This window comes from Butyricicoccus sp. AM32-19, from assembly GCF_003480365.1.
Lineage (GTDB): Bacteria > Bacillota > Clostridia > Oscillospirales > Butyricicoccaceae > Agathobaculum > Agathobaculum butyriciproducens.
The window spans coordinates 1-109,024 of sequence record NZ_QUIX01000006.1 but is presented as its reverse complement, the minus strand read 5'-3'; the positions used below and the strand labels follow the sequence as shown (position 1 = coordinate 109,024).

Below are 109,024 nucleotides of genomic sequence, written 5' to 3'. Positions count from 1 at the left end.
AGAATACCAGATCGCCCGGCAGAAGGTCGTCGCGGGAAACACGGGTGGTGGCATCATACTGTGCCTGAGCGACACGCGGGATGGAGCTGACCGTGTTCTTGAACACATAGGAGGTGAAGCCGGAGCAGTCAAAGCCGCTCGGCGTGCTGCCGCCGTATACATACGGAACACCGAGGAACTGTGCAGCATAGTTCAGCACGCTCTGGCGCTTTGCACTGATCGAGACAGAAGCTGCGGTGTTCGACGGGTTGATCGCTGTACCGGACGAAGCAGTTACGAGGTAATCCGCACTGATGTAACCGGCCTTGCCTGCGTAGGATACCTTGCTCCAGCCGTTAGACGTGCTGAGCACGGTAACAGCGGTGCCGTTCTTCAGCTCACCGAGAATGGTGGAAGAGGTGCTTGCCGAAGAGCGGAAGTTTACGGTAGAGGAGCACTTAACTACTGCTGCCGTACCGGTGGACGCGGACGTGTTATTGGATGCCGAACCGGTGGTCGATACATAATCCTGCTTGATGTAGCCGGTCTTGCCGGAGCAGGTTACCTTGCACCAGCCGTTCGCGGTGCTGACAACGGTAACTGCGGTGCCGTTCTTCAGCTCTGCCAGAATGGAAGAGGAAGTATTGGCCTCGGAACGCAGGTTTACACTCGAGGAACACTTCACCGTACCGGCGGTGCCGGTCGTAGAGGTAACGGTGTTCGACGGAGCGATGGCGGTGCCGGCGGAGCTGCTTGCGAGCGTGATATAATCCGGATGGATATAGCCGGTCTTGCCATTGTATGTAACCTTGTACCAGCCGCTGCTTACGCCGACTACATTTACCTTGGTGCCGTTCTTCAGCTCACCGTAAGAGGTGGACGAGGTGTTCGGCGCCGAACGGAAATTTACACTGCTCGAGCACTTTACAGTGCCGGTGCCGAGTGCAACGTTGGTTGCGGTGGTGCCGGTCAGGTACTCGCCGCTGACGTAGCCTTCCTTGCCGTTTACGGATACCTTGTACCAGCTGGAGCTGTTATTCAGTACCGCAACCGTGGTACCCTTGGAGAGGGTCGTGATCACTGCACCGCCGGGGGACTGACGCAGGTAAAGCGAATCTGCGTTTACCTTAGCCTGAAATACTGCCAGCGAGTTCGGCAGGACCATCGACATCGCAAGTGCACCGGAAAATGCGAAGCGAGCGAGTTTTTTAGAAAAAGACATGAAATTGAAGCCTCCGTTTCAAAATGGGAGAAAACAGCCTTTACACTGCCGCAGCAAGCTGCGGTGAAGTCTTACTTCGTGTGCAGTGCTCTGCCGAGCCAGATGGATGCAATATCCATCGCTGCCCACATGCTGTTCTTCTCGGTTTTCTTGACGATACGCTCTTTCATACGTACGTTGGGATCGGTCTGCTGAAGCTGTACGGATACACGCTTTGCAACCGGCAGACCCTTGTAATCACTAGATTCGAGGATCTGCATCATAATGATGTGAGAGTCACTCATCGAGCCGTAATAGATGATGTTTTCCTTACGCATCAGCGGGTGACCCTTGTATTCCAGAAGGTTATTCTTCTTGGTGGTAGGCATTATCTGCACTCCTTATAGTTACAAAATGGTTACATTCCAAAGTTACATTACGGTTACAGTATAGCATGCTTGAACAGGTTTGTCAAACATTGTTTTGAAATTTCGCATTTTTGTGATAAAATAGAGCCTGTCAAACGCGAAAAAAACGCAGGAATCGACAGCGAAAATCCACAGCGGCCGCACGCGCACGAGAGTAAGGTTACAAACGCTGTAACCCGATCGAACACCATAGGCAACACCGCACAATTAAAGCTGCGGCGCTTTGCGGTAATTTTGTGTCCTAACTTCGTTGTAATTTCACGGTAATACATCAAGTATTACCGCAAAACTACGCCTCGTTAGTACGCAAAATTCCTCGCAAATCGCTCTTGTTCAATTATGCGGTGTTACCTATTAATATAGGCGTTCACAGAGCACGTGTCGGGCCGCTGAGAGCAAAGGAATGTACATTTGTGAAATTTGCTTTTTTCACCTTGGGCTGCAAGGTTAATTTATTTGAGACGCAGGCGCTCAGTCAGCTGGCGCAGGCGCGCGGACATGAGATCGTGGATAAGGACGCGGACGCCGTGATCGTCAACACCTGTACGGTAACATCGGTGTCCGACCATAAGAATATCCGCGCGTTCCACAAGCTGCGGAGAGACAATCCGAACGCGGTTATCGCGGCGTGCGGCTGCTTTGCACAGACCGACCCGGAGCGTGTCCGCGCCACCGGCGAGATCGACCTTATCTGCGGTACCAGAGACAGGGCGCAGGTGATCGACCTGTGCGAGCAGGCCGTCAGCGGACAGGCCGTACAGATGCATGAGAGCGAGGACAGCGGCTTTGAGACTCTGCCTGCCGGTATCCCGCACGGCCGCACGCGCGCGCTGCTCAAAATTGAGGACGGCTGCAACAACTTCTGCACCTACTGCATCATTCCGTATGCGAGAGGGCGGGTGCGCTCTTTACCGGTCGAGCAGGCGCTCGAGCAGACGGCGCGGCTGGCTGACGCAGGCGTGCACGAGATCGTGCTGACCGGCATCGAGATCGCGTCCTACGGCAAGGACTTCAAGCCGCAGGTGCCGCTCACCGAACTGTTAGAGAAGCTGCTGACCGCGCAGCCGAACGTGCAGTTCCGGCTCGGCTCCCTCGACCCGCGGGCGGTGGACGATGCGTTTTGTGAACGGCTTGCCGGCTTTGCCAATCTCGCACGGCATTTTCATTTGTCCATGCAGAGCGGCTGCGATACCGTTCTCCGGCGCATGAACCGCCACTACACGAGCGAGGAATTTTACAGGTGTGTCGAGCGGCTGAGACGTGCGTTTCCGGACTGCTCGGTTACGACCGATTTGATTGTCGGCTTTCCGGGCGAGACCGAGGACGAATTTACGCAGACGCTGGCCTTTCTGGAGAGATGCGCGTTCGCGTCCGTGCATGTATTCCCATATTCCGTACGTGAGGGCACAAAGGCGGCCGCCATGCCGGGTCAGCTCGATCAGCAGACCAAAACCGCCCGCGCCGAGCGGGCAAAGCAGGTGGCGGAGACACTCAGCGCTGCCTATCGAAAGCAGTTTGTCGGCCGCACGCTGTACGCGCTGCCCGAGCACCCGACCGGCGGCCTGTGGGCGGCGCACGGACGCTACGGCTTTCCTGTATATATAGAGGATAAGGCGGAGAAAAATCATCCGGTCACCGTAAAGGTTATCGGTCTGCACAAGGACGGCGTATTGGCGAAAATTGAGAATTGAAAATTGAGAATGGAGAATGTGTAACCACTTTCGGCCTCTTACCATAGAATGTAATGAAATCTTTGATAGGAGGAAATGACAGTATGTGTTCTTCTAACGGCTTCTGGGGCGAAAATTCCTGGTGGTGGATCATCATCCTGATCATCCTGATCTGGGTATGCTGCGGTCAGGGCAGCGGCGGCTGCGGTTCCTGCGGTACCTGTGGTGATAATACCTGCGGCGGCTGCGGTAATTGCGGCAACTGCTGCTGCTGAGCGGCTGACATATCCGCAGAAGGGAGAGGCACCGCGTGAGCGGTGCCTTTTTCGTTTTCTCGGCATAGGGCAACCGAGAAAATGCGAACCGCGCAGGCGGTTTTTTCGGCACCGGCTGACCGGGGGACGCGAACTGCGTAAGCGTGTTCGCCCCTAACGGGCGGCTTCTTTTTTGCACCGGCTGAGCGGGGTACTCGAACTGCCGCAGGCGTGTTCGCCCCTAACGGGCGGGGAGGTTTTCGCTGAACCTCAGCGGGGAGTGCGCCTACCCGGCGGGGGCACAAGAGGGTAGACACCTGCGGTTTCCACCCTCTTGTGAATCTCCCCTTTCCCTTGAGGGTCTGGCGCAGATTGCCGACATGTGACCGCTTCGAAAATAGGGGAACGGCAGAGGGATTTTTTCTACCGTATCTTTCTCAACCTGTTCGCAGGGTCAGATACATTACTGCTACACATATGGGCTACTCTGCGCAAGGCGCGGCATAGCAGTGCCGCGCAACTCTTTAACGTGTTATACCGCACGGCACCTACGAATTAAGCGTTTGGTACAATTTATCCTCGTAGGTGCTGTCTATCATAACGCGCTCACGAATTGCGCGGCACTGCTATGCCGCGCCTGCGCAGAGTAGCCCATATGTGTAGCAGTAATGTATCTGACCCTGCGAACAGGTTGAGAAAGATACGGTAGAAAAAATCCTCTGCCGTTCCCTTATTTCGCAGCGGTCACATATAGGAAATCTGCGCCAGATTAGGAAGTAAGGGAAAGGTAGGAGTTCAAAGAGGAAGGAAAACCGCAGGTTGTCCTTCCTTTTTGCCCCCGCCGCGGGGCGCGGCACGCTCCTGCCGCAGCGGCGGCGAATCTCCCGCTGAGGTTCAGCGAAAAACTCTCCGCCCCGTTAGGGCGAACCCGCTGACGCAGTTCGAGCACCCCGGTCCGCCGGTGCAGGAAAAGGAGCCGCCCCGTTAGGGCGAACACGCTTGCGCAGTTCGCGTCCCCCGCTCAGCCGGTGCAGAAAAAGGTGTCGCCCGTTAGGCCGAGCCCGCCTGCGGCAGTTCGTATGCCCCGGTCAACCAGTGCAGGAAAGCGCCGAGTTCCACCGCGATAAAAATTTTCAAGAAAATATGCGTTACCCTCTTGCAAAATACGCGAAAATAGGGTATTATATACAAGCACTGTTTTGTATGAACAGTCGAATAATGCTTAATGATGTAAAAAATACTATTATTTGGAGGCATAGCGATTATGACCGCAGGTGAATTTCGTAACGGCGTAACTTTTGAAATGGACGGTCAGGTACAGCAGGTTATTGAGTTCCAGCATGTAAAGCCGGGCAAGGGCGCTGCTTTTGTTCGTGTCAAGATGAAGAACGTCGTAACCGGTGCGGTTACTGAGACCTCCTTCAACCCGACTGCTAAGTTCGAGGAGGCTTTCGTAGAGCGCCGCGAGATGCAGTATCTGTACAATGAAGGTGACCTGTACTACTTCATGGACAACGAGACCTACGAGCAGATTCCGATCAGCAAGGATACTCTGGGCGACGATTTCCGCTTCGTGAAGGAGAACGAGAACGTTAAGGTTCTTTCCTACAAGGGCAGCGTTTTCGCAGTTGAGCCGCCGCTGTTCGTTGAGCTCGAGATCACTGAGACCGAGCCGGGCGTTAAGGGCAACACTGCTACTAACGTACTCAAGCCCGCTACCGTTGAGACCGGTGCTGTTGTTAAGGTTCCGATCTTTATCGAGCAGGGTGAGCGCATCCAGATCGACACCCGTACCGGTGAGTATCTGGGCCGCAGCAAGACCAAGTAAAAACTTGCAGCTAGCAGGGATGGCAGCCGCCGTCCCTGATTCGGACATTTAGCTCAGCTGGAAGAGCATCCGCTTGACGTGCGGAAGGTCAGCGGTTCGAACCCGTTAATGTCCACCAATTCAAATCCCGTCAGAAATGACGGGATTTTTTCTATCTTTAAGACTTTTAGGTATTTGCTGTGGGAAATGTTCTGAAAAACGTAAAAAGCAGAATGTGCATTTCACAGCACATATAGCACAGAAAACCAACAAAAACAAAAGTGATGTAGGAAACGTGTTGGAAATCAAACCTTCAATCCCCGCACATCTTCCTCGGTGACGTGGCTGTAAATATTGGCGGTGGTGCTGATGTCTGCGTGACCCATGAGGTACTGAGCGGTTTTCAGATCCACGCCCTGACGGCGCAGGTTGGTGCAGTAAGTGTGCCGGAGGTAGTGCGGCGTGATGGCCGGATCAAAGGCGTGCTTGACAACGGCGTTGCGGTACAGCTCGGCACCGGCCGCAATGTCGCAAGCCCGGTAGAAGCTGTGCCACATACGGCGCATTTTTGTCATGGACAGCATGCGGCCGTTTTCGACATGAAAGAAATACCGCGATTTCATGTCCAGCTGTTTTTGAAGTTCGTCAGGGATGGGAACATAGCGCGCTCCGGCTGCGGTTTTCGTAGACTTCAAAGTCGGCTGGTTCGACTTTGTTTTATATTCGACCGCCTGCGAGATACACAGCAGACCGTCCTTGACATCGCGGGCACCGATCGGCACGGTTTCGCCACGACGCAGACCGCAGTCAAGCATGAGCAGCACCCACGGTCCGGCATAGTGACGCTTGGCAACTTCGCGCACGATCTGCTCCTCGGCGCGGGTCAGTGCACGGCGGCTTTTCTCATCCTCGCCCACAGTTTCGATACGCCGGAATGGGGAGGAGGCAATCAGGCCGTTGATTTCCGCCTGATCAAAGATAGCGTGCGTGATGTAGTGGAGTTTAGCGGCGGTACTTGCGCCGAGCGGCTTGCCTTTACTGGTCCTTGCGTTGTTCATCATTTCCTGCAGTTGGAACGGCTTCACGCTATCCAGCGCCAGAAAACCAATCGCCGGGCAGATGCGCAGCCGCAAGTGCTCCTCGTAATTGTTGCGCTGGCTCTCGCCAACGTGCGGCTCCTTGTAGGTGTGATACCACTGCCACGCCCATTGCTCGACAGTAACCTTGCCGGGCGTGCCGCCGCGTGCGACCAGCATTTGCACGGCGCGTACCTTGGCCTCAAATCTTGCCTTGTTGTTGTCCTGGATGTACTTGCGGATCGGTGTGCCATCGTCCTTGTGGCCGATGACAATGGTGCGCGAGTATTTGTATTTGTTTATAAAAAAACTTACTAAATTTCTGATTATCTTTTCATAAGTTGGTAAATGCCGATATATCCCGTATTTTAGGGCTTTATCGGTATTTTCTTTTTGGAAGATACCTTGCATAAGCTGGCATTTACCAGCATGAAAATGCAACCAAAAGTAGTAAATGAGTAGTAAATATAAGCTCCGATATTAACAAGCCAGTCTTTCCAGTTCTGCTTTTGCAGATTGAAATGTACCGTGTGCATAATAGCCAAGTGTCATGGTTATGTTAGCGTGTCCCATAAGATATTGCAGGGTGTTTGGGTTCATTCCTCTGTTTGCCATATTCGTACAGTAAGTATGTCGGAATGAATGTGGTGTGATGTTCGGTAACTTGTCCGTGTGATACTTGTTATACTTCTTAATTAGTCCTCGCACCATGCCCTCATAGTTTCCTGCAACTTTAGGTAAGCCCTCACGGTTCAAGAATAGGAAATTGCTATAACCACCTACAATCAACGGTTGTGCCTTTCCTCTGTTCTTTAGTATTCTTTGGATTGCTTGATAAGCCCGTTCTGTCAATGGAAGTTCTCGTTTTCCGTTTTTGGTCTTTGGCGTTTCAATATAGTAGCCGATTTCGCTGTCTTTCAATAACTGGTGGTCTATATTGAGTATTCTGTTCTGCATATCAATATGCGTCGTTAGTCCGCAAAATTCAGAAATACGAAGTCCCGTTTCCAGCAGAAGCACAACCTCATCATAATACTTGCTGTAAATCTTATCCTTTTCCATAAAGGCAAGCAGGCGTTCTTCCTGCTCTGGTGTAAGGATAACTTTCTGCTCCGTATCATCTTCCAGAACATCACTTAGCTTAAATTCAAACGGGTTCTTTCTGATACAGTCGTCTTGTATCGCCATGTAAAATGACGCTTTCAAGGAACGCTTGTAGTTATCAATCGTTTTATAGGCGTATCCTTTTTCGCTCATTCTGATAGCCCATTCTTTAGCGTCCGACTGCTTAACAGTATCAATCGCCCTCATACCCAATGGGTCATTTTTCAGAGCGTTCATAAGATACTGTCGTCCTTTTTCAGTAGCCCTCTTGATGTTCTTTCTTTGGCTGTTCTTCTTGTCGTAGAGCTGGCAGACTGTCATTTTACCGCCTGCTGTATCGATACCGTCGTTAAGGTCTTTTTTAATCTGTGTTTCTTTTTCCCTCAACGATATATCATCACGCTTTCCAGCAGGTGTCTTGTCTGTCGGTACAAGTTTCCAAGAATAGATAAATTGTGGCTTTCCGTATATATCGGTATATTTATAAACGTATCTTCCGTCTTTTCGCTGGCTCTCTCCATTACGCAAATTGCGATTTTTACTGTCTTTTCGTTTTACATTAGACATAGTGTAAAGCTCCTTTCCGTCATGGAACGAGCCGTGATACGCTATATTTATTATACCATATCTACGGCTCAATGACATTAGATTTCGTCCAATGTATCTATGATTTTTTCAAATTGTTTTCGCTTAATCTGAATACGGTTGCCGTTCACGATAACCCAGCCAGCGTCAAGATTTTCTTCGGCTAATTTACGCAATTTCTTTTCGCCAATGCGGAAGTATTTGGACGCTTCTTCAACCGTCAGCGTATATTTTTCCCAAATAGGCACATCAGTATTGTTCATAATCTATGCACCCCCCTTTACTGTGTGTCGTTTTTTACAAGCAGGCAGACGGCTTTGGAAAGCTCCATTAGTATCTCAACTATTCCCATTCTTGTGGGCAGAACCGCACCATGCGGACGTATCATTATTCTGTGAGGATAGGTCGTGGCAAAACAACTTTTCCAACAGTCGCTCTCGGATCACTGCGTGGGTCGCTCGCTTTCTTTTGAAAAGGTCGTGGCGTACAGTCCCCGTGGCTCGCCATCTCACAAACGTATCTGTCTGCTTTATTCAGTTGTCAAAGAGCTGTGGTGAAAGCGTGTTGCTTTCATATAAAAGCAGGTGGCAGAGCAGGAAAGAGGGGGATATTAAATCATGCTCCGCTAAAAACTGCTTATTCTTCTGGTTCTAAGTCCATATCTTCAATATCAAAACCTAAAATCATTTTGATAAGTGCTTCTCTGATACGTCCTTTTAATTCCATATCTACAACGATATAAACATCGGTGTACAAGGGGTACAAACAAGATAAAATAGAAATGAGGGGCGATAGAGCGGAAATGTCAGATTTTCCACTCTATCTGAACACGGTCGCTGGTGGCCTTGATCGTAGAGATCAAACCATCGGCGGCTTTTCTTTTGTCGTCAAAATCTATGCTGTCCCAGTTGTCGAGATAATAGGACAACTTCTTTATCTGCTGGGGAGATATGGTTTCAACGCTCAATTCAGCGATTGCCTTTGAAATGGTCTGGCGTCGGGTGTCCAGTTCTTCAATTTTTTTGTTAGCGTAGGCAAGCAAGGTCGCATTGGCTCCGGTCAGCGTATCCAGCAGCTTTTCAATTTCTGCCTCCACTTGTGCCAGCTCCACTTGATAGGCTGTCAGTTTCGGATTGACTTTTCCCTCCCTGCCGTGGAGTATCTGAAAGTCTTTGAATTTCTCCTGCATGGCCGAGAAAATGAATTGCTCAAATTCTTCTTTGCGGATTTTCCCGCAGCCCGGACAGCCTTTATTTTCCGTCCGTTTGGTACAGCGGAAATACCCGGTGCTGTTTGGTACATGGGTGGCTTTCAGCGCATACCCACAATGACCGCATTTGACTTTTCCGGCCAGCCAAGTGTTCTTCGGTTTCCGTCCCTGCTGGAAGGTGGTATTTGCCATAAGTTTTTTTCGGCATTTCAACCATGTGTCAGAGGAAATGAGTGCTTCATGGGGAGCGATAACAAGTATCTGGTCTTTTAAGCACCTGTCCTTGTCCTCCTTCACATCCCGCCCCTGATAGAGATAGCAGCCGTTTGTTCCGGCAAAGTCTGAAGCGTCATTGACAATCGCTGCACCCTGACTCTTGAAAAATTCGTACAGCTCCAAATCGGCCTGTGCGTAAACCGGGTTTCTTAAAAGCTGGGAAAGAAATGTACGGAACATGGATTTGCCATAAATTTTTATATCACGTTCCTCGAAGTATCGGGTAATATCTCCGAAGGAGGTTTCCGGTTCAGCGTACATTTCAAACATCAGCCGAACATGGTCGGCGGCTACGGGGTCGGCAACCATTTTCTTTGTGCGGATACCCTCTACCACAGTAGGCTCTAACTGATAACCGTATGGTGCCTGTCCGCTCATGTGAAAGCCTTTCAGGCACCGGGAATAGTAGGCGTCTGTGACACGCTTCTGAATTGTCTCACGTTCAAGCTGGGCGAATACAATGCAGATATTCAGCATGGCCCGGCCCATCGGGGTCGAAGTATCAAACTTTTCCGTGGAGGATACAAACTCCACATCGTACTCTTGAAACAGCTCCATCATCGTTGCAAAGTCCAGAATAGAGCGGCTTATACGGTCCAGTTTGTACACGATGACCCGCCGGACCTTTCCCTTGCGGATCTCGCCCAGCAGCTTTTGAAACTCCGGTCTGTCCGTGTTCTTACCGGAATAGCCTTTGTCCTTGAATACCCGGCAGCTCCCGCCTTTCAATTCATACTTGCAAAAGTCGATTTGACTTTCAATGCTGATACTGTCCTTGCGGTCTACTGACTGTCTTGCGTAAATACAATCTTCTCTGATAAATTCCATATTGGGCTCCTTTCCTTGTTGGAATGGAGCTACCAACCTTACAACTATATTATACCATCAGCAGCCCCGGACAACAATGTTGCGAATGATTAGGAAAATCTGTCCCTATATTTGCTGAACACCTCGTAAAGACAACGCTCAATTTCTTTTTTGCGCTGTTCTTTCTCCTTCGGGGGAAGTACCGGCGTGAGGCTTTCCAGCACAATGATCTTCCCTTGAAATGCGACAGACTTTGTTTCTCGTTCATAAGTGACAGCTTGCGTCATTGAAAACCTCCTTTGCGAAAGTGCGTGTATATGCCAGCCTTTCCCACTTGTCCCGTGGGGAAATGTCAAAAGACGGCACCCAGCAGGTGCCGCCCTTTGAGCTTTCTCCACTTCGGGTCAATGTGGCCCGAGGTCAGTAAGGACTGGAAAGGTACTTTTCTTTGGCGTCCTCCACGCTGTTGAGGTCGAATACTTCATAAAGCTGCCCCACAACACGCCGTATATCCTTCTTTGAAAATCCGCAGTCCTCCATTGCCATAATGACATAACCACGGCAGGCGTCATTGCTCCATTCGTCCGGTTCCAAGCCGGGGATCATTCCAAACGCATTTCCCATAAAGTGCTCCTTTTTTGAAAAGATGGGGAGCCACGCCGGATCGGTTGGCCTATCATCAGACAGCATTGCCGGGGGCTCCCCATAGGTTTTCACTTCATTTCAGACACACCGGACGGGCATAGGCTTCATGCCCCATAGTATTTCAACTCTCCCCATTCTGATGGCAAGGCGTTCTCATTGCCTGCGACGGCTCACGGCTTGCAAGGCCGCTTCAACGCTCGGACTGTGACTAAACGCAAGTATCCGGGTTCTGCGCCTGTTCCGGTGGAGCCAGCCTTGCCCCACCTATGGCATGGACCTGTTCGCTCGCTCAGTTTTACAAAGACTGTATTCTTTGAAATCCGAGGTCATGGCGGGTCTGTCACACAGCGCGTTTCCCTTCGTATCCGGGTGTCTTTTTATTCAATTTTCAATCTGCATGAGGCTTGTCTGAACCTCGGGCCATTGTGACCCGAAGTGTTTTGCCTCTCATAAGCCATTTCATTTTCCGGCCTAAATCGGTACGCCTTACAAAGAATTTTTCAAAATTTTTTCTAAGTGCCGCAGACCTCGCTCGATTGCGACACGAACCACTTTTTCATGGACGCCCTCTGCCCGGGCAATATCCTGTTTGGTCATGCCGAGAATGAAATGAGCGTAAATCCGTTTTGCCTGTTTGTCCGGCAGACTGGCAATCGCCGCATGAAGCTCCTGCATGGTCACTTTCCGCTCATACAGTTCATGGGGAGATAAGGCGACAAAGACAGCTTCATGCTCCAGCCCGTCATCCCGATCAAGGGAATAATAGGCTTTGTGGCGGTATGTACGCAGCCGGTAGGCAGCCTCTTTACGATCAAACTCTTTGAACATTTCTGCAACTTCTTCCGATACTTCCATGAAGCAATCCGATGTATAGAATGGGTAATAGTCCCGCAAATTGATAATAGCCATATTGACCTCCGTTTCGGTTGTTGGTTGACGAGTGACCGAAACGAAGGCGGCGGGGAGCGGCACCGGGGAATGACTTCGGGCCAACATGACCCGAAGCAGCCACATAAGAACACAAAAGCGCCCGGGCGGCATGAAGCCACACGGACGCATGAAATTACACATTCATTTATGTATCGTCTGATTTCACATTCATAACCAGACTGTCCCGGAGGGGGAGTTACGCTTTTTTTAACTGGTGCAGATCATGGATACTGCGAAAAAGAGAAAAGGACACGGCGAAATAACCTCCAATCGGCTACCGTGTCCCTGCAAGTCGTCATTGGTTTGTGTAAACGCAAAGAAACGGCGGCTCTGAAATCAAAGCCGCCGTTTCAAATAGGCGTGTCAAATTGTCTGCTCTACGACGGCTTTTTTTCTTTTGCCGTCGTCCGGCAGAGTATTATTCAATATCTAATTCAATGTTTCCAGTGAAATTCTCACATTCAATGCCGATATAATTTCCACCATCAGGAAGTGTAATTGTGTCACTATAAGTTCCGGTTGTTTCAATCAAAGTTACTGCTTCATCAGATCCAGAAATCCAAAATACTTTTGCAGTACCTTCCGTAATCTCCAAGGTGCAATCAATGGACAGCTCCTTACCGGCTTCTCTCTTTATGGAAGTTCCTCCGAACAAATACTCTGTACCTGAAAAGTTCGCATAATCAGCCGTATAAGTCCCTGTATAATCATCAATTCCTTTTTCTTTTTCCCCTTGCAGTGACGATTTCCCTGTCAGTTCTATGGAGCCCGCAGATTGAACAATGTTATTGTAATGATTGAGAATTTCATCTTTTGAACAGCCAGCAAGCATAAAACTTCCCACAAGGACGAATGTTAATGCTAAAACTATTTTCTTCATAAAATCATCACCAGCCTTTCTTTGGAGCTACCTTTTTGGCCTTTTTCTTTGTTTGGGTTGCTTCTCGTTCTTTCATGCACAAAATCAAGATGGCAGAAATAACGACAGCAAGCGCAAGACTGCAAGAACAGGTTCCGATATTCCAGTTGACTGCGGTATCATAGCTGCGGTAGCCTACCATTCCAAGACTTGCGGTAATCGGATAGAGGTTTGCTAATGTCATATTTCCTGCGGCAAACATCCCTCCATATCCATAGACAAAAGCAATGATTACACCGACTAAAAAGCTGCCTGCCCTCCGACAAGTAAGAGCGATAATCGGCAGAACCGCAAGATATAAAAAGAAATTAACCGCAGTAATCTGCAAAGCTGCTTTTAGAGCTAAGGAAATCTCAAAGCCGGGAAATCCCACAATCATTTCTGCTATGATTGTAAACAGACTGCATATCAGCCCGAAAATAATAGACAATACGCCGCACACAATCAATTTTCCGGTCAACAGTTTCTTAAAAGAGATCGGCACAGTCAGAATATTTTTCAATGTGTCATCCGTCTGCTCACGAGAAATCATATATCCAGCAATTAGGCTGATACACATCGGAAAAATCATGGACATATTGTTTTTGATGACCTGTTCTGTAAGATAGGCAAAATCCCAAACGGAACCATCATTCGCCATAGAGGTAAACAAGGTCAGCAGGACGGATAGGAGCATGAGTGCAACGCCCGCCCAAAGGATATGATACCTTTTCAATTTATAAAATTCTGTTTTTACAATGCGAACCATGTTTATTCCCCCCTCTGCTTATATAATCTGTCAATCAGTAAGAACGAAACGAATGCCATGCTCCCAAGAATGAATACAACTTGAAATGTTGAGGGAATTAGCCCTGTCATTTGCTCCAAGTCCATTTTTATTCCATGAGCCGCCATATCTCCCGCACTCCAAAATGTAGTCAGTGGCGTGGGCAGAAGCCATAACATAGTTTTAGGCAGTGTGTCAAACAATGCCGTAGCACTCATGTTCAGAACGCTGTAAAAGACACACAACAAAATGGAAAAAACATAGGTCTTACTGAAAAAGACAACAAGAACAATCAACGGGAGTGTTCCTGCCGTAATGAAAATTCCTGTTTCAACCGCTAAAAACAATTTATAGCCTATTCCATAAACTTCTAATGTTCCAAATCCGCAAAGAATTGTTGCAATGGTAGAAGCCACACAAAAAACAATTCCAAAAAGAAAGAGGACAATAATCTTTGCAAGCACCATTTGCGTGCTGGTTATGGGAATTGTACGCAGATTTTTGAATGTATCGTTGTCGCGTTCCATAAAGAACAGGATAGCGGCAATCACTCCAATAATACAGGGCAGTAAAAACTGGATACCATATCCCAACACCATGTTAAATAGTCCGTCAAAAGCATCTGCCCGATCTGTATATCGCTCCATCATAGAGGGCGTTGTCATCAGATAAGTCAGCGGGATTGGAAACAGGAAAGCAGCCAGAATAATAAGCGGAATAAATTTCTTCCGTTTCAATTTCAAAAATTCGCATTTGATTAGTTTAAGCAATTCCTTCGCCCCCTGTCACACGCTTGAAGTAATCTTCAAGACTTTCTTCACAGGTATGTGCTTCTGATACCTCCAATCCGTTTTCTACAAAGGCAGTTACAATTTTACCCACAGGCAGATCAAGGTTGTGCAGGCGCAGATTGTGGTCGTCCTGTATGGAAAAATGGTTTTCATGGAAATTGCGTTCCAAAATTCTTGCTGCCTGTGCAGTATCAGAGAGCGTAAACCGGATATGCTTACTGCTTTTTTGCTCCAGCTCAGCAAGGCTTTCTTCTTCCAGCAACGCGCCGTGGTCGATAATTCCAATATCGTCAGCCAGCAAAGAAATCTCCGAAAGAATGTGACTGGAAATCAAAATAGTTTTTCCTCTTGCGTCGCAAAGCTCCCGAATAAAGGAGCGTACTTCTGCAATACCGATGGGATCGAGGCCGTTGATCGGCTCATCCAAAATCAAAAGCTCCGGATCGTGCATAACGGCAAGGGCGATGGCAAGCCGCTGCTTCATACCAAGAGAATACTGTGAAAAGAGCTTTTTATCTTTGTAGGGCAGTCCTACCAGATCCAGAGCATCTTTGATAGCATGATTGTTTGGTACGCCCCGCAGAGTAGCAAAGATACGCAGGTTCTCTGTGCCGGTCAGATTGGGATAAAAACCGGGGGACTCAATCAGGCTTCCGATACGGGGCAACAGCTTCTTTTCATTCCCTTGCAAAGACTTTCCCCAGATTTTGACCTCCCCGGAAGTCGGCTTCGTTAAGCCCAACAGCATTTTCATGGTAGTGGTTTTTCCGGCTCCGTTTCTGCCCAGCAGACCGTAAATTCTCCCACGCTTCACATGGATATTTAAGTCAGCCACACTCTTTTGTGAGCCGTATTGCTTCGTCAGATTTTTTGTTTCAATGATATAATTTGTATCCATATTCAAAACCTCCTGTTCTGTAAGGTATTCTATCATGCCAACCTTGCATTAACCTTGCCGCAACCTTGCATTAACCTTGCAATTTGAAATCCAGTAAAATGACAAAGGCTCCCGCCATAAAGACGGGAACCCGCTTAACTCTCCAAAGGAAAAAGCAACATAAATTCAGTTCCTTTTCCCGGCAAACTTTCAACTGCTATACTTCCACCCATCTTTTCTACAAGCTGATGGACAATAGAAAGACCAAGACCGCTTCCTTTTTCAGACCGTCCTTTGTCACACTTATAGAGCCGTTCAAAAATGTGTTTCAAATCTTCCTTCTCAATTCCCACTCCATTATCCGCCAGCAGCAGCTCCATGTTATTTTCCTTCTTTGACAGGGCAATTTTGATTTTGTCTGCATGGCTGTGAGCGATTACATTTTGAATGAGATTATTGACAATCCTCATATAGCTGTCCATATCCAATCTTACCCGGACAGGCTGTTCGGGAATATCAATGTCATACTCAACCTGTTTATCCTCAAAAATCGGTATCCAGTCAATGAGGATATTTCTTGTCAGCTCTGCGGCCTCAACACTCTGGATCTCCAAAGCAAACTCGTTAGAATTTAACTTGAACCAGTCAAAGAGTACATCAATATATTCTTTCAGATCATGGGCTTTCCGGCGGGCGGTTTCAATATAATCATCCCGGTCTTTTCCTGTGACCAGCCCTTTGTGTGCAGCGTCAAGATACCCAAGCAGAGTAGTAAGGGGCGTTCGCACGTCATGGGAAAGGCTCGTCATAAGCTGGCGGTTGGTTTCTTCTGTCTGCCGTACAGTTGAAAGTCTGTTTTCATAGGCCACAACGATCTCATTGATTTCATAGGCAAGAGGGGCTGTCAATTCATTTGTTGCAGACAAAATACGCCGATTGCCATTTCCATTTTTCACATCAACCAGCACATCAGTCATTTCTGCTATTTGTTTTTTTACACGCCGAACGAGAACGATGGAAGTCAATACAGCCACAACAGCAATCACAATGGACAAGAATACGATAATTTCCATGCTGACTACACCTCCTTATTAAACCGGTAGCCAATCCCTTTGACCGTTTGTATATACTTTGGGCTTGAAGGATTGACTTCTAATTTTTTACGAAGCCGACTGATAATCGCCATAATGTTACTGTCATCATAGAAATATTCTTCGCCCCAAACTTCCTCATAAATCTGCTGTTTTGTCAAAATTTTTCCTTGATGCTTTGCACAGTACAGGAGCAGATCAAATTCCTTTGGTGGAAGTTCAAAAGTGCCGTTTAATGTGGTAACAGAACGATTTTCAAGGTCAATCTGCAATCCGTCAAAATTTAGCTTTTGTATGGCTCCAGCTTGCTGATTAAAGCGAGTGTAGCGGCGAATAAGAGACGCAATACGGGCAATCAGTTCATCCATATCAAACGGTTTTGTAAGATAATCGTCCGCTCCGGCCCGTAAGCCCCGTACTTTAGAAATGCTGTCATTTTTAGATGTGAACATCAAAATCGGTAAGCTGTACTCCTTGCGAATTTCTTCCAGTGTTTCAAAACCATCCATGCCGGGCATCATCACATCCAGCACCACAAGCTGGTATTCGTGCTCTCTTAATTTTTGTAAGCCCTCTTTTCCGGTATTACAAAAATCAGCTTCTATGTTTTCTGCTTGTACGCTACGTTTAATCAAAGCGCACAGTTCTCTGTCATCATCTATAATCAGGATTTTATTCATGGTGCAACCCCTTCCCTTGTTTTGTCCTTCCGTCAATCGGCTTTTCTGCGTTCTTTGGGATCAGCCAAACACCAGCCATCTTTACAGCACCGGGGATACGCCCACCAGCGCAATAATAATTTACTCTACGAGGTGTCACGCCCCACTTTTCGGCGGCCTCTTTCAATGTCATATAGTCCATTTCGCACCTCCACAGGATATATTATAGTTCTCTACCTCGAATAATACAAGTTAGAGCCTACATGGATGCGAAACAAAATACTACTTAATGTAAAATTTCATTACATTCTCATAATTCAACCAGAAATGTAGAATGATATAGGGTGATATGAGAATGAACCAAGATGAAAGAAGGTTTGACTTTCACGGCCTCGGGGCGGCTCTCAAACGAGCCAGAGAAGAAAAGGGATGGACACAAGCCTATGTTGCGGAATTAGTAGACCGTGACTCCCGTACCATTATGAATATTGAGAACAAAGGTCAGTATCCCAGTTTCGACCTTTTTGTTAAACTCATTACCATGTTTGACGTTTCAGTTGACCAGTTTATTCATGCGGACGGAGGGGCAAGGTCAAGCTCTTGCAGAAAGCACATTGATGTGCTCCTAAATTCTATGAATGAAAAAGAGCTTGTCGTAATAGAAGCCACAGCCGAGGGCATTAAGAAAGCCAGAGAAACGGAGGTTCCAGAATAAGGGCCTCTGTTTTTTTGCGCTATTTTAGGGGCTGCCGCTAAGTGGCAAGCAATGCCTCTGTGGCCACAAGTGGCACAAAGGCGGCTTGTTGGGGCTCGCCCCAAACCCGTATCTTCGGGCCAACATGGCCCGAAGTGTCAGCGTCGCTTTGCTCCTTATTTTCATAACCTTAACGCTCCTTTTCCTGCTTTCTTCCCGGCTCGGTGTAGCCCATCAGAGTGTCAATGTTCGCCTTGATCGTGACGATCTCCTGCATATCCCGTCGTGCCTTCTGGTATTCTCCATAGAGCTGTTTTTTCTTTGCTGTGAGCTTGCGGCCTTCCTCCTTCAGCACATCCATTTTAGGGAGCTTCGCCCCGCCCAGCAGAGAGCGCATTTCCGCTTGTGCAGCCCGGTACAGTTCAAGGTCGGCCTCATGCTCCGCAAGGAATTTCCGGCTGTACTTCGTCGCCTTATACTGCTCAAAGACTGGGTGGGTTTTGGCATACTGAACCGTTGCGGCCTTTAGCCCGGCATTGGTTTTCATGGCCTGCTCCGTCTGCTTGACCTGTTCGGAAATAACATGGAAACGGTCTGCCGCCTCGGTGGCTTTCTTCGCCAACTGCTCATAATCGGTCAGGTTATTGTCCTGTATATAGGCAAGAGCGGCGGCCATCTGCTTAATGTTAAATACCTTCGCCCAGCGTTCATATCCCGGCCCCTTACCGGCAGCCAGCTTTGCTTGAATATCCACCGCCAGACTGATTTTCCGCTCCGAGCGCCCGGGGCGTTTTTCTTTGCCCTCAATGGCGGACAGAACATCTTGCAAGTCGTAGCCGTCCCCCAGCGTGGAGGCACGCAGACGGGTGAAGCGTTCCTGTCCCTGCCCGGTCAGCCGGAAGCTGATACCGCCGCCCCGAACCGTCTTGACCTCATACCCGGCCCGCTTCATCAAATTGAGAAATTCGTCCAAATCAGCGGGGCGTTCCGCCAACGCAGTATCAATGGCAAGGCGCAGCCTGTCCTGATAGGAAAGCGGCCCTTTCCGGTCTTTCTGCCACTCTCCATAGTTCCGATACTTGCCCTTGCTCCGGGGCTTCGGGTTCTCCACGATGGATAGCCCGTTTTCAAGGCACAGCCTGTCAGAGAGCCGCCGAAGGGCGAAGCTGGAGCCCCAAAAATTTCGGAATTTCCGGGTGCAGTCAAGGGTGGTGGAGTTGTAATAAATGTGACAATGGATGTGCTGCTTATCGGTGTGCGTGGTAACGATAAAAGCGTGCCGCCCCTTTGTCCAGCGCATAGCCAGCTCATAGCCGATACGGTTCGCCTCCTTCGGGGTGATCTCGCCCGGATAGAAGGATTGTCGTATCTGATAGCACAGCACATTATTTTCTTTCTTCTGTTCCCGGCCCGTCATAGCGGCATAGCTGGCCTTTGCCAAAAGGAACTCGTCCGCCACGGTGGCCGGATCACATTCATAAGCGGAGATATACTTTCCGCTTTCTGTTTTCTCCGGGTCCTTGCCATAGTCCAGACAATCCCGGATAGCCTCAGCAATCGTTTCGCCTTCGCCCGCATGGCGCTGTAACAAAGTTGTGGTAGCCAAAAATCATTCCTCCTTTCCATGAGAAAGGGGCGGCCCATTCAGACCGCCCCGACTTCGGGCCAGTATGGCCCGAGGCTGCTTAACTTGCCAGAAACCGGTACAGAGCGGATTTGCCTCCGTCCAGCGCCCAAAGAAGGGAGCCCGCCGCCGCTTGCAGTCCATACGGCGAAAGAAGGAAGGCAAGAAACAGAAATACAATCCCGCCTATGGGCGTCGGCGTGAAAAAGAGAGCGACACCCAGCACCGTCAGGATCACAGAGGCAATCGTCAGCAGGACGGCACAAATATCAAATAGGAACACCAGCAGAGCCGCCAGAAGGGACAACGCTAAAGCAAAGGGAGCAACCAATATTTTCAGCAGTATCTTCATCTTCAAAACCTCCTTTATCTATCCTTCCTACCTCTATTTTATCATGCCTGCCCGGGGACATAAATGTTGCGAAAGATTAGTAAATCCTGTCCTAAAACTTCGGGTCATGCTGGCCCGAAGCTTGATGGTTTTATCTAAAAAGTTATGATATAATGAAATCAATATTTTGGTTAGACGAGGTGATGAACATGGGGAACAGCAGAGACGACTTTACTTCAGCAACAAAGGAATTACTGGCAAATCGGGTTGGTAGAAGATGTAGTAATCCTGCTTGCCGAAAGTTGACTTGTGGGGCAAATACCAATCCTGAAAAAATTACAAATATAGGGGTAGCAGCTCATATCTGTGCAGCGGCTCAAGGCGGTCCACGCTATGACGCTTCTATGACACCCGAAGAAAGAAAGTCGTTTGAAAATGGAATTTGGTTATGCCAGTCTTGTTCTAAATTGATTGATACGGATATTACTCGTTATCCTAAAGAACTGCTACAAAGTTGGAAGCAGCTTGCAGAACAGACAGCAATTTTGGAAGTCGAAACTACTTCTTCCACACCTGCCTTTGAAAAAGATAAAGAGCTTGTCCAATTTTATTTGGAGTGCTTTGATCGTCCAGCCTTTCAAGATGACATTTATCAAGAAGGTCGAATGGAGGATTTTGATAAAGCGATTGAAGATACGCTAATTGCCTTGAATACAGGGGTACTAAGAACTCGTGATGGCTCCATATTAAAACAGGCTGATGGAAAATCTTCTGTCCAAAACTCTTTATGGAGAGAAAAACTCTATACTATCACTGATATGCTAACAGCAATTCGCAGACGATTGAAAATAGCCAAAAAGGAAAAAGCCTATTCGACATATGGCACAGGCGAAGATGTCGCTTATTGTTTCTATGATCGTGAGCTTGCTGAATGGCTTAATTCTACACGAGAAGAAATACTAAAAATTCTATCGTCTATTTGTAAAGAGGCTGGACTTCGGGAATTACATTTTCGGAAACATAGATATAGATGGTAAAAAGAACAAGGCGGCAGGTCCCAACATCGGAACCTGCCGCCCTCGTCTTACTTTGCCACCAGCTCGGAAAGCTCCCGCAGCACCTTTGACACCTCGCCCCACAGTTTTTCATAGTCCCGCTTCAATCCGTCGATTTCCTCCGGGTACACGCCATAGGTATGTGCGTGTATGGCAACCTGATTGAGATTGTTAGAACAGCGCCGTTGCAGAGAGATCAACTCTTTTACAGGTGCAAGGTCGATGTGCAGGATATATCCATTCAGAGCCATTTTCCGCACATAAGCCCCGGCGTTGGAAATGCCCGCCTCAGCCATCCGTTCATGGATGGCTGCCAGCTCGTCCGGCGTTACCATAACGTGCAGATGGACATTCCGCTTGCGGTTCTCCATCAGCGTTCCAACTCCCGGCCTTTCCGGCGCTCTTTGGGCTCCTTTACCTTATCAAGCGGTTTTGCGTCCAACTCCGGGGGCGTGGGTGGGATAGGCGTGTTGTTGGGTACGCCGTCGATCATGTTGCAGTTCTGCTCCGTGGAGAGCTCGGCGGTTTTCAGATAGTTGTCTTTTTCGTGCATGGCGATCCTCCTTTATCGTTCCTCATGGTTTTTATGGCTCCGCTTCTGGCCGGGCTCCTTCGGGGGTTCCTGCCCTCTGGTTCCTTCTTTGAGCCGGGCGGTAATGGATGGGCGCACCCGGTCAGGATTGCCCGGTGCTGGTTTCAGTTCATAATCCTCCATCTGCTTTTCGGTCAGCGGCTTTGCGTAGGTCAGTTCGCCCCATGCCATCAGCCTGCCGTCTGCCACAGGACGCCGCCTGTCGTCATCGTAGTTGACGATGGAAAGAGGCTGGTTATCCGGCGGCTTCGGGTAGGTGCCTATGTCCACGGGCCGCTGGGTGGAATAATAGCGGTAAACGCCCTCCGGTCCCAGCTCGGTATGCTTGACCGCCGCATGGTAAAGCTGCTGATAGTCGTCCACCCGGCGGTCAAAGTCCCTCTGCGCCCACGCTTGACTGGTTCCATAGCGGCCCCAGTAGTAATCCCGATGGCCGTTTTCTCCCTTGGTAAACTGCCAGGTCACAAAGGGGCTCGGCGCTCCCGGATTATGCCCCAGCGCAAAGCCGTGTCCGGTTTCAAAGGTGGCAGCTTTCAAAATCACATATCCTTGTACTGTCTCCAAGAGATCCCTCCTTTCTGTGCCTCGGGCCAACATGACCCGAAGTGCTGGATGTTACGAAATAAGAGGGCAGACCGGGGAGGAATGTAATAAGATATTCCCACCCCGGAAACACCCTCCAAAAAGCCCGGAATGTCAAGCCTTTGGAAGCGGCAAATCGTAACAGCCGCCCGGCCTTTTCTCCCGCATTTTCCTCATGCGTTCCCGGCTTTTTCGGCGGTTCCCTTCGGCCTTGCAGGCGTCGGAACAGTAGGCTTGACGCCCCTCGGGCAAAAACGCCTTTCCGCAGACCGCACAGGCTCGCAGCTCCGGGGAGATGCCTTCCGTTGTCAACGACGCTTGAAGCTCCGGGTTAAGAGGCAGGACAGCCTCACGGAAATAACGGCAGTACGCCCCTGTCCAGCACTTGTGCAGCATATAGCAGGCACAGTCAAGAGGAAGGCACAGGCCGCTTTCCCGGTCATAGTTGGCACACATCCCCGTGACAAGAGAACGGATTTTCTTCTTCTCGTCACGGGTCAGCTCCCGGGCGTCCATTTAAGACTTCGGGCCACGATGGCCCGAAGGGCGGGGCTCCACGATCAGCGCCCGGAACTTCTTCCGGCACTGTTTTTTCTTTCCTTTGCACTCCTTGTAGTAACGGCATCCCTTACAAGGGTCGTCATTGTCCCAGCCGGGGTGCGGTACTTCCTTCATCATTCGTTCAAAAGGGCTGCTTGTAAAATTCATTCTCATTCCTCCGTATCTTCCTCCCACGGCGGGGTATCTTCGTCCTCGGGTTCCTCTGCGATCTCCTCCAGCTCCCCGTCCTCATATTCGCAGTAATCATCCTCTAAATCCGGGGCCTCATGCTTCGGCTTGTAAATCTTGAAATAGTAACCAATTCCACCGCCGGCCAGCACCACCGTACCGATCAGGAGCAGAGAGAGAAGGGGGCTGTCCTTTTTCTCCGGCTCGGGTTCCGGTACTTCCTCCACCGGTTCAGTGGGCTTTGGCTCTGGCTCCGGGGTCACTTCTTTGGGCGGTTCCTTACCCTGTTCGGCAAGAGGCAGAAGGTCGTCTGTGGTAACAGTATTGAGGAAATAGACGTTCTCGCTGGTTTTCTGTTTGTCGATCACCAGATAAAACACGCTCTCGTCTGCGGTGGTGATGGTGTAGAACTCCTTTCCATCCTCGTCGGTGGCGTTGTCCACCACGGTTCCCGTCCCGTCCGGGGTAAAGGGGTTCTGGGTTTCCGGCTCCGCTTCGGTTTCTGCCGGGGAGGGAGCTGTCTCCGGCTGCGGCTCGCTGCTCTGTGCATAAGCCGGGACTGTAAAGATCAGGCAACACAAAAGGCTGGCAGCCATCGCCGCCAGCCTGCGGTATTTAATTTTCTTCATGGGCTGTGTCCTCCTTTTCGGGCGCCTCCGGCTTCGGGTCAGTATGACCCGAAGCTGTAAGGCTGTTTTGGGGGTCATTCAAAAAAGCCATAAGCTGGGTGGGCGTCAGTTTGAGGGAGCGCACCGCCTGCACGATCTGGCTGTTTTCTTCCTCCTGTTTCTGCTTTTCCAGCTCCCGGATTTTGGCCTGCCACTCGGCAGCCTTCTCCCGGGCTTTTTCCAGTTCCTTATCGAGCTTGTCGATCTTGTTCATGCAAGGACTCCTTTCCTCTGGCTCACAAACGCCCGAAGGCATAGAAATGTGTCTGCCAGTAGCTTGAATTGATGTTTGCGTATTGGATGGGCGAACCACAATGAAGCATCATCCCGTCGCCCACATAAATCCTCACATGGGACACAGGGCCGGGGCTATCATAGGTTCCCGTGAAAAAGATAATATCGCCGGGCTTTGCCTCGGAGGGGGAAATGATAGCACACTGGTTGTAAATGCCCTGCGCCGTGGTACGGGGCAGGTTGTGGACGCCGCTGGCCGTGTACACCCAGCAGACAAAGCCCGAACAGTCAAAGGAGGTGGACGGGCTGGAGCCGCCCCACACATAGGGCCAGCCGATGTACTTTGTGGCTTCTTCCATGAGCGCCGCAAAAGCCGGGTCATCCAGCGCCTCGCCGGGTATCTCATAGCTGGGGCCGGTATCTTCGCCACCGTTGTAAATCCCTTCCCACAGATAGGGTTTGTTGCCTTTGAGCTGCTGCATAACGGTGTAGATTTCCCGCTGCTGTTCGTTAAGCCTCGGCAGGATCACGGCAGGCAGCGTCTTGTTTGTGAGGGTCACATTGAGAATGTAATACTCATAGGGGACTTCCTCGGTGGTGGTTTCCCCGGTCTCCGGGTCAGTGCTGGTTTCGGTGCGGTAGCGTATCTCGACTTCCTCCGTCAAGGTCAGTTCATACTGTGCCTCGAAAATCTCCCGCAGCTCGTCCTGCACCTGTTCACGGAAATACACATGGTACTTTGCCGAGAGATAGGACGCCAGCTCATAGGGGTTATGGCCGATCTCGTCCACGGAATAGCGGTACTCGTCATAGCCGGGATGGGTGCTTTCAATGTTCGCTACCGTCTGCGCCAGCTCGTTTTCCAGCGCCGTGTAGTCCTCGTCCACCCCCAGCAGGTCCGTATCCTCCGAGGCGTAGGAGGTGCCGGATAACGCATTGGCAAGGCCGCTGCCAAGCGTGGGAAAGATAGAGCTTACCGCCGACACAAGAAAACAGAGCAGTAACAGCAGGAGCAGGACCAGCACCGCCACGGGATGACGGGTCACAAACTGCGCCGCCCGACGGGTCGCAGTTCCCGAAGCGGCAGCGGTTTTCTTTGCGGCCTTTGCGCCCTGTTTTGCAGCCGCCTTTGCTTCTTTGGAATACCGGCGTTTCAGTTTCCATTTCTGCTGCACACGGGAAAACGGATTGCTGGCAAGTTCCGGGTGCTCGGAGGCCATCTTTTGAAAATCCACATTGGCCCGGGCTTTTATGTCCTTCCGTTCCCACTTTGCCACCTTCCGGGCTGGGTGTTCCCGCCAGCGGCGTTTGGCATAGCGGGTCAGTTTCCGGGCTCCGGCCTCTGCGGCCAGCTCGGATTTATGCGCTCCTTCCACGCCCACATTTTCATGCTCAACCTCGTGTATCTTGTTGTGGACATAGAACCACGCTTCTGTACGGGCTCCCCGGACTGCCTTTTTTGCAAGCCCCGGCGGCTTCTGCGCCGCCCGTTTCGCCTCGACCTTATCCAGCTTCTCCCGGGCCTTTCCCAGCTTTTCCCCGGCGCGCTCCGCTTTGGCCTGCGCCTTCTGGTACTTGTCCTTTTTACTCCCGGCCTTCTCGGCGGAGCCCTCCGGCTCCTGTGCCCTGCCGGTATCCTGCGGCCTGCTCGCTTCATCCTCCTGCCTCATGCGGTCAGAGGGACGGCTTTTGCGGCTGTCCTCTTGAAACTTGCCGCTTTTGGACTTCGGGCCATCATGGCCCGAAGGACTGTCCTGCCCGGCATCCTCGTCCTCAAACCGCAGACGTCGGGACGGTGCGGGGGAAGGTCCTTCCCGTTCTGCCGGTCCGGGGCGATTGTCCCCGGTATCCTCCGTCGGCCCCGGCCTTTGAAAATTCCGTTTGTCCGGTTTCTTTCCGATAATGTATCCCTCCTTTCCAAACCTCGGGCCATCATGGCCCGAAGTGTGTTACGCCCGGTTCATTTCCTGTTTTTTGTCCTCCGGGCGGGTGGTCATAATGGCGTACAGCTCGGTATTCTGCGGGAAGCGGTCAACAAACGGGATGGTGGTGTTTCCGAAGAACAGCAGCCCTTCGCCGGAATTGGTATGGGTCACATAGGAAAGCTGATGGGGGCTGATCCCAAGCTGTTTGGCTAAAATCTGCCGGTCCCCCTGTGCCTGCGAGAGAAGCACAAGGAAGTCCGAGTTTTCAAAGATGTTCTCGATCTCCGGGCTTGCCAGAAAATCCTTCACGTTCTGCGTTAAAGCACTGGGAACGCACCCTTTTTTTCGCAGCATTTTCCAGATCGCCACACAATAGCTTGCCGTCAGACGGTCACGGAGCAGCACATGAAATTCGTCGAAGTAGCACCATGTAGCGATACCGCGTAGGAAATTCATGGACACCTGCGAGTTTACCAAGTCCTGCATAATGAGCATGGCAATCGTCCGAAGCCCGGCCCCCAGCTTTTTTAAGTCAAGGCATACCAGACGGCGGTTTAAGTCCACATTGGTTTCATGGTTGAACACGTTAAGGGAACCCGACACATAAATTTCAAGGGCCGTTGCCAGCCGCACCGCCTCGCCCTCCGGCTGGGAACAGAGCAGGTCATATAGCGTTTGGAGGGTCGGCATTTTGCTTGTTTCCGGGTTTTGCAAGTGTTCCCGGTACATCTGGCGTACACAGCGGTCAATGACGGTCCGCTCCACCGGCTGCAAGCCATCCTTGCCGCCGACGATCAGCTCCATCAGCGACAGGATAAAGTCGGCTTTCAGCGCCATCGGGTTTTCCTCGTCAAAGCTCAGGTCAATGTCCATCGGGTTGATGTGGTGGGGGCTGTCCGGGGCGATCTCGATGACCTGTCCGCCCAGCCGCTTGATAAGGGGCGAGTATTCGCCCATCGGGTCCACCACAATGATCCGGTCACGGGTGGCAAGGAACACGTTCACAAGCTCTCGCTTTGCGGCAAAGGATTTGCCGGAGCCCGGCACGCCGAGGAACAGGCCGTTGGGGTTTTTGAGCTTTTTCCGGTTTGCCATGATGACGTTATGGGAAAGTGCGTTGAGCCCGTAATAGACGGCTTCGCCATCCATGCGGAGCTCCTGCGTCATAAAGGGAACGAAAATGGCCGTGGAGCTGGTCGTCATGCCGCGCTTGATCTCAATGCCGTTATGGCCCAGCGGAAGGCTGGAAAGAAAACCGTCCTCCTGCTGGAAGTCCAGCCGCTTCAAGGTGCAGTTGTATTTCTGGACGATACCGGACACCGTGAACAGGTCATTGTCCAGCTCCCGGCGGGTCGGGGCCATGTTTACCACAAGGAAGGTCAGCAGGAACATTCTTTCATTCCGGCTCTGTAAATCTTCCAGAAGGGTCTTTGCGTCGTTGCTGTACGTTACAAGATCGGGTGGAAGTATGTCCATGTCGTACCCTGACCGGGCTGCCTTCTTTTGTTCCTCCACCTTCATCTTGTCAATGTCGGAGACTTTGGCCTTGATAGATTTTACGGCGGCGGCCTGATCGACGGTTTGGATATGGAGAGTGATGGTCATTTCCGCATCCATTTCCAAAAGCTCCGCCAGCAGCTTGTCCGAGAGCTCTGAGGCCAAAATCTGCAAGTAGGAGGCAGCGCCCCAGGTCGTCCCCACCCGGAACAGACGGCTGAAACGAAAATCGAAACTGTCCGGGGCGATAAAGTCTTTGGTGGAAAGCCCGGTTTTGGGGATCATATCCCATGAAAACCGGAAGGGGGAGCCGCTACCGGGGTGGAGTTGCCCGTGAAGAAGCTCCAGCCGTTCCAGCCCCGAAAGGGAACGGCACTTGACGCCCAGCTTTTTGAAGTTCCCGCAAATGTCCGCCTCTACACGTTCCAGCCTTGCCCTGGCGGTGGAAAGGTCGTCCACATTCACGCCGAAGGTCAGGAGCTTTGTGCGGACAATGCCGTTGTTGCTTTTGGCGATCTGGTTTTCCAGCATTTCCACATACTCACACCGGACGCTGTTGTAATCATCGTCCTGCATGGGGATGTTCACGCTGTACCGGCTGCCCGGGCGGCTCCGGTGGTTGAGGAAGGAAAGCTGGAACGGAAGGCTGCTGTCAAAGTAGTTGAGGCAGGCGCTCCACCCGTCAAAGATGGCTGCCTGATCTTCGGACTGTGCGAGCTGGTAGTTGATGTCCTCGTATTCAATGGTTTTGGTGTAATAGCGGTCCGCTACCCGGCACACCCCGTCCCGGTACATTTCCCGGTAAGGGAGGGTCTGCTGGGCGGTGGTGGGAACGTTCTTTCCTTTCGTGAACAGGCCGGTAAGGCCCTGCTTTTCAGGCTTTTTGCCTGCGGGCTTTCCGGCCCTTCTGCTGTTTCGCAATCGGCTGCGCCTCCTTTCTGGCGCTAAGCAGCGCATAGAAATTTTCGGTTTTGTAAGGCCGCACACGGGGATAGAGGAACCGGGTGCGGATGATGTTTTTCAGCACTTTTTCCAGCGGCAGACCGTCTCGTTCATACATAGCCAGAAAGAAGAACGGGAGCATGAGGCCGATCATCAGGAACATGGCGGCACTGTTCCCGATACTGCCACGGGAAAACAGGTAAGCCGGGAGGCCCACCGCCGCTGCGCTGGAAAAACAAACAAGCTGGCGCTTCGTTAGGTTGAAGGCCAGCTTTGTCTTGATTTTGGAAAGGTCTTTTGGTACTGGCACATAGGCCATTTTGGTACACCTCCTTTATTGCTTCGGGCCAGCATGGCCCGAGGTTATCTTGCGGCCTCTTTGGCCGGGGCTGTGCTGCGGGCAGCTTCGGCGGCCTCTCGTCCGCTCTGCCTTGCCCGCCAGTATTCGGGGTGATACTGCCGGATGGACTGATTGAGTTTTTCTTCAAACTGTCCTTTGTCCTTAATGCGGTCAGGGATTTTCCACAGCTTTTTGTCCAGCAGCTCCCGGAGCACTACGCTTTCCTGCGCGTCCTCCTCGTAGCAGATATAGCCCTTGTCCTTGAAGCCGCATTTTTTGGCCGCCGGGGAGAGGACGGCGGCTACCTCGTTTGCCACCATCGTTCCGCCGTGGCTGGCGGTAGATACCAGAAACACCCCCGGACAGAGGGTTTCACAGCTCTGCACCTCGCCCCACGGGGAACTTTTCGGCGCATGGAACATTCCGCCCGTCCGGCTCCGGTCCGCCTGCATGAGCGCCGCCTTTTCTAAGATGGCTTTCAGTTCCGGGGAAAAATAGGCATATTCCCGCAGGACCCGGGCGGCCTCCCCGCCGCAGGCGTTCATCAACAGGGTATAGGCGTCGCTGTCCGCTTTGGTACAGCGGCCCAGCAGTTTTCCGTCGTAATAGCAGGCCGCGTCATAGCCCGTCCGTTTGCGTAGCATGGTTCCCGCCTCCTTTCTGCTTCGGGCCAGCATGGCTCGAGGTCAACGCTCTGCGCTGCGGCTGGGCTTTTCCTTCGGAGGCCGTTCTGCCTTTGCCTGTTCGGCAGCCGCTTTCCCGGCTTTGAGCTGGTCGCTGATGGACGCACGCCCCACAGAGCCGCGCTCCGCCATCTGTTCCAGCTTTGCCTCATAGGCTTGCAGAACAGCGGTATTGAGCTGTTCCCGGAACTCCTTTGTGACAGGGTAGGCCATATCCCGGTAGCCGCCTTTTCCGTCCGGCTGGCTGGGCATCCCAAGAAAGAGGCCCTTGCTGCCCTGTACGATTTTCAGATTTTCCACCACAAAGCAGTCATTGAATTTCACGCTGGCAAAGCCCATGAGATTTTTCACGGGTTCGATGACCCGCACGCTTACATCCAGCTTTATAGGGGCGGCTGGTGTTCCGCCCGCAGTTTTTTCCTGCATGGATTTCTCCTTTCCGCTTCGGGTCAGCATGGCCCGAAGTCTCTTAATGGCAGCCGAAGATGGATTTTGCAAGACTGCCTGTTTTGAATAAGGTAAAACACAGCAGCACCGTATATTCCACACAGCCCCAGATCGCCCCGATGGGGTCGCCGTCGGTGGCGATACTCTGGATCAGCACCGCATAGATGGCGACACAGACTAAGATCAATAGACCTTGAAAGCCTACCGCAAAGAGGGAGCGGAAATAGTTCTGCCCCATGTGTCCGGTTTCCCTGTTGGGGACTGTGGCAAACGGGATAGGAGCTAAACTTGTGAGTAAATAAATTTCAATCATACGGCCATATACGATGACGAAGATCACGATGTTTAAGGCAATCATGGTAAGCTGGATTAGGAAGGATTGTAGCCAGAGTCCGAACAGAGGACCTAACTCCATCGCCTCAAGCTCTGTCCGCAAACTGTCCAGCACATCCGGCGTGATCTCTGTCCCGTTCTGGATAATGCCCGCTGACTGCTGTATCACATGCTGGCTCACATCAAAGACCGCCAGCACGATATTGAAGGTGTTCGTCAGGATCATCACAGCCACAAAGGTTTTGAACACCCACTTAAAAAACATCCATGTGTCAACTTCATGGAGGTTGTTGCGTTCTATGAGCATCTGTATCAGCTCATAAGTCATTACAAAAGTGAGGATGACCCCGGCGATTGGCAGGATGGCAGTTTCAGAGATCTGTCGTATCATGGAAAAGACCCCGGCGTTCCAGTCCGCCGGGGTCGTGCCTACCTGTGTGGCGATCTCGCCAACGCTCTGATTGACGTTATCGAAAAGACCATCCAGATTTCCCATGATACCATCGACGAGCAGACCTTTCAGCCATTCAACGATTGCGTCGATGATAAAGTCCATACATCAGCTCCTTTTCTGGAAAAAGGGACAACGGGTGACATTTAGCTGAACAGCCCGGACAGCAGAGGGATAAGCTGAAGACCGATCAGAACGACACCGCCTCCCGCCATCAGCTGCTTAATGCCCTGGCTTTTTGCCGCAGGGTTGTCCGACCCGTAACCTTCCAGAAGGTTGATGACGCCCCACACCGCCAGACCGGCGCCAAGAGCCATGACCAGAATTTTAAGAATGTCGATTGCCTGATTGAAAAATTCCATATACGTTCCTCCATTTTGTTTGTTTGATGGTTTTGGGTACAAAAAAAGCCGCCCATATCGGCGGCGCTTCGGGTCATCATGGCCCGAAGTTACACAAACTCGTCGCTGTCCAGATCATCGAAATTCAACAGGTCAGCTTCTTCGTCCGTGTCGGAGCCGTCCACTTCGTACACCGTGTATTCGTCCTCCGGCTTTAGTCTCAATGGTCGGTGGCGGAACAGGCTTTCCAAGCGGAAGGCGTTTTTCTTTTTATCAAATTCGGCTGTGTACTTGTAATTCGGGTGCTTTTTCAAGTCATACTTCGGGGACAGGAAGGGCGGGAGCCCCCGAAGCTGCAAGATACATTTATCCCCGGGCATGGTGGTGATCTCGCTGGTGGTCATCAGCTCCCGGCCAAGTCGCTGCATATTCTGGCTGTAACTTTCAGACTGTCCCCGGCTTCGGCCCTCGGTCTGCATAGAGATGGTGGCCTTGCCCAGCCAGTTTTCCGAAATATCCTTTAGGGTGGAAGCCTCCCGGCCTCCGAGGAATACGATACTGTCCATGTTGCCCATGATGGTTTCGGAATGGTCTTTGTACAGCGCCTTGCACTGGCTCATAGCCTGATAAAAGAGCGTCAGGCTGATCTCCCGTGAGCGGATGACTGCCACGATCTTTTCCAGCCCCGGCACCTGCCCGGTGTTGGCAGCCTCGTCCCACAGCACCCGCACATGATAGGGCAGACGCCCGCCATAGGTGTTGTCAGCCCGTTCACACAGAAGGTTGAACATCTGCGAAAAAGCGAGGGCAACCAAAAAGTTGTAGGTGGTGTCCGTGTCGCTGATAAGAAAGAACAGCGCCGATTTTTCATCCCCCAGCTTATCCAGCTCCAGCTCGTCATAAGACATGATCTCCCGAAGTTGGGGAATATCAAAGGGAGCCAGCCTTGCACCGCAGGAAATCAAGATGCTTTTGGCTGTCTTGCCAGAGACGAAAAGTCAAGGACTTTTTCATCAAATTCACAAAAAAGGTGCCAGAAGCACCGTATGGCTCCTGACACCTCGTTTGATAGATTACATTTTTCCGTTCAGCAGGTCTTTGCAGAGATACGCATAGTCTGGCAGCTGGTTGATATATGGCTCCCAACGCCGCTTGATTTCGGCCAATTCCAGCGGGTCGGCTGCTTCCAGTGCATGATCGTTGCCCGTCATATACAAAACATCCATAGCAACATCATCCAAACACCTGTAACAGAGATCGGCGGCAGATTCTATCCTGATACCGGTATCCACATAGACTGGATTGACGCCAATCGTCAGCCAGACATAGCCTACCTTGTCCGACCAGAGCAGTTCAAAATCAGGGCTTTGCCGCAGATGTTCCGCAAAGACTTCCTTTACTCGCTCAATTTCATGTTTCTCTTTTTCTGTGTAAAGCATTTTCGTGTCCTCCTTGACAAAAATTTTGGTGCGTACCATCATCAGTTTAGCACAAGGCGGCTTCGTTTATCAGTCTGTCACATTTGCTGAATTTCATTTTTGAGCATACGCTTGATTTTATCGCTCATGGTTTCTGTGCTGGTATTGCTGAAATGGACATGAACCTTGTAGGTCGTCTTGCCGATTTTCTTTATCATCGCCGCCGTGTTTTCCGGCGCTCTGGACGCAGTAGCGGCGGCTGCCACCTGCATAGTACGGGGTTCTTTGTTCATGGCGCTCCTTTCTCCGAACGGGTCTGTGCCGCCCGGTAAAAAATCAGTCTTGCTTACTGCTTACAATGTCTTTTGCTGTCTGTCGGGTAGCACCGGCATTTTCTTCCCGGAAATTCTTCCCGTCAAAAAGAATCGGCGCACACCGTTCCAGAATACGGTCATAGATACGGGCGTGGGCCAGATCAGGCGGGTTTTTCAGCTCGGACAGTTTCAAGTTTGTTGTGATAATCATAGGCCTGCGGCTGCGGTATCGGCTGTCAATGACGAAAAACATCTGCTCCATAGCATATTCGGTACTGCGCTCTACTCCCAGATCGTCAATGATAAGCAGGTCATACTCGTCAAAGCTGGCAATAAACTCCGACCTGTCCTCAGAGAACATCCCGGTCAGGCGGTTCAGGATGGTGGGAAAGTTCGTCATCAGCACCGGCACATCCCGGTCAAGCAGGGCGTTGGCGATGCAACCGGCGAAAAAGGACTTGCCGGTTCCCACATCCCCGAACAACAGCAGGCCGGTGTTGTTCTTGTAAGCCTCCTTCCAGTTCTCCACATAGGCGCGGGCCTTGTCCATCAGGGAATTTTGGCCGTTGTCGTTGGCAAAGGTGTAGTCGTACAGATAGCGGTCTTGCAGGCCCTGGGCCTTCCGGCGCTTGATACGCTCCATGCGGCGCTGCCGTTCCTCGGCGGCCTTGCGCTGCTCCTCGGCCTCCCGCTGGCACTGGCAGATACAGCGGGGCATGAAGTAGCCCGGTTTCCCAAAGCATGGCACAACAGTCTGCCTCTGGCCGCCGCACTTCTTACAGTGAATGAGGCCGTCTGCCGGGTCTATGTACTCGTCTCCGGCCAATTCCATACCGGCGGCTGCCTTGTCGATCAGCGCCCGGATTTCTGCGGTAATCTCCATCATACGGTTTCATCCTCCTTTACGCTGTAATCACGGTTGCGGGTGGGCGGGGCCGCCTTTTTCGCGTCCTCACCGGCCCAGCGCCGGATGGTGGCTGCATGGCTCTGATAACGCTTGCCGGTAGAAGCCATGTACTCGGACAGCTTTTCGATGTACTGGCCCCATACGGTGGGAAAGCTGGCCTGCAAGTCTGCCAGTTCCTCGTCCGTCAGGAAAACATTCTGGTAACGGCCATAGGCGCGGACGGGGTGTCCCTTCTCTATCTCTCTCTTTATCTCTATCTCTTTCTCTAACTCTATCTCTATCTCTGGTGGACGAATGTCGGACAAATGTCCGCCGTTTGTCCGGGGCGTGGAAAGAGCCTTGTTTTGGAGCCTCGCCGCCCGCTTTCGCTCGGCCTCGGTGGAGGACTGGCCGATCAGCAGTTCGATATTGCTCATGTAGAAGGTGCCGCTGTCCAGCACTTCCACAAGGCCCAGCTTCAGGAAGATTTGCAAGGCCCTCTCCACAGTGCCGATCTGCTGGCGGGTTATGGTGGCGATCATCTGCGCCGTGTAGGGGATATTCTCGTCAAGCTGGAGCCTCCCGCCGTGTTTCAGCGATTTCAGATACAGCTTGAGTAGAATGTTGGAGTACAGCACACCGTCCTGCATACTTTCCAGCAGCACGATGGAGTCATCGTCAAAATAGTTTTCTTTGAGTTTCAGGTAGTAATATTTTCGATTGTCTGACATGGGTTCCTCCTTGGGGTTCGTTTTGGGCTTCTGTACGCATTTAGAGGGCCGTTTTGGGGGCCAGAGGATAAATCTATCAGGCCCCCGCCGACACCCTCGAAAAAAGCCTTGATTTACAAGGGGTTTTTGCCCTCTAATTGTCCACGCTGTACCCTTCTCCGGCGCTCGCACTCGGCCTTTTGCCGCCGGTGGACTTTCGGCGCACATTCCGGGCAGTATTTGGCCCGGTTGGAACCGGGGGTGAACAGCGACCCGCAGATAGCACACCGTTTAGCGTCCAGGCGGTGGAACAGGGCTGTTTCCAGTTCCCTGTCCAGCGGCAGCACCGCCGCCCGGAACCACCGGCACAACAGGGAGTAGGAAATGGACTGGACACAGACACATTCCTCCCCATCGTCCAGGGCGATACAGTTTCCGTCGATGTAGTTACAGCACTCATGCACCAGCCTCCGCACTCTGCGGTACTGGCGGTAATCCATGACGGGGATAGGTTCAGACTTATTGTTCTTCATAAATGATTTCTTTCATAAAGTCGGTAACCTCCTTAAATGAATTTATTATTAAATATTCGTGCAAGGTATTGTTTTCTTCGTGCAAATGGCATATACTATAATTGCCAGCAGAAAGGGGTTGATCGTATGGCTGGAAATACCACAAACATCAGTATCCGCATGGACGCAGATTTGAAAGCACAGGCGGACGCACTGTTTACTGAACTTGGCATGAACCTGACTACGGCGTTTAACATCTTTGTGCGCCAGTCGCTTCGTGAAGGCGGCATTCCCTTTGAAGTAAGGCTAGAACAGCCGAACAAAGAAACGGTTGCTGCCATGCTGGAAGCGGAAAGGATTGCAAAAGACCCGTCTGTAAAGGGCTACAATGACCTTGACGAGTTATTTGCTGACCTGAAAAGATGAAAGAAACCAAATATACCGTCAAATACACGACCAGTTTCAAAAAAGACTACAAACGAGCCATCAAGCGTGGCTTGAAGATCGAGGTGCTGGAGCAGGTCGTAGCGTTGCTGGCGATGGGCGAACCGCTGCCGGATAAGAACCGTGACCATGACCTATCCGGCGATTGGGCAGGCCATCGGGAATGTCACATTCTCCCGGACTGGCTGCTTGTCTACCGCATAGAAGATGATGTTCTGGTGCTGACGCTGGCCCGCACCGGCACACACAGCGACTTGTTCGGCAAATAAACAGTCTGCCGCCGTATGGGGAAACCTGTACGGCGGTTTTTCTGTGTGCAAAAGTATGTCGTGAAATGCGACGCACTTGACAGGGGTACGCCAAAATGCAGTATCCTTTACCGATCCGACCCACGGTCGTGAGACCTGTCCCGTTCCTGTCTGGACAGCTGCTCGGCGGTTTTGCGGAGCCGTTCCACTGCTTTCAAATCCTCCCGCATGGCTTTCATGGCAAGCGTGTCCGTCTGCTTTCCAGCGGCCAGCTGGTCAATTTCCAGCTGCCATGCCTTTGGGGTGATTGCCTCGCCGCTGTCTTTCAGTTCTTTTAGATACCGGGCCGCTGCGTCATACAGAATCAGTTCCCGGCTGTGGCGCTGTTCAAACTGTTCCCGTTTTTCCGGCTTTACTTTGGCAAGCTGCTTGTGGATGGACTTGTACTGGTTGTACTGTTCCCACATCTCCCCGCGCTCGGTAAGAGTGGCGATCCGGCGCTCGGCCTTGACGATCTTTCCCCGCAGGTCATAGTAACGGCTGTTCATATCAGCGATTTTTTCATGGAGCTGCTGCATGGATTGGATGCCGTTTGCCTGCAAAAAGCTGAACAGGGCGGCGCTCTCCTGTAAAGCCCGGATTTTGCCGGTGCGGGTGCGGGGAGCGTTCAACTGCTGCTGGGCCTCCCACAAGGCGGTCAAGCTGCTTTGCTGTGTTTGTGGTTTTTCCGCTTCGGCTTTCGACCAGAGATAAAGACGGGTAATGCGGGCTTTGATTTCTTTCAGCAGCTTGTTGTCGGCGGCGATCTGCCGGTTTACTTCGCCCTTGTCGGTGCGGATGCCGCGCTTTTCCATTTGGCTGGCGGCTGGCCCCAGATGGACAGAGGGGATTTTATCAATGCCCTGCCGCTTGTAGCTGCGGTGGTCAATGCGCTCCGGTCTACCGGCAGATTCCAGCGCCCGGTTGGTGTAGGCTGCCCACGCTGCCCGCCAAATCTCCACATTTCCTTTATCGTTCCAATCGGTTGTATCCTCACGATGATTTTTCCAGCCACCTTTCCCATCCGGGATACGCTGTCCGTTCTCGTCCAGATCGTATGCTTTGCGGCACTTCGCGTCCCATGCGCCATTTTCTTTCAGGGGCCGGACGGTCAGCATGATATGAACATGGGGGTTGCCGGTTCCCTTGTCGTGGATGGCAAAATCGGCGCACATCCCCTTGTCCACAAAATTCTCCTTCACATAGGCCCGGACAAGGGCAAGCTGCTGTTCCCTGGATAGTTCGCGGGGCAACGCCGCCTCAATTTCGCGGGCAAGCTGGCTGTCCCTGGCTTTCTCGATCTGCTCCACACTGTTCCAGAGGGTGGAGCGGTCTGCAAACTCTGGCGGGGCGTGGGCGGGCAGCATGATTTCCGCATGGACAATGCCGCCCTTCCGGGTGTAATCATGGGTCAGGCCGTCCCATTCATTCGTCAGCTTGGTTCCGCTGCGGTAGGCGGCTGCGGCAACAGCGGAACGGCCCTCGCTGCGCTTGATAATACTGACGGGGATATGACAGAAATCTATGGGGAACACCTCCTTTCAGTGAGGGGATAACAGGCTCTGTGGAGCCGGACAAACGCAAAGCGGGTGTCTGGCTGCGCAGAGCGCACAAGGGGTTTGGGGAGTGTAGCGCCCCATCGCGCTCGGAGAGCGCAACAGCCCCCGGCAGGGCGCACGACACCGGCAACGGTGTATAAGTGCGCCCTTGTAAACAAGGGACTTATGGCGTGTCCCCGGATTTTGGCAGGTTTGCAGTCAATTCCGCAGCCCCCGGAAGATGGGACAGGGCAATCAAAAATGCTTTGACCTCTGCGTCGGAAAGGTCGGGAGCCAACGGGAAAATCCCCTCCAAAACGGCTCCACGCTCAATCAGGCGGCGGGTACGAACCCTGCGTTCTTCGTTCCGCTGCTTGTTCTCCAAAATCTTCTTTCGGTTTTCAAGCTGCCGAATCTCCTTCAGGACTTTCTCCCGTTCTTCTTTTTGGGGGTGGGCTGTAATTTTTTCGTTCATGTCAGGCACCTCTTTTCTTTGAAAATACTCATAGATTAACCGTCCATTTCTGTCGAGCAAAGTACCGGCGCAGCCTCCGCAGTGCGGCATGGATGGATTTTCCCGCCTGTGATGGCGTGATACCCTCCATTGCGGCAATATCTTTCACTTTCATACCCACCATATATCGGGCGTGTACACGGCGGGCCTGCATAGGCGGCAGGGAAGAAATGGCTTCGTACAATCGCCGTATCAGTTCTTCGTATTCGGCTAATTCTTCTTTTTCTATCAGATGATCCTCCGGCGATGGCTGTGCCCAGCCGATTGCGGCATTTTCGATTCCATCGTTACAATCGAGGGAATAAAACGCCTTATACCGGAACATCTTGCGCTCTCTGGCAGCCTCGGCCCTCTTATCCAGAAGAAACGCTTCGACGATCTCATCGGACACCTCCACAAAAATGTCCTCTTTGCAAAATGGATAATATTGTTTGAGATTGATGGTCTGCATAGGCACGCCCTCACTCTGTTTGGAAAAGGCCATCATAGCAACGGCGCATATTCCGCAGCCCCCGACGGATGGAAACGCTGACCTTGCTGCTGTGGACGCCCTCTCTCCGGGAGATTTCCGGCTGCTTGATACCGGCAATGTAGTAGGCGTGAACACGGCGGGCCTGTGTCGGAGTGGCATGAGCCAGAGCCGCAGGCAGAGCTGCAATCAGGTGCAGGCGGGTGGTCATTTCTTCTCGTTCCAGCAAAATATCTTCCGGCGATCTGCTGTGTTCCAGTGCGTAATTTTCCAGCCAGCTGTATGCGTCCAGAGAGTAGTAGGCGCGGTGGTAGACTTTCCGACGCTCATAGTTCTCCATCTCCCGCTGGGCCTGATACATCGCTGCCCATACCTCGTCCGTAACATCCACAAACTCGTCATGCCGGTAGTGGGGATACATCCACCGCAGATTGATTGTTTTCATAGGCTTACCTCCTGAAAATTGGAGAGGCGGGCAGCTCGTCCGCTGTCCGCCCCTCGCTGAGATAAGGGAAATGATCCCTTTCACTTGGTAGCCAGAAAACAGGTCATTTGTTAAGCCTGTTCTCAAAGAAATTTATAAATTTTTTTCTGACCGCCTCCACACTTTGATACACAGCCACTTTGGAGCAGCCGCACAGCACACCGATCTCTGCAAGGCTCAGCCCGTCAAGCGCATAGAGCAGGAACCGGCGGCGCTGGGCCTCGGTACAGGTGTCCAGAACAGCCATCAGCTCATGCAGTGTTTCCTTGCGGCAAAGGTATTCTTCCGGCGTTTCGCCGTAGGCTCCTACACCCTCGGTGGTAATGATGTACTCGTCAAACTCCCGGCCATCCCAATGCCGCCGCTGTTCATGGAACAGGTTCTCCGTTTTGTGATCGGCCCGGTCAAGAAATTCATAGACTTCCAGCGTGACCTCCACGGCCACAGCTTGTCCGTTATAATTGATGGTAACTTCCATCTGCCTTTCCTCCATTCAGATTTTTTCGGGAAAATCTGAATGGGGCGGCGGAGAACGGCACCGGGGATAAAGTTCGGGCCATGCTGACCCGATGTTCCGACTCCATAGAGACAAAAAAGCGCCCGGACGGCATAAAGCCATACGAGCGTAATAGAGTATATTTTGCTGTTTAGTTACATGGTATAGTGCATACTTCTGACCGCATTGCTCCGCTGCTGGGAACAGGCTTTTTTTAGCTGGTGCAGGTCATGGGGACTGTGAAAAAAGGCAAAAATAGACACGGCGGCAATCCTCCTATATGCCGCCGTGGATTTACACGGTGTTAGGTCGTCGTTGGTTTAGGATAGACGAAAAGAAACGGCGGCTCTGAAAATCAAAGCCGCCGCTTCATAGGCGCGTGAAAATGTGTCTGCTTTACGACGGCTTTTTTTCTTTTGCCGTCGTCCGGCAGATCATTAGATATATTGCATTTATTTAGTCTTGCGGTTCCATCCTTTCAAAATTAACAATGACAAAATCACACAAACCATCAGAATTACAACGCCGATTAAAACCTGAAACATATTTGCATTATAATAACCAGAGATATTGAAAACGGCTGTCATGGGATATACCGTCTTTAACTGCTGGGACATACTCGCAAATAATCCAGCAAACGAATAAATTTCTGCAAATACCAGAGCCAGCCAATACCCCTTTTTCATCCGCGCTACCAGAGCGATAATAGGCGAAATTGCAAAGAATACGCCTACCCCATCCAGAAAATATATTTTCAGATTTTCTAACACAAGGCCAACGGAAAGTGCTTCTAAATGCAAAACTGCCTCGACAAGAAAGGTAATTGCAAAAAGTAAAAGGTAAATCAGAACGCTGAACACAAAGGCAAGTATCATTTTGGCAAGTGTCAGTTTCACTTCATCTACGGGAATGAGCCGCAGAGATTTTAAGGTATCCTCCTGTTCCTCCCGGCAAATCATATAACTTCCCAATAGGGCAATTACAGCAGGCAGAACATAAAAGGTAGCAAGGGATTGGGCCGCTGTCATAAACCATCCAGCCCCGTTAATATATCGGCGGTCATAGAATGTAAACTGTCCCTGTGCAAAGACGATTAACCCTACCATGACTGTTGCAAACCCAGCAATCCAGAGTATTTTGGAACGGTGGAGTTTCTGGCTCTCCGCCCAAAGCAAATCTTTCATCATTTTTTGCACCTCACTTTCTCCGAACCAATGCCACATTCGCCAATACAGCCGAAGCAGCAGCCCATACACCAATACACAGAAATGCGGCTGGAATATTTAATGGCTGATCAAATACAACACCCGGAATATCATACATAACAATAGCGGTCATACTGGACAGCGGATGTAGGTACATATTCACCATCAAGAGGATAAAGCCGAGGAATGTATAAATCAGCGTCAGGCAAACAGGGAGAATATAGCCCTTTTGCGCTGCGGCAACCGCCAGTACTGGTAACACCGCAAAGGCGGTCAACAGAGAAATTTCCATACACTTCCGCAAAAGATAAAGGACACTTTCACTGTCAAAGGGAATATAACCAGATAGTACGCCGGTCAGAATGGACGCCGTTGCGGTAACTAGCATAAAGCAAATGGAATACACCAGCACCACAGCAAACTTGCTGAAAAAGTATGCCATTTTATTGACCGGTACAATCCAAAGCTGTTTGAGCATATCATACTGGTTTTCGTTATACATCAGCATGGTACACAACATTCCCAACACCACCGGCAGGATAATCCACGGGGTATAGCTGAACGCTGTCCATTTGTAAAACATAATGGGGTCCACACCGGTTCCTTTGACACTTGAAAAGTAAAATACGGCAGCCAGTGGCATAAAGAGCGCCGCCAGCAGCATGAGCCAGATAAACTTTCTCCGGCGCAGTTTTAGAAATTCAACTTGTATCAGTTTAAGCAATTCCCTCTCCCCCTGTGATCTGTTTGAAATAATCCTCAAGGGTATCATTGCAGATTTGGGAGCTGATAACAGCTACATCCTGCACCACAAGGGCCTTGTTGATTGCCGCCATATCCAGTGCGGTGTCATAAAGCCGCAGGTTGTGTTCGTCCTGCACCGCATAATCGGTCACATGGAATTGCCTTTCCAAAATTAAAGAGGCTTTTGGAATATCCGACACTTGAAGCTGGATGTATTTCCGATTTTTCTTTTCTAATTCTTCCATGCTGCTTTCTTCCAGCAGAATCCCGTGGTCGATAATGCCTATGTCATCTGCCAACAGTGAAATTTCGGAAAGTATATGGCTGGAAATTAGGATGGTTTTGCCACGCTCCACACTTAAATTCTTAATAAAGTTCCTCACTTCGGCTATACCGATAGGGTCAAGTCCATTGGTCGGCTCGTCCAAAATCAAAAGCTCCGGGTCATGCAGAATAGCGTTGGCAATACCGAGGCGCTGCTTCATGCCGAGGGAATACTTACTGAACAGCTTTTTGTCCTTGTAGGGCAATCCCACAACTTCCAGCGCATTCTTGACGGCATTGGGCTGGGGTGTCCCTCGTAACTTCGCAAAGATTTCAAGGTTTTCTGTTCCGGTCAGATTCGGATAAAAGCCGGGAGTTTCGATGATGGCCCCAATACGGGGATAAATGCGTTTCTCATGGCCTTTGATGTTCTGTCCGAACACATCTACTTCGCCGGAAGTGATTGGTGTAAGGCCCAAAATCATTTTCATAATTGTGGTTTTACCGGCTCCGTTGCGTCCTAAAAGTCCATAAATCCGGCCCGGCTTCACATGAAGATTCACAGAATTAACGGCAGTTTGTTCCCCGTAAATCTTTGTCAGCTTTTTGGTTTCAATCACAAGATCACTCATAAAAATACCTCGCTTTCTCATTTTGTTTCGTTCTTCCAGATAACATAGTTGTAAAGGCTGCCATCCGGGAAATAGTTGATGAATACTTTGAAATTGCCTTTGTCACAAGGAATGACAAATTCAACACGGATTTGGTCAGAGTGTTCCGGCGCATAGCAGGACACATCCGGGGAAGTGTTCTCCGGCAGCCCGCCCAGCTTATCGACTTCTTCTTCCCATGTTTCCTGTATCGTCTCCGCAGAAATATTGTCCTGTACGCCCTGCGGCAACGCATTGAAGAAAGTTTCAAAATCTCCATCCATCATTTGGTTAAAGTATTCGGTTGCTTCTTCCGTAATGGCCTGTTGGTCGGGAGCCTCGCCGGAAGATGGAGCGGCCTGCTGGCAGGCACAAAGAGAAAAAACAAGCAGAATACCGAGTAATAAACAACTCAATCGTTTCATAAGTCTTTCCTTTCAGTAAGATTGCTTTTTTAGAGCCACTACGGATGCGGCGGCAAATGTAGCACCGATCAAGAGCAGCGAACCGACACAAACAAGCGGCGAAGTATTGGATAAAACGCCTTGCATCAGGCTTTCTACCATAGCTGCGGCCGCTTCGGAAATATGGGGATAAATCCCCATCACGCTTGCCAGCGGGTGTATTCCCGTAAGATAAGCCGGGGCAATGACTACGGGAATCAGATAAAGCAGCGTTGCGCCAATGGGCAGGATATATCCCTTTGACAGCGTGGAAAGAAACACAATCGGAAGCATGGCTATGGGAATCAGAATACCACCTGCCAGATACAAAAGACCAGCGTCCATCAGTGTTTGGGCGTTCAGATCGGGAAAGCCTCCGGCAATCAGCCCACCGACAACACACAAAAGAAAAGTAATCAGGCACAGTCCTACGGACATCAGAATAACCACAGCGACTTTTGAAAAGTATAGCTGTGCTTTTGTAATAGGGATGATAAGCAGTTCTTTCATCGTGTCATTTTTGTGTTCATCGAAAAACAATGTCGTTGCAAACATTCCCAGCACAATCGGCAGAAACAGGCTGGACATATTCTTAAAGGCCAGTGTGTAAAGGTCGCCAAAACTATCCATAAAGGGACTGCTCCTTGAAATGCTGCAAGCCCTCTCAATCGCAAACGCTCCAAGCAGAAGTGTCAGAGCCAAAATACACCAGACAATTTTATTCCGTTTCCATTTCTGGATTTCAGTTGTAATAATCGTCATACGGTTTCCTCCTTTCATGGTTCCAATTATAAAACGCAAACCTTGCCATAACCTTGCCGAGATAAAATTTTTTCAAAAAAGCTCTGTGGGATCACAGAGCTTTCGGAAGTATGATGATAAAGGTTGTTCCGTTTCCGGGAACACTGGCGGCTGTAATCGTTCCTTTATGAATACTGACTAACTCTTTGGCAATCGAAAGGCCCAGCCCGTTCCCTTTGGCAGAACGGGAGTGATCACATTGATACATCCGTTCAAAGATATGCGGGAGATCAGAGGCGGCAATCCCATTGCCGTTATCAGCAACAACGATTTTTGCCTGCTGCTCCGTTTCAGTCACGGTCAGGAAAACTTTGCTTGCATCACTGTGCGTCAGGATATTTTGCAGTAAATTATTGAGAATACGAGTGTAGGCGGTAGAGTCAACACGTGTCATGTATTCTGTTTCAGGTATCTCAATTTCATAGCTAAGATCGTGGTTTTCCAGCAGCGGCACCCAATCAGCCATGATGTCACGGGAAAGCTCATTCAGGTCACAGACCTCAAAATGAAAAATCTGTTCCCCGGCATCCAGCTTCACCCATTCAAACAGGGCGGTCACAAAATCTTTCAGGTGGTGGGCTTTTTCCATAGCCACCCGAATGTATTCTTCCTTCTCAGCTCCTGTTACCATCTTGCTTTCCACAGCCTCCAAATATCCAACCAGAGAAGCAAGAGGGGTTTTTACATCATGGGAAAGGCTTGTCATAAGCCGTTTATAAGCCTGTTCGGATTGCTTTTGCTGTATAAGCCGAGATTGGCTGCTCATGGCAATCTCGTTAATATCATAACAGATTTGTTTTGTCAGGTCGCTTTCCCGCGCCAATACACGGCGGTTCAAATTCCCGGCTTTTATATCGTTTAGGGCATCCCTAATAAGAAAAAGCTGACCACGGACGCGGTGAAGTTTTCCCAAAAGATAGCTGATTACCAGCAAAGCAATCAATAAGGACAACAATAGATAAAGGTTAATTTCCATGCTCATGCCTCCTTGTTAAAGCGATACCCTACACCGCGGACAGTCTGAATATAAAAAGGTTGTTCTGGATTTGGCTCGATTTTTTTTCGCAGTTTACTGATAAATGCCATGAGGTTATTGTCGTCAAAATCATATTCTTCTGTCCACACCTGCATATAAAGTTGCTTTTTAGTAAAGACCCGTCCTTTGTTGGACGCCAGAAATAGAAGCAAGTCAAACTCCTTGCCGGTCAAGTCTACCGAGAGATTCTGAACCGTTACGGTTCGGTTGATTTTATCAATTACCATATCTTTCAGAAGCATGGTGGCGGCTTCGTTTCCAGTCACAGGGTTTAAGGTGGTATAGCGCCGGATTAGAGAATTGACACGAGCCATCAGTTCGTTAATTCCAAACGGCTTTGTCAGATAATCGTCCGCCCCCAGCCGCAGACCAGAAACCTTATCTTCTTCGTCGCTTTTGGCGGTCAGCATCAGCACCGGCACATTGTTTTTCTCTCGGATTTTCTGCAATACTTGAAACCCGTTCATATCTGGCATCATCACATCCAGAATAATTAGTGAACAGGTATCCTTGTTTTTTTCCAGTAGCCTCAGACCCTCTAAGCCGCCATGTGCTACTACCGCAGATAAATTTTCTTGTTCCACACATTTTTTCATCAAGGCACAAAGTTCCTTGTCATCGTCTATAATCAAAACGCTATTCATGTTTCAGCAACCTCCCTTGTTTTGTTCTTCCATCAATCGGCTTTTCTGCGTTCTTGGGGATCAGCCAAACACCAGCCATTTTCATAGCGCCGGGGATACGCTCTCCGGCACAATAATAATTTACCCTACGAGGTGTCACGCCCCACTTTTCGGCGGCCTCTTTCAATGTCATATAGTCCATTTCGCACCTCCACAGAATACATTATAGTTCTCTTTCTCGAACAATGCAAGAAATGGAATATGAATTATAAACTTCAACTAAACTGCATATAGCAACATTCCACGGGCAAAGTATGAATTATACAATGTAACTGGGTGATGCTATATGGCGAAAGTTGAAGATTGTCCCGGTTTTGAAACCTTTGGTGCAGATGTCAAAGCCGCACGAGAGGCAAAGCGTCTGGCGCGAAAAACATTGGCGGAAATGGTTGGGATTGAATGGCGGTATCTTGCCAACATTGAGAATCAAGGTGCAATTCCGAGCCTGCCTGTGATGATCCAATTGATTAAGATCTGCGGACTTCCCGTGGAACGGTATTTTAACCCGGAGATCATGCGGGAAGAAAGCGAACAGCGGCAACGGGTCAGCCACAAGCTGAAACTCTGCCCTGAAGAATACCTGCCGATTATCGAAGGTGCCATAGACGGGGCGCTCAAAATGGAACAGACTGCGAAGCAGAAGGAGGACGCATAATCGCGGCCTCCTTCTGGCATTTCTATATCAAGGTTCCCGGCACTTTTCCAAAAGTTCCCGACACCTCTGCTGGATTTCTCCGGTTTCTGTCACAGTCAGGTCACGGTCATTTCCAGTAATCTTATCTTCCAGAAAGTTGGCGTATGTACCCAACAAAGCGTTCCGTAAATCCTCCGGGGTTTTCTGTATTTCAGCGCTGTACCAGTCATTCCGGTGGGGTTCCCATGCCATCAATGTATAACCGTGGCTGGTCTGAACCACCTCATACAGTGGATCATCATCCAGATATGCCTGAAACACTTTCAAAATCTTTTCAAAGGTCAGCATTTCCCGCACCTCCCATTCAGCTGCAAATCAGTTCCCTGATTAAAATTTCCTCAATCTGTGCCGTTAATGTGTTCATCAGCCCCACCCAACGCATAGGGTCACAGGCTTTCAGTTCTTCCGTGACACCCGCAGTCTCCATCATGTGAGGCAACATAGTGTCCACACGCTCCTGCGCTGTCCGGTCAATCTCTATCAGGTGTGGATACAGCTTCTCGCTCATCAGCAGATGGTTGTAGAGAATGGGGCGATGTTCCTTTAGGTAGGATTTTCGCATTCTGCCGTACTTGCCGATAGAAGTTTCCGGCTGTTCAGAAAGTTTTAGGTTGGGTATATCATAATCTCCACAACGAATGTAAGTCAACTTACTCATATTCATTCTCCTTTGCTTCGTGATGATTAGACTGCTGCGCTGGCTGCTATGCTGCCTTTGTGCGGTTCTTCTTTTGGTAGCTGTCCGACAGTAGAAAAAACACCTTTTTTCATATCCTCAGCCCGGATCAGGGCTTTCTTAGCGTCCATTTCCGCTTTTTTCTTCGCCTTGATTTTGTTCTCATACCGTTTCTGTGCGCCGCTGGCTTTCCGCTTCAAATAATTCTGATGAAGCCTGTCCTTGCGTTCTTCTTTTTTCCGCAGTTCTTCCTGTTCCTCCGGGGTTAAAGGAACCGGCTGTAAGGATGGTGGGATATAGCGTCCTAAAAAATTGAAGTAGATTTCAATTTCCTGCGTGGTGTCCTGACTGCCTTTTCGGGCGCGTTCGTGGACAAGGATTTTCTCTACAAACTCATTGAGCATGGTGTTTGTCAGAGTGTCAAAATTCTCGTACTTATCAATCAGGGCTATAAATTTCTCCGCTGATTTCTGGCTCTGCTCATAGCCGGTAACAGCCTTTTCCAGCTCTGCAATTTCAATCTCAAGTGCATCCTGCTCTTTGGCATACTGTGCATCAAGCGCCTTATATCGTGCATCCGGCAGCTTGCCGAGGGCGTTGTCCTCATAGATTTTGCAAATCAGTTTTTCCAGTTCTCCGGCTCTCTTTTGGGCAGCAGCCAAACGCCTGCGCTTTTTCGATATATCGGCACTCTGTTGAGCAACCTGCGTCTCCTGAACAGTGTGAATAAATTCCGTCCGGTCATTTCTGGAATATTCAGCGATAGCCCGGAGCGTGTCGGAAACCAATGTCAGGACAGCACTCTCATTGATACGGTGTTGTGTAGGGCATAGTGTCCCACACGGAACTTTGGTATAATTGGAACAGGTATATTGAGAAATCCTCTTGCCATTGTTGGTGCGGTGGACATACATCTTGCCGCCGCAATCGGCACAATAGAGCAAGCCTGTGAGGGGAGCCGCTTCGCCCCAGCCGTTTGGATAACGCCGTACATTGCTGCGGATTTTCTGCGCCAAATCAAAGGTCTGCTGGTCGATAATGGCTTCATGGGTATTCTCAAAGATCGTCCATTCGTCCTCAGAAACATAGTGGCTTTTCTTGTCCTTAAAGTGTTTGCGGGTCTTGAAATTGATGGTATGCCCTAAATACTCTCGTTTTTTCAAAATGTTCACGATGGTAGATGATCCCCATCCATAGGGGTCTTTGACCGGCTTTGAACGGTTCACACCCTCGTTGAAGCGGGCAAGGTGTACGACAGGAATTTCAATCCGGTCTGTGGATAATTTGCAGGCAATCTGGTAAGGCCCATATCCCTCCAGCGTGAGGGAGAATATACGGCGTACCACTTCGGCAGCTTCCTCATCTACCAGCCAATGCTCCCGTTTTTCGTCCCATAAGTAGCCGTAAATCACAGTGCCGGTCAGGTGCTTGCCACTCATGCCTTTTGACTTAAACACAGAGCGGATTTTCCGGCTGGTATCACGGGCGTAAAATTCATTCATGATGTTGCGGAACGGGGTAAAATCGTCATCACCTTTCAGACTGTCTACACCGTCGTTGATGGCAATCAGACGAACGCCTCGCTGCCGCAAAACTTCCATAACTTGACCGACCTTTAGATAGTCGCGCCCCAACCGGCTCATATCCTTGATGACGATTGCCTCTACACGCCCTGCCTCCACTTCCTCCATCATCGCCAAAAATCCGGGGCGGTCAAACCGGGTGCCTGAGATACCATCATCGGTAAAGTGCATAGGGTTTGGCAGCCCATTCCGGCGGGCAAAATCCTCTAACATCTGTTTTTGGTTGGATATGGAATTGCTCTCGCCCTGTAACTCGTCGTCCCGGCTCAGGCGCTCGTACAGTGGGGTAATTTTTTCATTTCTCATGGCTGTACCTCCTGAAACAAAAATGCTCTAAGTGATTGCTTCACTAACCATGACAAAATCATGATTAAGAAGTCACTTAGAGCATATATCACCGCTGGCGAGCTTGTATTTCTTATACTGCCTCACGGCGAAGTGCTGGGGGCTGCGGCGTTCCAGCCCGTCAAACATATAGTCCACCGCATTTTTGAAGGTTTCGTCATCCTCCCGGACTTCCATGCTGTTTATCATTTCCACCAGCGTATTCATGTTGCGTTCTTCCTCCGGCCCCTCAAAGACGATGTAGGACACAAGGGCGCAGTACAAGAGGGTTTCTGCTTTTGTCCAGAACTCGTCGCCCTCCTTGCCGTCGCCTTTGGTGTTGGCGATCAGGGCGGTAACAAATTTCAAAACATCGCTTTCTGTCTTGATATAGGCCAGCGGATTGTAGTGCATGGATTTTGAAAGGTCGATACTGTTGAACACCCGCACCCTGTATTTCTCCCGTTGCAGAAACCGCCCGCACTGGTCGAGGGTGCCGCCCTTCGGGTCTACCACCACATACGAGGAATGGGCTTGAAGGAGCTGCGGGGTCAACCAGAACCTTGTCTTTCCCGAGCCGGACGAGCCGATGACACAGGCGTTTAGGTTCCGGGCATTGGCAGGTATCTTCGGACGGGTGTTCATGGTAAGGAACTCCGTCCCGGTCAGAATGACATTGTTCTGAAATTTAGGGTCTACAAACGGCTTTATATCCTCCTTTGTTCCAAAGCGGGCGGTGCCGTATTCCGCATCCCGCCGGAATTTTTTCGCCTGCCTGATCTTTGACTGTATCAGCAGATACACCCCAGCCGCACCGGCAAGGCCCACCAGCAGGTCAATACTGCCAAGCCCCGGCCAGTAGGTTTCAAAGGCTTTGGGGAAGGTATCAAGCATCCCCATGAGCTTTGTCCCGAAGTCTGTGCCGGGGGCGATCCGGTAGGCCGTCCCGATTTTGGAGAAAAACCAGAACACAAAGAGGTACGGCAGGTTTGGGAGCACATATTTTCTGATCTTGTCACTCAACGTCCGTCCTTCACCGCCTCTCTGGTCCGCTGCTTTTCCTTTGCCTGCGTCCTGATTTGCTCCGTGAATTTCCGAAGCTGACCGAGGATGGAAGCCTTGTCCTGCTCTTTGTTCAGCACCTTTGCGCTGTACTTCTGGAAGGCCGCCGTGATAGCGTCCGCCTGATTGGCTTTGAAAAACAGCAGGTAATGACCGGGGCTCACTTTATGGAAAGCGTAGTCCACATGGAACTCCTTCGCGATCCGGTCAAAATCCTTTGGAGCTCCCACATAGGGCATGGCACTTTTGCCGCCATAGTGGTTCATCAGCTTTTTCACGCTCTGGCGTCCCTGCGGGGTCAGCGCCTTCTGGTGGTGCTTTTGCAGCGCCCGAACCACCTTGCCAAGAGCGGCAGCCAGCACTTTTCCTGTGAGCTTCGTTGTCCTGATCGAAAGGGCAACCGTTTTTTGGTTTACTTCTTCCTGCATAAAACCTCCTTTCCGTCGGGGTTCTCGCTATCCGGGAGGCCCCCGTACAATCTCGGGGAACAGAAAACCTCGGGCCAATGTGGCCCGAGGCTTACCGCTCGGCATCTCTGCCGGACGGAGCTTTCTTTTCCGGCTCCGTCTGGACTTTTTCGCCCTGTTCCCGCATGGTCTGCAAGATAGAGGGCTTCTTTTGAAGCTGGGAGGGCTTTTCGCCGGACAGCGGCTTGATACATTCCAGACGGTCAGCCGCCCGGATGGCGTTGTCCGTGAGCTGCCTCTGCCATGCGCCCACGCTGGGAGCCCAACGAAAGCCGCTGCTTTTCAGCTCGGCCCGGGTGTCCGCGTCAGGCTTTCCGTCAAAGAACACCTGCAAGCGGTTGTCCTCCCGGTTCATTTCCACACGACCCCCATCGAACTCCCAGCCGGAAAATTCCTGCTGTGCCTGTTTGGAAAGCTGTTCGATACGGGCCTTTACCCGGCGGATCTCCGCATTGTTGTTGGTTAGCTGGTAACTTTCAAAGGGCCTCGGGTCGCTTCGCCAACTTGACGCCATGCTTGCTTTCAGCTTTTCAATCTGGTCCGGCGACAGCAGCGCACAGCCGTCCAGCTTGCCATGCTTGCGGTAATAGGCGTTGACCTCCTTCATAATGAGCTGGGAGCGTTCCAGCCCGTCCAGCTTCTTCTGGAGCTTTTCAATCGCTGCCGGGTCATCGGCGCTGATCCCGCCCATGCCGGTGCTGCGTATCTTATCCAGCAGCCCTTGAATATGCCGCCATTCCTCCATGTTGCTGTCCCGCGCCCGGTTCTGTTTTTCCTTCTTTCCCACCGGGAAATTGGAAGGCCCGGCGATCAGCACAGAGGGAACCCTCGCGTCAATGGCAAAGCCCTGGTTCATGTTTTCGGCCAGCTTGCGGGCGTAGGTGTCTAACAGATGGTCGATCTTCTCATGGTACATGGGGTCCACCCGGGATTTCTGCTTTTCCGCTATGGCGGCGGCCTTATCCACCATTGCCCGGTATTCCGCCGTTGCGCTCCCTTCCTTGTAGTCGGAAAAGCTGTTCATTTCTTTTGCCCGGCGGGCGGCTCCTTCATTGATAGGGTAAAAGTTGATGGTATGCACCTCCTTTATGCTTCGGGCCATGCTGGCCCGAAGTCTTACCGTTCTTCATGGGAAGGCCCCGCCTTGTCCTTTTTCGGAGCGGGTGGGGCTTCTTGAAACCGTTTGAGTGCAGCGAGAATGGAGTGGACAGGCTCGGCCTTTTCAGGATAGGCAAATATCCGGTGTTCCGGCGGAATGTCCTGCGGCCCGTGGTAATACTCCTTGAAGCCCTCCGGGACTGCCGACACATACCCACCGGGAGCGAATACGCCGCCCTCGTTGATACGCACATCCCGCCCGTATGCCTCATAATCGAAGTAGTTCTGAATGTGCTCCGGTATGTCGATAGTCCCAAGCTCGTCGGCGTAAAGACGGCCCAGCCCTTCATCATCGGAAATATCCGGGTAAAAGCGGTAAAGGTCAAGGTTCTGCGTCAGGTTTATCAAATCCTTCACGCTCCTTGTGTGGTTTCCCAAGACAAGAGCGGCTTCAAAGGTTTCCAGTCCGCCCTTATCCCGTACTTCCAGCAGGGCGTGGCCCAGCTCGTTCAGCTCGTCGATGTTCTCACATTCGTAGAGATAATCGTAGAGCCCCAGCACATCACTGTCAAAGCTGGTAAAGAACACTTCGCTGTACCGTTTCCCGTCTATCCCGATTTTGGCAAGGGCGGCCTGCAACTCCTGTGTCGTCATGGGGAAATGTACCGTTGTCCCTACCTCGATCCCCATCAAGGGGTACAGGGCTGTATTGGTTATATAGGCTTCAAACATGGGCTTATTCCTCCTTTCCGGCCCTGCCAGCCAGCACCTCATAGATCCCGGCCATAATGTAATCGGCGCAAGGGAGGGCAATCGCATTTCCCAGCGCCTTGTAGCGTTGCAGAGGCCGGATCTCCATGCCGTCCGCCCCGTACTTTGTCCAGCCCTCCGGCAGCCCCATCAGCCGTTCGCTTTCCGTTTCCGTCTGAAAACGGATGCAGCCGCCCTCCGGGTCGCCCTCATACCAGAAGGCAAAGGGCGTTACATCACTGGCTAAAAGAGTGGGAAAAGGGTCAGTTGGTAATCCGAAGCTGTTTCGGAAGGCCGTTTCTTCCTGCCTTTTTGCCGCTCCCCGCATACGGAAGCACTGAAAGGGGTGGATGACTGGTATCTGCCGCCCTGTTTCAAAAGAAGCTGTTCGATCTCCTTCGGCGGCGGCCCACCCGCCCTCTCCGCAAGGCGGAGGAAGTGGGAGCATTGGACGGGGCTTAAATAGTATGTCTGCGGCACGTCTGCCTCCAAAATCCGCCACGACGAAAATCCGCTGCCTTCGTGCCAGCCTTCGGGAGCCTGCCCAATACTGGGCGTCCATGAGCCGCCAGCACACATCAGGCGTTCCCCCTCGCACCATTCCGGCGTTTCCCCATCTTCCCGAAGGAGGCATTGGAACTTCGGTGTCCGAGAAGGCGGATAGGACGGCTCTAAAGTCCATCCGGTCATTTGTAGAAAACGCTCCCATGACGTTTTCCCAAACAGCGATAGCTGGATATAGGTTATCAGTAGCATCCCTCATTTCCTGTATGATACGAAACGCCTGATAGAACAGGCTTGATTTTGCCCCGGCAAGGCCGGAGCGGTTGCCGATCAGAGAAAGGTTCTGACAGGGAGAGCCGAAGGTTATCACATGGACCGGCGGGATTTTCCCGCCGTCCACCTTCGTAATATCTCCCAAATGCGCCATATCGGGAAAGTGCCTTTTGGTTATGGAGATGGGCGCTTTTTCAATCTCGCTGGCCCATACCGGACGGATACCGCACCGGGAAGCAGCCAGAGGGAACACGCCGATCCCGTCAAAAAGGCTCCCCAGCTTAATGTCCGGCATAGCCCGGGGTGCCGTGTCCCTTCACGGCAAGCACCCCTTCCAGCGTTGTCGCCGCAATGCCCAGCCGCCCGGCAACCGCAATATCGTTTTTTACATCCTCGTCCACAACGCTGCCGCAGACGATCAGGGTATGGGAGCGCCGCAGCATATCCCGGCGCATATCAATCCCGGCCTTGTGTTCCTCGGGAACGCTGTCATTCAAAAACAGCGGCAGATACAAGAGCGGGCAGATTGGGGAAAAGCCCGCCTCATAAGCAAGGCGGCAGTAGTGGGCCGCCAGCTCCATATCAACATCCGGCTCGCCGCTCCATGCGGCGGTCAGGTACGCTAAAGGTCGTTTCATTGGTTGAGCCTCCATTTCTGTTTTGGTTTAGGGAAAAGCAAGGTATCGCCCAACCCCTCCGCCCCTTCCCCCGGGAAGGGGAACGGCTCTGGAGAATTTATATCCCCGTCGCTTGACCGGGAAAAAGCATAACCGGGAGAAATCCGTCAAGGGTGCCTCTGGCACCGCCTGCGGCGGCGCTGCCCTTGACTGATTTTCCCGGCTATGCTACGGAATAACTGGCGACGGGGAATGATTTATATCTCCAGAGCTTCGGGGCGCGGGGCAGAGCCCCGCAATCCTCGGGCCATGTTGACCCGAAGTTTCGGCTTACTTTTCCTGTTCGTTTTTCTTCTCCGGCTTTTCATGTTCCTTCTGCTGACCCTTCCAGTCGTCCAGCAGCTTGATGATCTGGTCCTTCATTTCCCTCGGCGTAGTTTCCTTGCCGAAATACTTGCTCAGTTCCGCACCTGTCAAAATCACTTTGTCTACCTCCTTTTTGTCCTCCATCATAATGCCGTCGATCACATCCCCGTTGAGCAGCTTCTTTTCGTCCAGCTCACGCATACGCTTTGCCTGCGCCTGTGAAGGCGAGGACTGCTGGCTGTCAATGGCGACGGCGATATAGTTCTGGTTCTTCTTGCCGATATAGGAAAGCTCCACCGCCGTAGTAAAGCCCAGCTTTTTTTCATCCATCAGCTTCATCAGGTCGGGAACCAGCTCATTGAGCCGGATATACCGCTGCACCTGCTTGACCGCCATCTTATTGCGCTCGGCTACAATTTCGTTGGAGCGTTTTCCTGCGTCCTTCGGGTCAATCTGGCCCGAAGTGCGGGAGCCCTGGTGCTTGATGGCCTCAAGCTGCATTTTCAAGGCTTTGGCCCGTTCACTGGGGAGGATTTCTTCACGCTGGTTGAGATTGTCCTCGACCATCTGCGTGATGGCTTCATCGTCCGTCAGATTGCGAACAATACAGGGCATATCCGCATATCCGGCAAGCTCGCTGGCCTTCTGGCGGCGGTGGCCGGACACGATCTCATAGCCGCCATCCTCACGGGGACGGACGATAGCGGGCTGGGTCACGCCCTTGTCCTTGACGCTGGACACCATAGCCCGCATTTCTTCATCATCCCGAACCTCAAAGGGATGGTTCTTGAAGGCGTGAAGCTCGTTCAGCTTGATATAGACGATCTGTTCCTTGCCCCGGCGTGGTGCATCCTTCGGTTTTTCGGGTCCCTTCGGAGCGGGAGCGGCCTGTACCGTTGGCGCCGTTTTTTTCTCCGGTTCCTTTTTGACCGCATTTTCCGTTTTCTGTGCGGGAGCTTCGGGCTTCGGGGTTGCGGCCTTGTCCTTATCTGCTTTCGGGGGACGGCCCCGGCGCTTTGGCTGTTCCGGCTCTTTGGGTTTTTCCTCCGCTTTCTTCGGAGCCTCCGGCTGCTTTTCCGGTTTTTCCGTTTTTGCCGGGTCAGGCTTTTCCACGCCGGGAGCTGCCGCCCGTTCCTCGGCTTTCTTTTCCTTCATAATTTCAGTGAAGTTATAGACGGAAACCTGCGGGTTCTTTACCTCCGGTTCCGTCTTTTTTTCCGGCTCCGGGGAAACGGAAACCTTCTCCGGCTCTTTTGGGGGAGTAGGCGGTGTTTCTTTGCCCGGTCCGGTATCCGTTACCGGCTGTTCCGGCGTTTTTGTGGTTTTATCATCTGCCATAAGCATTTACCTCCTGTTTTTTGGCATGAAAAAAGGGGCTCAACTTTTCAGTCAAGCCCCCGTGGGAAGTTCCTCCTTTCTCCGCCATGATACAAAAATACCGCCCGTAGTCTCATTTGGGCGGTACTTTGTGTAAGATTGGCAGTCCATTATTAAGTTTTTTATTATGTTCCCTTTGTACACCGTTGCAAACATTGCCGTATTCATCATAAAGTGAACGCAAACAGCACTTTGATATGTAAGGGTCATAAAATGCCAGTAATTTTTCAATCGCTTTTTCGTTTCCGTCCATAGCTGATGAAATCAAGTAATAAGACGGTTTCTTAAATAACTGTTTCATTTTCTAATGTTCCTCCTTGAGTATTTTTTTCATAGTTTCCAAAGCGTGATGTCGGTTTCTAAATACACCGCTTTGCGTGATTTTCTGCAAGTTGGCAATTTCACTTTCTGTCATTTCCAAGAAGTAATACATCAACAGAGTATTGCGTTTTCTTTCTGGAAGTTTCTTCAAGGCTTCTGCCAATTCATCATCAAGGACACGAATATCAATGCCACATACTGAAAAGATTGTATAATCTGTTTCGTAGTCGTCCCAAACAGCCATTTTATCAACAAGGACATCTGGCAATTCGCTGAAAGATATTTCTTTATTCTTACGACGGTTTAATTCCTTGTAATAATCTTTCACGACACTACGGACAACTTTCTTTAAACAACTTTCAAAACGACATTGAACTGTTTTCTGGAAGTCAGACGGTTTCATCAATCTCACCTCCTTTCCTTTATGATTTGAAAAGTGTTTATCCCTCTTTCCGCACCATATAAGGACAGCTAGGTGTGATTTAATGACCTCTTTTGAAAAATTTTTTAAATTTTTTCGGGTATGAAAAAAGCCCGCACAAAACATATAGTCTGTACGAGCCTTTAAAGCTAAAACATAGTAATATTGTATCATTAAGAATCACAAATCACAAGTGATTTGTGATTAATCACTTGTGATTTGTGATAAGTGATTTGTGATTAATATATAAAAGCCCTCTTTAAAGGGCTTTTATGTTTATTTTGAAAAAGAGATAAAATCAATATATCCCTTTTCCCCAATTTTTACAACGGCATTGTAGGGCTTTTTCTCTTTGTTTTTGATTCCTTTTACCAGGGTTTCTTTTCCCTCCAGTAATTCTTTTACATTCGTTTTGGTTAGTTTTTTCTTTCTAAAATGTTCAGCTAAAGTAAACTTACATTCAGGATAATTTGAACAACCATAAAACGATTTTTTTAATACAATATTGTTGCCACACTTAGGACATTTTCCTACAAGGGGTCCCGAGCGCTTAGTGGGAATTTGTACCCCTTATCGATACAAATTCCCCGTAGGCGCTAGGGACCTCTTTAGCTTCTTGGAAGCTGTCAGTAGTATATCTAATAATTTATCTCCATTCCCTTTAGTAACGTGTAACTTTCCAAATTTACAAAAGCGACTCATAGAATTATTTCCTCCCGTTAAATAATAGATAACTATTAAAAATAGACAATACTTGCTCATAAGTAATGGTACTTAAATTGTTTACTTTGGCGTGTTTCATTGCTTGATGAAATTGATTTTTAGTAAACAGTTGACGATATTCTCGATTGACCCATTTTGAAACAAAGTACGTATATAGCTTCCAATATTTATCTGGAACATCTGTGGTATGGCGGGTAAGTTTTATTAAGACACTGTTTACTTTTGGTTTAGGATGAAAGCATTCCGCTGGCAGCTTAAGCAATTGCTGAATCGAGACTTGAGTGTGCAAGAGCAACCCTAGTGTTCGGTGAATATCCAAGGTACGCTTGTAGAATCCTTCTTCAACAATCAGATAGATGTCAGACGCACGGCTTTCAAAAACCACTTTTTTAATAATTTGTGTGCTTAAATGGTAAGGAATATTCCCAACAATTTTATACCTCTGTTTGTTAGGGAATTGAAACTGTAGAATATCTTGGTGAATTAAAGTGACACGAGTATTCAGTTTTAATTTTTCTGACGATAAGTTGAATAGATGACTGTCTAATTCAATAGACGTTACCTGTTTACTTATTTTAGCCAGTTTCGTCGTTAAATGCCCTTTACCTGTTCCAATTTCGTAAACGGTATCGGTTTCTTTTAAATTCAATTGTTTTATTATTTGGTTGAGTACTTTTTCACTCGTTAAAAAGTTTTGAGAATATTTTATATTTTTGTTCATGTAATCACTCCTGAAGTGATTACATCTGTAAATAAATACAGAAGTTAAACGATTTGTTTGTAATTTTAGTTATCTGTTTAAAAAGTCATAAGATTAGTCACTGGTAGGAATTAATCTAACGTATTTATTTATCTGCGTAATCACTGTTTTTAGTCTGTTTCAAAACAGTAGATGTTTTATCTACATTACGCATTTGGAATACCAACATGACGAATCCCTCCTTCTTAATTACAAATTTTTAGCATCTAATTTAACTTCAATTCCTATTATACAAAATTTTAAGATAACAGTCAAGAACATATCTGCACAAGTTGTAGATATACCATAAATGCTGATAATCAACATGATTACGCTTACCATCAAATAAGTAAGTGTTTCTTGCTTATTAAAATTATCCATAGTACAACGTGAATTCCAGAGAAAAAGAGAAATCGCACCAAGAATAATACTTAAAACAAAAATGACATTTCTTTTTTTACTGTCACGGAACATTTTCTTTTCATTTTGTTTGTCAAAATAAAGAAAATCACGTATCGTCATTTTACTTATTCTTCTTAATAGATTAAGCAAAACCAAAACATAAATAGTTAAAAAATAAATTATCAATAGTCCAATAGAAACGAAATTCAAAGAAATAAAGAGAGTTTTTGGAATACCCAGTAAGTTTACAATTACTAACGACACAAACTGGCTGAATAAAAAGCCAATAGGAATAGCTAATACAAATGCTAAAATTCCCAACAGTATATTTTCAATTACAACTAAGTGGGCAATTTCTTTTTTCTTAATGCCAAGAAGCATATATGTTCCTAATTCTTTACTTCTTTTTTCAAACATAAATTTCGTTGTATAGTTGATCAAAAAGCATATCACAAAAATAATAAGAATATTTACAGCGAACAATGAATTCTTAAATGCATCCATACTGGAACATAACTTTACAATTTCATCAGAATTTGCCACCAAATTAAAAGCAAATATAAGAGAAAAGGATGCAGTAACGGTTATCAGATAAATCAAATAATCTTTAATATTTCTTTTTGTATTTCTATACGCTAACTTACCTAACATTTCCCACTTCACCTCCGAGCAAGGTTAATATATCCAGTATTTCATTGAAGAAATCTTTTCTGCTTTTTTCCCCTCTGAAAATTTCATTGAATATTTTACCGTCTTTCAAGAACAAAATACGTTCACAGAAAGACGCACTAAACGGGTCATGTGTTACCATTAAAATAGTAGCCTGCATTTTCTTGTTGATTTCAGACATTGTTTCCAGTAATAATCTGGAAGCTTTTGAGTCCAAAGCTCCCGTCGGTTCATCAGCTAAAATCAGTTTCGGTTCATTGATTAAGGCTCTAGCACAAGCACAACGCTGTTTTTGTCCGCCAGAAACTTCATAAGGAAATTTCGATAAAATATCACGAATACCCAATTTATCGGCGATAGCATGAACTCTTTTCTCAATATCAGTAGGGTTCTGTTTGTTGATAACCAATGATAAAGAAATGTTTTCTCCAATCGTTAAAGTATCTAAAAGGTTGAAATCTTGAAAAATGAACCCTAAATTTTCACGTCTGAAATCAGCAAAATCTTTATCCTTGATTTTGGTAATATCTTGATTATTGACTGTAATGTGTCCGCTGGTTACAGTATCAATCGTAGAGATACAGTTTAATAGGGTAGTCTTTCCAGAACCACTAGCTCCCATGATTGCGACAAATTCGCCCTTATCTACATACATAGAAATACCGTCTACTGCCTTTGTGATATTTCCAGAGTTACCCCCGTAGTATTTTTTTACTTGCTCTAAATTTAAAATGTGTTCCATTAAAAATCGCTCCTTTCTTCCTGCCACATTTATTTGTTTTGGAATACAATTAAATTATAGCAAGGGCAGTATTCAATTACACTTACAGTTTTGAAAGTAAACAGAGAGTAAAAGAGCCGTGATAATGCAGATCACAATTTTGTGAAGCATTTCCACGACCCTTTTATTATAATTTTGCCTTTGTCTTTTTCGTAATGATATAAATATATTCTTCTGGTGTAGGGCGTTTATTCCCAAAATACTTTTTGAAATTTGCCTGCACCTCTGGGTCGGTGCTATTCATAGCTTCATCAATCGTAGCTTCAATATCCGCCCGAACATCAGCCAATGATACACCGCCAGCTTTTGCACCAGCTTTCAATGCCTTTTTTATATCTCTTTTGTTCAGTCCTATCATATTCATACCTCAATTCTACTTTTTAAAGCTAATAAGTTTTCCATTGTATTTTACAATGATGAATATGATATAAAACACTCCTACAACAATCAAAATAAGACCTATGTAATAGCCTAATTCAGAATGAGAGATTAAATTGATAATCGGCATAACAAGAATACCAATACTAACCAGTAAAGTGCCTATTCCTATTTTTTTTGTAAACACCTTTTTATCTTTAGGGTCAAGTTGTGTATAATGATAACCATGTAATAAAGTAATATTCTCTTTTATACCTATTTGATAAGATGTAAAAAGTAAAAACAATCCTATAACTATTTCAACAATCAATTCCTCTAATTCCATAATCGTTCTCTCCTTTAATCAAAATAAAATAATTCTTCAAATTTTTTATCTAAAGCTATACAAAGCACTAATGCCAATTTTGCTGTTGGATTAAATTGTCCAGTTTCAATAGAACTAACTGTATTCCGAGAAACCCCGACTAGTTCAGCTAATTCTGTTTGTGATAATTTTTTTTCTTTTCGTACAGTTTTTAATCTGTTTCGCAAAATTAAATGTTCGTCCATTCTATAAACCTACCATTAAAAATTTATAAAAGTAATACCCCATAAATAGAAAAAAGAATAAAGCAATAACAAATTTGGATTTATTTTTTGAAATATGTGCTTCATAACCCATAGAGCCAAATGCCACAGACCCAATAATTGTCATTATGTCATAGTAAGGTTCTTTACAAACTGCTTTAATGAAAAGAATTAAAATGCAGATAAATAAAACAAACATTAAGCCAAAAGATTTCCCTTGAAGTTTAATATGTTTTTCGTATTCATCAAGATATAGATTCTCTTTTTTGTTTTGTGATAGTATTTTTTCTTTATCCATTATATAACGCTCCCTTCAAATAATACCAAGTACACTTGTCATTTATATTATAGCATTCGGTCATTACAAGTCAATATTTTTGCACAGTTTTCTTGTCGTTTTGTAAAAGCGTGCAAATCTGATAGGAAATGCACGCTATATCATTTATCCTACAATCTTCCAGTTACTATCCTTATGTAGCACAAGCTCATACTGCGATACCTGCGTCGCTTTTGTCTGATTATCAATGAATTTTACCGCAACCTTGACTTTCACATTGTCGCCGTCCTTTATAAAGATAGGGTTTACCAGTTCAGAATAAAGGTAGTCCCTGCCGATAGGTTCAATCACATTTCCCAATACATAGTAAGCAAGCTCTTTTTCCGTCGCTGTTGGGTACAGCTTAAAGAATGTTTCCAGAAAAGCGGTAGCGTCATTTACCGTATCAGCGTCCACGCTTGCGTCTGCTTCTGGTGTCTTAGGCTCATAGTCTGATTTTTCAACTGCTGGTGCAAGGGTAGGGTTTTGAACGATTACCATATCCCCGTCTGCGTCCACATAGACTTTTACAGTATAGGTTGCTTTCACATTGCTTGTCTGTTCTCCCTCTTTTATCTGCTGATCTACTTCGTAGGTAGCAGAAAAAGTGTCCGCTCCCGATTGCTCGATATGCCATACAATCACATCTGTAACCGTGGAGCTGGTCGGTATATCGGTTCTAATGGTGTCTACATTTAAGTCCTGCAATTCCTTTGTCAGATAACCGCTGATTGCCTGCGTCCTTGCTTCGATAGCTTCTTTGCTGTTATCCCATGTGTAATAGGACTTCGCAAAGTTTTTCACGAAATTTTCTATCCCGTTGGTGTCCTGCAAGCAAAGTTCAATGATTTCTTTTTCATGGGTGGTGTGCTGGTCGATAGCCGTAAAATTCTTATACACCCCAAAGCTCACGCTTGCGACAAGCACCACCCACAACGCAATCACGGTTTTCTTATGTGTGCCTACCTTGACAGTACGCACCTTTTTTTCTTTTGGTTCTTTGATAGTTTCTGTCTGTTTCTTATTCTTCTTAAACATATTTTTCAAGTCCTTTCTATTGTTTTACTCGTCCTGCACCGATTAAGTGCTGTTGCCAGTAACTACTACTTAGGTCTGCATATCCTATCGGGTCGCCTGCGTGGTACATCTGTGTCGGCGAAACAAGAATACCGACGTGTGTTACATACGAACCAGCGTTATAGGTGGAATGGAAAAACACCAAATCGCCTGCTTTTGCCTGCGAGAGTGGCAGATGTTGGGTTGCGTCATACTGTGCTTGTGCTGTTCTCGGTAAGGAGATACCAGCTTTTCCATAGCACCATTGCGTCAATCCCGAACAATCAAAGGAAGTATTCGGGTTACTGCCACCATACACATACTTCCAGCCTTGATATTTCAACGCTTCATTCATTACCTTTTGTGCCAGTTCTCCCGATACCTGCGGAACTGCTAAATACTGATTGACTACTTCCACATAGAACATATTTCCATAGCCATACCGCCAGCCCCCATTCTTAGCAACGGCTATCGGGTTGGTGTAGGTTACTTTCTTTCCACCCGATTTCTCACGGGCGAAGCTCTCTGCAAGATTAAAAGTGTGTTTTTTTCCTTTTCCTGCCACATATCCCACATAGCCACCGCCATAGTTATAAGACTGTATCGCTACATTCAAGTCGTCGATACCTTGATTTTTGCAGGAAGAAAGCAGGGACGCAAAATACTTACACCCCTGCTTGATTGAGCTTTCCGTATCTAAGGAATTAGGCGGTAAACCAAGACTTTCCGAACTCTGCATAACATCTTCTGCCGTACCGCCACTTTCTACTTGAATGATAGCAAGTAACACATTGACATACTCGGAGATACCGTTTTCTCTGGCGTATTTTTCTACCATAGGCTGATGTTTCAAGACTTCTGCGGATAGGTTCATACCCGTAATGCCAGAAGAAAAATTGCTGTTCTCGTCGTCGCTGTCCGCACTAATGAGGACGCCAAAGAAAAGCACCAGAGAAAAGAGGATAGGAAACAGACTGCCAATGATAGCGATATGTTTCAGTTTCATTTTTTCTTCTGTCCTTTCTTCGTTACAAGGTTACGGGTTTTCTCTATGGTCTGCTGGTTCTTCTGGACGCTCTGGGTCTGCTGAACCTTTATCCTGCGGTCTTTGGTGTCATTCTGGCGTGTTTCCTGCGATACCACTTTTTCTACATTCTGCCTATGTACTGTCTGTGTAGGCTGGGGTGCTTTCTTATCAGAAGCACCAGAAGATAACGGACGCTCTTTGATAACATTTGTCTTGACTGGCTCACTTGCTTTCGGAGTTGGAGCTGTGGCTGGGCGTTTGACTTCCTGCATTTTTTCAACACTCGGCTTTGGAATGGTTGAAGCTGTGACTGGTCGCTCATGGGGACGGGTAGCTCCCGTTGTCGCTGATCCGTCAGCCTTTCGCTGTACCTGCCTTGCTTCTTGTGCCTTTTGAAGCTCCATACGTTTGTCAGCGATATTTTTCTTACGCTGTTCCTGCTTTTCCAAGCGTCCCGTCTGTCTGGACTGCTGTTCCTGCACCATGCCACGCTTGAAGTCGGACACGCTGGACTTTGCCTTTTCCTTTGCGGAATACACCGCATAAGCGGTCTGTGTCGGCATATCCTTGATATTCTCTTTGACAGCGTTTGCCTTGTCTTTCACTTTATTTTTCGTATCTAAAACAGCACCGACTTTTGAACCTGCACGCTGTCCCATGCTGGAAGTGGTATTGCCCCGATTTTCTTTAGAAGCCGTATTTTTTCTTTCGGCTCTCTTGCCAGCAACGGCACTTCCAGCCACCGCACCAGCTACACCGCCCGAAATACCGCCAGCACTTACCGCCCTTGCAATACGGTGTTCCATACGCCTAGCCCGATGTCGCATAAACAGATACGGTCTGCGGAATATGCGTCGTCCCATGCTTTGACTGTCGCCAGCATTAAGTGAGAACATACTCATTAAGTCGCCCAGCTTCATGTAGATACCAGCGAAACATACTATCTGCAAGAACGCCACCATAAAGAATGGGTAGTCTGTGGAAATGTTGTAAAACATACTGGAAATACTAAATGCCACCGTTACAATGAGCGTTATTCCTGCCCGTGTCATTATGGTATTAAATACTCTCACGATTGCCTGCTTTGCCATGCTTTCATAGCTCGGTATCATGGAAAGTAAAAAACTGATAGGTAAAAACATTGCAAAGATAATAAAAAGTATCTGGCTGAACAACATCATGCCCGTAAGCAAGAATACAAATATCGTGATACCCAAGTTAAAGAACAAGAGGAAGAACACCATACCCAAACGGTTCACGACCTGCGGTATTGTCAGATTGTTATTGTCGTTGTCCTCGATTTCTGTTTTCACGACTTCCTCTCTGGTTTTCCCGTCCTCGTCCTCTGGACTTGCCGATACGAGAGCTTCTACACGGTCTGTCCCGATTTCTTCTGCGTTGCTGTTCCCGAATTGAAGCAAGAGCCACGGCTGTTCCACTTGAATAGAAAATAGGCTGTCCCGTATCAAGTCCACGCTGTCCTTACCCTCGCTGTCGGAGTTAGGGAGCATGATTTTTGTTCCCAAATCCAAAGAAGCGGTACTGATGTCTGATGAAAATTCATTTATCTTCTTGATATAGTCGGGAGCATAAGCAATAAATGAAGCGGACAGCACGAACACCACCACAAAGTTGATAACAGCGTGAAGTGCTTTGCTGGTTTCCCGTTTTATCAGTCCCGTATAAGCAACGTACATTCCCACCACTAAGATAATGAGAAGCAGGAAACCAACATAGAAGCCCGTAGAAGAAAAGCCGTTCTCGGTAACGCCTGCAAGGGTCTGTATGCTCTTTCCGATACTGTCTGCCATATCATTGATGAAGTCCAGCTTATAGGCTTCCTGCACCACATAGCCCGTTGCATTACTCAAATACAAACTGATAGTCCAGACAAAGTTGGTAATGCAGTACAGCCCGTATTGTACCGATTTTCCGATACCGTCGAGCCAGTTCCACGGAAGCCACGACCAGCTATTATCGACGAAAAAATCAAGCTGGTAGTTGGAAAGGGGATATTTTGAATAAAGATTTTCTGCGTTTATGGTATCGTCTACAAGCCCCGTCGCATGAGCCACCGTCCCCAAAAGTGAAAGCAGGATAAGGGAGAGTGCCACCACGAACAGAGCCATTTTGAGAAAGTGGAAAATCTTCTTTTTTGTGAACACACCTTTTATCCTTTCTTTCATCACTCCACCTCATTTCTCTGTACGGGCGGTCTGGTATCAAAGGCGTGTAGCAGTTCTTCAAAGACTGGGTGTATCTGCACCACACCGACACGCCCGTATAAGTCCTGCAATAAGCATTGTCCGTTCTCCAAATCACGCAAGCGTTTCTGGTTGTTCTCATCGTCCTTGTCGATACCGAAAAACTCTAAGGTCTGCTTTATCTCGTTTATATCCGTGCTTCTAAATGCAAACTTTAAGCCGATATTGTTTTTCAGACTTTCCTTTGACACGTCATAGGCAGACTGGGTAACGAAATAAACGCCTGCCTGCATAGCTCGCCCAGCACGAACCAGCTTATTTGATAAGGTTTCTCCTTGTGCCACATTTAAGAACGCCCACGCTTCGTCTAAATCGACAATCTTAAAAATGCTTCTGTCCGAATGGATAAAATCAAGGGCAAAGGTACTAATCACAATCAGCATAGACACAGACAACAATTCAATGGTCGTGTATTCTTCAAAAGTGGTATCTTTATCTGGCAGTACAAGGTCGGCTACTTGAATGATATTGAGCTGATTATCCAGACTGATAGCATTTTCTACCGTACCGTCTGAAAACAGCAGGTGTGCAAAGTCGTAGTCCGTGAAGCTGTCGATATGGTCTGCGATATTTCTTGATATGGGCGTATCTTCACGGCGTAGCTCGTCTATCACATGGAGCAAGCCCCGACTGTCGCTCTGGGTAACGGAGCGTACTGCCTTACGAAGTACGGGGAATTTTTCGCCGTCCCTTGAAGAAATACCCGTAAGGAATGTTAAGATGTCGATTGCCAGACTTTCAGCGTCTTTTACATTCTTCATAATCACAAACGGGTCAAGAAGCCCTGCATTGTCCTTATCGCTGGTAAGATTTACGATATTGATTTCATGTGCAATCTCTGGGAGCGTTTCTTTCCAGTTACCACGCTCACTTTTAGGGTCTAACAGAAGTGCTTGACCGCCAAACAGCACCGCATAATATACCAGAAGATTGTTACAGAACGATTTCCCACCGCCAAGCGAACCGACAAAAGCAGACGCTAAAGCGTTGGTAACTGTACCTTTTACACCTTGACTGGCAAGGGACGGTTGCAGGTACACATTTCTTCCCGTATCAACAGAATAGCCCATATAGATACCCGTAGTTTCTCCTAACTGCTGTGTCGCACCAAAGCCAAGCCCAGCTAAAAAATCTGATTTTACATACTGCACATAGTCATTGATATATCGCTTGCTGGCTGGTAAAAATTCAGAATGAAGCCCCAGCATATCCCCAGCAGGACGCACCAGCTTTACATTGAGGTCGTCGTAAAAGTCCTTGACTTCATCACAACGGCGTTTCAGCTCGTCAAGATCGGGTGCAGACACCCGTATGACGTAGCTTAACTTATACATACTTTCTTTTGTCTGGTCTAAATCAGTTTCCAGCTCGTCCACGCTGTCTAAAGCGTCCACCACATTTGAGCTGGTTTCACTTCCTGCTTGATAGGCGTGATTATCAAGGTCTTTCAGTTCCTTTTTCTTGTTGCGGACGGTCGTTAATGCTTTCCGATTTTCCACGATTTCTACATTCATGCTCGTATCAACGGGGAATGTGAATTGCTGTTGCTGGAAATAGAAGATTTCAGACGACGGAAAATCAAGCTCTCCTACAATCGCATTGACGGTAAAATAGGACACATAGCTTTCCTTGTCCTCATGTTCCAATCGTAAATACCGCTGGCTTTCCTCAATCACACACCTTGTCGGACGGATAAGGTCGTAGTATTTTATCAGCGTCTCTTTGTTCAATTTTTTCTTTGGTAGCTGGTACTCATAATCTTCATAAGCGATACCGTCCCTGCCGTAAAGATGTTCCATGAGATACCCAAAATCATGGATTTCCAAGCGACGCACCTTAAAGCGACGGGAGATTTTATTTTCCAGTAACTTTTCCATTTTTATGTAACGGTTGATTTCATCATTCGGCATGGAAACAAAATCATTCATCAGCGTGTGGTTCACTTCATGGAGAAATTCTGTGAACGTCAGCCACACCGATTTTTTGATGTTCTTCAGATTGAGCTGTTCTTCCGTAACCATGAGCTTAAAGCCAAGAAAAAAGCGGTAGTCCACTTGATTGTCCCCAATCATAGATACTAACGCTTCGGTCTGTTCGTCTATCTTCTGGCAGGCAACTTCCTTTAATTTTCCAGTTACCAGCTTCTTTGACTGTTCCTGCATACTGCGGATTGAGCTTTCTGTGGCAATCTGCAACGCATGAATTTTACCCTCACGGGACTGTGCGATAAGCTGTCGGAAACTGTCATGCACGATAAATTTCTGCTCTGCGGATAGAAAAGAATAGTTGTATGGTATCAGCTCATAGTAGGCGAACACCTCATTGTCCTTGTTCCAGACAAGGTTATTGTCAATATATTTTATCGGGAACATAGTTCACACTCCTTACTGCCGTGATTGTTTCATTCAATATCTGCTTATGCAGTTTTACGGCTTTTCCTGCATAAGTGATTTTTGGTCGCAGGGCATAGGTTATCTGTGATTTCAAAAAGCTGTACGGCTTCTTTCCGTCAAAGGTTTTCTGCGACATGAACCAAGTGAGAGCAACGGGAATACCAAAGTATTTGAGAAATGCTCCCTCAATCATGGAAAGTGGGGGAATATCCCCAAACAGAATGATGATAAATTCCGTAATCACAAACCATGTAATCTGTGTAAAAGTAACGGGAAAGGGTAAGTTAAAGTCATTGATTGCATACAAGACTTTTTCCACGTTCCAGATACCCGTGTAGCTTTTAATCTTTTTCAAGTTCTTTCAGCTCCTTTCAAAATAGAAAAGGACAGCCATTTTCAGACTGTCCCTTAAAGAGAAATACGCTGTCAGTAGCAACAATGCTTGTCGCTGATCTTCCAGCGTTAATATGGTATCTCGCACATACCTCGGCTTGTTTCAATAAAGCAACCGCCCATATCCAAATCTCGCCCGTAGGCTTCATAGTCAATGTAATTCTGTAAGCTGGGTGGAATGTCCCCAAGTGCCTGCAATTCGTCTATGTAGTAGTAGGCAACATCTGTCATGGTTTCACAGTCGGGATAATAGTAAATATCGTCCTTATGTTCCACGACTTCTTCCAGCGTCCCATAGTGGCTGATAAATTCGTCCAGACACTCTACAATATAGTCGGGAAGTTCCTCTATCATTTCATACATCTCATTGAGTTCTTCAATGGAAACATACTCGCCAATCGCAATGGGAAAGTTGTCGGTATCATGGATAGCGTATTCCTCATACTGTTCATTCAAGCCGATTTTTTCTTTCACATCTTCCTCGTCAATGGGGAACGTGAACCAAGCACCGACTAAATAGCCCTCATTGTATTTGCCAAGATTAGCAATATAAACCGCCATATCATCAATCATAAGCACCACCTCATTTCCTACTCTGGCAGTTCAAAGATACCGTGTTCTGTTACTAAAAATTTCCCGTGTTCCTGCAAGTGAGAAGCGTAGGCTTCAAAGTCAAAGTAGTATTCTTGACAGTCCTCGGATAAATGCTTGAACATCGGGTCGTTCATCAGCTTTTGCCTTGCAACATCTATCATGCTTTTACAGTCGGGATAAACAATAATCACGTTCCTGCAAATATAAAGTGCTTCTAAATTTTCAAACACCGTAAGTAGTGATACATATTCTTCCTGCATATCACTTGAAAGCTGGCGGTACATAAAATCTAATTCGTTGAGCTGGTACACGCTGGTGTGTTCGTGGACTTCATCAGCATAAGGCAACACCTTTTCGATAATACGATAATCCCCACTTTCTGCACCGATACCTAACTTTTCTTCAAACTCGGCAACATCTATCGGCAGGTCGAACCAGTATGATATTGTTTCTTCGCCAGTTGTTCCTCTCGTTTCCACCAGCACCCTTGTTTCCTGCATTGTTCCTCACGTCCTTTCTGTTGCTTCATCACATCTTTTAAGCTCTGGTACGACATACCAAACACATACTTTGAAAAATCTTCTAACTGTTTTATATCATAATTCGTAAGCGGTAATCGCTTCATTTCATGCCACACTTTACGCTTGTAAGAGGGCAGGTTAGAAATATAATCACAGCCGACGTTTGCCTGCATATCCTTAAAAATATCGCTCATTTCATCACTCCAATCTGATTTTAGGTAAGAAAAAAGCAGTCAATCCTAAGACTAACTGCTTTATGTATATGGATATAATTTGATTAAGTTTTAAAACCAGTTTGTTTTTTCATCTCTAAATTGAGGGTTATCGCTGTGTTGATATGGATTATAGTTATTCAGATTGCAACCATATTCTTTTAATGATTTGATTTTGTTATCTTCTGTCCATTCAATTAAGGAAATACCGTCAAATTCTTCAACGCTTCCCGTATTCATTTCATTTTTAAAATACCATTCTACGACAGTTTGATTTTCTTTATGAAAGAACTGTTTAATATCCCAAATAATGACTTTACCACGAGTATTCCATTCATTAAACCAATGTTTTACTGTTTTAAGATTTTCATATTTAGGACACCAGCTTTCCGTATAAACAACATCTTCTGTAAAAATTTTATCTATTCCTAAGTCTTGCTGTTTCAACCACATATCAAACCATAAACGAATAATTTTTTCTCTCTCATTCAAAATAGAACACCTCGATTACTTCTTTTTTCACATTATAGCACCCATACATCAGCCCCACAATAAAATTTTATGCACCGATAATCTTATTGAACAGCTCTAACAGTACATCTTTCACACCGCCAGCATTGAATACCAAGCCGACAGCAATCAAGGCAACTACCAAGAAACCGATAAGTTTTGAAAACTCACGCTTGAACCCTAAGTAGATACCGATAACCACAATCGACATAAGCACTAAGCTCTGTGCGTTGCTTAAAAACCATTGATACAAATTTTGCCCGAAATTCATGTTATTTGTCCTCGCTTTCTTTTAATTTCTTCATTTCATAGTCAGCTCCTTTGCCAACACTTAAAATACACATCAAGGCTACGCCGATACCCGTTCCAACAGATACCAGCAGGAAGTCTTTCAATAATTCCCACATTTTTTCATCACTCCTAACTTTCTACTAAATCTTTTGCAGGGGTCGTCTGCTGTTTGATTATCATTTCATGCTTTTCTGTGAGCTTTGCCTGCTGTTCGATAGTTTTCATGTAGTCTGTTCCGTTTCCCTTATCAATCCTTTTCAGCATTTTCAAGGTCGGTGCTACCTGCCGTTGTACCCACCGCAATGTACGGTCTAAGGTGTAAGGCTCTGGCTTTGTCGTCAGCTTCAAGCTCTGTCTGTTATCGCCGATAAACCACGCCCAGCGGTCATTGAGTTTCCAGTCATTTTTTCGCTTGTCTGCTTCTTCATCAACAAACCGCACATACTGGTTGATGATAGAAAAGGCAGTCTGCTCTGCGTCATAATAGGTCAGCAAATCTCGTACTGCATAATAGGCACGTTCATTTCTAAGCCGTATCTCAAAACGGTTGATAATGTCGGCTTCTTCCAGCGGTGTCCCTAACTTGACGTACTGCTCATAGTCCTTTTCATAGATACAGAAATACACATCTGATTTTAGCGAACCAAGATAAAGGGTGCGTCCCATATATTCTCTGTCGTCCTCTCTATGCTTGATAAGCTCGCCCGACTGATAAAACTTATAACTTCTGGACTTTCCGATATATTCCCGTTTCCTGCATTTTTCCGCAAGCTCTGGAATATCCAAAATACCCGTATGGTCGTTGATAGCAAGGTCGATACGCTTCATCACGCCACCGTCTATGAGTGCGTCCATGAGAAAGTCATACCAACTTCTTTGTTGTGCCAGCAGGTAACTTTCAAACTGTCGGCAACCACGCCCCTTTAACTCTAAAAGGACACCTTTTTCTTCGTCAGCCGACGTATAGATAAAGATGTCCCCTAAAGAATAATGCTCCGTATAACTGTAATGTCCGTAATCTTCATGGAGCATATAATTGATATTCAGTTTTAATATATCTTTGATGATGTGCTGTATATCCAGCGTGGGAAAACGAATTTTCACATAATCAAACAGCATGGTAAGCGGTACTTCTGGATTGAACCTTGCCAGTTCCTTATGCAGAGTTTCCAGAAGTTCCTTTGACGGCTTCATTTTTCCACTTTCTATCTTGTTGAAATATTCCCTTGTGATACCAGAAGCCACCGCCAGCCTGCCTTGTGAGATACCGTAAGCAATCCGTTTCTCCCGTAATTCTTTTATCCGTTGTTCTTCATTCAGAACCATACCCCCAATCTGTAAAGTGTGAAGTTTTTTAAGGCGACTTCACAGCCGATTTTTGCTAGAAAACCATGCCAGAAGCCTTATGTTTCCTATGTTTTTTGTCTATTGTCTATTTGCAAACGTACCCCTCTGTTAGATACCGAGGGGTTTTACCTGCTGGCGTGGCTGACGCCACACCAGCAACGGCTAGTCCGTGCCGTCGCCTTTCGCTTCGCACGTCGCCGTCCCGTCCTGCCTTGCTTGTGCAAGAGAGCTGATAGTCTGTAAAAAATCATGTCCTTTTGGGACTAAAGGCGTGTAAAACTCACTTATGACGCTTGTTCCCACATCACAATAGCCACGCCCCTTGATACGCTTCTGGAAAAACTGCTTTTTCACATCTGAACCAAACAGCATACCGTAACCTAATTCGCTGATACGCCCAAGTCCCACACGGAAATTGAAGTTATCTCTGATACCATCTGAAAAATACTTTGCGTCTGGACGCTGGCAGGCAACAATAAGGAAATAACCTGCTTGTCGCCCTAACATAACGATTTTCTTTAACTGGCTAAGTAAGCTCACGCTTTCTTTTGTCCCCAACATTTCAAAAAACGCTACATATTCATCAAAGATAAGAAAGCAGGGTGGAAGTCCCAGATAGGCGTAGTTTTCGCCCGTCTTATAGTTCGGGTGTTGCTTCATTTCCTCACTTCGCCGTACCATGCCCTCATAAAAGGCATTGACGCAATCAATCATTTCTTCTTTGGTGTGATAGACATTAGGCATGACTGTTCCCAAGTCTGCAAGGTCGCTGTTCTTTGGGTCTAAGATATAAAGGACAGCGTTGGTATGCAGTAAGGCTTCAATGAGCGTCAGCAGAAAATAAGTTTTACCGCCACCAGTCCCACCAGCAATCAAAGCGTGAGGGAGTGCGTCATATTCCCACACAAGATTTTTCATCAGCCTAAGACAGCCGTTTTCTGCCCATACTTCATCAATGGTAATGCGGTTTGCTATCATGTCATAAAGCAGGGTGTATTCAATATAGCCGTCATGTAAGGTCTTGTCGGTCAGCTCGCAATACAAGCCACTTTCCAATTTATCCTCTAACCGTAAAAGCTGGTCTTGATATTTTCCTAACGTGATTTCACAGCGGATATGGAGCAATCCCTTTTCCATTTGATAATAAATCTTTGGAAACCAGACGATTTTTTCCCTTGATCTGCTTTGCAGGTCAGTAAAAAAACCGCTGTCTTGTACGGTATCGGCTTCATACCACTTATTTTCCAGTATCATTCGTGCCAGCTTTTGACGGTGCAATAGCTTCTTGAAACTGTCGTAACAGAAGCGGTAATACAGAAAAGCGACCAATGCACAAACACCAGTCGCTATCAGCACAGTTATGAAGTTGTAAGGGGAAAGCGTCAAGCCGTTTTCTAACAAGCTGAAATGTTCCCAGTCGGTACGCATGAGCTGTTTGATGTTCAGTAGCAGAAGAACCGCCATGAATACAAACAGAAGCGTCCCTATGGAAAAGTGGTAGACAAGGTGCTTGTCGCTGGCTCTGATACGGTGTCCTTTGTTCCAAATCATACGCATAAATCAATCCTTTCTAGGTATGAAAAAAGCAGTCAATCCTAAGACTAACTGCTTAATCAACAATAAAGTGTAAATTTTATTGTTTCTTTTCTTCTTTTTTATCTTTTTTATTTTTTCTATCCCACCAAGTACCTGCTAATGAACAACTTCCGCCCATAACTATAAAGCCAATCATAATAAGCCAAAATTCCATGATTTCTCCTCCCTTTTAATTTGTTAAATGCTGGCAAATAAAAATTACAACAAAACATATAATAAGTGCGATTACACCTGCAATGAATGCAAATATGATTTTTTGATAATTTCTTTTTCCTATTTCTTGTTGTGTTTCATCATGCGTTAATTGCTTTCCGTCAATAAATGCCAAAATTTCTTTATAGGTTTGAATGTCATGGCTCTTTTTGAATTTTTCAATCTTACTTGCCGTATAGAGCGTTATTGCAAACAAGCATAACCAAATAATAATTCCTATATTTCCCTTAATACTAAATAAAGGATAGGCACTTATGGCTACGACTATCAATTCAATTAGGAAAACTACACTTATCACATTAAACTTTTTAATAGTTGCTTTTTCTACAATCTCCCTCATCTCCTTTATATCTTCTTTTATAAAATTATCTAAAGACACATTGAAGATATTAGATAAAGTAATTAAACTTTTAACATCTGGACAACTTTTATTTGTTTCCCAGTTAGAAATTGTTTGTCTTGAAACAAATATTTTAAGAGCCAGTTCTTCTTGAGAAATTTTTTGTTGTTCCCTAAATTTTTTGATTTGTAATCCAATATCCATCTTGAATCTTCTCCTTTATTGTATATGAATATAGCTATTTTGTCTGTCAAAAGCCTTTGACATTGCCATTTTCCCTTGTCAAAATAGTTTTACATGGCTTAAAACAGAACTTTTCAACTAATTATATCGGTTCTATATATAAGTTACAAGAAAAATATGGGCTCACATTTATTTTTTCATCTGTCCTTGCGGTACATGGTTCTGTGGATTGCCTGCGTTCTGATTGCCTTTATTCTTCAACACAATATCCTCTGCCTTTACATACCAGTCCACATCTGCACCCGTATAGGTTTTTCGTGATACCGTATCGGCTACTGGATTGACAAGCTCCACAACTGCATTGTACGGAAATTCCCTTACTGGTACTTCTGGCGGTACAGACACGGGGATAATTCCACCATGCAGACTGCACTTCAAATCATAGATACGCTTTTTAAGCTGGGTACTCGGTGTCCCGTCCTCATTCTGCAAGAATACATCACGCACTGCTGTAAATTTTAATTCTCCAAATGTTTTCTCTTTGTCAATAACAAAACCGTTTGATAATCTCATAATATTTTCACTCCTTTACTTTTCTTCAACTGCTACAATATCATCAGCAAGTAACACATAATCGGTATGTCCCATATCCCCAATTGCGTAACCTCTGCCGTATAATTTCGGATTGACAAGTTTTACTTTCTGTTCATACTTGAAATGCTTTTCGCCAGCCTGCACGGGAATTTCCACGACAACATTTTCGCCTTTCTGCACATCAGAATAAAGGTTGTAGCTTCGTCTGGCTAAGACCCTGCGGTTATTTTTATCTCTTTCAAAGATAGGCTCGCTTTCGCCTGCAAATTCAAGTGTTCCAAAAGACTGTGCCATATCTGGCACGACATATTTCATTTCCATATTGTTTTACCTCGTTTCTTTCTATATTTGATAAGTTTTTGATAGTGATTTCTTATTCTGGCGGTTAGGGAAGTACCAGCAAGTCCCCAGATAGTAAAGGGTAAAATAAATGCTTACGCACCCTTGACTATCCGTGTTCTTGCAGGTAAGTAGCAGACAAGCCAGAATAAGCGGAAGTCTGCCGACACGGTATCGGCGGAGAACGTGATTTTTCTTTTCTCATATCGTTACCGCCTTATGATTTCTTCATTTTACGGCGTTTGCAGAAGAAGATACCTGCCAGTCCAGCACCAGAAGTTAGTAATAATGCAAGCAGTCCGTAAAGGTTCGTGTTATCGCCCGTTTTTGGACTGTCTGTTTTATGCGGTGTATCTGGTGTCTGTGGTGTTTTGGGTTTCTCTGGTTCTTCTGGGACTTCGGGTTTTTCCTTAAAGGTAATCGTCTGTCCCTCGTTGTCAATGTCTTTATGCTCGGTAACTTTCTTCGGCTCGTCTGGATTGCTTAAATCGTACAATTCTTCAAAAGTTACAAGCTGTTTGCCGTCAAGAGAAGTAGCGTCAAAGGTAAAGGCAACTTCCGCTTTCATAGTTTCGCTGTCTGCGGTAAAGGTGTAATCACTTTCCACACGTTTTCCATTGATAAGAAGCTCTGCATTTTCTTCTTTCAACATCTGCCAGCCTACAAGTTTGTACTGTGTGCCGACTTCTAAGCCCTCTAAGGTTATGGTATCAATGATTGTTACCTCTTTTCCAGCTTCAAGCTCTTTGTTGCCGTCCTTATCGGTAGCAGTCGTATGAATTTTGATGATACGCTCTGTGATAAGTACCGTCTGTCCGTCGTCCTCAATGTCTTTATGTTCCGCAACTTTTACGGGTTCTTCTGGATTGCTCAAATCGTATAATTCCTCGAATGTTACCAGATTTTTACCGCCAAGCTCGGACGCATTGAATGTATAAGTAATTTCCACTTTCATAGCTTCATCATCAGCGATAAAGGTATAGTCATTTTCTACACGCTTTCCATTGATAAGAAGCTCGGTGTTTTCTTCCTTTAACATCTGCCAGCCTTTGAGCTGATATTTTGTGCCTTTTGTAAGTCCGTCTAATTTGACGGTATCAACGATTGTTACCTCTTTTCCTGCAAGGATTGTCTTTTCGCCGTCCTTACTGGTCGCTGTGGTATGGATAGAGATTTCTTTTTCGTATTCATCAGTCAAAGTACCTAAATCAATCACAAGGTTATTTCTTGATACCACGATTTCAAAAGGTGGGATAAGCTCAAAGCCTTTGTTACTATCGCAACGCATTTCTTCAATGATGTAGGTATCATAAGGCAACGCCCCTTTGCTGTCGTCTGGTTTAGAAGTTCCAAACCATACACCGTCCTCGCTGGTCTTTCCTGCGTTGGTATTATGCTTATGAGAAGCCCAGTCAGAAGAAGTGGAGAATTGCCCGTTATCATCAGTTACCACAACATGACTTTCGCCCGTTGTCTTGCTTGTGATCCTAAAGGGAACATCAGCAAGACGCTTGTGTGTGCCTGCTCCGATTTTTACGCCCTCAATATCTCCACGCTTAATCTGATTGTAGATAGAATGGGCTTCGTCGGTTAAATCAACGATTTTTCCATTCTCTGTGATTGCAAAATCAATCGGTTTTGCACCGTCTGTCAAATATCCGTTTGGAGCTTCACTCTCAACGATACGGAATTTTCCATAAGGTAAAAGGTCAGCAGACGTAGAAGCGACACCCTCAATGTCTGTATGGATTGTCTTTACCACTTCATTTTTCTTGTATAGCTTGCCCTCAACCAGTACCGCATTATCATTTAAGGAAATGATGTCAAAGGCAGTATCTTTCAAAGTGGCACTTCCTTGTGGTTTTGTATCGCCCGTTTCTAAATCTCGTTTCTGAATTTTCACACCGCCACGGATAACCTTGTCTGATACAGAAAACTGGTTACTTCCAGTCAATACGGCAAGGTCGCCGTCCTCGGTAATCTGTGTTACATATAAGCCCTTAATCTGTTCGGACTTATCGCCAGCCTGCATATATGCACCGTCCAGCAAGTAACCGTTTGGAGCTTTTGTTTCTTCTACGGTTAGTGTTCCAAGTGGAAGAACGGCTTTGCCGTCCTGCATATAGAAACTGTCGCCAGATACCTTGTATGCGTCCGCTAATTTTGTAACATAGTGGATTGTACCGTCGCTGTCTGTTTCGGCGATTGTCTTTGTAACCCATGTTCTTGTAGCTTCGGCAGGGAGATTGTCTTTATTGTAGAAGCCAGTATAATACTTCCATGTAAATTCCGCACCTGCTAAAGAAGCGTTCCCCTGCGGATTGTCTTTCTGTGTTTCCATATCAATCTTGAAGAGTTCAATCAAAGTGTCTGTTACCTTTGGTGTATCTGATACGTTCAAGGTCGCTGTCTTTCCAGCTTCAACCTTTAAGGAATATATATTTGTATCAACCTTATATCCTGCTGGTGCGGATAATTCCTTGATATAGACTGTGTCAGCCGTTACCTCTACGACATCTGTATTTCCGTTTTCATCAGTCGTAAGGGTGGCAAGCTGTTTCGTGCAGTCCTTATCAGCAAAGACACCGTATGTCGCACCAGCGATAGAGTAATTCCCGTTACCGTCTGTAATGCTGGTATTACTGGAAGTCTTTTGAAGTTTCGCATTTCCAACATTGAGTTTCGCCCAGAATTGTCCCAATTCCTGCCCCTCGCCAGAGTAGATATAACCGCCACATTCATAGCGTCCTTTATTCTCTTTGACAAAGGCTTTTGCACCAGCGAAAACTTCGTCCTGCGTTGCCTTTGGAATTTCATCATAAGAAGCTCGCACGTTATCGCATTGCCAGCCAAGATGTACGCTTAATCTCTGCCAGACAACAAGCTGTCTTAAAAGGTAGGCGTGGTTTTTGCTTATTCCGTTGTGGCTGTCTGTGTACTGTTTTACATATTCGATAGATAAGGCAACGTCGCTTATCTGGTCGGCACTCATACGGGTGCTTGCGTCAGCTCTGGTCTTGTAGCCATTCTTAAAGTCTGTGTTAATGTCGATACAGTAAGCGTCCTCGCCCTCAACGGTCAAATGTCCCTCATTAAAGGTAGAACCAATCGAACCGTCATTCATTACTTTTTCAACGATACCGACACGCTCTTTTGACTCCGTCCAGTATTGCTTACTTTCTGCATGAACGGGTGTAGTCGGCAAAGCAGTAACGACAGTTGCAAGAGCTAAGAAGCCCGTACACAATCGTTTTAACATCTTTTTCATAAATCTAATGCTCCTTTCATTTTTGGTAATAAAATAACCGTCCATAATGAACGGCTGAAAATAGAAAAGGAACGTCATTTTAGGCGTTCCATAGTCTATGAGTTATTCAATTTTTCTTGTTTCAATACTGATGTGCTGTACCATATCTTTGCATATCTAGGAAAACTTGCGTATCAAGGCTCATTCAATGGTAGTAAATAAGTAGTAAATTGATGTGTTTGTTTCCTTGAAAATGCTGATAGATACTGTGTTTTAGCGGATAATCAGATTTTTATTGTGTTTTTAGCCATAAAAACCTCCAAAAACGTACATTTGTTCGATTGCATGATTGAAAATATAGCAGACCCCAAGGGGAGAGGGTCTGCTGTTTATTTTTATGCGCACTTTTGGCAGGGCGTGCGGCTGCCGACCTGATCCATCGTGACTGCGCGGGCATTCTTGCCGGCACAGCTTGCGGAACGGTGCCAACGCTTGCCGCTGGGCGTGATGTAAACAGTCTCACTCTGCTGAGCGGCGGCCTGCTCCTGCGCTGCTTGCTGAGCCGCTGCAGCTTCGGCGGCTGCCTGTTCTTGCGCAGCCTTTTCAGCTGCCTCCTGTTCGGCCTTAGCCTCAGCTTCTGCCTGCTCGGCTGCTCGATCATGGACAGTAACTTGTCCGGTCTGTTGCACATCACTGTCGGCGGCGCGAACGGTGTAGTCTGCGGTGCCTGCGGCTTTGCCAGTAAGCGTCACCTCTACGCGTGCCGGATCGCTGAGACATTCCGCCGATACGGCAAGCACATCGCTGTCTGAGGTGGTGGCATATACTGCGTCAGCGGTCATCGCAAAGTCGGACGGATCAACGGTATAGGTCAGGGTCTGACTGCTGCCGAGGTCAATCTCGGTAACAGCATCGCTTGTCTGCGTCAGCTGTGTAATGACTGCGGCCTGTGTGCCATCGTTAGCCGTATCGGTCTGCTTGTCTTTATCATCCGTGCCACCGATGCAGCTGCCAAGCGCACCGATAATCAGCAATGCAATAAAAGCATATACGGCACAGCCACAGCAGCCGTTTTTCTTCTTTTCTTCCTGCGGCTGTGCGGGCGGCAGATCGGGACGGGTAATGGTATCCAGCGGTTCATTGGAGGCCGACGTGCTGGCGGCTTTAGTCTTGCTGCCGCCGATCTTCTCGGTTTTGCTGTACGACAGACCGGTGCCAGGCAGACCGACGGTCGTAGTTTTGCGACCGTTACTGTTGACCGACACGCGGGCACCCTTGACGCCGGCGGAAATGCCGACCGACTTCTTGCCGATATTGAGCCGCACGCCGGGTGCGATTTTTACAGATTTGCGAAATCTGAATCCCATATCCTAAACCCCTTTGTCGAGGTGTTCAAATTGAACACCTTTATTTTTTTACTCAAATTTATAGTTTTTGCGCTCTGTGTAGTAGGAGAGCGCCCAACGCATGAAATCTTCGGTCACGTCAAAATACTCGGCCAAGTCCCACACTTCGGTGATGCCGCTTTTCACGGCCTGCTTGAGCTTACCCCAAGGGATAAGCCGGTATACTGCCCAGGCGTTTGCCTTGTTCTCGTGCTGCTCGCGGACATCCAGCGGTGTGTACTGATTATAAAATCCGCCGTAGACACAGTGGCCGAGTTCGTGCGACAGCTTGACTGCCTCGTCCGCTTCGGAGCGGATCTTGGTCGGGTCCAGAGCGATGGCGCAAGTGCCACCGATTGGAACCGAGAAAGCCTCGGCTGTCTGCATGGGGAAGTAGTCCACGTCAATGTGGTTCCGCCATGCGTATAGATATAAGCTCGTTCTGCGATCCATAAAGTTACCTTTTGCTATATTGTTCACGCTTGAAACGTGCGTATGCCTTGATGTCCTCTAATGTTGCATCGTCAATGTCAGTCGTGCCGAAAAGCGCAAACTTGATGTCATCATCGTCCAACGTTGTGCGCGTATCGGATCGAATGTCGGTCTTTTCAAGCAGGTAATCGGTTGATACACCAAAGAAAGCAGCCAGTGCGGCTACCGTGGCTGTATCCGGATCACGTGCGCCTTTTTCCCAGCTTGAGATGGTACTCTGTGCCACATGGAAGTGCTTGGCTAAATCTTTCTGTGATATCTGCTTTTCGGTGCGCAACTCTTTAATGCGTATCATACAGTTCACCTCGTTGGTATAATAGCACTTTTTGTGATATCAGAAAATATGATATTTCAAAAAGTGAAAAATATTTTCAAAATAGCTTGACATATTACTCGCAGTGATATATAGTAAATAACACAGAGAGTAATATTAGGAGGTGACACAATGAAACGGATTAAAGAGTTGCGACAGGCAAAGGGTCTGCGGCAGGTGGATATGGCGGCACATTTTGGTGTTGGCCAGACCGCAATAGTCAAGTGGGAGAGCGAAGGATTGTACCCTCCGTCCCGACTGCTGCCGGACATCGCAATCTACCTCGGCTGCACGCTGGACGATCTGTACAAGGACGAAAAGGAGGTAGTCTAAATGGCATCGAACAAGTATATGACTGTCGATCAGCTTGCCGAGCGCTGGATGTGCTCGCCGTCATACGTTCGCACCTTGCTCCGGAGCGGCCAACTGTCAGCAGTAAAAATTGCAGGCTGGAAGGTCCGCCAGGATGAAGTCCTGCGTTTTGAAAAAGCAAAGGAGCAGGCCGACACAGAAGCGCTGCGGCAACAGCGTATCGGTTACATTCTGTGATAATTTTATCACAAGGAAGAAAGCGAGGACAACGATGGAAAGATACCAGAATATCTACCAAAGTGCCCGCGAAGGTGCGGGTTTGACGCAGGAAAAAGCAGCCGAGATGCTTGGCTGGTCGGTGCGGAATCTGCAGGCTATCGAGCAGGAGGACCGGACACCTACGCCGGTGCGCGTGGCTGAGATGGCAGAGGCGTATCGTGCGCCGTGGCTGCGCGGATATTACTGCAACCGGTGTCCGCTGGGTACACTGTGGCGGCGGCCGGAAAGCAATGTCGAGCTGCAGCAGCTGGCCTTGGAGGTCGGCTTGGAGAGCGAGGACTATGAGCAGGAGCGTGCCGACGCGCACGATCTGGCGATGATCGCCCTCGACCGCAAAATTGACGATGATGAATCATCGCGATATAACGCCATTGTGCAGCGTATGCTGCGGCGGGCCTATCTGGCAGAGATGGCCTTGATCAGCGGCGAGACAGCAAAGGAGCGAGAAAATTGAAAAACGGACAAAGAAAAAACGCCCAGACGGCGGCAACCGTACTGAGCGTCAATGCAAAAACATCTTGTATTTATAATTATACCACCACAGCCATCGACCGTCAAGTACCGGATTTTGAGGTGCTCGATGGCGGCTGTCAGGGCGTGCGCCCGCGCATGGTCGGCATCGGCTTTACGCTGCTGCTGCTCACGGCCGGACTGACGGACAACGGCACGCTGCCGCTGTGGGGCACGGTGCTGGCCGGGGTGGTCGGTCTGGCGCTGTTGTTGGGAGGTGTGCGCGATGCATGAGGTAAACGTGCGACTGCCAATCCCTGACGAGCTGTGGACAGAAATCGCGGAGCTGGCAGAGAAGAAGAGCAGCCGACCGGGAGAACTGGCTGAATTTCTGGTGATGGTCGGTCTGTATCATCATCTGCGCCAGAACATCGATATGTACAAGGCAAGCATCATGCTGAGCGAGAGGCGAAAGGAGGGGAAGGTTGACACATGAATTTCCATTTTGACGGTGCTGTGGCTGAGATGTACGGCGTGGACGGTGCGGTTTTCATCTCGCGCCTGCAGTTCTGGATCGAAAAGAACGCAGCCAACGACCGGCACTATCACGAAGGCCGATACTGGACGTACAACAGCCTGCGTGCAATGGAAAAACTGTTCCCGTTTTGGTCACGGCGGCAGATTGAGCGCATCGTCAAGAACCTCAAGGACAAGGGTGTTCTGCTGACCGCGAACTACGCCAGGGACAGCCATGACCGCACCCTGTTTTACGCCCTCGACGAGAGCAAATTACCCATTTCACCGTTTGGTGGTGAGGTGTCACCGTTTGGTGACACCACCCTGTCACGGAACGGTGACAACCTGTCACCAAACGGTGAAATGATTAATGAACAGTTAAAGACACAGATAAAAGAAGAGGAAGATAAGGCAAATAAGCCCGAAATAAGCAATAAGCCGCAGCAGCTTGCAGACCGGTACAACGCCATCTGCACCAACCTGCCGAGAGTCGTCCGGCTGACGGACAAGCGCCGCCGAGCGGTGCGCCTGATCTACGGCAAGGGCTACACACCGGAGCAGCTCGATGAGGCGTTCCGCAGGGCACAGGCGAGCAGCTTTTGCGCCGGCCAGAACGACCGCCATTGGAAGGCCGATTTTGACTGGCTGCTGAACGAGAATAATCTGGTCAAGGTGCTTGAGGGCAAGTACGATAATCCGGCGGCAGCTAAGCCGCCGAAGAAAGGCGGGGAAGAACTGAAATGGCTGATATGATGGATTTGTACCACGAGGCCGAGGATAGCGTGCTGGGCACGTTGATTGCGGACGGCGCGGTAAACGCTCCGCTGGTATTTGCTCGAGTTAAGTCGGAGGACTTTGTGACCGGCATCTCGCGCCAGATTTTTGAGACTTGCCGCAAGATGTACTCAAACGGCGACGTAATCGACCCGCTGACCGTTCGTGCGGCGTGCGGCGCAGAGTTTATGTCTTGGCTCAAGGAGCTGGAGCAGATCACGCCATCGGCGCGTTACTGCGACACGTATGTGGACAAACTGCTTGAGATGTCCAAGCGGTACCGCCTGCAAAAGCTGCTCCGCGAGGCGTTAGATGTCAATTTCGCGGGGCTGCCGATAGAGGAGCTGATCGGGAAAATCGAGGGCATAAACAGCGTAATTTCAGCCGGAAATGATAAGCGCAATTACACGATGACCGATCTGCAGGTTGATTTCCAAGAGCATCAAGGCGTTAAGCGGCAATATCTCGACTTTGGTTTTGATGAACTTAACAGGTTTGTTAAGGCCAATCTCAAAAACTATATCGTAATCGGTGCGCGACCCAGCGCCGGGAAAACGGCGTTTGCGTTGCAGGTAGCGTTACATATGGCGCAGACTCATAACGTAACATTCTTCTCGTTTGAGACGGATAATCAAACGATGGAGGATCGCATGATGGCGCTGCGCGCAGGCGTTGATCTGGCGCATATCCAATCTGGAGAGCTGACGGAAGATGAGACTCTGGCCTTGGCTAAGACGTCAAAGCAGCTTTTAAGCCACAATTTTAATTTTTACGACGCTTGTGGCATGACGGTCGAGGAGATACGCGCTGTAACCAACAATAACAGATCGAATGTTATTGTGGTGGATTATTTGCAGCTTGTCCGGTCGAGCAATCCTAAGCACGTCGGCAAAGAGTACGAGACTGTAACGGAGGTCACAGCCGGACTCCAGAGATTAGCCAAAAGCGGCGTGTGTGTGATCGCGCTTAGCCAGCTTAGCCGAGGCGGCGAAGGCATGGAGGCATTGCGCAGCTCCGGCCAGATTGAGCAGGACGCAGACGTGATTATGCTGCTGGATTATCCGGACGAAGAGGAGGTCAAGAGCGATAAAGAGGCGATGGCTGACCTTAAAGCTGGCAGATTGCGCGTCGTTAAGATTGTCAAAAACAAAAACGGCATGCGAGGACGCATCCCGTTCTGGTTCTGCGGCTCACAGCAGCGATTTTTGGTGCAGTGGCAGGGCTTTTACCAGTCCAAATTACGCATGATGGAGGATGATGCAACAGCATGAGATTAAGCAAAGCAATCCCGCGTCTGCGGTTTGAGCGCCGCCGGTTGTACGCGCAAAGCAAGGTTTGTCCGCCGGAAATGCGGCGGGAGTACCGTGAGAGGGCAGAAGCCCTCGGCGCGGTGCTGAGATATATCAAACGAAACCGGAAGGAGAAACAGCATGATTGAGATTAAAATTAACGGAATACAGGCCGAATGCAAATTTGATTTCGCGGACGGAAAGATTTTGGGTGATGACATCCGCCGTGCGTTGATCTCGCTGTATCGCGTAGTTTGCCAGGCGACGAATGACGAGACTGCCGACAAGGCGATGCAGTATATCATGGCTCTGATCGGGTCTGGCATAATCAAGAAAGACTATGAGCAGCTGATGCAGAGAGCGGGAGCGAAAACATCTTGAAAACGATTAGCATAGTGAATTTGAAGGGCGGCGTCGGCAAGACCGTCACCGCCGTAAACCTTGCAGGCATTTTGGCTGCTGACTATGGCAAGCGCGTGCTGTTGGTAGACAGCGACCCGCAGGGTGACGCTTCGCAGTATATCGGAGTCGTGCCGGATGCCTGCAGCACCGCCGACCTGTTCGATGGCGGTACGGCCTACTACGAGGACGTCATCCAGCACACCATTTACCGCGATCTAGATATCATCCCGTCCGACATGCAGCTGGCATCGGTCGATCTGGACGCGGACATTGATCGCAAACGTGCGGTTCGCGTGTACGCAGATCTGCGTGACGCACTGGTCGAGGATGATGCGTACGACGTGATGATCTTCGACTGCCCGCCGTCGTTCAGCTTGCCGTGCATCTCGGCGATTGCTGCCAGTGATATGGTCTTCGTGCCGATCAAACCGGGCGCGTTTGAGATGGCTGGCATGCGGCTGCTTGCCGATCAGATTGCCAGTGTGCAGAGCACCGGCCTTGCCAAGCGCAGTGTTCGCGGTCTGCTGACGATCTGGCACAATGCAGACGCAACGCGCCAGAGTGAGGAGTGGCTGCGTGAGCACAGCCCGATCCCGCTGTTTTCACAAAAAATCCGCCGCACTGACAAGGTAACGGAGAGCACCTACGCCGCCCAGCCGGTAACGCGCTGGTCGCCGACTTCGGCGGCTGCCCGTGACTATCGGGCATGGGTAGAAGAGATTATGGAGGGACTGTAATGGCTAAGAAATTCAACCTTGCGGAGCTGATGGGCGAGGCGGTGTCCAAATCGGACACCGGAGAAATGCGGGTGGAGCAGATTCCGCTCGCCGAGATCGAGGAGAACGCCGCCAACACTTACACGCAGACCGGCATTGACGATCTGGCCGAGTCCATCAAGGTCATCGGCTTGCAGCAGCCGCTTGTAGTGCGCCGCAAGACCGAGGGCGGGTACTTACTCCTTGCAGGACACCGCCGGAGGAACGCGCTGGCGCTGCTCGACCGCAAGACCGCACCCTGTATCGTGCTTGACGCTGACCTTGACTCATCCCTGCAGGTGCTGATCCTGCACTGGACCAACACCATGGCACGCGGCGGCGGTGGCTTGACCGCTGAGTACACCGGCCAGGCGGCAAAGGAGATTGAGGCCGCGCTCAAGGATTTGCAGGCACGCGGCGTGGTCGAGCTGCCGGGCAAGCTGCGCAGCTATGTTGCCGAGGTGCTCAAAACGTCCGAGAGCCAGATCGCCAGGGCAAAGGCTATCAACAACGGGCTGACCAAGGCTTGGCAAGGCGATTTTAAGTGCCACCGCATCAACGACAGCGCCGCCTATGAGCTGAGCCAGTGTGATGCAGATCTGCAAAGGGAGCTGCATGGAGCATACAAAGACCGCTATTGGAATTTGGACAGCAAGAAGATTAGAGCGCACCGCAAGGCGGCGGAATTTGACTTTACACCGCTGACCTGCCCGGAAGCATCGCCCTGCATAGAGCCTTGCACCGGTGCAGACAAGCGTGCCGCATGGGTCAAAGGCGGGCACTGCGAGGGCTGCTGCCATGAGTGCTCGCTTGCCGCCAACTGTGACCGCGTGTGCGGCAAGGTCAAGCAGCGCATTGAGCGGGAGAAAAACAAGGTCAAGGACAACGAGGAACGGGAACGCAGACTGGCAGAGTTCAACGCTTCGCCGCTGGCAGAAGCTCGGCGCAATATCCGCTTTGCGCTGGCCTGCAAGGATATTCGGTGCGCTGATGATTTTGAGGATAAGCGTTTCCGGTGGAATATGAGTTGGCTGTGGGCTTCGCAGCCGTTCGGCTGTGTGCCTGACCTTGCGGAGCTGTTTGAGATGGCAGCATCGGTCGGTATTGACCCATTTGAGATGATTGCCGACCATCCGGCGTGCAGCATCTGGCACAAGTACACCGAGGAGCGGCCGCCGGAGGGCGCTCGGGTGCTGTGTAAGCTGTGCGGCTGCTCTAATCGCTACGGTGAGTATGTTTACCGTGACGGTAAATGGTTCTTCCCGGATTTGGACGATGAAGCATGCGAGGCAAACATCCTCGTCAGCGCGTGGACGGAGGTGTTCCCGGAATAATGGCGAAGTGTAAATTTTGCGGACAGGGCGTGCGCTCTGGTCCGGTATTCCATACAGGATGCTGGGAGCAGACGGTGAACAAACTTGCAAGCGAGTTCTGTGATGAGTATTGCAAGTTTCCGTTTGAGATGGACTATGAGGCGTTGGTAGACAAGTGCGAGCAGTGCCCGATGGTACGACTGAAGGAGTTGGGATGTAACGAGGCATGAAGAAAAAGAAGATTAAAAATCTGCATGTCCGCGTCGACGGAGGTGTGAACGTATCGGGTTCTCCATTCATGGTGCCGAAAACGTTCGACTGCATCATCACCAACGATGAAATCGGCAAGACACTGAGCATCAACGACGGCAATGTGCAGTTCACCATTCCGTTTGAGCCGATCGAGCGGTATTTGAAGTAGGAGGAAGATATGAAAGCAATCCGTAAAAAGCCCGGCTGTGAACCGGAACTGGTAGAGGTAGAGAATACGCTGAAAGCCTTGCAGCAGGAAGTCGGCGGCTACATCGAAACCGTAACGATTGCATCGGATGCCGTCATTATCTGCAACGAGGAAGGAGTGCTGCTCGGAATGCCGTACAACTGCCGGTTCTTCGGCGTGGATTTCGTCGGTCCGCTCCTCGTGGTCGGCCGCAACAAGGACGAGTTCTGCGATGTGCCGGAGGCCGACTTCCTGATGCATCATCTGCGGGATGAGGACAACACCCATGACGATTAACCAAGCAATCCGCATCCTCGACCCGGAAACCTCGGCCGAGGCGTTAGGCGAGATCGAATACTATGGCGGACTGCGCGGCAAAGAGAAGGTGCTGGTCGCCTGCGACGAGGCCTGCCGCATGGCGGTCGAAATCATGCGCCAGCATCTAAAGAACTAAAAAATATTTGACAAACCGAAATTTTGCGGATATTCTATAAAACTACACGCGGACGGGGAAACTCGTCCGCTGTGGTGTTCAATTTGGACACCGGGAGGGCTGAATGAAGAGGAGAAAGACAATCCGAGCCGGACGGCTGGTGTGGGACATCACCTACACGGTGCCGCGACCAAACGCCAGCAAACAGGAGCGCAAGCGCATCCGCGAGGTGACGGAGGAACAGATCCAACGCACCAACGCCAACACGGCGCAGCGTAAACTGGAAATGCTGATGGCGACCAACTTTGACGATACCGATCTGGTACTGACCGTCACCTATCGAGATGCGGACCTGCCGGACAGCGCCGACGTGACACGCAAACACCTCGGCAAAGTGTTCTCGCAGATGCGGGCCTACCGCAAAGCGCGAGGTCTTCCAGATCTGAAATACATTTATGTGCTCGAGGGCAGGCACGGTGATCACCGACCACACGCGCACATCATCATCAACGCCGCAGGCGGTGACTTGGAACTGATGCGGTCGCTCTGGATCTGGGGTGACGACATCCAGCTCAACTACATCCGCGAGCGCGGATACGACGGTTGGGCTGGCTATCTCACCAAAGAGCGCCGAGAAGCCAGCCTCAACGGTAAAAAGCAGTTTGTCGGCAGCCGCAACCTTGCCCGACCTGTCACCACTTACGAGTGGGTGGACGACGGGACGACCGTTGATGCACCGCCCGGAGCACAGGTGCTCGATGAGGGCGGCGGCAGAAATGAGATTGCATCCTGCCGATTTGTTAAATATTTAATGCCGAAAAATACCTATTATAATACACACGCAACGCGCACACGCACGCGCGTTGTTGCTGGCTTGGAATGCTCTATAACATATGACACGGTTGTGGAGAAACGAAAGCGAACGGGTAGACATAGGAGGACGAAAGGTGTATAATCAAGACAAAAGAATAAAACTTGTGTGCCCGCGATGCAAGCGGCCGACCAACGTGGTCGCAATCAAGGGACGCACAGTGTTGCGGAATTTTCCGCTGTTCTGCAAATTCTGCAGAACTGAGACTGTCATCACGTATGACGGGAAGAGCCAGAGCCTGAGAGCCAGAGCCGAATAAACTGCACCAGAGATGGGTGTGGTTTGTTCGGCTTTTATTTTTTGCCAGGAAGGCGGTGAGTGGCGTGCAAACGGTGCGCGAAATGATACCAGAATATAAGCGCAACCTCGATCGGCTGCGTCAGCGGCGGCTTGATCTGCTGCGGGAGCGTGAGCTTGAACCGAGCTTTGAGAAGCGCTACAAGCTGACGGTGCGCATCTGTCGGCTCAAGAGCATCATCACGTCTACCGAGTCCGCCCTGCACGACATGCTCGAGTATGACAAGTAAGCCGCTGAGGCCGTGCCTGCATCCCGGCTGCCGGGAGCTGGTGCGGTGCGGGTACTGTGACAAGCACAGACCCAAGGACAGCGCACGGCGCAGCACAGAGAGCCGCCGGTGGCGTGGCTGGTACAGCCTGCCGATCTGGACGGACAACCTGCGGCCGGCACAGCTGCTGCGTGAGCGATGGTGCCGGGAGTGTGCACGGCATGGCGTTCGCACCAGAGCGACGGACGTGGATCACATCGAGCCGCATAACGGCGACTGGGAGAAGTTCACGGACCGCAGCAATCTGCAAAGCCTGTGTCACAGCTGCCACAGCGCAAAGACCATAGCCGAAAGCAGGGCTAAAGGCAAGGCCAGACGACGCTGAAAGGCGGAAGGCTTGGACGGGCGCAGGCAGGTGGGTGTGCGCGAACTTGGCGAGAAATCTCAAGATTTCTCGGAGTCCCCCCACCCTCGGAAAGTTTTGCGGCGGGGCGCTCCTGACCGCAGCCCCCTATTCGTGCGAGATTTTTTCCCAATGGAGCGGGAATTTTGGAGGTTTTGGAATGGCAAACAAGAAAAGCGTCGGTTCGGCAGGGCCGGGCGAGGTAAAAGCGGCGTGGTTTATGCCGGAACAGATGGTGCGCGTGCCGATCGGGGAGCTGGTGCCCTATGCGCGAAATGCGAGGACACACAGCGAGAGCCAGATCGCCCAGATCAGAGCGAGCCTGCGGGAGTTTGGCTTTGTCAATCCGGTGCTGATCGACAGCGACCGGAATATCATCGCCGGGCATGGGCGTGTGCTGGCGGCGCAGGCCGAGGGCATGACCGAGGTGCCGTGCGTGCTGGTCGAGCACCTGACGGACGCACAGCGCCGCGCGTATATTCTGGCAGACAACCGCCTTGCGGAGCAGTCCGGCTGGGACACCGAGATGCTGGCGCTTGAGCTGGGCGAGATCAAGGCTGATGGCATGGACCTTGCTCTGGCCGGATTTGACGCGGAGACCATGATCTTTGACGATCCGGCGGCTTTGGCGGATGCCTTGGGCGAGAACAAGCCGAAAAGCGGCGAACCTAAGTCAAAACCGGACACACCCGAAACGGATATGCCGGATGTTGCGGCGTTGGCCGCCGAAGCGTTTGAGGCCGGAATGTCTGCCGCTGAGGCAGGCGAAGAATCCGAGGAATACCAAGCATTTGTCGATAAATTCAAGCCAAAGAAAACCACGGACGACTGCTACACGCCTGCACCAGTGTACGAGGCGGTCAAGACCTGGGCGATTGACAAGTACGGTCTGGCAGACCGTCCGATTGTACGGCCGTTTTATCCGGGCGGCGACTATCAGAAAATGACGTATCCGGACGGTGCGGTCGTGATTGACAATCCGCCGTTTTCCATTCTGGCGGAGATCGTGGATTTTTACCACGCACACCACATTGATTTCTTCCTGTTTGCACCGAGTCTGACCGCCTTTGCCCGTATGATCGGGCGGGATTGGCTGCACTCGGTCATCGCGCACGGCTCTGTTACCTACGAGAACGGCGCGATCGTGAATACCTCGTTTGAGACCAACATGGGTACTGCAAGGGTGACGGTCAGCCACGAGCTGCACGACCGGAGCACCACCGCAGACGCGCAGGCGAAGGACGAGCGCCGCTCATCGGAGCCGCTCCCGAAGTATTCCTATCCTGTCGAGGTCGCAACGGCGGCGGGACTGGGTTATCTTGCGGCACACGGTATGTCGCTGGAGATCATGCCGGAAAGCTGTGCACCGGTGCGAGCGTTAGAAGCGCAGCGCGAAGCTGGAAAGGCAATTTACGGCGGCGGACTGCTGCTTGGCAGCCAGTCCGCCGCCGAGAAGGCTGCCGCCGAGAAGGCTGCCGCGACAAAATGGCAGCTGTCGGATGCAGAGCGCGAAATCATCAACGGATTAAAGTGAGGAGGTGAGAGATATGCCAGCAAGCAAGCCAATTCCGCGGGAGGCGGACGGCACGGTGGACATCAAGCAGGCGCGACGGCGCATGGCAGGACACCGGACAAACGCCGAGATCGAGGCAAAAGCCAAGAGCGAGGTGCGTGCCAACGAGCCGAAACGCATACAGATACCAAAATATCTGCCGAAGGCTATGGCTGATGAGTACCGCGCGACGGCCAAAAAGCTGGTTGCTCTGCATATCTTTTCCGACCTTGACTACGATATGCTGGCGCGGTATTTTATCGCTCGCGCCGCCTGGCAGAACGCCCAGAACTGGGCGAACCGCGCGATCATGCAGGGCGACGCCAAGGAGTCCGGCGCGTGGACAAAAACGGCAAACATCTACTTCGGTCAGTGCCAGAGCACCGCGGCGGCGCTCGGTCTGAGCGTGTCGGCGCGGTGCAGGCTCGTGATGCCGGAGCCGCCCAAGGATGAGGCCGACGAGGACCCGCTCAGCAAAATGCTGCGCGAGCGGGCAGAGCGCCGTAAGGCGTGAGACATACGTCCGAGGTTGTGACGGGCAGTGTAATGGCTGCCTGATTCCTTTCGGTTTGGTATAGCGGCAGGCGAGGTTTGGTGGTTTATTCCTCGCCTGTCCGTCAGAGCCTCGGACAGCTTCCTGCGCTGCGGCGGACGGTGGTCAGCCATTCCGCCGTCCCCCACGTCAGAGTGGCAAGGATACAAGCGGGTGCACCCGGAATGCAGACGAGCGGGTGCGTCCGCCGGAGCGCAGGAGGAGAAAGCAATGCAAGATCGAACAATCTGTCCGGCTATGTGCCCGATGCTCAACGTCCAGGGCTTTTGCGAGAGCGCCTGGCGGCGGGCCGGACAGATGCGGGAGTGCCCGCATAAGAAAATGCGCAAGGCGGTGTCCAACTTGAACACCGCACACAAAAAGTAAAATCCGGTGCTGTGACGGGCGGCAGCAGCTGCCCGAGAAACAACCTCCAAAATAATTTTGCGCAGGGCACGGCGGTAACGGAACGCCGCCGCGTCCGTCAGAGCACCGGAAATCAATTTAACAGAGCCGACGCGGGAAAGCGGTAGAGAGCCAGAGCCTGAGAGCCAGAGCCAACGAGCAATTTGTCTCGTCGGCTCTTATTTTTTGCTCGGAAAGGGGTGAGAGAGATGGCAAAGAAAGAAAAACGCATCGACTACATCAGCAAAGCGGAGGATATCCGCCTGATTGCGAGCGGTGTGAACGCGGAGCACCGCACTATGACCTGGCGCGAGGCGACCGAATATTGGGAGCGCGACAACGGCACCGACGATTACGGCCGTGCGGCGCTGATGGCGTACCTCGGCATTGCGACGGCAGGCGAGTGTGCACTGCTGGATAATCTGGTTGACGCGCCGGAGGATGACGCACCGACAGAGGAGGAAAGTGAATGATGAAGAAAATCGTAGTCGCGCTGCTGTCTGACGCTCTGCTGTTGGGCGGCGTGGTTGTTATTATGGTTGGACTCTACACGATTTGGCCGCCGCTGGCCGCAATCGCGGGCGGTGTGCTCGCTATCTTGCTGTCGATTTTGATGGTCGTGTAAGGCGGTGCAGCAATGATCGCAGATAAGATTTTACACCGCATCCGTGGTCAGACCACGCTGACGCTGGACGACCCGACCGGATGGAGCACGGGCGGCAGCACCCTGTTTGGCGGCAAGGAAATGCAGGCCATGAAACTGCCTGCCGTCAACGCCTGCATCGAGATCATCTCAGACAGTGTGGCGAAAATGCCGATCTACCTGATGGACGGCGAGACCCGCGAGCGGGTGCCCGACCATCCGGCGGTGCGGCTGCTGACCGGCAGACCGACCGAGGCCCTGACCGCGTTTGACTATCACAAGCTGATGGAGAGCCGCCGTATTGCTTACGGCAACGCTTACGCGCTCATCCTGCGCGACAAGTGGGGACAGCCGGTGGAGCTGCTGCCGATCGCGCCGGGCTACATGCTGCCGATCCTCGACACCAACGCCAAGCTGTGGTATGTCGGCATCAATCCCAAAACGCAGGAGTACCGCAAGTTCTGGCCGACCGATGTGCTGCATTACAAGGCATTCAGCACAGACGGCCTTGAGGGCATCAGCTATCTGCGCCGCGGTGCCGAGACCATCGAGGCGGCCCTGCAGGCGCAGCGGTACGAGAGCAACTACTACCGCAACGGCGGTCAGGTGAGCGGCATTCTGACCACCGACACCGATCTCTCGCCAAGGCCGACCACCATCGGCGGCGAGAAAGTGGACATCAAGAGCAAAATCCGAGCCGAGTGGGAAAGCATCCACTCCGGAGCGGACAACGCTTACCGCATTGCGGTGCTGGATAACGGCCTCAAGTACACGCCACTCACCGCAACCAACCGTGACGCGCAGTTTATCGAGAGTAAGGCTGCCAGCGTCGAGGACATTGCCCGGCTGTTTAACATTCCGTTTTACAAGCTCGGCGCGGGCAAGGAGAGCTATGCCGCCAACACGCAGGCGGCCATTGAGTATATCCAGCGCACGCTCAGCCCAATCGTCAGCGAGCACGAGCAGGAGGACACGCACAAGCTGCTGCTTGAGAGCGAGTGCAGCCGCGGCCTGCAGCTGCGCCGCAACATGATGGGCGAGCTGCGTGGAGACTGGACGGCTCGGGCTGCATGGTACAAGTCCATGCGCGAGATCGGCGCGTACAGCGTGGACGATATCCGCGCACTCGAGGACCTGCCGGACGTGCCCGGCGGCGATGACCGTCTGGCAAGCCTTAACTACGTCCCGCTGGAGGACTGGCGGGACCTGAGCCGCCGCCGCAACGGAGCGGACGGCGAGGAACAGAAAGGAGTGACCCCATAATGGCAATCACAATGCCTAAAATCGACATTACGTTTGAGCAGCGTGCTGTGAGCCTGATCGGCCGCAGCGAGCGCGGTGTCGCAATCCTGATCGTGAGAGACGACACCGACAAGACATTTACGCACAAGCAGTACAGCGACCTCAGCGCCGCGCAGGCGGACGAGAGCCTGTACACCGCAGACAACTATGCTGCCATCTGCGACATGCTGGGCTTTGCACCGTATCAGGCGCATGTGTTCCGCTGTGACGCGGACGGCGCTCTGGCAGATACGCTCGCCGAGATCGGCAAGCGCGTCAAGACCGGCTGGCTGACCATTGCCGGCCAGAATGCCGCTGACGGTCTGGCACTGTCTGCGTGGGTCAAGACGCAGGACAACACCAAGCACAAGACCTATAAGGCGGTCTGCTACAACCTGACCACCGCACCGGACGATATGCACGTTGTCAATTTTGTCAACGAGTCGGTCACCTACACGGATGACCGCGGCAAGAAAGACGGCGTGACCTATCTGCCGAGCCTGCTCGGTATCTTCGCGGTGTGCAACGTCACCCGCGGCTGCACCAACTACCTGTGCAGCAATCTCAGCGAGGTGCAGGAAGTTGCGGACAATGACGCGGCGCTCGGCAGCGGCAAGTTTATTCTTGTCAACGATGAGGACGGCAATGTCCGCGTGGCACAGGGTATTAACTCGATGACCACGACCAACGGCCAGACTCAGACCGAGGACATGCAGTTTATCGAGACGGTCGAGGCGATGGACATGATGCGCGACGACATTACGTCCGTATTCCGCGAGACCTACCTCGGCAACTACCGCAACAGCCGCGACAATCAGATGATGCTGGTGGCCTCGCTCAACAGCAGCTACTTCCGGCAGCTGATGCAACAGAGCATCCTTGACCCGGACTACGCCAATGCGGCAAGCATCGACGTGGACGCGCAGCGTGCCGCGTGGGTGGCATCCGGCAAGAGCGAGGCTGCGGACTGGGACGATGATACCGTCAAGGCCAACCCGTTCAAGCGCACTGTCTATCTGACGGCCAACGTCAAGATTCTCGGCTCGATGACCGACCTCATTTTCCCGATCACCATGGCGTAACTACAACAACAATTAAGGAGGCAAGACCTATGAAGAAGAAACTGCTTGACCTGCTCGCTAAGAAGCGCGGCATTGTAGACCGCATGAGACAGGCGGATGCGGCAGGTGACCAGACCGCATTTGACGCGGCGCTGGCAGAGAACACCGCCGTTGATGCGGAGATTGCCCGCGTAAAGGCAATCATGGAAGCCGAGGAGAATGTACCGGCAGAGCCGGAAGGCGTACCGACCAGCGGCACCGATCCTCCGGCGGCAGAGCCGGTCAACAGCCGCGAGTGCGTGCATGCCTTTGCGGAGTGCATCCGCGCCCAGGCACGCGGCCAGCGTGCAGCCTTTGAGACCAACGCAGACGTTCTGCGCCGTGCCATGGCAGCCGAAAACGCCGGTGCCATGACCGAGGGTGTCGAGGCAGACGGCGGCCTGCTGGTGCCGCAGGACATCCAGACCCGCATTAACGAGCTGCGCCGCTCTCTGGTGCCGCTGTCCGACCTGTTTGCGGTCGAGAATGTATCGTTCCTGTCCGGCTCGCGTGTGGTAGATACCGCGCCGAACAAGGGCTTTACCAAGATTGACGAGATGGCTGAGATTCCGCAGGATGACAAGCCGGCATTCCGCAAGATCGCCTACAATGTCGAGGACTATGCGCTGATCCTGCCGGTCTCCAACGACCTGCTGCGCGACACCGACGAGGCGCTGCTGGCGTACATCAGCCGTTGGCTCGCCAAGAAGCAGATCATCACCGAGAACAACCTGCTTGTCACCAAGCTGGCCGCGCTCGACACCGGCGCCGCAGCCGCGACCGAGACGGACGTTGTAAAGGTGCTGAAGACTGCGCTTAACAAGACGCTCGACCCGGCAATCTCCGCGACGGCACACTTTGTGACCAATCAGGACGGCTTTAACGCTCTGGACCAGCTGGTGGATGGCAACAAGCGCCCGCTGCTGCAGCCTGATCCGACCGGCTCGACCGGCAAGCTGCTGTTTGGCCGCGGCATTACCGTTGTATCTAACGGCATCCTCAAGACCGCGACCAGCAAGGCGCCGATCTACTGCGGTGATTTCACCCAGTACGCGACCCTGTTCCGCCGTCAGCCGCTTGAGATCGCATCGACCGACATCGGCGGCAACGCATGGAAGACCAACAGCACCGAGGTCCGCGCGATCACCCGTCTGGATGCACAGGTGTTCGACTCCGAGGCCGCTGCTGCGGTATCTCTGACCATTGCGTAAGGCCTGACCCAAGGGCGGCGCTGCTGCCGCCCTTCCTATTTATAGAGAGGAGGGCACAGAATGCCTAAATTTAACCCCAATCGCATTATGCACGGCAACGGCGGTCACGCGTGGTTTAACGGCAAAAAGCTGACCACGCTGCAGTCGGTTGAGGCCAAGGTTTCCGGTGATTTTGAGGAGATTAATGTCTGTGGCGATCCGGCTACCTATCGCGTTTATAACGGCTACTCGGGCGAAGGCACGCTGACTACGCTCAAGATCGACAGTGATGTGCTGAGCCTGATGTCTGCGGCGTACAAATCCGGCGAGATGCCGACCATCACCATCATCACCAGCCAGACCATGCCTGGCACAAACCGCGCGGAGCGCGTAGCGTACAGCGACATTACGATTGACGAGTTCACGCTCGCAAAGTTTGAGAAGAAGTCCAAGACCGAGGAAGAGATCCCCTTCAAATTCGGAAACTTTGAGGTTTTGGAGACCCTGTAAGGAGGCACGGCATGAGATACAGCTTAAACGGTCACATCGTGGCCGACAGTGACGCGCCTATCCTGCGCTGGTGGGGTATCCCAGCGGCCTGTCCGGCGGATATCCGGTCGGCGCTTGCCGAAAATCCCGCAGACGAGGAATTTGTGCTGGAGATCAACTCCGGCGGCGGCTCGGTCTTTGCGGGTTTTGAGATGTACAGCCTGCTGCGCAATGCGTCCCGGCAGGGCGTACATACCCGCGCCGAGGTGCAGAGCCTTGCTGGTTCTGCCGCGTCTGTCGTGATGGCAGGCGCGGATACGGCGGCGTGCTCGCCGGTCGGTCAGGTGATGATCCACCTGCCGAGCACGGTCACCGAGGGCAATCAGGGCGTACACCGCGAGAGCATGCAGATGCTCGAGAGCATCACCGAGAGCATTATCGCGGCGTACGAGAGCAAGGTCGGCGGCAAGACCAGTCATGACGCACTGCGCCGCATGATGGACCGCGAGACCTTTCTCAGCGCCCGTGCGGCGCTGGACGCCGGTCTGATCGACGAGATCATCGGCGAGGAGCAGCCGGGCGAGCCGCTCAATCTGAACAATATTTACAACGCTTGCGGAGCTGTCCCTGATATGGACAAGCTGCGTGCGGCGTACATCGCTGCACAGAGCCAGAGCCAAGAGCCAGAGCCGCAGCCGCCGGTGTCCAATTTGAACACCGCCCGCAAGCGGGCCATCGCCATCGCTGAGGCAGAACTCCGGGCGGTGGTCGTATGATCGACGCAGGACGACTGGCAGCGCTCAAGGCGTATTGCCGCATCGACTACGATGATGACGATGCGCAGCTGACCGGCTTTGCGGAGATGAGCGACAGCTATCTCGCGCAGTGCGGTATCACTCGTGACGGCCACGAGGCGATGTATGACCTCATTGTGCAGGCAATGGTGCTCAACCAGTACGAGGGCAAGTGTGCAGACAATGCAGCCGCAGCCCTGGCTACGGTTCCGCCGCTCGTGCGGCAGATGGTAAACCAACTCAAGCTTGTGTGTGCGTTTGGAGGTGCGGGCGATGGCAACACAGGTGCGTGATCTGCGCGACCGCGCCGAAGTATGGCTTGCCGCACCGGTGGAGCAGCCAAACGGCGAGACCGACTACTGCTACACCAAAAGCCGGACAATCTGGGCGGCCGTCAACCCGACAAGCGGGCGCACGGAGACGCTGACCGGTGACGCCGAGCGTGCCGAGATCACGCACCGCGTGGTCTGCCGGAGTGCCAGCCTGCCGGAGCTGTGCCTCGAGATGTACTTTATTATCCGCGGTCAGCGGCTCGATGTGTCGTACTGGCTGCCAATCTATAACCGCCGCGGCTGGGTGGAGATTTACTGCACACTGCGGCAGGGAGAGGTGACACGCGATGGCTCGTGATGGTTTTGACTGCTCGGAGCTGTTTGACTTTTCCGAAAAGCTACTGGCACAGCCGAAAGAGCTGGAGAAGGCACAGAAAAAGCTGCTCCGAGATCAGGGCAGCAAGCTGCGCCGCAAGACAGCTCAGCAGGCGCGTGCGTCAGTCAACCGTACCGCAGTAAAGCGTGAAAAGTACGAGCGCGAAGCCGGACATTACCACAAAAGCATCAAACGCGGCAGGGTGTACACAAAGCTGGGGCAAATGCGCATCCGCGTGTACTCCAATGACCCGATCGGCCATCTGGTCGAGCAGGGATGGACGCCCAAAGCGCGTGACGGTTCGCGCGGTAAGAAGCAGGACGGCAAGAACGTGTTCGAGGAAGCCGCAAAAGGCTTTGACGAGCAGTTTCAGCAGGCCGCCGAGGACGCTCTGGACGAGGTGATTAACAAGCTATGATCCGTTGGAAAGAGATAGACGACGCGCTCGGCGCGGTGGTAAGCGCGGCTCTGGGGGCTGCCGACCTGACGGCCGGGCGTATCCGTGACGATGTTAAGGCTCCGCTGGTGCGGCGCAGTTACCGCATTGACGTTGGTCAGACCGACGGCATGGGCACGGACGATTACGCCGAGACCGGCTGCGACATCGAGATTTATTTTTATCCCGCCGACGGCACGCGCCCGCGGGACGAACTGAACGCCGCCGCTGACGCGATCCGCACGGCGCTGCGGGAGGGCGTGACCGTGCAGGACGTGGTGCTCATCCCGGAGGACGACATCACCTGCGACGCAGACGGCGAGACGCTGACAGTCATGCTGCGGCTCACCTGGATCGAGACCGCCGAGGAGACCGGCGAATTTATGGAGGAAATGGTATATGGATAAAAAGTTACTGGACGCGCTGGCGGCGAAAGCCGAGCAGCGCAAGGCTGACAAAGCCAAGGTCATTCAGTTTAAGGTCGGCGGTCAGCTGCTTGATTTTGTAAAGATCGGGCATACCGCACAGCTGGATGCTTATGAGGCATTTCTCGCTGCACGAGAGCAGCCGGCGCAGATGCTGAACATCGGCGCACAGCTGATCTACGACTGCTGTCCGGCATTGCAGGACACGGAGCTGCACACCGCGCTCGGCGTGACCGACCCGTACGACGTTATCTGGGCGCTGATGGATGTCCAAGAGGTCAATGCGCTCGCGGCAGTCCTGTTTACCTGGCTCGGCCTGATTGCCGGTGATGAGGATGAGGACCCGGTAAAAAACTGATTGAGCGCGACCCGGTGCTCGACCTTGCGGCGTTTTATGCGGTACGAGGCATCACGCCGGAGCAAATCCGGCAGATGAGCTACGCAGACCGTGCGGTGCTGCGAGTCGGGCGGGCGCGCTGGTACGAGGATATGATAAACCTGATTGCGGCAGGCGTCTGCCGCGCATACGCACCGGAGGAGGAACGGAATAGTGGCTAAAAATAAGGTTATCAACACCGTCCTCACCTTGAAGGATGAAATGTCCGGCGGACTGGTCGCTGCGGCGAAGGCCGCGAAGAAGTCCGGCAAGAATATTGATGACAGCATGATGCAGGCCACCCGCAAGGTGGTCGCATTCAAAAATAAATCGCTCACGGCGTTGGGGGATTTTGCAAAGAAGGGTGTCAAGGCTGCCGGTGCGGCTGTTGCAGGCATGACCGCTGCGTTCATTGCACTCGACGGTGCCACCGAGGAGTACCGCGTTGCGCAGGGCAAGTTAAACGCTGGATTTCAGGCGGCGGGCTTTTCCACCGATGTCGCTCGCAAGAGCTACCGCAACTTCTATGCGATCCTTGGTGATACGGACACCGCGACCGAGGCAAGCCAGCTGCTTGCCAACATGGCAAAGAATGCGGAAGATGTAACGAAATGGACGCGGATCGCCGCAGGCGTGCATGGCACATTTGGCGATTCGCTGCCGATCGAAGGTCTGGTAGAGTCCGCCAACGAGACTGCGCGAACCGGACAGGTGACCGGCGTTTTCGCTGATGCGCTGAACTGGGTCGGCATCATGGAGGATGATTTTAACGCCAAGCTGGAGAAAACAACCGATGTCAGCAAACGCAATCAGCTGATCATGGATACGCTCTCCAAGACCTACGACAAGGCTGCGGACAGCTTCTACGCCAATAATCAGCAGGTCATCAACGCCCGGCGTAACCATGCGACGCTGGACGAGATGCTGGCCAAGGTGGGAGACACCAGTTCCAAACTCAAAAGTCAGTTGTGGGTGCTGGCCGGTGCAGCTGAGGACGGCTCGATCCGCTCTGGATCGGTGCTGGACTGGGTGCAGAAAAAGGCGGATGCGCTTACTGATTGGCTTTCCAATCTGGATCTCAGCAATCTGAAAAAACAGTTTGATGAGAAGTTTGCGCAGACCCTGCAGAAAGCCGGAGATGCAGTGCAGTGGTGCCGCGACAATTCCGACACTTTGATTGCAACACTGAAGGCGCTGGCGGGTATGTGGGCCGTGAAGAAGGTGCTCGATTTTAACAGCGGCTTGACTAATTCTATCAGCACAATTGGTGGAGCGGTTACTACTCTCCTGACCATGACCGGTGTACTGGGCGGTCAGGCTGCCGCCACCGACACAGCAACAGTCGCGCAGACCGGACTTAATGCTGCAATGACGGCAAACCCGATCGGTGCAGTTATCCTTGCTATCGAGGCGCTGATTGCAGTGGGCGTGCTGCTCTACAAAAACTGGGACACAATCAAGGCCGGTGCGCAGAGCCTTTGGAATAAGTTCAAGACCGTCAGCATCAAAATCGGTACTGCCTTTTCCGGTGCGTTTGATAAGGTTAAAAACGCCGCTAAGACGGCTCTGGAATGGGTCGGAGACAAGCTGTCGTGGCTCAATGATAAGATTGAGAGCATCCCCATCCTGGGCAGTTTGTACAAGGGCGCAAAGGGTGTCCTGGGCGACGCTATCGAGTGGGTAGACAATGCCACAACGGGCAATCGCTCGGGCACGTCTACGGGGACGACCCAGACCAAGACCAGCAGCAAAACGACTACAACGGCCGGTCCGGTCAAGACCACGACCTCGACCACTACGACGATACCTAAGCCGACACCCAGCAGCCTGCTGAGCCTGCCGGGACTCGGCAACGCCATGGGTACGCCCTACTGGCGCGGCGGCCTAACCCGTGTCAACGAGCGCGGCGGCGAAATTATGAACCTGCCGAGCGGAACGCAGATCATCCCGCATGATGTGTCTGTCAAGGCGGCAGGCGGTCGGAGCGTGACGGTCAACGTCAACATCCAGGGCAACGTGATCGGCAACCGTGAGTTCACTGAGCAGGTCGGTGAGTACGTCGGCCGCAAGGTGCTGGCGGCGCTCGGCAACACATAAGGAGGTGCGGTAAGTGTACAAGATTATTTTCAGCGTAAACAACAATGAAGAGGTTTGGACGCTGCCGCACTGTCCGCCGGATTTCCCAATTCCGCAGCCGGAGCAGCACCACGAGACCTACGAGGGCCTGAGCCGAGACTATCGCCGCATCGGCACGCTCGGTCTGCGGCACATGGAGTGGACGGCACTGTTGCCGGTACACAGATATCCGTTTATGCCGTCCGAGGCATCTGCGGACGGCTGGGCGTATGTAGATTTTTTCGACCGGTGGCGTGACAAGAAAGTGCCGTTCCGGCTGATCGTGCTCGACAGCAAGGGCGCTTCCCGGCTTAACATGCCGGTGACGGTGGACAGCTTTGACGTCACCGTGCGCCGCAACGGCGATCTGGAGTACAGCATTGCCGTGACAGAATACAGATTTATCACATGAGGAGGTGCGCCGCATGGCGGCAGGCTATGTAGACGAGCACAAGCTCGTGCTGTACCGCGACGGCGCACAGCCGCGCGACATTACGGCGTTTGCCAGTGACATGACGCTGACGGATGACCTTGACACGCTGGCGGCGGAGCTGACGTTTACGACGTTTATCTCGCCGTGGGACAAGTACACGCCCAAGCTGGCGCTTGCGCCGGGCGACAAGGTGCGCGTGACCAATCAGGGCAAGACCGTGTTCTCGGGCATCATTATCACGGTGACGCTGGACGGCGGTGTTACCGCCTATGACCGCGGCTGGTATCTGAATAAGTCAGAAATCGTACTGCAGGTCAACAACCTTGCCGCCGATCAGGTCATCCGCAAGGCGTGTGCCAAGGCGGGCGTGACAGTCGGCAAGGTGTGCAGCCTGCCGACCAAGATCACGCAGCTGTGGACCGGCAGTACGCCCGCTGACATTATCAGCGATGTGCTGAACACCTGCACGTCTGCGACCGGCAAGCAGTACCGCCACCGCGTGGACGACAGCGGCCTGCAGGTCGAGGCACTGCCGACCGCACCCATCAAGGCATACCACAAGCCAGCGAAAAATATCGCCGCATTTGACATCACATGGGCGCTCGGTCAGGTGAGCGGCGAGGACAGCACCCAGGACACCTACAACGCTGTTGTCATTGCCGCCGAGGACGACGGCAAGGCGTACATCGGCGCACAGGCCAGCAACGCGGCGTCTGTCAAACGTTACGGCTTTATGCAGCACATCGAGACCGTGACCGAGAACCCCGGCACGGCTGTGCTTGGGCAGATGGTGAAAAATCTGCTGAAAAATGCCGACAAGGTAGGACAGACCCGCTCTATCTCCGAGATTTGGGGCTGTGATGAGGTGACAAGCGGCGTGGTACTACGATTTAACTCGCCCGCGTTCGGCATCAAGGGCAACTTCCGCATTACGCGCGTGGAGCACCACTACGGCGGTGCAGGGCACACAATGGCGCTGGAAATCACGGCGCTCGAGCAGGTGCGAGCCGCCGCCGAGGGCAAGACTGACGCGGCAGCCATCAAGGCCGCCAGCACGGACAAGGTGCAGGTGTTCGGCCTGCCCGATCTGTCCGGCGGCAGTGACAGCAGCGCGGGCGGCACGATCGTCAAGGCGTTGTTTACCGCCTATTATCCGGCGGCGAACGCGATGGAGGGCGGTTATCTGGATGCACAGGGCAACAGGCTCGACCCGAGCAAGAAAACCTGCGCCGCACCGCCGTCTGTGCCGTTTGGCACCAAAATCACGGTGCGCGACACGGGCACAAGCCTCGACGGAACGACCTACACGGTCAACGACAGAGGCGGCGCGATCCAGATCAAGAACGGCGTGTACCACTTTGACCTTCTGATGAGCAGCAACGCCGAGTGCAATCGCTGGGGACGCAAAAACGGCTCTGCGATCATCGGCGGATCGGGCGGCGGCTCGGGCAGTGCGGTGTCGTTTATCAACACGGCACTGGGCGAGGTCGGTTACAAGGAGTCCGGCAAGGACATCAACAAGTACGGCCAGTGGGCCGGTCACAACGGTGTTGCCTGGTGTGTTTATTTTGTTTGCTGGTGTGCGTATAAGTCCGGTGCGCCTATCCCGACAAGCTACGGCTACGTTGGCGATATGAGCAGCTATTTCAAGTCTCGCGGCAAGTACAAATCGGCAGGCAGTTACAAGCCTAAGGCGGGCGATTTGATGATTCAGGGTGACCGGCATATCGGCATTGTAATATCGGCCGGAGCATCAAGCTGCGAAACCGTTGAGGGCAATTGCAGCAACTCTGTCAAGCGTGTTACTCGCAGTTACGCGGAGATTTCCGGTTTCTGTACGCCGTGGGGATAACACAAGATATTGTATGCTTGTGGATAACACTGTGGAAGATGTGGAAAGGAGTGCGTGCCTATGGCATGGGATACGGCACTGGCGCGGGTCATCCGAGAGACAAGCCGTGCCGAGGTCAACCGCAAGCCGCAGCCGTGGTACAGGGCAGAGGTCGTGCAGGTAACGCCCAAGCTGATCTTTGCCATTGCGGACAAAGAATTTAAGTTTGACAGCAGCACCGGCCTGATTATGACCGCCACGGCAAAAAGCAAAACGTGGAAGGTCGGCATGCAGGCGGCGGCGCTGCTGCATGGGGCACAGCTGTTGGTTTTGGACAGTCTGTAACGGAGGAGGTGCAGCGGATGTTTGACCAGGAGCAGGCGCAGTTTGTCTGCGATTTTTTGGAGTGCCTGACGTGCTCCAGCGGTGTGCCGCTGCGCCTGATGGACTGGCAGCGCGACATGATAACCGAGTTTTACGGTCAGCTGATCGAGGACGAGGACGACCCGGCAGGCAACTACCTGCGGCGATACCAGTACCTGTACCTTGAGATTGCAAAGAAGAACGGCAAGTCGGAAATCGCTGCCGGTCTGGGCGTGTACCACCTGTTTGCCGACGGCGAGATTAACGGCGAGGTGTATGTCGTAGCGGCTGACCGCGACAATGCGGGCATCGTCTTTGCGGCGGCCAAGTACATGGTCGAGCAGAGTCCGGCGCTGAAAAAGCGCAGCCGCATCGTGGACAGCACGAAGACCATCTACGACGAGACGAGCGGCAGCAGGCTCAAGGTACTGTCCAGCGAGGCGTACAGCAAGCATGGCTACAAGCCGAGCTGCGTTATCTTTGATGAGCTGCACGCCCAGCCGAGCCGCGACCTGTGGGACGTTATGACCTTCGGCGCCGGTGACGCACGCCGTCAGCCGGTGTGGATCGTGCTGACGACCGCCGGAGATGACCCCGACCGAAAATCCATCGGCTGGGAAGTCCACGAGAAAGCGCTTGCTATCTACCGATGGCGGCGCGGCGCGAGGGATGAGAAAGCCTACGATGACCCTCGGTGGCTGCCGATCATCTACGGCCTCGGACTGATCGAGGACGAGGACGAACTGAAAGACCTCAACATCTACGACGAGGACCTGTGGCGGCGGTGCAATCCGTCGCTCGGCAAGACGCTCAAGATGGCCACCATCCGCGCCCAGGCGGCGGACGCCAAGAAGAGCGAGGCCGCCGAGCGGCTGTTCCGTTGGCTCAGGCTTAACCAGTGGATTGCCACGGCGACTGTCGGGTGGATACCGATAACCATTTACGACAAGACGCAATGGAATCCGCCGGACTGCAAGGACTGGCGTGAGGCCGTGCAGCTGCTGCGCGGCAAGACCTGCTACGGCGGCGTTGACCTCTCCAAGAGTACAGACCTTACCGCCTTTGTGCTGGTGTTTCCGCCGCAGGAAGGTCTGGACAGGTGGGTGGCTCTGCCTACCGGGTGGATGCCGCTTGACGGCATTGACGCTCGCGAGCGCGAGGACCATGTACCGTATCGAGACTGGATACGCGCAGGTTTCCTACACGGCTGTGAGGGCGATATCATCGACTTTGAGGCTGTGGCTGACGCTGTGGTGCAGGCCGCACAGGATTACGACCTGCGCATGGTCGGCTTTGACCCGTATCTGGGTGCGACCGTAATGCAGTCCATCCGCGAGCGGCTTGCCGGTACGGTGACTGAGGTTGTCGAGATACCGCAGGGTATCCGGTCCATCTCGCCACCGATGAAGGAGCTGGAGCGGCTCATCCGAGCGCATGAGATGCTGCATGTGCACAACACGGCAGCACGGCAGTGTTTCCTCAATCTGCGGTGCGTGTCGGATGATAACGAAAATATCAAGCCAACCAAAAAGCGGAGCCGCGGACGCATTGATATCACGGTGGCGTGGATCATCGCGTTTGCGACGGCGATGCTGCAGCCTGCACCGACGCTGGCGGACAGCGTGGCGGCTGCTGATTGGCATATGTGAGTTTAGGAGGTGTCGGCTATGGCCGATGTGTTTCCGGTTATCCCGGAGGAGTTGCCCGCGCAGGTTGCGGAGAGCATCGGGCGGTCTCCGGAGTTTGTGTTCCATGAGGACGGACGCTCGGGCAGTTTCCGGCTGATCGACGGCGCTCTGGTGGAGCGGCAGGGCATTGAGGCGGTCAAGCAGTGGCTTGAGCTGATGCTCCGGCAAAAGCCGGGTGCAATCCCGATCTACCGGACGAGCGGTACGACCCAGCCGGGCGTGGAGGCGGTCAGCCTTGACCGGCGCGTGCCGGAGGGCTGGATTTTTGCCGAGATTGAGCGCAACGTGCGGGAGACCGCCGCGTTCTGCCCGGCCATCCGGTCACTTGACAGTTTTAAGTTTACGCGCGTGCGGCGCGGCGTGGAGGTCCGCTTCACGGTCCGGCTGCACACCGGAGAGAGTGAGGAGGTGACGACGTATGTCAGCGAGTGACATTTTAACAGAGATGCTTGGCAATATGCCGGAAAGCTATCAGAAAACCATCGGTTTCCCGACCTATGACCTGCTGGCGGCGGTGTCGCTCCGCATGGAGGGCACGGACACGGCTATTGACGAGGCCAGACAGCAGCTTGACCCGGAAAACCTGCACGACAGCGCTCTTGACCGTTACATCTATCCGCGCTCCGGCTTGGAGCGCAAGGCGGCGACCTTTGCTCACGGCAGCCTGACCGTCACCGGCACAGGCACGGTCGAGCAGGGCACGCTGTTTGAGTCCGGCGGCGGTGTCCAGTATTATGCGACAGAGACCGTAGCTATTGAGGGCGAGGGCACTGTACCGGTCACCTGCACGGTGGACGGCACGGCAGGCAATCTGCCCGCGCACAGCGTGACGCAGATGCCGGTGGCAGTGCAGGGCATTGCCTCGTGTGATAACCCTGAGCCGATCGGCGGCGGTTATGCCGAGGAGTCGGACAGCGAGTATTATGCGCGGTATCTGGTCGTGCTGCGCACGCCTGCTACGTCGGGCAACATCTACCACTACATGCAGTGGGCGCTGGAGGTGGCCGGTGTCGGCCATGTCAAGGTGTTCCCGCGGGTGCAGGGTGTCAACACAGTTGATGTCGTAATCGCGGACAACGCCGGTCAGCCTGCATCGCCTGCGCTCGTGAAGTCGGTGCAGGACTACATCGACCCCGACAGCGAGGGCGCAGGCCGCGGACAGGCGCCCATCGGCGCACAGTGCTTTGTCACTGCTGCAACCGGCAAGGCCATTACGGTCAGCTGCACGGTGTCCAAATCGGACACCGTGACCGAGGACATCCTGACATCCGGCATCAAGGAGAGCGTTGCGGCCTATCTGGCAGGCACGGTCTTTACGCAGGATTATGTCAGCTATGCGCAGATCGGTGCGGCCATCATGGACACGCCGGGCGTGATTGACTACGCCGGGCTGAAAGTATCCGGCGGCATCGTGAATATTGCAATCGCGGAACGTGAGTGTCCGGTTCTCGGAGAGGTGACAATTACCTATGGCTGAGTTTGACAACATGTTGCGCAGTCTGCCGGTGGCGTACCGCACGGACAAGTGGGTGTGTGACCTGCTTGCCGCGATCCAGTCGCTCGACGACACGCAGCGAGAGCAGATGCTCGACATTACGCAGCAGCTGTTTCCTGCCAGCATGACGTGGGCGCTTGCCATCGAGGAGCGCGACGCCGGACTGGCCTCGACCGGCACGCTGGAGGAGCGCCGCACGGCGCTGATTGCACGGTGGCGCGGCTCGGGCAAGTGCGACGTTGACCTGATCCAGCGCGTGTGCGACAGCTGGAAGAATGGCGAGATTTCCGTCGGCTTTGCCGCGGGCGTGATCATGCTGACGTTTGTCGGCGCGTATGGCATTCCGGCTCCGGCTGAGCTTGCCGCGTTGCAGGAGGCGGTGGACCGCGTGATACCGTGCCATCTGGCAAGCAAATATCTCTGGCGCTGGATTCTCGTCCGCGAGATCGAGGGCATGACGCTGGACGAATTGCAGACGCACAAAATTAGCGAATTTGCATTTGAGGAGGTGCAGGCGTGAGCCTGAAAACCAAAATTCTGGGGCTGTTTAAGTACGATCCGGACAAGGACGGCGCGAGCACGTTCAATATCAAGCAGGCGCTCAACGACAACTGGGACAAGCTGGACAACGAAGTTGCAGCGCGTGTAAAGACCACGGAATTGGCTTCCGAGGTCAAGAAGACCGTGAAAGGAGGCAGCCTGACTGCCTCTGATCTGGGCGCGGTATCGGCGGCGGATAAGGGCAAGGCTGGCGGCATTGCAGGTCTGGGCGCTGACGGCAAGGTGCCGAGCAGCCAGCTTCCCGCAATGAATTACGAGGGCAAGGGCGCCGTAGATACGCATAACACGAGCGCAAGCGCTCACAATGCGCTGTTTGCGGCAAAGCAGGACAAGATCAAGGGCAAAAAAGGTAAATATGTCGGCTTTACGGCTGATAATACCGTGGGCGAGGTAGACGCGCCTGCATCTGGCGGCAGTCGTATTACACTGACATTTGCAACTGATTTTGTCGGTCAGGTATGGACGCTCAAGGGCGGCGGGGAAGCCTACACCGGCACGGTAGACAGCAGCAAGACGGCAACTGTAAGCGTACTCGGCATTAACACTACCTACACCCTGAGCGCTGCACTGTCCGGTACGACGTACACTGCCGAGGTTACAACTAAGGCATATTACACGGCACTTGCAGTAACGCTTGAGAAATTCCAGTCTACGATTACCGTAACCGTAGATAGTGGCTCGACTGTCACTGCTACGCTGGGCAGTACGGTATTGACCAAGACCAGCACCGGCACGGCGGTATTTACCGTTGGCAAGGCGGGTACTTGGACGATTAAGGCTACCAAGGGCAACCAGACCGCAGAGGGTACGGTTAGTATTACAGCCAGCGGGCAGAGCAAGTCGCTAACGCTGAGTTACGCTAACGTGTTCGGTGTTTGCTGGGATACAAGCAACAGCTCCACAGCGCTGACACGCTTAACACCGAGCACTGACCCTTACGGATTGGTTACGTGCTCGGTGACAACTGAGCCTAAACCGGCGGTTGGTACTGGCTCGGGCAGTTCGCCTTTTGATGCGTATGCTCCTTGGAACGGTATGAAGGAGTGCAACCTCAATGCTTCTGGTACGGTGACAGCGTGGAAGGGTGACAGCCGGTTTTCACATGATTGCGATTATACGATGGTATTTATTCCTGCGTTTTATGTGGCTCAGAAGCGCAGCGGCACAAAGCAGTATTTTTATGTGTCAGACAAGCCCAAAACAGGATTTACCAAGCATCCTGGTAGTGGTAAGTACATTGGTAAATATCACATGGGTAGCGTTAGACCGAGTACGGCTCTTGTATCACCGTATGTGAACATCACTCGCGCGACAGCGCGCAGCAACGCAAAGAGCAAAGGTTCAAAATTCCACCTGTATGATTTTGCAACCTACTGTGCAATTATCTTCTTGTATATCGTTGAATTTGCAAACTGGAACTGTCAGACAAAAATCGGACAAGGATTTGTAAGCAGGAATTCAAGCACGCAGTCCGGCGCAACGGACAGTATGACTTATCACACCGGACGCGCATCCGGCACGGATGGTCAAACCTCTGTCCAGTACCGCTGGATTGAAAACCTTTGGGGAAACGTGTACCAGTGGGTAGACGGCTTTAATGCCAACGGTACAGCGGCTTACTACTGTACCGACCCGAGCAAGTACGCGGACGATACAGCAACCGGTTATACCAATATTGGCACGCTGCCCGCAAGCGGTTGGATTAAGGACTTGACCGTTACCGACAATGGTCTGCTCATTCCGAAAACGTCTGGCGGCTCGGAAACAACATACGTCCCGGATTATGCGTATTCGGACCCCGACTGGCGCGTGTTGTGTGTTGGTGGCGACTGGAACGAAGGTACGTATGCAGGTCTGTTGAGCTTCAATGCGAGCACCTCTTCATCGGGTTCTTACTCGAACGTTTCCGCGCGTCTCCTGTGCGAGCCATAAGAAAGGAGTGATCTAAATGAAGGTACACGGCGACAACAAGCCGGAGAAAATCACGGCGAACAGTATGCCGAACAAGCCGGGACGCGCGTGGGTAAGGTTTTGCCTGAATCCGGTTGAAACCACAGGCGCAGACGGAAACACGCAGTGGGAGTATGACGAGTATGTCACCGAGGTTGCCGATGGCGCGGACTTGCAGGAGCGTGTAGCCGCACAGGCTGACGCACTGCTGTTGCAGGCCGTCGGTGAGGAGCTGTATGGCACACCGCTGACCTCGGTTGATGATCTGCGTGAGCAGCGTATCGCAGACAGCAAGACTGACCTCGCTGCATGGCTGTCCGAAAATCCGCTGACATGGACGGATGGTAAGAAGTATGCTGTAACGTCGGAAAAGCAGGCACAGCTTACCTCTGCACTGGCGGTACAGCAGGTTGCGCAGTCTGCCGGAGTGGAACGAGAGTTGCGATGGAACTCTACCGGCGATGAATGTACGGTTTGGCAGTATGCTGATCTGTGTGCGCTGGCACTGGCGATTGCAGCCTACGTCGAACCGCGAGTGAGCATCCAGCAGGCAGCAGAGGTGGATCTCCGCAATGCCGCGACGGCAGAGGAGGTCTTGAGTGTTGCGTGGAATTACGCCTAAGTCTGTGCTTGAGCACCTGCTGTTCGCGGTGATCGGCGGCGTGCTGTACATGCTGATCGAGATCGCATGGCGCGGCTACACGCACTGGTCGATGGGTGTACTCGGCGGCGTTTGCTTTGTGGCAGTTGGCCTGCTGAATGAGATCCAGCAGCGACCGCCGATCATCTTGCAGATGGCACAGGGTGCTGCGATCTGTACCGTGCTGGAACTGCTGGCAGGCATGGTGCTCAATGTCTGGCTCGGTCTGGATGTATGGGACTACTCTGGCGTGCCCGGCAACATCATGGGGCAGGTGTGCCCGCAGTTTATGTTTGCATGGGCGGCACTGTCGGCGGTGGCCGTCTGGGTTGAGGACCGATTACACAAGATCTTTGACTAACAGACAAAAAACGTAGGAAATTTTACAGTTGAACAGGGCGAATGCCCGGAAAGGACAAAAGTTATGTACCCCAACAACATCTACATCAAGCACTGGCGCAGCGTACAGTACGAAT

Annotated in this window: 143 protein-coding genes, 1 tRNA gene and 2 pseudogenes (1 of these 146 cut by a window edge); 55 read left to right on the top strand and 91 right to left on the bottom strand. The window is 50.8% G+C overall.

The genetic code is table 11. The features are described 5' to 3' along the window. Both DW806_RS07320 and DW806_RS07315 read right to left on the bottom strand, forming a co-directional pair. On the bottom strand, positions 1-1,201 hold the 5' portion of the coding sequence (locus tag DW806_RS07320; RefSeq protein ID WP_118729545.1) for a C40 family peptidase. The gene continues 158 nt to the left of window position 1, outside the view; the window shows 1,201 of its 1,359 coding nt (coding positions 1-1,201); the start codon lies at positions 1,199-1,201; the stop codon falls past the left edge of the window. Between the two features lie 71 nt (positions 1,202-1,272). After that, positions 1,273-1,569 (bottom strand): hypothetical protein, encoded by a 297-nt coding sequence (locus DW806_RS07315; RefSeq protein WP_110437114.1) that lies wholly within the window; start codon positions 1,567-1,569, stop codon positions 1,273-1,275. Between the two features lie 452 nt (positions 1,570-2,021). Here DW806_RS07315 and mtaB point away from each other — a divergent pair, with 452 nt between their 5' ends. The 4 genes from mtaB to DW806_RS07300 all read left to right on the top strand — a co-directional run bounded on the left by mtaB (position 2,022) and on the right by DW806_RS07300 (position 5,478). Next, positions 2,022-3,299 carry a tRNA (N(6)-L-threonylcarbamoyladenosine(37)-C(2))-methylthiotransferase MtaB gene (gene mtaB, locus DW806_RS07310; protein ID WP_118729544.1) on the top strand — a complete coding sequence of 426 codons (1,278 nt, stop codon included), beginning with the start codon at positions 2,022-2,024 and terminating at the stop codon, positions 3,297-3,299. 83 nt (positions 3,300-3,382) lie between these two features. Further along, positions 3,383-3,553, top strand: a complete 171-nt coding sequence (locus tag DW806_RS15410; protein ID WP_199667396.1) for a hypothetical protein — start codon at positions 3,383-3,385, stop codon at positions 3,551-3,553. Between the two features lie 1,240 nt (positions 3,554-4,793). Further along, entirely contained in the window at positions 4,794-5,360 is a 567-nt protein-coding gene (efp, locus tag DW806_RS07305) for an elongation factor P (RefSeq protein WP_110437112.1), read from the top strand. A gap of 42 nt (positions 5,361-5,402) precedes the next feature. Next, positions 5,403-5,478 (top strand) — tRNA-Val (locus DW806_RS07300). Positions 5,479-5,644: 166 nt separating this feature from the next. On the opposite strand, the gene DW806_RS07295 is transcribed toward DW806_RS07300, so the two are convergent. The 15 genes from DW806_RS07295 to DW806_RS07225 all read right to left on the bottom strand — a co-directional run bounded on the left by DW806_RS07295 (position 5,645) and on the right by DW806_RS07225 (position 17,277). Continuing rightward, positions 5,645-6,595, bottom strand: a complete 951-nt coding sequence (locus tag DW806_RS07295) for a tyrosine-type recombinase/integrase (protein WP_158578318.1) — start codon at positions 6,593-6,595, stop codon at positions 5,645-5,647. A 300-nt stretch (positions 6,596-6,895) separates the two neighbouring features. Then, on the bottom strand, positions 6,896-8,086 hold the full coding sequence (locus DW806_RS07290) for a site-specific integrase (protein ID WP_003062094.1): 1,191 nt from the start codon (positions 8,084-8,086) through the stop codon (positions 6,896-6,898). A gap of 77 nt (positions 8,087-8,163) precedes the next feature. Next, positions 8,164-8,367 carry an excisionase gene (locus tag DW806_RS07285; RefSeq protein WP_002322728.1) on the bottom strand — a complete coding sequence of 68 codons (204 nt, stop codon included), beginning with the start codon at positions 8,365-8,367 and terminating at the stop codon, positions 8,164-8,166. Between the two features lie 373 nt (positions 8,368-8,740). Then, a complete protein-coding gene (locus DW806_RS07275) occupies positions 8,741-8,860 on the bottom strand; it encodes a hypothetical protein (protein WP_442861147.1) in 120 nt (39 codons plus the stop codon). Positions 8,861-8,909: 49 nt separating this feature from the next. After that, on the bottom strand, positions 8,910-10,418 hold the full coding sequence (locus DW806_RS07270; RefSeq protein ID WP_118729542.1) for a recombinase family protein: 1,509 nt from the start codon (positions 10,416-10,418) through the stop codon (positions 8,910-8,912). A gap of 89 nt (positions 10,419-10,507) precedes the next feature. After that, the gene (locus tag DW806_RS15405) at positions 10,508-10,684 is read right to left on the bottom strand and encodes a hypothetical protein (protein ID WP_165853706.1); all 177 of its coding nucleotides are present in this window, start codon (positions 10,682-10,684) and stop codon (positions 10,508-10,510) included. A gap of 133 nt (positions 10,685-10,817) precedes the next feature. Beyond that, positions 10,818-11,087: a hypothetical protein gene (locus tag DW806_RS07265; RefSeq protein ID WP_023042386.1), complete on the bottom strand. Its 270-nt coding sequence runs from the start codon at positions 11,085-11,087 to the stop codon at positions 10,818-10,820. Positions 11,088-11,528: 441 nt separating this feature from the next. Beyond that, positions 11,529-11,951, bottom strand: a complete 423-nt coding sequence (locus DW806_RS07260) for an RNA polymerase sigma factor (RefSeq protein ID WP_015553874.1) — start codon at positions 11,949-11,951, stop codon at positions 11,529-11,531. 439 nt (positions 11,952-12,390) lie between these two features. Then, positions 12,391-12,852 carry a hypothetical protein gene (locus tag DW806_RS07255; RefSeq protein ID WP_118729541.1) on the bottom strand — a complete coding sequence of 154 codons (462 nt, stop codon included), beginning with the start codon at positions 12,850-12,852 and terminating at the stop codon, positions 12,391-12,393. Between the two features lie 7 nt (positions 12,853-12,859). Further along, positions 12,860-13,639: an ABC transporter permease gene (locus DW806_RS07250; protein WP_002594767.1), complete on the bottom strand. Its 780-nt coding sequence runs from the start codon at positions 13,637-13,639 to the stop codon at positions 12,860-12,862. Positions 13,640-13,641: 2 nt separating this feature from the next. Further along, positions 13,642-14,427, bottom strand: a complete 786-nt coding sequence (locus DW806_RS07245; RefSeq protein WP_118729540.1) for an ABC transporter permease — start codon at positions 14,425-14,427, stop codon at positions 13,642-13,644. Then, positions 14,420-15,346 (bottom strand): ABC transporter ATP-binding protein, encoded by a 927-nt coding sequence (locus tag DW806_RS07240; RefSeq protein ID WP_007860248.1) that lies wholly within the window; start codon positions 15,344-15,346, stop codon positions 14,420-14,422. The genes DW806_RS07245 and DW806_RS07240 overlap by 8 nt, the downstream gene beginning before the upstream one ends. A 134-nt stretch (positions 15,347-15,480) precedes the next feature. Then, positions 15,481-16,398 (bottom strand): sensor histidine kinase, encoded by a 918-nt coding sequence (locus DW806_RS07235; RefSeq protein ID WP_118729539.1) that lies wholly within the window; start codon positions 16,396-16,398, stop codon positions 15,481-15,483. Positions 16,399-16,403: 5 nt separating this feature from the next. Further along, complete coding sequence (locus DW806_RS07230) at positions 16,404-17,096, bottom strand: response regulator transcription factor (RefSeq protein ID WP_117534464.1); 693 nt, start codon at positions 17,094-17,096, stop codon at positions 16,404-16,406. After that, positions 17,089-17,277 carry a helix-turn-helix domain-containing protein gene (locus DW806_RS07225; protein ID WP_024738628.1) on the bottom strand — a complete coding sequence of 63 codons (189 nt, stop codon included), beginning with the start codon at positions 17,275-17,277 and terminating at the stop codon, positions 17,089-17,091. Before DW806_RS07225 ends, DW806_RS07230 begins: the two co-directional genes overlap by 8 nt. Before the next feature lie 147 nt (positions 17,278-17,424). On the opposite strand from DW806_RS07225, the gene DW806_RS07220 reads away from it, so the two are divergent. Beyond that, a complete protein-coding gene (locus DW806_RS07220; protein ID WP_004064252.1) occupies positions 17,425-17,790 on the top strand; it encodes a helix-turn-helix transcriptional regulator in 366 nt (121 codons plus the stop codon). 169 nt (positions 17,791-17,959) lie between these two features. Here DW806_RS07220 and DW806_RS07215 read toward each other — a convergent pair whose 3' ends face one another. Both DW806_RS07215 and DW806_RS07210 read right to left on the bottom strand, forming a co-directional pair. After that, on the bottom strand, positions 17,960-19,375 hold the full coding sequence (locus DW806_RS07215) for a relaxase/mobilization nuclease domain-containing protein (RefSeq protein ID WP_118729538.1): 1,416 nt from the start codon (positions 19,373-19,375) through the stop codon (positions 17,960-17,962). Positions 19,376-19,454: 79 nt separating this feature from the next. Continuing rightward, positions 19,455-19,745, bottom strand: a complete 291-nt coding sequence (locus DW806_RS07210) for a CD1845 family protein (protein WP_005927606.1) — start codon at positions 19,743-19,745, stop codon at positions 19,455-19,457. A 188-nt stretch (positions 19,746-19,933) separates the two neighbouring features. Here DW806_RS07210 and DW806_RS07205 point away from each other — a divergent pair, with 188 nt between their 5' ends. Beyond that, positions 19,934-20,761, top strand: a complete 828-nt coding sequence (locus DW806_RS07205) for a hypothetical protein (protein ID WP_015553877.1) — start codon at positions 19,934-19,936, stop codon at positions 20,759-20,761. A 47-nt stretch (positions 20,762-20,808) separates the two neighbouring features. Here DW806_RS07205 and DW806_RS07200 read toward each other — a convergent pair whose 3' ends face one another. The 19 genes and pseudogenes from DW806_RS07200 to DW806_RS07100 all read right to left on the bottom strand — a co-directional run bounded on the left by DW806_RS07200 (position 20,809) and on the right by DW806_RS07100 (position 34,404). Next, positions 20,809-21,150, bottom strand: coding sequence for a plasmid mobilization protein (locus DW806_RS07200; protein ID WP_012741672.1), 342 nt, complete (start codon positions 21,148-21,150; stop codon positions 20,809-20,811). Further along, positions 21,150-21,332: a DUF4316 domain-containing protein gene (locus DW806_RS07195; protein ID WP_003500078.1), complete on the bottom strand. Its 183-nt coding sequence runs from the start codon at positions 21,330-21,332 to the stop codon at positions 21,150-21,152. Before DW806_RS07195 ends, DW806_RS07200 begins: the two co-directional genes overlap by 1 nt. 12 nt (positions 21,333-21,344) lie before the next feature. Further along, entirely contained in the window at positions 21,345-21,968 is a 624-nt protein-coding gene (locus DW806_RS07190; protein ID WP_117506422.1) for a hypothetical protein, read from the bottom strand. A 99-nt stretch (positions 21,969-22,067) separates the two neighbouring features. Then, entirely contained in the window at positions 22,068-22,469 is a 402-nt protein-coding gene (locus DW806_RS07185; RefSeq protein WP_117506421.1) for a cysteine-rich VLP protein, read from the bottom strand. A 194-nt stretch (positions 22,470-22,663) separates the two neighbouring features. After that, positions 22,664-23,311, bottom strand: coding sequence for a DUF4366 domain-containing protein (locus tag DW806_RS07175; RefSeq protein WP_074441076.1), 648 nt, complete (start codon positions 23,309-23,311; stop codon positions 22,664-22,666). Further along, complete coding sequence (locus DW806_RS07170) at positions 23,298-23,564, bottom strand: DUF4315 family protein (RefSeq protein WP_118729537.1); 267 nt, start codon at positions 23,562-23,564, stop codon at positions 23,298-23,300. Before DW806_RS07170 ends, DW806_RS07175 begins: the two co-directional genes overlap by 14 nt. 22 nt (positions 23,565-23,586) lie before the next feature. Beyond that, positions 23,587-25,254, bottom strand: a complete 1,668-nt coding sequence (locus DW806_RS07165; protein ID WP_118729536.1) for a C40 family peptidase — start codon at positions 25,252-25,254, stop codon at positions 23,587-23,589. A 279-nt stretch (positions 25,255-25,533) separates the two neighbouring features. Further along, positions 25,534-27,963 carry a VirB4-like conjugal transfer ATPase, CD1110 family gene (locus DW806_RS07155; protein WP_442861146.1) on the bottom strand — a complete coding sequence of 810 codons (2,430 nt, stop codon included), beginning with the start codon at positions 27,961-27,963 and terminating at the stop codon, positions 25,534-25,536. Beyond that, complete coding sequence (locus DW806_RS07150) at positions 27,881-28,267, bottom strand: PrgI family protein (protein WP_003500106.1); 387 nt, start codon at positions 28,265-28,267, stop codon at positions 27,881-27,883. Before DW806_RS07150 ends, DW806_RS07155 begins: the two co-directional genes overlap by 83 nt. 44 nt (positions 28,268-28,311) lie before the next feature. After that, positions 28,312-28,932, bottom strand: coding sequence for a DUF7007 domain-containing protein (locus tag DW806_RS07145; RefSeq protein WP_270843184.1), 621 nt, complete (start codon positions 28,930-28,932; stop codon positions 28,312-28,314). Positions 28,933-28,974: 42 nt separating this feature from the next. Then, on the bottom strand, positions 28,975-29,397 hold the full coding sequence (locus tag DW806_RS07140) for a SpoVG family protein (protein ID WP_117613993.1): 423 nt from the start codon (positions 29,395-29,397) through the stop codon (positions 28,975-28,977). Positions 29,398-29,440: 43 nt separating this feature from the next. Further along, positions 29,441-30,307 (bottom strand): VirB6/TrbL-like conjugal transfer protein, CD1112 family, encoded by an 867-nt coding sequence (locus DW806_RS07135; RefSeq protein ID WP_118729534.1) that lies wholly within the window; start codon positions 30,305-30,307, stop codon positions 29,441-29,443. A gap of 41 nt (positions 30,308-30,348) precedes the next feature. Next, positions 30,349-30,564, bottom strand: coding sequence for a Maff2 family mobile element protein (locus tag DW806_RS07130; protein WP_016306504.1), 216 nt, complete (start codon positions 30,562-30,564; stop codon positions 30,349-30,351). 89 nt (positions 30,565-30,653) lie between these two features. Next, a pseudogene (locus DW806_RS07125) lies at positions 30,654-31,532 on the bottom strand (VirD4-like conjugal transfer protein, CD1115 family); the annotation flags it as partial. Positions 31,533-31,616: 84 nt separating this feature from the next. Next, a complete protein-coding gene (locus tag DW806_RS07120) occupies positions 31,617-31,982 on the bottom strand; it encodes a hypothetical protein (protein WP_097791876.1) in 366 nt (121 codons plus the stop codon). A gap of 77 nt (positions 31,983-32,059) precedes the next feature. Further along, positions 32,060-32,254 (bottom strand): transposon-encoded TnpW family protein, encoded by a 195-nt coding sequence (locus DW806_RS07115; RefSeq protein WP_118729533.1) that lies wholly within the window; start codon positions 32,252-32,254, stop codon positions 32,060-32,062. 43 nt (positions 32,255-32,297) lie between these two features. Then, positions 32,298-33,161, bottom strand: a complete 864-nt coding sequence (locus tag DW806_RS07110) for an ATP-binding protein (RefSeq protein ID WP_118729532.1) — start codon at positions 33,159-33,161, stop codon at positions 32,298-32,300. Continuing rightward, positions 33,158-33,892, bottom strand: coding sequence for a phage replisome organizer N-terminal domain-containing protein (locus DW806_RS07105; RefSeq protein WP_118729531.1), 735 nt, complete (start codon positions 33,890-33,892; stop codon positions 33,158-33,160). Before DW806_RS07105 ends, DW806_RS07110 begins: the two co-directional genes overlap by 4 nt. A 113-nt stretch (positions 33,893-34,005) precedes the next feature. Then, positions 34,006-34,404, bottom strand: a complete 399-nt coding sequence (locus DW806_RS07100) for a cysteine-rich VLP domain-containing protein (protein ID WP_118729530.1) — start codon at positions 34,402-34,404, stop codon at positions 34,006-34,008. A 126-nt stretch (positions 34,405-34,530) separates the two neighbouring features. Here DW806_RS07100 and DW806_RS07095 point away from each other — a divergent pair, with 126 nt between their 5' ends. Both DW806_RS07095 and DW806_RS07090 read left to right on the top strand, forming a co-directional pair. Continuing rightward, positions 34,531-34,809, top strand: coding sequence for a type II toxin-antitoxin system RelB/DinJ family antitoxin (locus DW806_RS07095; protein ID WP_005924829.1), 279 nt, complete (start codon positions 34,531-34,533; stop codon positions 34,807-34,809). After that, positions 34,806-35,096, top strand: coding sequence for a type II toxin-antitoxin system YafQ family toxin (locus tag DW806_RS07090; RefSeq protein WP_066085058.1), 291 nt, complete (start codon positions 34,806-34,808; stop codon positions 35,094-35,096). The genes DW806_RS07095 and DW806_RS07090 overlap by 4 nt, the downstream gene beginning before the upstream one ends. 107 nt (positions 35,097-35,203) lie before the next feature. Here the strand turns inward: DW806_RS07090 and mobQ are convergent, their stop codons facing one another. The 13 genes from mobQ to DW806_RS07025 form a co-directional block, all read right to left on the bottom strand. Then, entirely contained in the window at positions 35,204-36,649 is a 1,446-nt protein-coding gene (gene mobQ / locus DW806_RS07085) for a MobQ family relaxase (RefSeq protein WP_118729529.1), read from the bottom strand. A 187-nt stretch (positions 36,650-36,836) separates the two neighbouring features. Beyond that, positions 36,837-37,127, bottom strand: a complete 291-nt coding sequence (locus DW806_RS07080; RefSeq protein ID WP_118729528.1) for a DUF3847 domain-containing protein — start codon at positions 37,125-37,127, stop codon at positions 36,837-36,839. A gap of 28 nt (positions 37,128-37,155) precedes the next feature. Beyond that, on the bottom strand, positions 37,156-37,617 hold the full coding sequence (locus DW806_RS07075) for an RNA polymerase sigma factor (protein ID WP_118729527.1): 462 nt from the start codon (positions 37,615-37,617) through the stop codon (positions 37,156-37,158). Between the two features lie 10 nt (positions 37,618-37,627). Further along, positions 37,628-38,080, bottom strand: a complete 453-nt coding sequence (locus DW806_RS07070) for an RNA polymerase subunit sigma-24 (RefSeq protein ID WP_118729526.1) — start codon at positions 38,078-38,080, stop codon at positions 37,628-37,630. A 103-nt stretch (positions 38,081-38,183) separates the two neighbouring features. After that, complete coding sequence (locus tag DW806_RS07065) at positions 38,184-38,597, bottom strand: RNA polymerase sigma factor (protein WP_118729525.1); 414 nt, start codon at positions 38,595-38,597, stop codon at positions 38,184-38,186. Positions 38,598-39,067: 470 nt separating this feature from the next. Beyond that, positions 39,068-39,799, bottom strand: coding sequence for an ABC transporter permease (locus DW806_RS07060; protein WP_182397936.1), 732 nt, complete (start codon positions 39,797-39,799; stop codon positions 39,068-39,070). 13 nt (positions 39,800-39,812) lie between these two features. Then, entirely contained in the window at positions 39,813-40,544 is a 732-nt protein-coding gene (locus DW806_RS07055) for an ABC transporter permease (protein WP_055221125.1), read from the bottom strand. Beyond that, the gene (locus tag DW806_RS07050; protein WP_117802011.1) at positions 40,537-41,460 is read right to left on the bottom strand and encodes an ABC transporter ATP-binding protein; all 924 of its coding nucleotides are present in this window, start codon (positions 41,458-41,460) and stop codon (positions 40,537-40,539) included. Before DW806_RS07050 ends, DW806_RS07055 begins: the two co-directional genes overlap by 8 nt. Positions 41,461-41,477: 17 nt before the next feature. Continuing rightward, a complete protein-coding gene (locus DW806_RS07045; RefSeq protein ID WP_117801977.1) occupies positions 41,478-41,903 on the bottom strand; it encodes a DUF3887 domain-containing protein in 426 nt (141 codons plus the stop codon). Positions 41,904-41,915: 12 nt separating this feature from the next. Next, the gene (locus DW806_RS07040) at positions 41,916-42,683 is read right to left on the bottom strand and encodes an ABC transporter permease (RefSeq protein WP_117801976.1); all 768 of its coding nucleotides are present in this window, start codon (positions 42,681-42,683) and stop codon (positions 41,916-41,918) included. Positions 42,684-42,774: 91 nt separating this feature from the next. Then, the gene (locus DW806_RS07035) at positions 42,775-43,698 is read right to left on the bottom strand and encodes a sensor histidine kinase (protein WP_118697709.1); all 924 of its coding nucleotides are present in this window, start codon (positions 43,696-43,698) and stop codon (positions 42,775-42,777) included. A gap of 2 nt (positions 43,699-43,700) precedes the next feature. After that, the gene (locus DW806_RS07030; RefSeq protein WP_117801974.1) at positions 43,701-44,402 is read right to left on the bottom strand and encodes a response regulator transcription factor; all 702 of its coding nucleotides are present in this window, start codon (positions 44,400-44,402) and stop codon (positions 43,701-43,703) included. Then, positions 44,395-44,583, bottom strand: coding sequence for a helix-turn-helix domain-containing protein (locus DW806_RS07025; RefSeq protein ID WP_117801973.1), 189 nt, complete (start codon positions 44,581-44,583; stop codon positions 44,395-44,397). The genes DW806_RS07030 and DW806_RS07025 overlap by 8 nt, the downstream gene beginning before the upstream one ends. 144 nt (positions 44,584-44,727) lie before the next feature. Between DW806_RS07025 and DW806_RS07020 the strand changes: the two genes are divergently transcribed. Beyond that, the gene (locus DW806_RS07020) at positions 44,728-45,096 is read left to right on the top strand and encodes a helix-turn-helix transcriptional regulator (protein WP_002596316.1); all 369 of its coding nucleotides are present in this window, start codon (positions 44,728-44,730) and stop codon (positions 45,094-45,096) included. Between the two features lie 27 nt (positions 45,097-45,123). Here the strand turns inward: DW806_RS07020 and DW806_RS07015 are convergent, their stop codons facing one another. The 40 genes and pseudogenes from DW806_RS07015 to DW806_RS06795 form a co-directional block, all read right to left on the bottom strand. After that, complete coding sequence (locus DW806_RS07015; RefSeq protein ID WP_004612693.1) at positions 45,124-45,423, bottom strand: hypothetical protein; 300 nt, start codon at positions 45,421-45,423, stop codon at positions 45,124-45,126. A gap of 16 nt (positions 45,424-45,439) precedes the next feature. Continuing rightward, positions 45,440-45,793 carry a TnpV protein gene (locus tag DW806_RS07010; protein WP_044987169.1) on the bottom strand — a complete coding sequence of 118 codons (354 nt, stop codon included), beginning with the start codon at positions 45,791-45,793 and terminating at the stop codon, positions 45,440-45,442. 26 nt (positions 45,794-45,819) lie between these two features. After that, positions 45,820-47,700 (bottom strand): recombinase family protein, encoded by a 1,881-nt coding sequence (locus DW806_RS07005; RefSeq protein ID WP_118729524.1) that lies wholly within the window; start codon positions 47,698-47,700, stop codon positions 45,820-45,822. Positions 47,701-47,790: 90 nt separating this feature from the next. Then, positions 47,791-48,741: pseudogene (locus tag DW806_RS07000) on the bottom strand (type IV secretory system conjugative DNA transfer family protein); the annotation flags it as partial. Further along, a complete protein-coding gene (locus DW806_RS06995) occupies positions 48,738-49,208 on the bottom strand; it encodes a PcfB family protein (protein ID WP_025543433.1) in 471 nt (156 codons plus the stop codon). The gene DW806_RS06995 and the pseudogene DW806_RS07000, both read right to left, overlap by 4 nt. A 91-nt stretch (positions 49,209-49,299) precedes the next feature. Then, a complete protein-coding gene (locus tag DW806_RS06990; protein ID WP_073929956.1) occupies positions 49,300-50,349 on the bottom strand; it encodes a hypothetical protein in 1,050 nt (349 codons plus the stop codon). Between the two features lie 14 nt (positions 50,350-50,363). Next, a complete protein-coding gene (locus DW806_RS06985) occupies positions 50,364-51,077 on the bottom strand; it encodes an antirestriction protein ArdA (protein ID WP_117854412.1) in 714 nt (237 codons plus the stop codon). A gap of 4 nt (positions 51,078-51,081) precedes the next feature. Continuing rightward, positions 51,082-52,167 carry a DNA cytosine methyltransferase gene (locus tag DW806_RS06980; protein WP_118729523.1) on the bottom strand — a complete coding sequence of 362 codons (1,086 nt, stop codon included), beginning with the start codon at positions 52,165-52,167 and terminating at the stop codon, positions 51,082-51,084. Next, positions 52,154-52,510, bottom strand: coding sequence for a DUF7768 domain-containing protein (locus tag DW806_RS06975; RefSeq protein WP_178105371.1), 357 nt, complete (start codon positions 52,508-52,510; stop codon positions 52,154-52,156). Before DW806_RS06975 ends, DW806_RS06980 begins: the two co-directional genes overlap by 14 nt. Positions 52,511-52,819: 309 nt before the next feature. Continuing rightward, positions 52,820-54,199, bottom strand: coding sequence for a ParB/RepB/Spo0J family partition protein (locus tag DW806_RS06970; protein ID WP_118729522.1), 1,380 nt, complete (start codon positions 54,197-54,199; stop codon positions 52,820-52,822). A gap of 106 nt (positions 54,200-54,305) precedes the next feature. Then, positions 54,306-54,533, bottom strand: a complete 228-nt coding sequence (locus DW806_RS06965) for a helix-turn-helix domain-containing protein (protein WP_279220776.1) — start codon at positions 54,531-54,533, stop codon at positions 54,306-54,308. A 3-nt stretch (positions 54,534-54,536) separates the two neighbouring features. Beyond that, positions 54,537-54,956 (bottom strand): RNA polymerase sigma factor, encoded by a 420-nt coding sequence (locus DW806_RS06960; protein WP_003061815.1) that lies wholly within the window; start codon positions 54,954-54,956, stop codon positions 54,537-54,539. A 294-nt stretch (positions 54,957-55,250) separates the two neighbouring features. Then, positions 55,251-55,535, bottom strand: a complete 285-nt coding sequence (locus tag DW806_RS06955) for a topoisomerase C-terminal repeat-containing protein (RefSeq protein ID WP_002326770.1) — start codon at positions 55,533-55,535, stop codon at positions 55,251-55,253. A 145-nt stretch (positions 55,536-55,680) separates the two neighbouring features. Then, positions 55,681-56,418 carry a 23S rRNA (adenine(2058)-N(6))-methyltransferase Erm(B) gene (erm(B), locus tag DW806_RS06945; RefSeq protein ID WP_001038795.1) on the bottom strand — a complete coding sequence of 246 codons (738 nt, stop codon included), beginning with the start codon at positions 56,416-56,418 and terminating at the stop codon, positions 55,681-55,683. Positions 56,419-56,542: 124 nt separating this feature from the next. Continuing rightward, positions 56,543-56,626, bottom strand: a complete 84-nt coding sequence (locus DW806_RS06940) for a 23S rRNA methyltransferase attenuation leader peptide (protein WP_001814874.1) — start codon at positions 56,624-56,626, stop codon at positions 56,543-56,545. 20 nt (positions 56,627-56,646) lie between these two features. Next, positions 56,647-57,489 carry an FtsX-like permease family protein gene (locus DW806_RS06935; RefSeq protein WP_003060411.1) on the bottom strand — a complete coding sequence of 281 codons (843 nt, stop codon included), beginning with the start codon at positions 57,487-57,489 and terminating at the stop codon, positions 56,647-56,649. Next, on the bottom strand, positions 57,479-58,249 hold the full coding sequence (locus tag DW806_RS06930) for an ABC transporter ATP-binding protein (RefSeq protein ID WP_003061398.1): 771 nt from the start codon (positions 58,247-58,249) through the stop codon (positions 57,479-57,481). The genes DW806_RS06935 and DW806_RS06930 overlap by 11 nt, the downstream gene beginning before the upstream one ends. Positions 58,250-58,415: 166 nt before the next feature. Then, the gene (locus DW806_RS06920) at positions 58,416-58,646 is read right to left on the bottom strand and encodes a hypothetical protein (protein WP_003060191.1); all 231 of its coding nucleotides are present in this window, start codon (positions 58,644-58,646) and stop codon (positions 58,416-58,418) included. A 15-nt stretch (positions 58,647-58,661) separates the two neighbouring features. Further along, a complete protein-coding gene (locus tag DW806_RS06915) occupies positions 58,662-58,991 on the bottom strand; it encodes a DUF3784 domain-containing protein (protein ID WP_003061243.1) in 330 nt (109 codons plus the stop codon). A 14-nt stretch (positions 58,992-59,005) separates the two neighbouring features. Next, positions 59,006-59,215, bottom strand: a complete 210-nt coding sequence (locus DW806_RS06910; protein WP_007286202.1) for a helix-turn-helix transcriptional regulator — start codon at positions 59,213-59,215, stop codon at positions 59,006-59,008. 1 nt (position 59,216) lies between these two features. Beyond that, on the bottom strand, positions 59,217-59,531 hold the full coding sequence (locus tag DW806_RS06905; protein ID WP_003061887.1) for a DUF6442 family protein: 315 nt from the start codon (positions 59,529-59,531) through the stop codon (positions 59,217-59,219). 144 nt (positions 59,532-59,675) lie between these two features. Continuing rightward, positions 59,676-60,587, bottom strand: coding sequence for a conjugal transfer protein (locus DW806_RS06900; RefSeq protein WP_003062215.1), 912 nt, complete (start codon positions 60,585-60,587; stop codon positions 59,676-59,678). A 16-nt stretch (positions 60,588-60,603) separates the two neighbouring features. Then, positions 60,604-61,611, bottom strand: a complete 1,008-nt coding sequence (locus DW806_RS06895; RefSeq protein ID WP_003059774.1) for a bifunctional lytic transglycosylase/C40 family peptidase — start codon at positions 61,609-61,611, stop codon at positions 60,604-60,606. Then, positions 61,608-63,818, bottom strand: a complete 2,211-nt coding sequence (locus DW806_RS06890) for a CD3337/EF1877 family mobilome membrane protein (protein WP_003060083.1) — start codon at positions 63,816-63,818, stop codon at positions 61,608-61,610. Before DW806_RS06890 ends, DW806_RS06895 begins: the two co-directional genes overlap by 4 nt. Next, complete coding sequence (locus DW806_RS06885; RefSeq protein ID WP_003060327.1) at positions 63,818-66,268, bottom strand: ATP-binding protein; 2,451 nt, start codon at positions 66,266-66,268, stop codon at positions 63,818-63,820. The genes DW806_RS06890 and DW806_RS06885 overlap by 1 nt, the downstream gene beginning before the upstream one ends. Then, positions 66,246-66,644 carry a conjugal transfer protein gene (locus DW806_RS06880; RefSeq protein ID WP_003061368.1) on the bottom strand — a complete coding sequence of 133 codons (399 nt, stop codon included), beginning with the start codon at positions 66,642-66,644 and terminating at the stop codon, positions 66,246-66,248. Before DW806_RS06880 ends, DW806_RS06885 begins: the two co-directional genes overlap by 23 nt. Positions 66,645-66,751: 107 nt before the next feature. Beyond that, positions 66,752-67,255, bottom strand: coding sequence for an antirestriction protein ArdA (locus DW806_RS06875; protein WP_002323345.1), 504 nt, complete (start codon positions 67,253-67,255; stop codon positions 66,752-66,754). 17 nt (positions 67,256-67,272) lie between these two features. After that, on the bottom strand, positions 67,273-67,776 hold the full coding sequence (locus tag DW806_RS06870) for an antirestriction protein ArdA (protein ID WP_003062492.1): 504 nt from the start codon (positions 67,774-67,776) through the stop codon (positions 67,273-67,275). A gap of 305 nt (positions 67,777-68,081) precedes the next feature. Continuing rightward, the gene (locus DW806_RS06860) at positions 68,082-68,501 is read right to left on the bottom strand and encodes a nuclear transport factor 2 family protein (RefSeq protein WP_003060053.1); all 420 of its coding nucleotides are present in this window, start codon (positions 68,499-68,501) and stop codon (positions 68,082-68,084) included. 67 nt (positions 68,502-68,568) lie between these two features. Continuing rightward, positions 68,569-68,790, bottom strand: a complete 222-nt coding sequence (locus tag DW806_RS06855; RefSeq protein WP_003060793.1) for a hypothetical protein — start codon at positions 68,788-68,790, stop codon at positions 68,569-68,571. A 1-nt stretch (position 68,791) separates the two neighbouring features. Next, a complete protein-coding gene (locus tag DW806_RS06850) occupies positions 68,792-68,926 on the bottom strand; it encodes a DUF3789 domain-containing protein (RefSeq protein WP_003061156.1) in 135 nt (44 codons plus the stop codon). Positions 68,927-68,939: 13 nt separating this feature from the next. Continuing rightward, positions 68,940-70,136 carry a MobT family relaxase gene (mobT, locus tag DW806_RS06845; RefSeq protein ID WP_003062030.1) on the bottom strand — a complete coding sequence of 399 codons (1,197 nt, stop codon included), beginning with the start codon at positions 70,134-70,136 and terminating at the stop codon, positions 68,940-68,942. 183 nt (positions 70,137-70,319) lie between these two features. Further along, positions 70,320-71,714 carry an FtsK/SpoIIIE domain-containing protein gene (locus DW806_RS06835; RefSeq protein WP_003062524.1) on the bottom strand — a complete coding sequence of 465 codons (1,395 nt, stop codon included), beginning with the start codon at positions 71,712-71,714 and terminating at the stop codon, positions 70,320-70,322. A gap of 208 nt (positions 71,715-71,922) precedes the next feature. Further along, positions 71,923-72,510, bottom strand: a complete 588-nt coding sequence (locus tag DW806_RS06830; RefSeq protein WP_003061262.1) for a helix-turn-helix domain-containing protein — start codon at positions 72,508-72,510, stop codon at positions 71,923-71,925. 168 nt (positions 72,511-72,678) lie between these two features. Further along, positions 72,679-73,062 carry a YdcP family protein gene (locus tag DW806_RS06825; RefSeq protein WP_003062614.1) on the bottom strand — a complete coding sequence of 128 codons (384 nt, stop codon included), beginning with the start codon at positions 73,060-73,062 and terminating at the stop codon, positions 72,679-72,681. Positions 73,063-73,077: 15 nt separating this feature from the next. Then, positions 73,078-73,404 carry a YdcP family protein gene (locus DW806_RS06820; protein WP_003059926.1) on the bottom strand — a complete coding sequence of 109 codons (327 nt, stop codon included), beginning with the start codon at positions 73,402-73,404 and terminating at the stop codon, positions 73,078-73,080. A 235-nt stretch (positions 73,405-73,639) separates the two neighbouring features. Beyond that, positions 73,640-76,690, bottom strand: a complete 3,051-nt coding sequence (locus DW806_RS06810; RefSeq protein WP_003060618.1) for an SrtB-anchored collagen-binding adhesin — start codon at positions 76,688-76,690, stop codon at positions 73,640-73,642. 374 nt (positions 76,691-77,064) lie between these two features. Then, on the bottom strand, positions 77,065-78,036 hold the full coding sequence (locus DW806_RS15400) for a DUF4236 domain-containing protein (protein WP_199677286.1): 972 nt from the start codon (positions 78,034-78,036) through the stop codon (positions 77,065-77,067). 48 nt (positions 78,037-78,084) lie between these two features. Next, the gene (locus DW806_RS06800; protein WP_118729521.1) at positions 78,085-78,507 is read right to left on the bottom strand and encodes an ImmA/IrrE family metallo-endopeptidase; all 423 of its coding nucleotides are present in this window, start codon (positions 78,505-78,507) and stop codon (positions 78,085-78,087) included. A 4-nt stretch (positions 78,508-78,511) separates the two neighbouring features. Beyond that, a complete protein-coding gene (locus DW806_RS06795) occupies positions 78,512-78,841 on the bottom strand; it encodes a helix-turn-helix domain-containing protein (protein WP_118729520.1) in 330 nt (109 codons plus the stop codon). Positions 78,842-78,991: 150 nt separating this feature from the next. Here DW806_RS06795 and DW806_RS06790 point away from each other — a divergent pair, with 150 nt between their 5' ends. From DW806_RS06790 to DW806_RS06580, 46 genes are all read left to right on the top strand, one after another. Then, entirely contained in the window at positions 78,992-79,192 is a 201-nt protein-coding gene (locus DW806_RS06790) for a helix-turn-helix domain-containing protein (RefSeq protein WP_118729519.1), read from the top strand. Beyond that, positions 79,193-79,408, top strand: a complete 216-nt coding sequence (locus DW806_RS06785; protein WP_118360492.1) for a helix-turn-helix domain-containing protein — start codon at positions 79,193-79,195, stop codon at positions 79,406-79,408. It abuts the gene before it with no gap. Positions 79,409-79,442: 34 nt separating this feature from the next. Further along, on the top strand, positions 79,443-79,904 hold the full coding sequence (locus tag DW806_RS06780; protein ID WP_158578317.1) for a helix-turn-helix domain-containing protein: 462 nt from the start codon (positions 79,443-79,445) through the stop codon (positions 79,902-79,904). Beyond that, a complete protein-coding gene (locus DW806_RS06775; RefSeq protein ID WP_118729517.1) occupies positions 79,901-80,194 on the top strand; it encodes a hypothetical protein in 294 nt (97 codons plus the stop codon). Before DW806_RS06780 ends, DW806_RS06775 begins: the two co-directional genes overlap by 4 nt. Next, positions 80,187-80,396 (top strand): hypothetical protein, encoded by a 210-nt coding sequence (locus tag DW806_RS06770; RefSeq protein WP_118360495.1) that lies wholly within the window; start codon positions 80,187-80,189, stop codon positions 80,394-80,396. The genes DW806_RS06775 and DW806_RS06770 overlap by 8 nt, the downstream gene beginning before the upstream one ends. Then, positions 80,393-81,169 carry a hypothetical protein gene (locus DW806_RS06765; protein WP_118729516.1) on the top strand — a complete coding sequence of 259 codons (777 nt, stop codon included), beginning with the start codon at positions 80,393-80,395 and terminating at the stop codon, positions 81,167-81,169. The genes DW806_RS06770 and DW806_RS06765 overlap by 4 nt, the downstream gene beginning before the upstream one ends. Then, complete coding sequence (locus tag DW806_RS06760; RefSeq protein ID WP_118729515.1) at positions 81,157-82,461, top strand: replicative DNA helicase; 1,305 nt, start codon at positions 81,157-81,159, stop codon at positions 82,459-82,461. Before DW806_RS06765 ends, DW806_RS06760 begins: the two co-directional genes overlap by 13 nt. Next, positions 82,458-82,628, top strand: a complete 171-nt coding sequence (locus DW806_RS15185; RefSeq protein ID WP_158578316.1) for a hypothetical protein — start codon at positions 82,458-82,460, stop codon at positions 82,626-82,628. Before DW806_RS06760 ends, DW806_RS15185 begins: the two co-directional genes overlap by 4 nt. Then, positions 82,621-82,860, top strand: a complete 240-nt coding sequence (locus tag DW806_RS06755) for a hypothetical protein (RefSeq protein ID WP_118729514.1) — start codon at positions 82,621-82,623, stop codon at positions 82,858-82,860. The genes DW806_RS15185 and DW806_RS06755 overlap by 8 nt, the downstream gene beginning before the upstream one ends. Next, a complete protein-coding gene (locus DW806_RS06750) occupies positions 82,857-83,618 on the top strand; it encodes a ParA family protein (protein WP_158578315.1) in 762 nt (253 codons plus the stop codon). The genes DW806_RS06755 and DW806_RS06750 overlap by 4 nt, the downstream gene beginning before the upstream one ends. Continuing rightward, positions 83,618-84,970 carry a ParB/RepB/Spo0J family partition protein gene (locus DW806_RS06745; protein ID WP_158578314.1) on the top strand — a complete coding sequence of 451 codons (1,353 nt, stop codon included), beginning with the start codon at positions 83,618-83,620 and terminating at the stop codon, positions 84,968-84,970. Before DW806_RS06750 ends, DW806_RS06745 begins: the two co-directional genes overlap by 1 nt. Before the next feature lie 74 nt (positions 84,971-85,044). Continuing rightward, a complete protein-coding gene (locus tag DW806_RS15890) occupies positions 85,045-85,179 on the top strand; it encodes a hypothetical protein (protein ID WP_279220775.1) in 135 nt (44 codons plus the stop codon). Continuing rightward, positions 85,176-85,370, top strand: a complete 195-nt coding sequence (locus DW806_RS06735) for a hypothetical protein (protein ID WP_118729510.1) — start codon at positions 85,176-85,178, stop codon at positions 85,368-85,370. Before DW806_RS15890 ends, DW806_RS06735 begins: the two co-directional genes overlap by 4 nt. 9 nt (positions 85,371-85,379) lie before the next feature. Then, the gene (locus DW806_RS06730; RefSeq protein WP_118729509.1) at positions 85,380-85,685 is read left to right on the top strand and encodes a DUF3846 domain-containing protein; all 306 of its coding nucleotides are present in this window, start codon (positions 85,380-85,382) and stop codon (positions 85,683-85,685) included. After that, positions 85,675-85,842, top strand: coding sequence for a hypothetical protein (locus tag DW806_RS15180; protein WP_158578313.1), 168 nt, complete (start codon positions 85,675-85,677; stop codon positions 85,840-85,842). Before DW806_RS06730 ends, DW806_RS15180 begins: the two co-directional genes overlap by 11 nt. 103 nt (positions 85,843-85,945) lie before the next feature. Further along, complete coding sequence (locus tag DW806_RS06725) at positions 85,946-86,776, top strand: rolling circle replication-associated protein (RefSeq protein ID WP_118729508.1); 831 nt, start codon at positions 85,946-85,948, stop codon at positions 86,774-86,776. Beyond that, positions 86,715-86,951: a cysteine-rich KTR domain-containing protein gene (locus DW806_RS16055; RefSeq protein WP_118729507.1), complete on the top strand. Its 237-nt coding sequence runs from the start codon at positions 86,715-86,717 to the stop codon at positions 86,949-86,951. The genes DW806_RS06725 and DW806_RS16055 overlap by 62 nt, the downstream gene beginning before the upstream one ends. Positions 86,952-87,015: 64 nt before the next feature. Further along, on the top strand, positions 87,016-87,219 hold the full coding sequence (locus DW806_RS06715) for a hypothetical protein (RefSeq protein WP_118648596.1): 204 nt from the start codon (positions 87,016-87,018) through the stop codon (positions 87,217-87,219). Next, positions 87,209-87,583: an HNH endonuclease signature motif containing protein gene (locus DW806_RS06710; protein WP_118729506.1), complete on the top strand. Its 375-nt coding sequence runs from the start codon at positions 87,209-87,211 to the stop codon at positions 87,581-87,583. The genes DW806_RS06715 and DW806_RS06710 overlap by 11 nt, the downstream gene beginning before the upstream one ends. 178 nt (positions 87,584-87,761) lie before the next feature. Continuing rightward, positions 87,762-89,135, top strand: a complete 1,374-nt coding sequence (locus DW806_RS15395) for a ParB/Srx family N-terminal domain-containing protein (RefSeq protein WP_442861145.1) — start codon at positions 87,762-87,764, stop codon at positions 89,133-89,135. Between the two features lie 13 nt (positions 89,136-89,148). Continuing rightward, positions 89,149-89,667 (top strand): phage terminase small subunit P27 family, encoded by a 519-nt coding sequence (locus DW806_RS06695; protein ID WP_118729505.1) that lies wholly within the window; start codon positions 89,149-89,151, stop codon positions 89,665-89,667. 249 nt (positions 89,668-89,916) lie between these two features. Continuing rightward, positions 89,917-90,072: a hypothetical protein gene (locus DW806_RS15175; RefSeq protein WP_158578311.1), complete on the top strand. Its 156-nt coding sequence runs from the start codon at positions 89,917-89,919 to the stop codon at positions 90,070-90,072. A gap of 227 nt (positions 90,073-90,299) precedes the next feature. After that, positions 90,300-90,563: a hypothetical protein gene (locus DW806_RS06690; protein ID WP_117490909.1), complete on the top strand. Its 264-nt coding sequence runs from the start codon at positions 90,300-90,302 to the stop codon at positions 90,561-90,563. Further along, positions 90,560-90,715 (top strand): hypothetical protein, encoded by a 156-nt coding sequence (locus DW806_RS15170; RefSeq protein ID WP_158578310.1) that lies wholly within the window; start codon positions 90,560-90,562, stop codon positions 90,713-90,715. The genes DW806_RS06690 and DW806_RS15170 overlap by 4 nt, the downstream gene beginning before the upstream one ends. A gap of 12 nt (positions 90,716-90,727) precedes the next feature. Beyond that, the gene (locus DW806_RS06685; protein ID WP_118729504.1) at positions 90,728-91,996 is read left to right on the top strand and encodes a phage portal protein; all 1,269 of its coding nucleotides are present in this window, start codon (positions 90,728-90,730) and stop codon (positions 91,994-91,996) included. Then, positions 91,996-93,096 (top strand): phage tail sheath C-terminal domain-containing protein, encoded by a 1,101-nt coding sequence (locus DW806_RS06680; RefSeq protein ID WP_118729503.1) that lies wholly within the window; start codon positions 91,996-91,998, stop codon positions 93,094-93,096. Before DW806_RS06685 ends, DW806_RS06680 begins: the two co-directional genes overlap by 1 nt. A gap of 29 nt (positions 93,097-93,125) precedes the next feature. Continuing rightward, positions 93,126-94,325 carry a phage major capsid protein gene (locus DW806_RS06675; protein WP_118729502.1) on the top strand — a complete coding sequence of 400 codons (1,200 nt, stop codon included), beginning with the start codon at positions 93,126-93,128 and terminating at the stop codon, positions 94,323-94,325. Between the two features lie 60 nt (positions 94,326-94,385). Next, a complete protein-coding gene (locus tag DW806_RS06670; protein ID WP_118729501.1) occupies positions 94,386-94,814 on the top strand; it encodes a phage tail tube protein in 429 nt (142 codons plus the stop codon). Positions 94,815-94,825: 11 nt separating this feature from the next. Then, positions 94,826-95,569 (top strand): Clp protease ClpP, encoded by a 744-nt coding sequence (locus DW806_RS06665; protein ID WP_118729500.1) that lies wholly within the window; start codon positions 94,826-94,828, stop codon positions 95,567-95,569. Beyond that, positions 95,566-95,880 carry a head-tail connector protein gene (locus DW806_RS06660; protein ID WP_118729499.1) on the top strand — a complete coding sequence of 105 codons (315 nt, stop codon included), beginning with the start codon at positions 95,566-95,568 and terminating at the stop codon, positions 95,878-95,880. The genes DW806_RS06665 and DW806_RS06660 overlap by 4 nt, the downstream gene beginning before the upstream one ends. Then, a complete protein-coding gene (locus DW806_RS06655) occupies positions 95,861-96,217 on the top strand; it encodes a head-tail adaptor protein (RefSeq protein ID WP_118729498.1) in 357 nt (118 codons plus the stop codon). The genes DW806_RS06660 and DW806_RS06655 overlap by 20 nt, the downstream gene beginning before the upstream one ends. After that, positions 96,207-96,653, top strand: a complete 447-nt coding sequence (locus DW806_RS06650) for an HK97 gp10 family phage protein (protein ID WP_118729497.1) — start codon at positions 96,207-96,209, stop codon at positions 96,651-96,653. The genes DW806_RS06655 and DW806_RS06650 overlap by 11 nt, the downstream gene beginning before the upstream one ends. Further along, on the top strand, positions 96,650-97,078 hold the full coding sequence (locus DW806_RS06645; protein ID WP_118729496.1) for a hypothetical protein: 429 nt from the start codon (positions 96,650-96,652) through the stop codon (positions 97,076-97,078). Before DW806_RS06650 ends, DW806_RS06645 begins: the two co-directional genes overlap by 4 nt. After that, the gene (locus DW806_RS06640) at positions 97,071-97,454 is read left to right on the top strand and encodes a hypothetical protein (RefSeq protein WP_118729495.1); all 384 of its coding nucleotides are present in this window, start codon (positions 97,071-97,073) and stop codon (positions 97,452-97,454) included. The genes DW806_RS06645 and DW806_RS06640 overlap by 8 nt, the downstream gene beginning before the upstream one ends. A 14-nt stretch (positions 97,455-97,468) precedes the next feature. Further along, entirely contained in the window at positions 97,469-97,654 is a 186-nt protein-coding gene (locus DW806_RS06635; protein ID WP_118729494.1) for a hypothetical protein, read from the top strand. Further along, on the top strand, positions 97,647-99,569 hold the full coding sequence (locus tag DW806_RS06630) for a hypothetical protein (protein ID WP_118729493.1): 1,923 nt from the start codon (positions 97,647-97,649) through the stop codon (positions 99,567-99,569). Before DW806_RS06635 ends, DW806_RS06630 begins: the two co-directional genes overlap by 8 nt. A 13-nt stretch (positions 99,570-99,582) precedes the next feature. Then, the gene (locus tag DW806_RS06625; RefSeq protein ID WP_118729492.1) at positions 99,583-99,999 is read left to right on the top strand and encodes a hypothetical protein; all 417 of its coding nucleotides are present in this window, start codon (positions 99,583-99,585) and stop codon (positions 99,997-99,999) included. 13 nt (positions 100,000-100,012) lie between these two features. Beyond that, positions 100,013-101,872: an XkdQ/YqbQ family protein gene (locus DW806_RS06620; RefSeq protein WP_118729491.1), complete on the top strand. Its 1,860-nt coding sequence runs from the start codon at positions 100,013-100,015 to the stop codon at positions 101,870-101,872. Between the two features lie 60 nt (positions 101,873-101,932). Next, positions 101,933-102,196 (top strand): hypothetical protein, encoded by a 264-nt coding sequence (locus DW806_RS06615; RefSeq protein WP_118479370.1) that lies wholly within the window; start codon positions 101,933-101,935, stop codon positions 102,194-102,196. A gap of 17 nt (positions 102,197-102,213) precedes the next feature. After that, positions 102,214-103,863: a terminase large subunit gene (locus DW806_RS06610; RefSeq protein ID WP_118729490.1), complete on the top strand. Its 1,650-nt coding sequence runs from the start codon at positions 102,214-102,216 to the stop codon at positions 103,861-103,863. Between the two features lie 18 nt (positions 103,864-103,881). Next, complete coding sequence (locus tag DW806_RS06605) at positions 103,882-104,334, top strand: DUF2634 domain-containing protein (protein WP_118729489.1); 453 nt, start codon at positions 103,882-103,884, stop codon at positions 104,332-104,334. Next, complete coding sequence (locus DW806_RS06600) at positions 104,321-105,379, top strand: baseplate J/gp47 family protein (protein ID WP_118729488.1); 1,059 nt, start codon at positions 104,321-104,323, stop codon at positions 105,377-105,379. The genes DW806_RS06605 and DW806_RS06600 overlap by 14 nt, the downstream gene beginning before the upstream one ends. Beyond that, positions 105,372-105,917 carry a putative phage tail protein gene (locus tag DW806_RS06595; protein WP_118729487.1) on the top strand — a complete coding sequence of 182 codons (546 nt, stop codon included), beginning with the start codon at positions 105,372-105,374 and terminating at the stop codon, positions 105,915-105,917. The genes DW806_RS06600 and DW806_RS06595 overlap by 8 nt, the downstream gene beginning before the upstream one ends. Beyond that, a complete protein-coding gene (locus DW806_RS06590; protein WP_118729486.1) occupies positions 105,914-107,890 on the top strand; it encodes a hypothetical protein in 1,977 nt (658 codons plus the stop codon). Before DW806_RS06595 ends, DW806_RS06590 begins: the two co-directional genes overlap by 4 nt. A 16-nt stretch (positions 107,891-107,906) precedes the next feature. Next, on the top strand, positions 107,907-108,530 hold the full coding sequence (locus tag DW806_RS06585) for a hypothetical protein (protein ID WP_118729485.1): 624 nt from the start codon (positions 107,907-107,909) through the stop codon (positions 108,528-108,530). After that, a complete protein-coding gene (locus tag DW806_RS06580; protein WP_243022672.1) occupies positions 108,508-108,909 on the top strand; it encodes a putative ABC transporter permease in 402 nt (133 codons plus the stop codon). The genes DW806_RS06585 and DW806_RS06580 overlap by 23 nt, the downstream gene beginning before the upstream one ends. Positions 108,910-109,024: the final 115 nt, after the last annotated feature.

Coding starts and splice junctions, on each gene's coding strand:
- DW806_RS07315 (WP_110437114.1), bottom strand. CDS start 1,569: ATGCCTACCACCAAGAAGAATAACCTTCTGGAATACAAGGGTCACCCG.
- DW806_RS15410 (WP_199667396.1), top strand. CDS start 3,383: ATGTGTTCTTCTAACGGCTTCTGGGGCGAAAATTCCTGGTGGTGGATC.
- DW806_RS07295 (WP_158578318.1), bottom strand. CDS start 6,595: ATGCTGGTCGCACGCGGCGGCACGCCCGGCAAGGTTACTGTCGAGCAA.
- DW806_RS07290 (WP_003062094.1), bottom strand. CDS start 8,086: ATGTCTAATGTAAAACGAAAAGACAGTAAAAATCGCAATTTGCGTAAT.
- DW806_RS07285 (WP_002322728.1), bottom strand. CDS start 8,367: ATGAACAATACTGATGTGCCTATTTGGGAAAAATATACGCTGACGGTT.
- DW806_RS07270 (WP_118729542.1), bottom strand. CDS start 10,418: ATGGAATTTATCAGAGAAGATTGTATTTACGCAAGACAGTCAGTAGAC.
- DW806_RS15405 (WP_165853706.1), bottom strand. CDS start 10,684: ATGACGCAAGCTGTCACTTATGAACGAGAAACAAAGTCTGTCGCATTT.
- DW806_RS07265 (WP_023042386.1), bottom strand. CDS start 11,087: ATGCTGTCTGATGATAGGCCAACCGATCCGGCGTGGCTCCCCATCTTT.
- DW806_RS07260 (WP_015553874.1), bottom strand. CDS start 11,951: ATGGCTATTATCAATTTGCGGGACTATTACCCATTCTATACATCGGAT.
- DW806_RS07255 (WP_118729541.1), bottom strand. CDS start 12,852: ATGAAGAAAATAGTTTTAGCATTAACATTCGTCCTTGTGGGAAGTTTT.
- DW806_RS07250 (WP_002594767.1), bottom strand. CDS start 13,639: ATGGTTCGCATTGTAAAAACAGAATTTTATAAATTGAAAAGGTATCAT.
- DW806_RS07240 (WP_007860248.1), bottom strand. CDS start 15,346: ATGGATACAAATTATATCATTGAAACAAAAAATCTGACGAAGCAATAC.
- DW806_RS07235 (WP_118729539.1), bottom strand. CDS start 16,398: ATGGAAATTATCGTATTCTTGTCCATTGTGATTGCTGTTGTGGCTGTA.
- DW806_RS07230 (WP_117534464.1), bottom strand. CDS start 17,096: ATGAATAAAATCCTGATTATAGATGATGACAGAGAACTGTGCGCTTTG.
- DW806_RS07225 (WP_024738628.1), bottom strand. CDS start 17,277: ATGGACTATATGACATTGAAAGAGGCCGCCGAAAAGTGGGGCGTGACA.
- DW806_RS07220 (WP_004064252.1), top strand. CDS start 17,425: ATGAGAATGAACCAAGATGAAAGAAGGTTTGACTTTCACGGCCTCGGG.
- DW806_RS07210 (WP_005927606.1), bottom strand. CDS start 19,745: ATGAAGATACTGCTGAAAATATTGGTTGCTCCCTTTGCTTTAGCGTTG.
- DW806_RS07205 (WP_015553877.1), top strand. CDS start 19,934: ATGGGGAACAGCAGAGACGACTTTACTTCAGCAACAAAGGAATTACTG.
- DW806_RS07200 (WP_012741672.1), bottom strand. CDS start 21,150: ATGGAGAACCGCAAGCGGAATGTCCATCTGCACGTTATGGTAACGCCG.
- DW806_RS07195 (WP_003500078.1), bottom strand. CDS start 21,332: ATGCACGAAAAAGACAACTATCTGAAAACCGCCGAGCTCTCCACGGAG.
- DW806_RS07190 (WP_117506422.1), bottom strand. CDS start 21,968: ATGTTGGCCCGAGGCACAGAAAGGAGGGATCTCTTGGAGACAGTACAA.
- DW806_RS07185 (WP_117506421.1), bottom strand. CDS start 22,469: ATGGACGCCCGGGAGCTGACCCGTGACGAGAAGAAGAAAATCCGTTCT.
- DW806_RS07175 (WP_074441076.1), bottom strand. CDS start 23,311: ATGAAGAAAATTAAATACCGCAGGCTGGCGGCGATGGCTGCCAGCCTT.
- DW806_RS07170 (WP_118729537.1), bottom strand. CDS start 23,564: ATGAACAAGATCGACAAGCTCGATAAGGAACTGGAAAAAGCCCGGGAG.
- DW806_RS07165 (WP_118729536.1), bottom strand. CDS start 25,254: ATGAGGCAGGAGGATGAAGCGAGCAGGCCGCAGGATACCGGCAGGGCA.
- DW806_RS07155 (WP_442861146.1), bottom strand. CDS start 27,963: ATGCGCTGCTTAGCGCCAGAAAGGAGGCGCAGCCGATTGCGAAACAGC.
- DW806_RS07150 (WP_003500106.1), bottom strand. CDS start 28,267: ATGGCCTATGTGCCAGTACCAAAAGACCTTTCCAAAATCAAGACAAAG.
- DW806_RS07145 (WP_270843184.1), bottom strand. CDS start 28,932: ATGCTACGCAAACGGACGGGCTATGACGCGGCCTGCTATTACGACGGA.
- DW806_RS07140 (WP_117613993.1), bottom strand. CDS start 29,397: ATGCAGGAAAAAACTGCGGGCGGAACACCAGCCGCCCCTATAAAGCTG.
- DW806_RS07135 (WP_118729534.1), bottom strand. CDS start 30,307: ATGGACTTTATCATCGACGCAATCGTTGAATGGCTGAAAGGTCTGCTC.
- DW806_RS07130 (WP_016306504.1), bottom strand. CDS start 30,564: ATGGAATTTTTCAATCAGGCAATCGACATTCTTAAAATTCTGGTCATG.
- DW806_RS07120 (WP_097791876.1), bottom strand. CDS start 31,982: ATGCTTTACACAGAAAAAGAGAAACATGAAATTGAGCGAGTAAAGGAA.
- DW806_RS07115 (WP_118729533.1), bottom strand. CDS start 32,254: ATGAACAAAGAACCCCGTACTATGCAGGTGGCAGCCGCCGCTACTGCG.
- DW806_RS07110 (WP_118729532.1), bottom strand. CDS start 33,161: ATGATGGAGATTACCGCAGAAATCCGGGCGCTGATCGACAAGGCAGCC.
- DW806_RS07105 (WP_118729531.1), bottom strand. CDS start 33,892: ATGTCAGACAATCGAAAATATTACTACCTGAAACTCAAAGAAAACTAT.
- DW806_RS07100 (WP_118729530.1), bottom strand. CDS start 34,404: ATGAAGAACAATAAGTCTGAACCTATCCCCGTCATGGATTACCGCCAG.
- DW806_RS07095 (WP_005924829.1), top strand. CDS start 34,531: ATGGCTGGAAATACCACAAACATCAGTATCCGCATGGACGCAGATTTG.
- DW806_RS07090 (WP_066085058.1), top strand. CDS start 34,806: ATGAAAGAAACCAAATATACCGTCAAATACACGACCAGTTTCAAAAAA.
- DW806_RS07080 (WP_118729528.1), bottom strand. CDS start 37,127: ATGAACGAAAAAATTACAGCCCACCCCCAAAAAGAAGAACGGGAGAAA.
- DW806_RS07075 (WP_118729527.1), bottom strand. CDS start 37,617: ATGCAGACCATCAATCTCAAACAATATTATCCATTTTGCAAAGAGGAC.
- DW806_RS07070 (WP_118729526.1), bottom strand. CDS start 38,080: ATGAAAACAATCAATCTGCGGTGGATGTATCCCCACTACCGGCATGAC.
- DW806_RS07065 (WP_118729525.1), bottom strand. CDS start 38,597: ATGGAAGTTACCATCAATTATAACGGACAAGCTGTGGCCGTGGAGGTC.
- DW806_RS07060 (WP_182397936.1), bottom strand. CDS start 39,799: ATGAAAGATTTGCTTTGGGCGGAGAGCCAGAAACTCCACCGTTCCAAA.
- DW806_RS07050 (WP_117802011.1), bottom strand. CDS start 41,460: ATGAGTGATCTTGTGATTGAAACCAAAAAGCTGACAAAGATTTACGGG.
- DW806_RS07045 (WP_117801977.1), bottom strand. CDS start 41,903: ATGAAACGATTGAGTTGTTTATTACTCGGTATTCTGCTTGTTTTTTCT.
- DW806_RS07040 (WP_117801976.1), bottom strand. CDS start 42,683: ATGACGATTATTACAACTGAAATCCAGAAATGGAAACGGAATAAAATT.
- DW806_RS07035 (WP_118697709.1), bottom strand. CDS start 43,698: ATGGAAATTAACCTTTATCTATTGTTGTCCTTATTGATTGCTTTGCTG.
- DW806_RS07030 (WP_117801974.1), bottom strand. CDS start 44,402: ATGAATAGCGTTTTGATTATAGACGATGACAAGGAACTTTGTGCCTTG.
- DW806_RS07025 (WP_117801973.1), bottom strand. CDS start 44,583: ATGGACTATATGACATTGAAAGAGGCCGCCGAAAAGTGGGGCGTGACA.
- DW806_RS07020 (WP_002596316.1), top strand. CDS start 44,728: ATGGCGAAAGTTGAAGATTGTCCCGGTTTTGAAACCTTTGGTGCAGAT.
- DW806_RS07015 (WP_004612693.1), bottom strand. CDS start 45,423: ATGCTGACCTTTGAAAAGATTTTGAAAGTGTTTCAGGCATATCTGGAT.
- DW806_RS07010 (WP_044987169.1), bottom strand. CDS start 45,793: ATGAGTAAGTTGACTTACATTCGTTGTGGAGATTATGATATACCCAAC.
- DW806_RS07005 (WP_118729524.1), bottom strand. CDS start 47,700: ATGAGAAATGAAAAAATTACCCCACTGTACGAGCGCCTGAGCCGGGAC.
- DW806_RS06995 (WP_025543433.1), bottom strand. CDS start 49,208: ATGCAGGAAGAAGTAAACCAAAAAACGGTTGCCCTTTCGATCAGGACA.
- DW806_RS06990 (WP_073929956.1), bottom strand. CDS start 50,349: ATGGCCCGAAGCATAAAGGAGGTGCATACCATCAACTTTTACCCTATC.
- DW806_RS06985 (WP_117854412.1), bottom strand. CDS start 51,077: ATGTTTGAAGCCTATATAACCAATACAGCCCTGTACCCCTTGATGGGG.
- DW806_RS06980 (WP_118729523.1), bottom strand. CDS start 52,167: ATGCCGGACATTAAGCTGGGGAGCCTTTTTGACGGGATCGGCGTGTTC.
- DW806_RS06975 (WP_178105371.1), bottom strand. CDS start 52,510: ATGAAACGACCTTTAGCGTACCTGACCGCCGCATGGAGCGGCGAGCCG.
- DW806_RS06970 (WP_118729522.1), bottom strand. CDS start 54,199: ATGCTTATGGCAGATGATAAAACCACAAAAACGCCGGAACAGCCGGTA.
- DW806_RS06965 (WP_279220776.1), bottom strand. CDS start 54,533: ATGAAACAGTTATTTAAGAAACCGTCTTATTACTTGATTTCATCAGCT.
- DW806_RS06960 (WP_003061815.1), bottom strand. CDS start 54,956: ATGAAACCGTCTGACTTCCAGAAAACAGTTCAATGTCGTTTTGAAAGT.
- DW806_RS06940 (WP_001814874.1), bottom strand. CDS start 56,626: ATGTTGGTATTCCAAATGCGTAATGTAGATAAAACATCTACTGTTTTG.
- DW806_RS06935 (WP_003060411.1), bottom strand. CDS start 57,489: ATGTTAGGTAAGTTAGCGTATAGAAATACAAAAAGAAATATTAAAGAT.
- DW806_RS06930 (WP_003061398.1), bottom strand. CDS start 58,249: ATGGAACACATTTTAAATTTAGAGCAAGTAAAAAAATACTACGGGGGT.
- DW806_RS06920 (WP_003060191.1), bottom strand. CDS start 58,646: ATGATAGGACTGAACAAAAGAGATATAAAAAAGGCATTGAAAGCTGGT.
- DW806_RS06915 (WP_003061243.1), bottom strand. CDS start 58,991: ATGGAATTAGAGGAATTGATTGTTGAAATAGTTATAGGATTGTTTTTA.
- DW806_RS06910 (WP_007286202.1), bottom strand. CDS start 59,215: ATGGACGAACATTTAATTTTGCGAAACAGATTAAAAACTGTACGAAAA.
- DW806_RS06905 (WP_003061887.1), bottom strand. CDS start 59,531: ATGGATAAAGAAAAAATACTATCACAAAACAAAAAAGAGAATCTATAT.
- DW806_RS06900 (WP_003062215.1), bottom strand. CDS start 60,587: ATGTTTAAGAAGAATAAGAAACAGACAGAAACTATCAAAGAACCAAAA.
- DW806_RS06895 (WP_003059774.1), bottom strand. CDS start 61,611: ATGAAACTGAAACATATCGCTATCATTGGCAGTCTGTTTCCTATCCTC.
- DW806_RS06890 (WP_003060083.1), bottom strand. CDS start 63,818: ATGAAAGAAAGGATAAAAGGTGTGTTCACAAAAAAGAAGATTTTCCAC.
- DW806_RS06885 (WP_003060327.1), bottom strand. CDS start 66,268: ATGTTCCCGATAAAATATATTGACAATAACCTTGTCTGGAACAAGGAC.
- DW806_RS06875 (WP_002323345.1), bottom strand. CDS start 67,255: ATGATTGATGATATGGCGGTTTATATTGCTAATCTTGGCAAATACAAT.
- DW806_RS06870 (WP_003062492.1), bottom strand. CDS start 67,776: ATGCAGGAAACAAGGGTGCTGGTGGAAACGAGAGGAACAACTGGCGAA.
- DW806_RS06855 (WP_003060793.1), bottom strand. CDS start 68,790: ATGAATTTCGGGCAAAATTTGTATCAATGGTTTTTAAGCAACGCACAG.
- DW806_RS06850 (WP_003061156.1), bottom strand. CDS start 68,926: ATGTGGGAATTATTGAAAGACTTCCTGCTGGTATCTGTTGGAACGGGT.
- mobT (WP_003062030.1), bottom strand. CDS start 70,136: ATGGTTCTGAATGAAGAACAACGGATAAAAGAATTACGGGAGAAACGG.
- DW806_RS06835 (WP_003062524.1), bottom strand. CDS start 71,714: ATGCGTATGATTTGGAACAAAGGACACCGTATCAGAGCCAGCGACAAG.
- DW806_RS06830 (WP_003061262.1), bottom strand. CDS start 72,510: ATGGATATTGGATTACAAATCAAAAAATTTAGGGAACAACAAAAAATT.
- DW806_RS06825 (WP_003062614.1), bottom strand. CDS start 73,062: ATGAGATTATCAAACGGTTTTGTTATTGACAAAGAGAAAACATTTGGA.
- DW806_RS06820 (WP_003059926.1), bottom strand. CDS start 73,404: ATGGAAATGAAATATGTCGTGCCAGATATGGCACAGTCTTTTGGAACA.
- DW806_RS06810 (WP_003060618.1), bottom strand. CDS start 76,690: ATGAAAAAGATGTTAAAACGATTGTGTACGGGCTTCTTAGCTCTTGCA.
- DW806_RS15400 (WP_199677286.1), bottom strand. CDS start 78,036: ATGGGATTCAGATTTCGCAAATCTGTAAAAATCGCACCCGGCGTGCGG.
- DW806_RS06800 (WP_118729521.1), bottom strand. CDS start 78,507: ATGGATCGCAGAACGAGCTTATATCTATACGCATGGCGGAACCACATT.
- DW806_RS06795 (WP_118729520.1), bottom strand. CDS start 78,841: ATGATACGCATTAAAGAGTTGCGCACCGAAAAGCAGATATCACAGAAA.
- DW806_RS06790 (WP_118729519.1), top strand. CDS start 78,992: ATGAAACGGATTAAAGAGTTGCGACAGGCAAAGGGTCTGCGGCAGGTG.
- DW806_RS06785 (WP_118360492.1), top strand. CDS start 79,193: ATGGCATCGAACAAGTATATGACTGTCGATCAGCTTGCCGAGCGCTGG.
- DW806_RS06780 (WP_158578317.1), top strand. CDS start 79,443: ATGGAAAGATACCAGAATATCTACCAAAGTGCCCGCGAAGGTGCGGGT.
- DW806_RS06770 (WP_118360495.1), top strand. CDS start 80,187: ATGCATGAGGTAAACGTGCGACTGCCAATCCCTGACGAGCTGTGGACA.
- DW806_RS06765 (WP_118729516.1), top strand. CDS start 80,393: ATGAATTTCCATTTTGACGGTGCTGTGGCTGAGATGTACGGCGTGGAC.
- DW806_RS06760 (WP_118729515.1), top strand. CDS start 81,157: ATGGCTGATATGATGGATTTGTACCACGAGGCCGAGGATAGCGTGCTG.
- DW806_RS15185 (WP_158578316.1), top strand. CDS start 82,458: ATGAGATTAAGCAAAGCAATCCCGCGTCTGCGGTTTGAGCGCCGCCGG.
- DW806_RS06755 (WP_118729514.1), top strand. CDS start 82,621: ATGATTGAGATTAAAATTAACGGAATACAGGCCGAATGCAAATTTGAT.
- DW806_RS06745 (WP_158578314.1), top strand. CDS start 83,618: ATGGCTAAGAAATTCAACCTTGCGGAGCTGATGGGCGAGGCGGTGTCC.
- DW806_RS06735 (WP_118729510.1), top strand. CDS start 85,176: ATGAAGAAAAAGAAGATTAAAAATCTGCATGTCCGCGTCGACGGAGGT.
- DW806_RS06730 (WP_118729509.1), top strand. CDS start 85,380: ATGAAAGCAATCCGTAAAAAGCCCGGCTGTGAACCGGAACTGGTAGAG.
- DW806_RS15180 (WP_158578313.1), top strand. CDS start 85,675: ATGACGATTAACCAAGCAATCCGCATCCTCGACCCGGAAACCTCGGCC.
- DW806_RS06725 (WP_118729508.1), top strand. CDS start 85,946: ATGAAGAGGAGAAAGACAATCCGAGCCGGACGGCTGGTGTGGGACATC.
- DW806_RS16055 (WP_118729507.1), top strand. CDS start 86,715: ATGACACGGTTGTGGAGAAACGAAAGCGAACGGGTAGACATAGGAGGA.
- DW806_RS06710 (WP_118729506.1), top strand. CDS start 87,209: ATGACAAGTAAGCCGCTGAGGCCGTGCCTGCATCCCGGCTGCCGGGAG.
- DW806_RS15395 (WP_442861145.1), top strand. CDS start 87,762: ATGGCAAACAAGAAAAGCGTCGGTTCGGCAGGGCCGGGCGAGGTAAAA.
- DW806_RS06695 (WP_118729505.1), top strand. CDS start 89,149: ATGCCAGCAAGCAAGCCAATTCCGCGGGAGGCGGACGGCACGGTGGAC.
- DW806_RS15175 (WP_158578311.1), top strand. CDS start 89,917: ATGCAAGATCGAACAATCTGTCCGGCTATGTGCCCGATGCTCAACGTC.
- DW806_RS06690 (WP_117490909.1), top strand. CDS start 90,300: ATGGCAAAGAAAGAAAAACGCATCGACTACATCAGCAAAGCGGAGGAT.
- DW806_RS15170 (WP_158578310.1), top strand. CDS start 90,560: ATGATGAAGAAAATCGTAGTCGCGCTGCTGTCTGACGCTCTGCTGTTG.
- DW806_RS06685 (WP_118729504.1), top strand. CDS start 90,728: ATGATCGCAGATAAGATTTTACACCGCATCCGTGGTCAGACCACGCTG.
- DW806_RS06680 (WP_118729503.1), top strand. CDS start 91,996: ATGGCAATCACAATGCCTAAAATCGACATTACGTTTGAGCAGCGTGCT.
- DW806_RS06675 (WP_118729502.1), top strand. CDS start 93,126: ATGAAGAAGAAACTGCTTGACCTGCTCGCTAAGAAGCGCGGCATTGTA.
- DW806_RS06670 (WP_118729501.1), top strand. CDS start 94,386: ATGCCTAAATTTAACCCCAATCGCATTATGCACGGCAACGGCGGTCAC.
- DW806_RS06665 (WP_118729500.1), top strand. CDS start 94,826: ATGAGATACAGCTTAAACGGTCACATCGTGGCCGACAGTGACGCGCCT.
- DW806_RS06660 (WP_118729499.1), top strand. CDS start 95,566: ATGATCGACGCAGGACGACTGGCAGCGCTCAAGGCGTATTGCCGCATC.
- DW806_RS06655 (WP_118729498.1), top strand. CDS start 95,861: ATGGCAACACAGGTGCGTGATCTGCGCGACCGCGCCGAAGTATGGCTT.
- DW806_RS06650 (WP_118729497.1), top strand. CDS start 96,207: ATGGCTCGTGATGGTTTTGACTGCTCGGAGCTGTTTGACTTTTCCGAA.
- DW806_RS06645 (WP_118729496.1), top strand. CDS start 96,650: ATGATCCGTTGGAAAGAGATAGACGACGCGCTCGGCGCGGTGGTAAGC.
- DW806_RS06640 (WP_118729495.1), top strand. CDS start 97,071: ATGGATAAAAAGTTACTGGACGCGCTGGCGGCGAAAGCCGAGCAGCGC.
- DW806_RS06620 (WP_118729491.1), top strand. CDS start 100,013: ATGGCGGCAGGCTATGTAGACGAGCACAAGCTCGTGCTGTACCGCGAC.
- DW806_RS06615 (WP_118479370.1), top strand. CDS start 101,933: ATGGCATGGGATACGGCACTGGCGCGGGTCATCCGAGAGACAAGCCGT.
- DW806_RS06610 (WP_118729490.1), top strand. CDS start 102,214: ATGTTTGACCAGGAGCAGGCGCAGTTTGTCTGCGATTTTTTGGAGTGC.
- DW806_RS06605 (WP_118729489.1), top strand. CDS start 103,882: ATGGCCGATGTGTTTCCGGTTATCCCGGAGGAGTTGCCCGCGCAGGTT.
- DW806_RS06600 (WP_118729488.1), top strand. CDS start 104,321: ATGTCAGCGAGTGACATTTTAACAGAGATGCTTGGCAATATGCCGGAA.
- DW806_RS06595 (WP_118729487.1), top strand. CDS start 105,372: ATGGCTGAGTTTGACAACATGTTGCGCAGTCTGCCGGTGGCGTACCGC.
- DW806_RS06585 (WP_118729485.1), top strand. CDS start 107,907: ATGAAGGTACACGGCGACAACAAGCCGGAGAAAATCACGGCGAACAGT.